The sequence below is a fragment of the Streptomyces sp. NPDC021020 genome, assembly GCF_044333285.1.
Classification (GTDB): domain Bacteria; phylum Actinomycetota; class Actinomycetes; order Streptomycetales; family Streptomycetaceae; genus Actinacidiphila.
The window spans coordinates 495,585-608,737 of the sequence record NZ_JBIRQQ010000003.1 but is presented as its reverse complement, the minus strand read 5'-3'; the positions used below and the strand labels follow the sequence as shown (position 1 = coordinate 608,737).

At 72.4% G+C, this 113,153-nt stretch carries 102 protein-coding genes, 4 tRNA genes and 1 pseudogene (1 of these 107 only partly in view); 53 read left to right on the top strand and 54 right to left on the bottom strand.

The window, feature by feature from the left end; all coding sequences use genetic code 11:
• From ACH4SL_RS11115 to ACH4SL_RS11095, 5 genes are all read right to left on the bottom strand, one after another.
• Positions 1 to 83, bottom strand: the start of a protein-coding gene (locus ACH4SL_RS11115) for a hypothetical protein (protein ID WP_398443665.1). 166 nt of this gene lie to the left of the window's left edge; the window shows 83 of its 249 coding nt (coding positions 1-83); the start codon lies at positions 81 to 83; its stop codon lies off the left edge, out of view.
• Between the two features lie 247 nt (positions 84 to 330).
• Complete coding sequence (locus ACH4SL_RS11110; RefSeq protein WP_398443663.1) at positions 331 to 774, bottom strand: nuclear transport factor 2 family protein; 444 nt, start codon at positions 772 to 774, stop codon at positions 331 to 333.
• A 205-nt stretch (positions 775 to 979) separates the two neighbouring features.
• On the bottom strand, positions 980 to 1,675 hold the full coding sequence (locus ACH4SL_RS11105; protein ID WP_398443661.1) for an SMI1/KNR4 family protein: 696 nt from the start codon (positions 1,673 to 1,675) through the stop codon (positions 980 to 982).
• Between the two features lie 492 nt (positions 1,676 to 2,167).
• Complete coding sequence (locus ACH4SL_RS11100) at positions 2,168 to 2,872, bottom strand: SMI1/KNR4 family protein (RefSeq protein ID WP_398443659.1); 705 nt, start codon at positions 2,870 to 2,872, stop codon at positions 2,168 to 2,170.
• 10 nt (positions 2,873 to 2,882) lie between these two features.
• Positions 2,883 to 5,765 (bottom strand): RHS repeat-associated core domain-containing protein, encoded by a 2,883-nt coding sequence (locus ACH4SL_RS11095; protein WP_398444102.1) that lies wholly within the window; start codon positions 5,763 to 5,765, stop codon positions 2,883 to 2,885.
• A 298-nt stretch (positions 5,766 to 6,063) separates the two neighbouring features.
• Between ACH4SL_RS11095 and ACH4SL_RS11090 the strand changes: the two genes are divergently transcribed.
• Both ACH4SL_RS11090 and ACH4SL_RS11085 read left to right on the top strand, forming a co-directional pair.
• Positions 6,064 to 6,678, top strand: a complete 615-nt coding sequence (locus ACH4SL_RS11090) for a TetR/AcrR family transcriptional regulator (RefSeq protein WP_398443657.1) — start codon at positions 6,064 to 6,066, stop codon at positions 6,676 to 6,678.
• A gap of 41 nt (positions 6,679 to 6,719) precedes the next feature.
• A complete protein-coding gene (locus ACH4SL_RS11085; protein WP_398443655.1) occupies positions 6,720 to 7,928 on the top strand; it encodes an acyltransferase in 1,209 nt (402 codons plus the stop codon).
• A gap of 150 nt (positions 7,929 to 8,078) precedes the next feature.
• Here the strand turns inward: ACH4SL_RS11085 and ACH4SL_RS11080 are convergent.
• Positions 8,079 to 8,148 (bottom strand) — tRNA-Arg (locus ACH4SL_RS11080).
• 647 nt (positions 8,149 to 8,795) lie between these two features.
• On the opposite strand from ACH4SL_RS11080, the gene ACH4SL_RS11075 reads away from it, so the two are divergent.
• Positions 8,796 to 9,089: a chaplin gene (locus ACH4SL_RS11075; protein ID WP_398444100.1), complete on the top strand. Its 294-nt coding sequence runs from the start codon at positions 8,796 to 8,798 to the stop codon at positions 9,087 to 9,089.
• 158 nt (positions 9,090 to 9,247) lie between these two features.
• On the opposite strand, the gene ACH4SL_RS11070 is transcribed toward ACH4SL_RS11075, so the two are convergent.
• On the bottom strand, positions 9,248 to 9,532 hold the full coding sequence (locus tag ACH4SL_RS11070; protein WP_398444115.1) for a hypothetical protein: 285 nt from the start codon (positions 9,530 to 9,532) through the stop codon (positions 9,248 to 9,250).
• On the opposite strand from ACH4SL_RS11070, the pseudogene ACH4SL_RS11065 reads away from it, so the two are divergent.
• Positions 9,414 to 10,587: pseudogene (locus tag ACH4SL_RS11065) on the top strand (molybdopterin-dependent oxidoreductase); the annotation flags it as partial. The gene ACH4SL_RS11070 and the pseudogene ACH4SL_RS11065 sit on opposite strands and share 119 nt — an antisense overlap.
• A gap of 164 nt (positions 10,588 to 10,751) precedes the next feature.
• On the opposite strand, the gene ACH4SL_RS11060 reads toward ACH4SL_RS11065, so the two are convergent.
• The 3 genes from ACH4SL_RS11060 to ACH4SL_RS11050 all read right to left on the bottom strand — a co-directional run bounded on the left by ACH4SL_RS11060 (position 10,752) and on the right by ACH4SL_RS11050 (position 12,979).
• On the bottom strand, positions 10,752 to 11,501 hold the full coding sequence (locus ACH4SL_RS11060) for an anti-sigma factor domain-containing protein (protein WP_398443653.1): 750 nt from the start codon (positions 11,499 to 11,501) through the stop codon (positions 10,752 to 10,754).
• On the bottom strand, positions 11,498 to 12,082 hold the full coding sequence (locus tag ACH4SL_RS11055) for a sigma-70 family RNA polymerase sigma factor (RefSeq protein ID WP_398443651.1): 585 nt from the start codon (positions 12,080 to 12,082) through the stop codon (positions 11,498 to 11,500). Before ACH4SL_RS11055 ends, ACH4SL_RS11060 begins: the two co-directional genes overlap by 4 nt.
• 330 nt (positions 12,083 to 12,412) lie before the next feature.
• Positions 12,413 to 12,979, bottom strand: a complete 567-nt coding sequence (locus tag ACH4SL_RS11050) for a TetR/AcrR family transcriptional regulator (RefSeq protein ID WP_398443649.1) — start codon at positions 12,977 to 12,979, stop codon at positions 12,413 to 12,415.
• Positions 12,980 to 13,129: 150 nt separating this feature from the next.
• Between ACH4SL_RS11050 and ACH4SL_RS11045 the strand changes: the two genes are divergently transcribed.
• Positions 13,130 to 14,599 (top strand): MFS transporter, encoded by a 1,470-nt coding sequence (locus tag ACH4SL_RS11045; RefSeq protein WP_398443647.1) that lies wholly within the window; start codon positions 13,130 to 13,132, stop codon positions 14,597 to 14,599.
• A gap of 27 nt (positions 14,600 to 14,626) precedes the next feature.
• On the opposite strand, the gene ACH4SL_RS11040 is transcribed toward ACH4SL_RS11045, so the two are convergent.
• Entirely contained in the window at positions 14,627 to 15,244 is a 618-nt protein-coding gene (locus tag ACH4SL_RS11040) for a TetR/AcrR family transcriptional regulator (RefSeq protein WP_398443645.1), read from the bottom strand.
• A gap of 68 nt (positions 15,245 to 15,312) precedes the next feature.
• Between ACH4SL_RS11040 and ACH4SL_RS11035 the strand changes: the two genes are divergently transcribed.
• A complete protein-coding gene (locus ACH4SL_RS11035) occupies positions 15,313 to 16,662 on the top strand; it encodes an alpha/beta fold hydrolase (RefSeq protein ID WP_398443643.1) in 1,350 nt (449 codons plus the stop codon).
• A 106-nt stretch (positions 16,663 to 16,768) separates the two neighbouring features.
• Here the strand turns inward: ACH4SL_RS11035 and ACH4SL_RS11030 are convergent, their stop codons facing one another.
• From ACH4SL_RS11030 to ACH4SL_RS11015, 4 genes are all read right to left on the bottom strand, one after another.
• Positions 16,769 to 18,463 carry a TlrC/CarA/OleB/SrmB family ABC-F type ribosomal protection protein gene (locus ACH4SL_RS11030; RefSeq protein WP_398443641.1) on the bottom strand — a complete coding sequence of 565 codons (1,695 nt, stop codon included), beginning with the start codon at positions 18,461 to 18,463 and terminating at the stop codon, positions 16,769 to 16,771.
• A 368-nt stretch (positions 18,464 to 18,831) separates the two neighbouring features.
• Positions 18,832 to 18,905: transfer RNA gene (locus ACH4SL_RS11025), tRNA-Ile, on the bottom strand.
• Positions 18,906 to 19,060: 155 nt separating this feature from the next.
• Positions 19,061 to 19,133: transfer RNA gene (locus ACH4SL_RS11020), tRNA-Asn, on the bottom strand.
• A 6-nt stretch (positions 19,134 to 19,139) separates the two neighbouring features.
• Positions 19,140 to 19,212 (bottom strand) — tRNA-Asn (locus ACH4SL_RS11015).
• A gap of 221 nt (positions 19,213 to 19,433) precedes the next feature.
• Here ACH4SL_RS11015 and ACH4SL_RS11010 point away from each other — a divergent pair.
• The 4 genes from ACH4SL_RS11010 to ACH4SL_RS10995 all read left to right on the top strand — a co-directional run bounded on the left by ACH4SL_RS11010 (position 19,434) and on the right by ACH4SL_RS10995 (position 25,482).
• Entirely contained in the window at positions 19,434 to 19,730 is a 297-nt protein-coding gene (locus tag ACH4SL_RS11010; RefSeq protein ID WP_398443639.1) for a YtxH domain-containing protein, read from the top strand.
• A 60-nt stretch (positions 19,731 to 19,790) separates the two neighbouring features.
• Complete coding sequence (locus ACH4SL_RS11005) at positions 19,791 to 21,305, top strand: FGGY family carbohydrate kinase (protein WP_398443637.1); 1,515 nt, start codon at positions 19,791 to 19,793, stop codon at positions 21,303 to 21,305.
• 377 nt (positions 21,306 to 21,682) lie between these two features.
• Positions 21,683 to 23,419: an ABC transporter ATP-binding protein gene (locus tag ACH4SL_RS11000; protein WP_398443634.1), complete on the top strand. Its 1,737-nt coding sequence runs from the start codon at positions 21,683 to 21,685 to the stop codon at positions 23,417 to 23,419.
• Between the two features lie 146 nt (positions 23,420 to 23,565).
• The gene (locus ACH4SL_RS10995; protein WP_398444098.1) at positions 23,566 to 25,482 is read left to right on the top strand and encodes an ABC transporter ATP-binding protein; all 1,917 of its coding nucleotides are present in this window, start codon (positions 23,566 to 23,568) and stop codon (positions 25,480 to 25,482) included.
• A gap of 63 nt (positions 25,483 to 25,545) precedes the next feature.
• Here the strand turns inward: ACH4SL_RS10995 and ACH4SL_RS10990 are convergent, their stop codons facing one another.
• The 6 genes from ACH4SL_RS10990 to ACH4SL_RS10965 all read right to left on the bottom strand — a co-directional run bounded on the left by ACH4SL_RS10990 (position 25,546) and on the right by ACH4SL_RS10965 (position 31,945).
• Positions 25,546 to 25,920, bottom strand: coding sequence for a hypothetical protein (locus ACH4SL_RS10990; protein ID WP_398443632.1), 375 nt, complete (start codon positions 25,918 to 25,920; stop codon positions 25,546 to 25,548).
• 714 nt (positions 25,921 to 26,634) lie between these two features.
• The gene (locus tag ACH4SL_RS10985) at positions 26,635 to 27,534 is read right to left on the bottom strand and encodes a hypothetical protein (protein ID WP_398443630.1); all 900 of its coding nucleotides are present in this window, start codon (positions 27,532 to 27,534) and stop codon (positions 26,635 to 26,637) included.
• Positions 27,535 to 27,658: 124 nt separating this feature from the next.
• A complete protein-coding gene (locus ACH4SL_RS10980) occupies positions 27,659 to 29,734 on the bottom strand; it encodes a hypothetical protein (protein ID WP_398443628.1) in 2,076 nt (691 codons plus the stop codon).
• 41 nt (positions 29,735 to 29,775) lie between these two features.
• Positions 29,776 to 30,042, bottom strand: a complete 267-nt coding sequence (locus ACH4SL_RS10975) for a hypothetical protein (RefSeq protein WP_398443626.1) — start codon at positions 30,040 to 30,042, stop codon at positions 29,776 to 29,778.
• Positions 30,043 to 30,281: 239 nt separating this feature from the next.
• Positions 30,282 to 31,277 (bottom strand): hypothetical protein, encoded by a 996-nt coding sequence (locus tag ACH4SL_RS10970; protein WP_398443624.1) that lies wholly within the window; start codon positions 31,275 to 31,277, stop codon positions 30,282 to 30,284.
• Complete coding sequence (locus ACH4SL_RS10965) at positions 31,274 to 31,945, bottom strand: hypothetical protein (protein ID WP_398443622.1); 672 nt, start codon at positions 31,943 to 31,945, stop codon at positions 31,274 to 31,276. Before ACH4SL_RS10965 ends, ACH4SL_RS10970 begins: the two co-directional genes overlap by 4 nt.
• A 236-nt stretch (positions 31,946 to 32,181) precedes the next feature.
• Between ACH4SL_RS10965 and ACH4SL_RS10960 the strand changes: the two genes are divergently transcribed.
• The 6 genes from ACH4SL_RS10960 to ACH4SL_RS10935 all read left to right on the top strand — a co-directional run bounded on the left by ACH4SL_RS10960 (position 32,182) and on the right by ACH4SL_RS10935 (position 36,443).
• Positions 32,182 to 33,126: a DUF3048 domain-containing protein gene (locus ACH4SL_RS10960; RefSeq protein ID WP_398443620.1), complete on the top strand. Its 945-nt coding sequence runs from the start codon at positions 32,182 to 32,184 to the stop codon at positions 33,124 to 33,126.
• Positions 33,127 to 33,191: 65 nt separating this feature from the next.
• Complete coding sequence (locus tag ACH4SL_RS10955; RefSeq protein WP_398443618.1) at positions 33,192 to 33,425, top strand: type II toxin-antitoxin system VapB family antitoxin; 234 nt, start codon at positions 33,192 to 33,194, stop codon at positions 33,423 to 33,425.
• Positions 33,422 to 33,847 (top strand): PIN domain-containing protein, encoded by a 426-nt coding sequence (locus tag ACH4SL_RS10950; protein ID WP_398443616.1) that lies wholly within the window; start codon positions 33,422 to 33,424, stop codon positions 33,845 to 33,847. Before ACH4SL_RS10955 ends, ACH4SL_RS10950 begins: the two co-directional genes overlap by 4 nt.
• Positions 33,848 to 33,920: 73 nt before the next feature.
• A complete protein-coding gene (locus tag ACH4SL_RS10945) occupies positions 33,921 to 34,379 on the top strand; it encodes a MarR family winged helix-turn-helix transcriptional regulator (protein WP_398443613.1) in 459 nt (152 codons plus the stop codon).
• 61 nt (positions 34,380 to 34,440) lie between these two features.
• Positions 34,441 to 35,037, top strand: coding sequence for an isochorismatase family cysteine hydrolase (locus ACH4SL_RS10940; protein WP_398443611.1), 597 nt, complete (start codon positions 34,441 to 34,443; stop codon positions 35,035 to 35,037).
• Positions 35,034 to 36,443, top strand: coding sequence for an MFS transporter (locus ACH4SL_RS10935; RefSeq protein WP_398443609.1), 1,410 nt, complete (start codon positions 35,034 to 35,036; stop codon positions 36,441 to 36,443). Before ACH4SL_RS10940 ends, ACH4SL_RS10935 begins: the two co-directional genes overlap by 4 nt.
• Positions 36,444 to 36,525: 82 nt before the next feature.
• Here ACH4SL_RS10935 and ACH4SL_RS10930 read toward each other — a convergent pair whose 3' ends face one another.
• The 4 genes from ACH4SL_RS10930 to ACH4SL_RS10915 form a co-directional block, all read right to left on the bottom strand.
• A complete protein-coding gene (locus ACH4SL_RS10930; protein ID WP_398443607.1) occupies positions 36,526 to 37,533 on the bottom strand; it encodes an ABC transporter substrate-binding protein in 1,008 nt (335 codons plus the stop codon).
• Between the two features lie 91 nt (positions 37,534 to 37,624).
• A complete protein-coding gene (locus ACH4SL_RS10925) occupies positions 37,625 to 38,398 on the bottom strand; it encodes an amino acid ABC transporter ATP-binding protein (protein ID WP_398443605.1) in 774 nt (257 codons plus the stop codon).
• Positions 38,395 to 39,510 (bottom strand): amino acid ABC transporter permease, encoded by a 1,116-nt coding sequence (locus ACH4SL_RS10920; protein WP_398443603.1) that lies wholly within the window; start codon positions 39,508 to 39,510, stop codon positions 38,395 to 38,397. The genes ACH4SL_RS10925 and ACH4SL_RS10920 overlap by 4 nt, the downstream gene beginning before the upstream one ends.
• A gap of 248 nt (positions 39,511 to 39,758) precedes the next feature.
• Positions 39,759 to 39,890, bottom strand: coding sequence for a putative leader peptide (locus tag ACH4SL_RS10915; RefSeq protein WP_398443600.1), 132 nt, complete (start codon positions 39,888 to 39,890; stop codon positions 39,759 to 39,761).
• 299 nt (positions 39,891 to 40,189) lie between these two features.
• Here ACH4SL_RS10915 and ACH4SL_RS10910 point away from each other — a divergent pair, with 299 nt between their 5' ends.
• From ACH4SL_RS10910 to ACH4SL_RS10885, 6 genes are all read left to right on the top strand, one after another.
• Positions 40,190 to 40,408, top strand: coding sequence for a putative leader peptide (locus ACH4SL_RS10910; RefSeq protein ID WP_398443597.1), 219 nt, complete (start codon positions 40,190 to 40,192; stop codon positions 40,406 to 40,408).
• A 227-nt stretch (positions 40,409 to 40,635) separates the two neighbouring features.
• Positions 40,636 to 41,841, top strand: a complete 1,206-nt coding sequence (locus ACH4SL_RS10905; RefSeq protein ID WP_398443595.1) for an LLM class flavin-dependent oxidoreductase — start codon at positions 40,636 to 40,638, stop codon at positions 41,839 to 41,841.
• A 51-nt stretch (positions 41,842 to 41,892) separates the two neighbouring features.
• Positions 41,893 to 43,305: an NtaA/DmoA family FMN-dependent monooxygenase gene (locus ACH4SL_RS10900; protein WP_398443593.1), complete on the top strand. Its 1,413-nt coding sequence runs from the start codon at positions 41,893 to 41,895 to the stop codon at positions 43,303 to 43,305.
• A complete protein-coding gene (locus ACH4SL_RS10895; RefSeq protein ID WP_398443590.1) occupies positions 43,302 to 44,405 on the top strand; it encodes an LLM class flavin-dependent oxidoreductase in 1,104 nt (367 codons plus the stop codon). Before ACH4SL_RS10900 ends, ACH4SL_RS10895 begins: the two co-directional genes overlap by 4 nt.
• Before the next feature lie 19 nt (positions 44,406 to 44,424).
• Positions 44,425 to 45,564, top strand: coding sequence for an LLM class flavin-dependent oxidoreductase (locus ACH4SL_RS10890; protein ID WP_398443588.1), 1,140 nt, complete (start codon positions 44,425 to 44,427; stop codon positions 45,562 to 45,564).
• Positions 45,565 to 45,607: 43 nt separating this feature from the next.
• The gene (locus ACH4SL_RS10885; RefSeq protein ID WP_398443586.1) at positions 45,608 to 46,468 is read left to right on the top strand and encodes a DUF1684 domain-containing protein; all 861 of its coding nucleotides are present in this window, start codon (positions 45,608 to 45,610) and stop codon (positions 46,466 to 46,468) included.
• A gap of 9 nt (positions 46,469 to 46,477) precedes the next feature.
• Here ACH4SL_RS10885 and ACH4SL_RS10880 read toward each other — a convergent pair whose 3' ends face one another.
• The 5 genes from ACH4SL_RS10880 to ACH4SL_RS10860 form a co-directional block, all read right to left on the bottom strand.
• On the bottom strand, positions 46,478 to 47,824 hold the full coding sequence (locus tag ACH4SL_RS10880; protein ID WP_398443584.1) for a Fic family protein: 1,347 nt from the start codon (positions 47,822 to 47,824) through the stop codon (positions 46,478 to 46,480).
• Between the two features lie 75 nt (positions 47,825 to 47,899).
• Entirely contained in the window at positions 47,900 to 49,060 is a 1,161-nt protein-coding gene (locus ACH4SL_RS10875) for an RNA polymerase sigma factor (protein ID WP_398443582.1), read from the bottom strand.
• 202 nt (positions 49,061 to 49,262) lie between these two features.
• On the bottom strand, positions 49,263 to 51,179 hold the full coding sequence (gene dnaG, locus ACH4SL_RS10870) for a DNA primase (RefSeq protein WP_398443580.1): 1,917 nt from the start codon (positions 51,177 to 51,179) through the stop codon (positions 49,263 to 49,265).
• A 53-nt stretch (positions 51,180 to 51,232) separates the two neighbouring features.
• Positions 51,233 to 51,688, bottom strand: a complete 456-nt coding sequence (locus tag ACH4SL_RS10865) for a GNAT family N-acetyltransferase (RefSeq protein WP_398443578.1) — start codon at positions 51,686 to 51,688, stop codon at positions 51,233 to 51,235.
• 53 nt (positions 51,689 to 51,741) lie between these two features.
• A complete protein-coding gene (locus ACH4SL_RS10860) occupies positions 51,742 to 53,004 on the bottom strand; it encodes an NAD(P)/FAD-dependent oxidoreductase (RefSeq protein ID WP_398443576.1) in 1,263 nt (420 codons plus the stop codon).
• 656 nt (positions 53,005 to 53,660) lie between these two features.
• On the opposite strand from ACH4SL_RS10860, the gene ACH4SL_RS10855 reads away from it, so the two are divergent.
• Positions 53,661 to 54,401 carry a sirohydrochlorin chelatase gene (locus tag ACH4SL_RS10855; protein WP_398443574.1) on the top strand — a complete coding sequence of 247 codons (741 nt, stop codon included), beginning with the start codon at positions 53,661 to 53,663 and terminating at the stop codon, positions 54,399 to 54,401.
• Between the two features lie 90 nt (positions 54,402 to 54,491).
• Positions 54,492 to 55,775 (top strand): deoxyguanosinetriphosphate triphosphohydrolase, encoded by a 1,284-nt coding sequence (locus ACH4SL_RS10850; protein ID WP_398443572.1) that lies wholly within the window; start codon positions 54,492 to 54,494, stop codon positions 55,773 to 55,775.
• A gap of 334 nt (positions 55,776 to 56,109) precedes the next feature.
• On the opposite strand, the gene ACH4SL_RS10845 is transcribed toward ACH4SL_RS10850, so the two are convergent.
• Positions 56,110 to 57,165, bottom strand: coding sequence for a hypothetical protein (locus tag ACH4SL_RS10845; RefSeq protein WP_398443568.1), 1,056 nt, complete (start codon positions 57,163 to 57,165; stop codon positions 56,110 to 56,112).
• Positions 57,166 to 57,408: 243 nt separating this feature from the next.
• On the opposite strand from ACH4SL_RS10845, the gene ACH4SL_RS10840 reads away from it, so the two are divergent.
• Both ACH4SL_RS10840 and ACH4SL_RS10835 read left to right on the top strand, forming a co-directional pair.
• Positions 57,409 to 58,032: a GntR family transcriptional regulator gene (locus ACH4SL_RS10840; RefSeq protein ID WP_398443566.1), complete on the top strand. Its 624-nt coding sequence runs from the start codon at positions 57,409 to 57,411 to the stop codon at positions 58,030 to 58,032.
• 14 nt (positions 58,033 to 58,046) lie between these two features.
• Positions 58,047 to 58,538, top strand: a complete 492-nt coding sequence (locus ACH4SL_RS10835) for an OsmC family protein (protein ID WP_398443564.1) — start codon at positions 58,047 to 58,049, stop codon at positions 58,536 to 58,538.
• Here ACH4SL_RS10835 and ACH4SL_RS10830 read toward each other — a convergent pair.
• The 5 genes from ACH4SL_RS10830 to ACH4SL_RS10810 all read right to left on the bottom strand — a co-directional run bounded on the left by ACH4SL_RS10830 (position 58,528) and on the right by ACH4SL_RS10810 (position 62,655).
• Positions 58,528 to 59,088: a hypothetical protein gene (locus ACH4SL_RS10830; RefSeq protein ID WP_398443562.1), complete on the bottom strand. Its 561-nt coding sequence runs from the start codon at positions 59,086 to 59,088 to the stop codon at positions 58,528 to 58,530. The genes ACH4SL_RS10835 and ACH4SL_RS10830 overlap by 11 nt on opposite strands.
• Before the next feature lie 128 nt (positions 59,089 to 59,216).
• A complete protein-coding gene (locus ACH4SL_RS10825; protein ID WP_398443560.1) occupies positions 59,217 to 60,089 on the bottom strand; it encodes a GH25 family lysozyme in 873 nt (290 codons plus the stop codon).
• 243 nt (positions 60,090 to 60,332) lie between these two features.
• Positions 60,333 to 61,019: a vancomycin high temperature exclusion protein gene (locus ACH4SL_RS10820; RefSeq protein WP_398443557.1), complete on the bottom strand. Its 687-nt coding sequence runs from the start codon at positions 61,017 to 61,019 to the stop codon at positions 60,333 to 60,335.
• 128 nt (positions 61,020 to 61,147) lie between these two features.
• A complete protein-coding gene (locus ACH4SL_RS10815; protein ID WP_398443554.1) occupies positions 61,148 to 62,056 on the bottom strand; it encodes a GlxA family transcriptional regulator in 909 nt (302 codons plus the stop codon).
• Positions 62,053 to 62,655, bottom strand: coding sequence for a cysteine hydrolase family protein (locus ACH4SL_RS10810; protein WP_398443552.1), 603 nt, complete (start codon positions 62,653 to 62,655; stop codon positions 62,053 to 62,055). Before ACH4SL_RS10810 ends, ACH4SL_RS10815 begins: the two co-directional genes overlap by 4 nt.
• Positions 62,656 to 62,873: 218 nt before the next feature.
• Between ACH4SL_RS10810 and nirB the strand changes: the two genes are divergently transcribed.
• Both nirB and nirD read left to right on the top strand, forming a co-directional pair.
• Positions 62,874 to 65,468 carry a nitrite reductase large subunit NirB gene (nirB, locus tag ACH4SL_RS10805; protein ID WP_398443549.1) on the top strand — a complete coding sequence of 865 codons (2,595 nt, stop codon included), beginning with the start codon at positions 62,874 to 62,876 and terminating at the stop codon, positions 65,466 to 65,468.
• Complete coding sequence (gene nirD / locus ACH4SL_RS10800) at positions 65,465 to 65,842, top strand: nitrite reductase small subunit NirD (protein WP_398443547.1); 378 nt, start codon at positions 65,465 to 65,467, stop codon at positions 65,840 to 65,842. The genes nirB and nirD overlap by 4 nt, the downstream gene beginning before the upstream one ends.
• Before the next feature lie 38 nt (positions 65,843 to 65,880).
• On the opposite strand, the gene ACH4SL_RS10795 is transcribed toward nirD, so the two are convergent.
• Both ACH4SL_RS10795 and ACH4SL_RS10790 read right to left on the bottom strand, forming a co-directional pair.
• Entirely contained in the window at positions 65,881 to 66,972 is a 1,092-nt protein-coding gene (locus ACH4SL_RS10795; protein WP_398443545.1) for a LacI family DNA-binding transcriptional regulator, read from the bottom strand.
• A 150-nt stretch (positions 66,973 to 67,122) separates the two neighbouring features.
• Positions 67,123 to 67,968 (bottom strand): nitroreductase/quinone reductase family protein, encoded by an 846-nt coding sequence (locus tag ACH4SL_RS10790; protein ID WP_398443543.1) that lies wholly within the window; start codon positions 67,966 to 67,968, stop codon positions 67,123 to 67,125.
• Positions 67,969 to 68,175: 207 nt separating this feature from the next.
• Between ACH4SL_RS10790 and ACH4SL_RS10785 the strand changes: the two genes are divergently transcribed.
• Positions 68,176 to 68,580: a MarR family winged helix-turn-helix transcriptional regulator gene (locus ACH4SL_RS10785; RefSeq protein ID WP_398444096.1), complete on the top strand. Its 405-nt coding sequence runs from the start codon at positions 68,176 to 68,178 to the stop codon at positions 68,578 to 68,580.
• A 40-nt stretch (positions 68,581 to 68,620) separates the two neighbouring features.
• On the opposite strand, the gene ACH4SL_RS10780 is transcribed toward ACH4SL_RS10785, so the two are convergent.
• Positions 68,621 to 69,184 (bottom strand): hypothetical protein, encoded by a 564-nt coding sequence (locus ACH4SL_RS10780; protein ID WP_398443541.1) that lies wholly within the window; start codon positions 69,182 to 69,184, stop codon positions 68,621 to 68,623.
• Positions 69,185 to 69,417: 233 nt separating this feature from the next.
• Between ACH4SL_RS10780 and ACH4SL_RS10775 the strand changes: the two genes are divergently transcribed.
• The 3 genes from ACH4SL_RS10775 (at position 69,418) to ACH4SL_RS10765 (ending at position 72,159) form a co-directional block, all read left to right on the top strand.
• Positions 69,418 to 70,059 (top strand): HAD family hydrolase, encoded by a 642-nt coding sequence (locus ACH4SL_RS10775; protein WP_398443539.1) that lies wholly within the window; start codon positions 69,418 to 69,420, stop codon positions 70,057 to 70,059.
• Positions 70,060 to 70,125: 66 nt separating this feature from the next.
• Complete coding sequence (locus tag ACH4SL_RS10770; RefSeq protein ID WP_398443536.1) at positions 70,126 to 71,304, top strand: helix-turn-helix domain-containing protein; 1,179 nt, start codon at positions 70,126 to 70,128, stop codon at positions 71,302 to 71,304.
• Positions 71,305 to 71,448: 144 nt separating this feature from the next.
• Positions 71,449 to 72,159: an ATP-binding protein gene (locus tag ACH4SL_RS10765; protein WP_398443534.1), complete on the top strand. Its 711-nt coding sequence runs from the start codon at positions 71,449 to 71,451 to the stop codon at positions 72,157 to 72,159.
• 147 nt (positions 72,160 to 72,306) lie between these two features.
• Here ACH4SL_RS10765 and ppdK read toward each other — a convergent pair whose 3' ends face one another.
• The gene (ppdK, locus tag ACH4SL_RS10760; RefSeq protein ID WP_398443532.1) at positions 72,307 to 75,018 is read right to left on the bottom strand and encodes a pyruvate, phosphate dikinase; all 2,712 of its coding nucleotides are present in this window, start codon (positions 75,016 to 75,018) and stop codon (positions 72,307 to 72,309) included.
• 388 nt (positions 75,019 to 75,406) lie between these two features.
• Positions 75,407 to 76,570, bottom strand: a complete 1,164-nt coding sequence (gene dusB / locus ACH4SL_RS10755) for a tRNA dihydrouridine synthase DusB (protein WP_398443530.1) — start codon at positions 76,568 to 76,570, stop codon at positions 75,407 to 75,409.
• A 94-nt stretch (positions 76,571 to 76,664) separates the two neighbouring features.
• Here dusB and ACH4SL_RS10750 point away from each other — a divergent pair, with 94 nt between their 5' ends.
• Together ACH4SL_RS10750 and ACH4SL_RS10745 are read left to right on the top strand one after the other, a co-directional pair.
• Positions 76,665 to 78,116 (top strand): MFS transporter, encoded by a 1,452-nt coding sequence (locus ACH4SL_RS10750; RefSeq protein ID WP_398443528.1) that lies wholly within the window; start codon positions 76,665 to 76,667, stop codon positions 78,114 to 78,116.
• A complete protein-coding gene (locus ACH4SL_RS10745; RefSeq protein ID WP_398443526.1) occupies positions 78,113 to 78,649 on the top strand; it encodes a MarR family winged helix-turn-helix transcriptional regulator in 537 nt (178 codons plus the stop codon). Before ACH4SL_RS10750 ends, ACH4SL_RS10745 begins: the two co-directional genes overlap by 4 nt.
• 22 nt (positions 78,650 to 78,671) lie before the next feature.
• On the opposite strand, the gene ACH4SL_RS10740 is transcribed toward ACH4SL_RS10745, so the two are convergent.
• On the bottom strand, positions 78,672 to 79,274 hold the full coding sequence (locus ACH4SL_RS10740; protein WP_398443524.1) for a TetR/AcrR family transcriptional regulator: 603 nt from the start codon (positions 79,272 to 79,274) through the stop codon (positions 78,672 to 78,674).
• Between the two features lie 42 nt (positions 79,275 to 79,316).
• Positions 79,317 to 80,231 (bottom strand): helix-turn-helix transcriptional regulator, encoded by a 915-nt coding sequence (locus tag ACH4SL_RS10735; RefSeq protein WP_398443522.1) that lies wholly within the window; start codon positions 80,229 to 80,231, stop codon positions 79,317 to 79,319.
• Positions 80,232 to 80,341: 110 nt separating this feature from the next.
• Here ACH4SL_RS10735 and ACH4SL_RS10730 point away from each other — a divergent pair, with 110 nt between their 5' ends.
• Positions 80,342 to 81,805, top strand: coding sequence for an MFS transporter (locus tag ACH4SL_RS10730; protein WP_398444094.1), 1,464 nt, complete (start codon positions 80,342 to 80,344; stop codon positions 81,803 to 81,805).
• 135 nt (positions 81,806 to 81,940) lie between these two features.
• Here the strand turns inward: ACH4SL_RS10730 and ACH4SL_RS10725 are convergent, their stop codons facing one another.
• Positions 81,941 to 83,323: a glycine--tRNA ligase gene (locus ACH4SL_RS10725; RefSeq protein WP_398443520.1), complete on the bottom strand. Its 1,383-nt coding sequence runs from the start codon at positions 83,321 to 83,323 to the stop codon at positions 81,941 to 81,943.
• Positions 83,324 to 83,483: 160 nt separating this feature from the next.
• Between ACH4SL_RS10725 and ACH4SL_RS10720 the strand changes: the two genes are divergently transcribed.
• Genes ACH4SL_RS10720 through ACH4SL_RS10705 form a run of 4 tightly spaced genes read left to right on the top strand, consistent with a single transcriptional unit; the run spans position 83,484 to position 86,527 of the window.
• On the top strand, positions 83,484 to 84,470 hold the full coding sequence (locus ACH4SL_RS10720) for a metal ABC transporter substrate-binding protein (RefSeq protein WP_398443518.1): 987 nt from the start codon (positions 83,484 to 83,486) through the stop codon (positions 84,468 to 84,470).
• Positions 84,467 to 85,231 (top strand): metal ABC transporter ATP-binding protein, encoded by a 765-nt coding sequence (locus ACH4SL_RS10715; protein WP_398443515.1) that lies wholly within the window; start codon positions 84,467 to 84,469, stop codon positions 85,229 to 85,231. Before ACH4SL_RS10720 ends, ACH4SL_RS10715 begins: the two co-directional genes overlap by 4 nt.
• The gene (locus ACH4SL_RS10710) at positions 85,219 to 86,085 is read left to right on the top strand and encodes a metal ABC transporter permease (RefSeq protein WP_398443513.1); all 867 of its coding nucleotides are present in this window, start codon (positions 85,219 to 85,221) and stop codon (positions 86,083 to 86,085) included. The genes ACH4SL_RS10715 and ACH4SL_RS10710 overlap by 13 nt, the downstream gene beginning before the upstream one ends.
• Complete coding sequence (locus tag ACH4SL_RS10705; RefSeq protein WP_398443511.1) at positions 86,054 to 86,527, top strand: Fur family transcriptional regulator; 474 nt, start codon at positions 86,054 to 86,056, stop codon at positions 86,525 to 86,527. The genes ACH4SL_RS10710 and ACH4SL_RS10705 overlap by 32 nt, the downstream gene beginning before the upstream one ends.
• Positions 86,528 to 86,546: 19 nt before the next feature.
• On the opposite strand, the gene ACH4SL_RS10700 is transcribed toward ACH4SL_RS10705, so the two are convergent.
• The 7 genes from ACH4SL_RS10700 to leuA form a co-directional block, all read right to left on the bottom strand.
• Positions 86,547 to 87,362: an isoprenyl transferase gene (locus ACH4SL_RS10700; protein ID WP_398443509.1), complete on the bottom strand. Its 816-nt coding sequence runs from the start codon at positions 87,360 to 87,362 to the stop codon at positions 86,547 to 86,549.
• 13 nt (positions 87,363 to 87,375) lie between these two features.
• Complete coding sequence (gene recO, locus ACH4SL_RS10695) at positions 87,376 to 88,179, bottom strand: DNA repair protein RecO (RefSeq protein WP_398443507.1); 804 nt, start codon at positions 88,177 to 88,179, stop codon at positions 87,376 to 87,378.
• A 93-nt stretch (positions 88,180 to 88,272) separates the two neighbouring features.
• Positions 88,273 to 88,971, bottom strand: a complete 699-nt coding sequence (locus tag ACH4SL_RS10690) for a response regulator (protein ID WP_398443505.1) — start codon at positions 88,969 to 88,971, stop codon at positions 88,273 to 88,275.
• Complete coding sequence (locus ACH4SL_RS10685) at positions 88,968 to 90,242, bottom strand: sensor histidine kinase (protein ID WP_398443503.1); 1,275 nt, start codon at positions 90,240 to 90,242, stop codon at positions 88,968 to 88,970. Before ACH4SL_RS10685 ends, ACH4SL_RS10690 begins: the two co-directional genes overlap by 4 nt.
• A gap of 224 nt (positions 90,243 to 90,466) precedes the next feature.
• Positions 90,467 to 92,632, bottom strand: coding sequence for an MMPL family transporter (locus tag ACH4SL_RS10680; protein WP_398443501.1), 2,166 nt, complete (start codon positions 92,630 to 92,632; stop codon positions 90,467 to 90,469).
• A 167-nt stretch (positions 92,633 to 92,799) separates the two neighbouring features.
• Complete coding sequence (locus ACH4SL_RS10675) at positions 92,800 to 93,504, bottom strand: TerB family tellurite resistance protein (protein WP_398444092.1); 705 nt, start codon at positions 93,502 to 93,504, stop codon at positions 92,800 to 92,802.
• A 270-nt stretch (positions 93,505 to 93,774) separates the two neighbouring features.
• Positions 93,775 to 95,538: a 2-isopropylmalate synthase gene (gene leuA / locus ACH4SL_RS10670; RefSeq protein ID WP_398443499.1), complete on the bottom strand. Its 1,764-nt coding sequence runs from the start codon at positions 95,536 to 95,538 to the stop codon at positions 93,775 to 93,777.
• Positions 95,539 to 95,842: 304 nt separating this feature from the next.
• Here leuA and ACH4SL_RS10665 point away from each other — a divergent pair, with 304 nt between their 5' ends.
• From ACH4SL_RS10665 to ACH4SL_RS10620, 10 genes are all read left to right on the top strand, one after another.
• Positions 95,843 to 96,961 carry a M4 family metallopeptidase gene (locus ACH4SL_RS10665; protein ID WP_398443497.1) on the top strand — a complete coding sequence of 373 codons (1,119 nt, stop codon included), beginning with the start codon at positions 95,843 to 95,845 and terminating at the stop codon, positions 96,959 to 96,961.
• 8 nt (positions 96,962 to 96,969) lie between these two features.
• Complete coding sequence (locus ACH4SL_RS10660) at positions 96,970 to 97,233, top strand: protealysin inhibitor emfourin (RefSeq protein WP_398444090.1); 264 nt, start codon at positions 96,970 to 96,972, stop codon at positions 97,231 to 97,233.
• A 146-nt stretch (positions 97,234 to 97,379) separates the two neighbouring features.
• Positions 97,380 to 97,700, top strand: a complete 321-nt coding sequence (locus tag ACH4SL_RS10655) for a hypothetical protein (RefSeq protein WP_398443495.1) — start codon at positions 97,380 to 97,382, stop codon at positions 97,698 to 97,700.
• Positions 97,697 to 99,079, top strand: a complete 1,383-nt coding sequence (locus tag ACH4SL_RS10650) for a C2 family cysteine protease (protein WP_398443493.1) — start codon at positions 97,697 to 97,699, stop codon at positions 99,077 to 99,079. Before ACH4SL_RS10655 ends, ACH4SL_RS10650 begins: the two co-directional genes overlap by 4 nt.
• A gap of 4 nt (positions 99,080 to 99,083) precedes the next feature.
• Positions 99,084 to 99,365, top strand: coding sequence for a hypothetical protein (locus tag ACH4SL_RS10645; protein WP_398443491.1), 282 nt, complete (start codon positions 99,084 to 99,086; stop codon positions 99,363 to 99,365).
• On the top strand, positions 99,349 to 99,846 hold the full coding sequence (locus ACH4SL_RS10640) for a hypothetical protein (RefSeq protein WP_398443489.1): 498 nt from the start codon (positions 99,349 to 99,351) through the stop codon (positions 99,844 to 99,846). Before ACH4SL_RS10645 ends, ACH4SL_RS10640 begins: the two co-directional genes overlap by 17 nt.
• A 142-nt stretch (positions 99,847 to 99,988) precedes the next feature.
• Positions 99,989 to 100,498 (top strand): hypothetical protein, encoded by a 510-nt coding sequence (locus tag ACH4SL_RS10635; RefSeq protein ID WP_398443487.1) that lies wholly within the window; start codon positions 99,989 to 99,991, stop codon positions 100,496 to 100,498.
• A gap of 86 nt (positions 100,499 to 100,584) precedes the next feature.
• Positions 100,585 to 101,073, top strand: a complete 489-nt coding sequence (locus tag ACH4SL_RS10630; RefSeq protein WP_398443485.1) for a hypothetical protein — start codon at positions 100,585 to 100,587, stop codon at positions 101,071 to 101,073.
• Positions 101,074 to 101,158: 85 nt separating this feature from the next.
• Positions 101,159 to 101,683, top strand: coding sequence for a hypothetical protein (locus ACH4SL_RS10625; protein WP_398443483.1), 525 nt, complete (start codon positions 101,159 to 101,161; stop codon positions 101,681 to 101,683).
• A 72-nt stretch (positions 101,684 to 101,755) separates the two neighbouring features.
• On the top strand, positions 101,756 to 102,688 hold the full coding sequence (locus tag ACH4SL_RS10620) for a hypothetical protein (protein WP_398443481.1): 933 nt from the start codon (positions 101,756 to 101,758) through the stop codon (positions 102,686 to 102,688).
• 118 nt (positions 102,689 to 102,806) lie between these two features.
• On the opposite strand, the gene ACH4SL_RS10615 is transcribed toward ACH4SL_RS10620, so the two are convergent.
• Positions 102,807 to 105,074, bottom strand: coding sequence for a tetratricopeptide repeat protein (locus ACH4SL_RS10615; RefSeq protein WP_398443479.1), 2,268 nt, complete (start codon positions 105,072 to 105,074; stop codon positions 102,807 to 102,809).
• A 26-nt stretch (positions 105,075 to 105,100) separates the two neighbouring features.
• Positions 105,101 to 105,571 (bottom strand): hypothetical protein, encoded by a 471-nt coding sequence (locus ACH4SL_RS10610; protein ID WP_398443477.1) that lies wholly within the window; start codon positions 105,569 to 105,571, stop codon positions 105,101 to 105,103.
• A gap of 391 nt (positions 105,572 to 105,962) precedes the next feature.
• Here ACH4SL_RS10610 and ACH4SL_RS10605 point away from each other — a divergent pair, with 391 nt between their 5' ends.
• Positions 105,963 to 106,340 carry a hypothetical protein gene (locus ACH4SL_RS10605; RefSeq protein ID WP_398443475.1) on the top strand — a complete coding sequence of 126 codons (378 nt, stop codon included), beginning with the start codon at positions 105,963 to 105,965 and terminating at the stop codon, positions 106,338 to 106,340.
• A 60-nt stretch (positions 106,341 to 106,400) separates the two neighbouring features.
• Here ACH4SL_RS10605 and ACH4SL_RS10600 read toward each other — a convergent pair whose 3' ends face one another.
• Positions 106,401 to 106,751: a peptidoglycan-binding protein gene (locus tag ACH4SL_RS10600; protein ID WP_398443473.1), complete on the bottom strand. Its 351-nt coding sequence runs from the start codon at positions 106,749 to 106,751 to the stop codon at positions 106,401 to 106,403.
• 434 nt (positions 106,752 to 107,185) lie between these two features.
• Between ACH4SL_RS10600 and fxsT the strand changes: the two genes are divergently transcribed.
• From fxsT to ACH4SL_RS10585, 3 genes are all read left to right on the top strand, one after another.
• Positions 107,186 to 109,432, top strand: coding sequence for an FxSxx-COOH system tetratricopeptide repeat protein (fxsT, locus tag ACH4SL_RS10595; RefSeq protein ID WP_398443471.1), 2,247 nt, complete (start codon positions 107,186 to 107,188; stop codon positions 109,430 to 109,432).
• Between the two features lie 95 nt (positions 109,433 to 109,527).
• Positions 109,528 to 111,444 carry a tetratricopeptide repeat protein gene (locus ACH4SL_RS10590; RefSeq protein ID WP_398443469.1) on the top strand — a complete coding sequence of 639 codons (1,917 nt, stop codon included), beginning with the start codon at positions 109,528 to 109,530 and terminating at the stop codon, positions 111,442 to 111,444.
• 193 nt (positions 111,445 to 111,637) lie between these two features.
• A partial coding sequence (locus ACH4SL_RS10585; RefSeq protein WP_398443467.1) for an NB-ARC domain-containing protein occupies positions 111,638 to 113,153 on the top strand: 1,516 nt, incomplete at its 3' end.

The window sequence follows — 113,153 nt, the reverse complement described above, 5'->3', positions numbered from 1 at the left end:
AGGACGTGCTCGGCACCGTAAGGCTCCAGAACCACACTGCAGTGTTCTGTCGCCATGCAGGTGAGGAGCAGCCGGACCGTCACCGTGTACCTCTCCTCTCCCGGACCACGATGCGCCAACGAGATGTGGGCTCGTCAGAGACCCGAAGGAAGATCGTATCCGCCGTCGAAGCCGAGGCCACGGGGAGCAACCCGCCCGCGGCCTGCACCCGGGCGAAAGCGCCCCTGATGTCGCCCGATCCAGCCCGGCCTCACGGACGGTGTCCACCAGCAGCGCGACGAGACCCCCAGCGAGTCCTGCCTCGGACAGCCCCCTGTCGAACGCTCGACGTCAGGAGACGTCCTTACGCAACGCCGCGATGAGGCGGTCAAGGCCCCCGCGTGCCGTGTGCGTGCGGATCGGGTCGATGTAGTCGCGTGACTCGATGATCTGGCCGTCCCGGACACGCATGACGAAGACGCAGGGGACCTTGGCCGTGGAGTCGTCCGGCAACGTGAACTCGTAGGCGAACTCGGCGACGATCACTTCAGGATCGGCGGTCTCGTGCACGACGACATCGACGACCCGCCTCTTGGGCAAGGACCCCCGAACGTCCGCCGGCACGGTGAAGTGCTCCTGGAGCGCACGCCGACTCGTCAACGGCTCGGACTCCGGCGTCGCCATCGGATGCCGGACATCGGTGACCTCGCCGTACAGGGCCGGCAACTCGTCGAAGGACTCGTCGGCAACCCCATGAACAAGCCGGAGAAACACCTCGCGCGGGCTCAGACCCACAAGACCTCCCCAAGTAATACGTGCAGGCGCCTGACGATCATTGTCGCCCGCCCCGGGCCGGTCCCGCAGACTGTTTCGACCAACCGCACCCCGCCCCCCCAACCGCGAAGGCGCGTCAGGCCACTACGCGTCGGCCGAGCGGTAGACCAGGGGTACGCGTCGGGTCCGCGCGGGACCGCCCTGGGCATCGGGGCCATCGTCACGTTCAGCGCTCCGGGATGTCCCCTCCGGGAATATATTCCAGAGTTCCGTCTGGCTGCATGACGACAAGGAGGCCGTCATCTCCGTCATATTCTTCAGCCTCGTTGGCCTCGAAAAGCTCCTGAAGATACTCCCACGGATCAACCCCCTCGCTCTTCAGGTGTCTCTCTTCAGCCTCGTTCAGATACCGCGAGTTTGGCGCACCGTAGAGTGTAGGACTCTCCAGGGGGCGCTCCCCGGACGGTCCGAGCATCTTCACGACGAACTCGGCCATCCCAAGGTCGTATACTCTGAATTCCTCCTCCCGGCTGCGGACCACCACGGGCCATCGGTCTGGATCGGCGTCCGCGGTGTCCCAGTAGAGGACTGCTGAGTCGACCGTCGCCCCCCAACAGATCAGCCCCCCGTTCTCCGGCCAAACGGGGTAGGACCAGTCTCCCTGTTCCTGCGCAAGAGAACGGGCAACGGAGGTGAGATCGCCGAGGGTCGATTCGCCATGCCCTGCCGGGTCGAGAGCCGTCGCGATGACCAAGTAGGCATCGATCGAACCGGCACCGTAACTGGACAAGAAATCGCGGTAGTCCTCCGGGAATTCTGTACCCCAGGACTCCACCACCGCCTGCCAATCTTCAACAGCCCCAACAGGCCGAGCCGGTGGGCGCAGCAACGTCCTCAACACATCCACAAAACGGTGCGTCATCCTTTCCCCCCCTCACCTCACACCTGCCTTTGGCAAGGTGCTCGAACACACAGAGCACGACTCCACACCTATGTTGACCCACCTCGCCTTCACGGGACTTTGGACGACATTCGGCACCACGTCAGCTTCCCAGACCCCGCAGTTGTTCTGTGCGGTCACAACTGGAGCGGTCCCAGCCGAGAACGTCGCACATCCGCTTCACCCTGTGGGCGTTCCGGTGCTCGTCGACGAAACGGAAGCGGATCACCGTGTCGTCTCCCGCGCGAAAGAGGCGGCGGCTTTCCGGAAGATCTCGTTGTCCTCCTTCAGCCGGGCGTTCTCCCGCCGCAGGCGCTGGAGCTCGTCCTTCTCCTCCGGGGTCACGCCGGCGTCACCCTGCCGCCCGCGGACCGGGCCCCCAGCGTCCAGGTGTCGGAATCTCGGGGTCCATCGCCTTGCCAACAACCTCGACATCACGCTTTGAGGTTCAGTAGCGGCGCCTGAAGGAAGAGTTCAGCGCTCCGGGATGTCCCCTCCGGGAATATATTCCAGAGTTCCGTCTGGCTGCATGACGACAAGGAGGCCATCATCTCCGTCATATCCATCAGCCTCGTTGGCCTCAAAAAGCTCCTGCAGATACTCCCACGGATCAACCCCCTCGTTCTCCAGGCGTCTCTCTTCAGCCTTGCTCAGATACCGCGAGTTGGGTGCACCGTAGAGCGTGGGACTCTCCAGGGGGCGCTCCGCGGACGGTCCGAGCATCTTCACGATGAACTCGGCCATGCCGTATTCGTATTCCGTGAACTTCCTGTCGTCGCCGCGGACCACCACCGGCCACCGGTCAGGATCGGCGTCCGCGGTGTCCCAGTAGAGAGCCTCGCCGTCAACCGTCGCACCCCAGCAGATCAGCCCTCCCTCCTCCGGCCACACACGGTAGGACCAGTTGCCCTGCTCCTGTGCCAGTGAACGTGCGACGGAGGTAAGTCCGACAAGCGTGGTTTCGTCGTGGTCCGGAGAGTCGAGCACCGTCGCCACGAGGAAGTAGTCGTCGATCGAGCCGCCACCGTAAGCAGCAAGGAAATCGCGGTAATCGCGCGGAAAATTCACGCCCCAGGATTCCCGGGCCACCTCCCAGTCGACGGTTGATCCGACAGGCTGCGACGGTGGCCGCATCAACGTCACAAGAAGGTCCACAGAAGGGTGCATCTCACGCGTCATTCCCAACCCCTCACCTGACACCTGGCTTCGGCAATGCACTTGCGCATGCGGAGCACGATTCTACACCTATGTTGACCCACCTTCCCTTACTGGGACTGTAGATGAGGTTCGGAACAACCTCCGCCTGCCAGGTTCCGTAGCTGTTCTGAGCGGTCATGACGAAGGCATAGGGGACAGTCCGGTTGCCGAGATATTTGGGCGTCACACGGTAGCGGACGCTGGCTCCGCTCTCCACCTCGGCCCGCACAATGTCCTCGAATTCATCCATGTTGCCGGGTCGACCGGGATCGGTCCGGTCTTGTCTATCCGCGTTGGTCGAGCGTCCGCACGTCGCGAGGTTGTACAGCGCACCGGACCCCGACAATTGCTTTCCCAGCAGGTGGCATCTGTTCACAGACAGCTTGCTGTCCGCTGCCCCAAGGCTGTCGGAGAATTTTTTAGCCCAGCGGTAGCCGGCGGGTTCGGAAGCAGGATTTCCTCCAGGAACGCCTATCAACGACTGAGTAAGACAAGCCTCGACACCGATCGCTCGCCCTCCATTCGCCTTGTCGCGCCCATCGTATTTTACCCATCCGCTTGTACAGCCGTTCCCCTCTTCTTCGTCCTCCCCTGTGAAGATATCCGTTGTCGTCGATCCGTTCCGAACGTTCAGCAGGGACGTTTCGAGGTCATCATTTGCTTGCTGCAAGGAAAAATTGTTGTCGAGGCCGGACACATCCTCGGAGACCGCCAGGGCGCCCGCTGTACCCGTGAGGTCGACGGGAGTGGCGATAACGGGGCCGCCCTTGGGGCCTGAAGGCACGATGCAGTGCCGGAGGGCGCAGGGGTCTCGCGGGGGCGGAGGCGGACCGACCCTTTTCGGCGCGGGCTCCCTCGGCCGCCTGGGTTTGCCCGAGGATTCAGGGGCAGGGGCTGAGGATCCCGATGTGCCGCGTGACGTGCAGGCAGCGAAGTAGCAGGCGCCGTGCTGGGTGTTGGTGGTGCAGTAGTAGGCGTAGTAGCAGGTATTCGACACGCAGTAGTAGGCGTAGTAGCAAACACTTGCCTGTGATTGGAATTCGTCCTCCGACGGGTTTTGGATACCCAAACTGGCGAAGAACGGGGCAATGTCTGCGTAGATGATCCCGCCCACAACCGTCCCGGTCACAATCTGGGCCAGGGTGGATGACGCTGTACCTTTCAGCCCAAGTTTCGTGGCGCCCCACAGGATGGCCCGCGTCTCGCCCGGCACTTGCAAATGCCCGCTGGGGTCAATGCCGTTCAGCGGGTCGGCGTTGGCGTAGGTGTAGCGGTTGGCCTGGACGGAGGGGTTGGGGTCGAGTTGGTAGGTGTCGCGGGAGTCGAAGGTGCCGGTGGTGGGGTCGTACCAGCGGGCGTTCATGTCGACCTGGCCGGTGGTGGGGTCGGTCCAGGCGCCCTGGTAGCCGAGGGCGGGGGTGGTGCCGGTGGTGGCGGTGGGGGTGCCGAGGGGGTCGTAGGCGGTGGACGTCGCGGGGGTGGCGGCGTCGGGGGTGAAGGTCGCGGTGAGGTCGCCGTGGGTGTTGCTGTAGGCGAGGACGCCGGTGCCGTTCTGGTCGAGGGCGAGGAGGTGGCCGACCGGGTCGTAGGTGTAGGCGGAGGAGCCGTCGGTGGTGATCTGGGTGGAGGCGCCGGCGTAGGTGAAGTGGGCCCCGCCGCGGGTGGTGAGGCGGTCGAGGGCGTCGTAGGTGTAGGCGGTGGCGCCGGCCGCGGTCATGCGGTCGAAGGCGTCGTAGGTGTAGGTCTGCGGGTGGTCGCCGCCGGTGACGGAGGTGAGGGTGCCGCGCGGGGTGTAGGTGTACGTGGCGCCGGTGCTGTCGCCGGTGCGGTGGTTCTGCTCGTCGTAGTCGGCGGTCGTGGTGCCGTTCTTGACGAGGTTGCCGGAGGCGTCCCAGCCGTAGTCGGTGGTGGTCGTGCCGCGGGTCCAGGAGGACAGCCGGCCTGACGGGTCGTAGGTGTAGGTGTCGGTGCCGGCTCCGGCGGTGCCGGTGGTGGCCCTGGTGGTGAGTTGGTCGTCGCGGTCGTAGCCGTAGGTGGTGGCCGCGACGGTGGCGCCGCCGGGGGTGGTGAGGGTGTCGCTGGTGAGCCGGTCGAGGTCGTCGTAGCCGAAGGTGCGGGTGTCCTTGCCGGTGCCGTACCCGACGGTTGCCGGGTTGCCGTCCTGGTCGTAGTGGTAGCTGAGGGCGGCGCCGGTCAGGGGTTCGGCGACGCCGGTGAGCTGCCCGGCGTTGTCGTAGGCGTAGGTGGCCGTGCCGGCGGCGCTCGTGCCAGCCGTCATCTGCCCGGCGTCGTCGTAGGTGTAGGAGCTGGTGCCCGACGGCCCGGTGGCGGTGAGCAGCTGGCCGCGGTCGTTGTAGGTGAAGGTGTCGGGGGTGGCCGGGGCGTCGGTGGCGGCGGTCAGCATCCGCCCGGCCAGGTCGTAGGTGAACAGGTGGCCGCCGGTCGTCGTGCCGGCGCCGGTGGCGGTGCTGCTGGTGACGCGGCCGAGCGCGTCGTAGGCGCTGGTCTGCTTCACGCCGCCCGGCTCGGTGGCGGTGACGGCCTGGCCGGCCTTGTCGTAGGCGGTGGTCCAGGTGCGGTCGGACGGGTCGGGCGCGGTCGCGGTGGCCGGCTCGATGGTGGACTCGGGCAGGCCGAGGGAGTTGAAGGTGTACCAGGTGGCGTTGCCGCGGCCGTCGGTGAGCCGGGTGCGGTTGCCCGCCGCGTCGTAGCCGAAGGTCGTGGTGACCGGGGTGGTGCCGTCGCCCGGCTCGACCTGCCGGGTCACGCGGCCCGCGGCGTCGTAACCGTAGGTGGTGGTGTGGGGCGGGGTGGCGTAGTCGGTGACGCTCGTGGCGTTGCCGTTCGCGTCGTAGCCGACGGCTGCCGAGCGCAGGGTGGTGCCGCCCTTGGACTGGGCGGTGCCGGTCTGGCGGCCCGCCGCGTCGTACGCGGTCGTGGTGGTCAGTCCAGTGCCCGAGCGGAACGAAAAAGTTTCGATGAGTGAGCAGCCGGCCCGTGGCGGCTCGAACGCTCCGGAGGAGCAACGCCCGCCTCCCGCCTGCGGCTCGACGCCGGGGGCGACCGGCTCGGGCCTGTCCGAGCCGTGCCGGGCAACTCACGCGACCACGCGCGTCCAGGAGCGCCCCGGCCGCAGACCGGCCGCAGACCGGACGCCGATTACGCTGCGAGGCATGACGGCGGTGGACAAGAGTGATCTGACGGGGCGGGCGCGGTTGCGGGACGCGGCGCTCGAGCTGTTCGCGGAACGGGGCTTCGCAGCGACGTCGACGAGAGCGGTGGCCGCGGCCGCGGGACTGTCGCCGGCTTTGGTGACCCGACACTTCGGGTCGAAAGAGGGGCTGCGGGCGGCAGTCGACGAATACGTGCTGGACCGGATCGGCACGGAACTGGAGACGGTTGACGCAGACGCCGGGCTGATGGAGTCGCTCGGCAAGGTCTCGGCCCGGCTGTTCGGAGCGGACCCGGTGCTGCGTGGCTACCTGCGCCACGTCCTGATGGAGGACAGCGCGGCAAGCGCCGACCTGTTCGGACGGCTGCTGAACGGAGCGCGGGCGGAGCTCGCCCGGTTGTCCACGGAGTACGGCAGCCGCTCCCCGGAGGGGGAGTGGGCGGCATTCCAGGTGCTGTGCCTGGTCCTCGGTCCGTTGCTCCTGGAGCGCGTGATGCAGCCCCATCACAGCGAGCCGATGTTCGATCCGCAGGTCCTGGCACAGCGCAGCGCCGCCAACCAGCGCCTGCTCCTCCAGGGGCTCTACGGCTCACCCGAGGACCGAAGCGGGGGGTAGCACCAGTGCCCGAGTGTACAAGTGTTGAGCAAGATGAACACATGTACACACTCGATTTCGGAACACAGCCCGCTGCGGTACGCCGTGCACGCCGTCTGGACTGGCTGGACAACCTACGGATCGCGCTGACAGTCCTGGTCGTGGTTCACCACGCCGCGCAGCCCTACGGCCCCGCGGACTGGTGGTACGTCGAGGGGCAGCCCCGCACGCCTGCCCTGGCCACGCTTTCGGCGGTCGACGGCTCGTTCTTCATGAGCCTGTTCTTCTTCGTCTCCGCCGTCCTCATGCCCGGCTCCCACCGACGCCACGGCACCCGGCGGTTCCTGAAGAGCCGTCTGATCCGGCTCGGCATCCCGGTGGCGGTCGGCGCACTGACGATCGTGCCCGGTCTGATGTACGCGTACTACGTCCACTACCGCGGCTACCCGTCCCTCTCCTTCCCGCGCTACTTCGCCGACGTCTACCTCGGGCTGGGGGACAAGCCGGCCGACTGGACGGGACCGTCCTGGCCGGACCTGCAGTTCGGGCACCTGTGGTTCATCCAGAACCTGCTGGCCTACACCGTGCTGTACGTGGCCTGCAGCCGAGCCGGCCGTCTGCTGGGGCGCCTGCGCCGCACCCCACCGACACGCCGACAGCGCCCGGCCCCCGGACACCGTGCCCTGCTGCTGACGACCGCGGCGATCACGGCCGCAACCTTCCTGATCCGGCTGAAGTACCCGCTGGACACCTGGGTCCCGGTGCTCGACTTCCTCCAGGTCGAGCCTGCCCGAGTGCCGCAGTACGCCGCCTTCTTCACCCTCGGTGTGCTGGCGTATCGCTACAGCTGGCTGGACAGGTTCGACGCCCGGGCCGGGTGGGTGTGGCTGGGCGGCGGTGCGGCCGGGGTCGCCGTACTGTTCGTGATCGGCGCGGACGCCAACTGCTTCGGCCCCGGCGGCTTCAACGCACCGGCCCTTACCTGGGCGGCCTACGACAGCGCCCTGTGCGTGGCCCTGTGCGTCGGTCTGCTCACCGCGTTCCGCGAAACGGTGACCCTCGGCAGCCGCCTGTTGACGGAGCTGTCCGCCGACTCCTACGGCGTGTACATCCTTCACCTGCCGCTGGTGGTCACCGTCCAGTACTCCCTGGCAGACCGCGGCCTTCCCCCAGTCGTTCTGTGGGCAACGGCCAGCGCGCTCGGCCTGGCGGGCGCCTTTTTGTCGGCGGCCGGGCTGCGACGGCTCCCTGGTTTTCGTCAAGTGCTGTGAGCTCTTTCCCGCGGGGCCGCCGGCGCTGCCCTGGCGCCGGGACTCCGAGCGGTGCTCAGCCGTCCGCCGGAGGGGCCGCGCCGGAAACGCAACGGGCCCCCGACCGGGGGCCCGCGCAGGTCGCGCCCGCTGCGTCCGCGGGCGCCTCGGTGGGGCGGCTGGGACTCGAACCCAGGACCGGCGGATTAGGAGTCACCCGGAACCCGTGCCGGAGGGTGACGCGTAGTCCGCCAGGATCCTGTCCGTGCAGGTCAGGAAGTGAGCCCGTCCGCCGTACGACGCTTGGTCCCACCGGATCCAGCGGCGTCCGGGCTCACACCGGGCTCACACATATCACCCCCGATATCGGGAAGCGCGCCTTGGTCGCGCTCACCAGCGACGAGGGTTTAGCTCTATTCGAACGCGAACGCCTCATGGGGCATACCTCGCATACAGCATGTAAGCGACGACCTTACGGCCCGGATGGCCCGGACCGATGGCTCCTCTGATCACGCCCGAGGAGCTGCGCCCCCGGAGGGGGCGATGTGGACCCGCCCGCCCCGTAGTGCACTCCCATCGCACTCGACACCTCCCCATCGCCCCACCGGGGTCGCAACTTGTCCTCGGAGTTGCGGGGCTGAGGCTCAGCGCGCGCGATGCGGGGACGACCAAGGCCGGGATCGTGGCCCGGCGAGGGGTGATGGTCGGAGGCCGGAGCTCGTGGTGGCCACGCTTGCGCCTGGATCGGTGTCGCCGCGTAGGGCGTACGGGTGATTTCGGCCGTCTTGAGCAGTCTGCACGAATGGTGGCAGCGGATTACCGATGACTGGCCGCGGCACGCGGCCGTCCGGCGGCGCTGCCGCTGCGACGAGAGGAATACACGTGAAGATGACGTATCCACGAAATCAGCTGATGCGAGCCGCGGGACTGATCGCAGCCGTAGGCGCGGTTGTACTCGGCGGAGCGGCCGTCGCGTCGGCTGACAGCGGGGCACAAGGAGTGGCGGTCGGTTCGCCGGGTGTGCTGTCGGGGAACGTGGTGCAGGTTCCGATCAGCATCCCGGTCAACGCCTGCGGCAACACCGTCAGCGTGATCGGCCTGCTCAACCCCTCGTTCGGCAACGTCTGCGTCAACGCCGACTGGCACATGGACGGGCAGAACGGCTGGCATGCCGGTATGTGACGCGGCAAGGATGCCACGGCGATCCTGCCGCAGGCGTACGGGCTGCTGTCACCGGCCGTACGCCTGTAGCCGGATGCGGGTAGTGACGGCTTCGTCCGTCGGTATGCGAAAAGGTAATCCGTAGCGGAATGCCGGGCGGATTGGTCCTGGATCCTTTTTCACCCGATCAGGTCCGGGACCAGTCCGCCGATGGTGCAGAACCGGATTCCCTGCGTGAGGAACGAAGAGAGGGACCGGCAGGTACGGCCGGGATGGCCGCGCGTGGCGCTGGGAGCGCTGAGCGGAGTCCTCGCCGGTTTCGCCGCGCTGGCGGTGGCGGTGGCGGTGGCGGTGGCGGTGGCGGTGGCGGTGGCCGAGCTGACCGCAGCGCTGGTGCGTCCCCGGTCCGGTCCGATCATTGTCGTGGGCGGCGCGTCCATCGACGCGACGCCCGCTTCGGTCAAGGACTGGGCGATCCGTCACTTCGGCACCAATGACAAGCTCGTGCTGCAACTCGGCATCCTCGCCGTGCTCGCCGTGTTCGCCCTGGTGCTGGGCGTGCTGGCGGTACGGTTCCCGCAGGCCGGCGGCGCCGGAGTCCTGGTCTTCGGTGTTGTCGGCGCAATGGCTGCCGTCAGCAGGCCCGACTCCACCAGTCCTGTCGACGTGCTGCCCTCCGTCGTGGGGGCCGTTGCCGGTGCGCTGCTGCTGTACGTCCTGGCGAGCCGGCTGCGCTCGGTCGGGCGGGCGCCGGCAGGCGATTCCGGGGGTGGCAGTTCGGAGGCCCATCCGCCGAACCGCGAGGCATGGGACCGGCGGGGGTTCGTCATGACCGCCGTCTCCGCCGCGGCCGCGTCGGCCGCGGTGGGCGCGGTCGGCCGCTCACTGACCGCCTCGCGCGGCCGGGACGCGGTCGCCTCGTACACCTTCGAGGACTTGCTGCGCAGGGAACTGATCGAGCGGACCATCACCTTGACGCGTGTCTCCAACGAGGTCGGCGGACCGTACGTGGGCAACGCCCGCTGGATCGGGGGTGCGGCTGGCCGACCTTCTGGCCGAGTGCGGTGTGAAGCCTCCGAGTCAGGGTGGCCCGGCCGACCAGTTGGTGGCCCGCTCGGTGGACGGCATGACGATCGGCAGCCCGGTCGAGGAGGTCATGGACGGCCGGGACGCGATGCTCGCCCTCGGCATGAACGGCGAACCACTGCCCTTCGAGCACGGTTTCCCGGTCCGGATGGTCGTGCCCGGCCTGTACGGATTCGTCTCCGCCTGCAAGTGGATCAAGGACATCGAACTCACCACCTTCGGCTCCTACGACCCCTACTGGGTCAAACGCGGCTGGGCACGCCGGGCTCCGATCAAGACCGAGTCCCGTATCGACACGCCCAAGCCCTTCGCACGGCCCGAGGCCGGCACGGTGATGGTCGCCGGGGTCGCCTGGGCCCAGCACCGGGGAATCGACCGGGTCGAGGTGCGCGTCGACGACGGTCCCTGGCAGGAGGCGGAACGAGCCGCGGAGGCTGATCAACGGAAGCGGCACACGCCTGATGGAGCGGCACATGAACGGCCGGCCCGGCTGGGACACGTACAGGGCCCGCACCAGTGCCTTCTTCCCCCTGCCACCTCGCCGGCGCGGGTAGCCGCGTGGGGAGTCCGCGGCTGACGGGCTCCCCACGCGCGCCGTCATGCCGGCAAGCCGAGCAGTGCGACCGGGGCCGAGGTCGGCTGTCGCGATCCTCCCGCGGGCTCCACCGTGATTCCGACGCCCGAGGCGCCGGCGACCGGACCCTGCATCAGGACCACCTGACTACTGCGGCCGGGATCCATCAGACCCGCCGAGCGCATCCTTCCGCCGTCGGAGAACCACAGCTGGTACACCTTGCCGCGCGGTGGTGCCGCCATCGACGACACCACGAACACGGCCCGGTCGCGGGAGGCGGAGACCACCAGCGTGCCCGAGGCGCCGGCCACCCGCACCGAACGCGACCTGGCGTCGGGAGCGGTCAGCACGTCCGCCACGTCCTCGGCGTGCCGCTGCGCCCGCACGGCCCCGTGCCGCGCGTCCTGGGCGCGCTCGTACTGCCACACGGCAGTCCCGCCGAACGCGGCCGCCGCGGCCACGCTGGCGGCCAGCACCCACCGGGCCCAGCCCCTCGTGTGCGGCACGCCACGGCGGACGCGGTCCAGCGGAGCGGCACCGGGCGGCACCTGCCGCACCGTGGCGACACGGTGCAGCACCTGCTCCCGCATGGCCGGGCGCGTACCCGCCGTGGACGCCAGTGCCAGGCGCCCGGCGGTTGCCGTGAACTCCGCGACCTCCTCACGGCACGCGTCGCACCCGGCCAGGTGCCGCTCGAAGTCGGCCCGTTCCTCGTCGGCCATCGCGTGCAGCGCATAGGCGCCCGTCAGCGAGTGCAGATCTGTGGTGGTCACGCGGTCACCCCCAGGCAGTCACGCAGGCGGATCAGCCCGTCGCGCAACCGCGTCTTGACCGTCCCGAGCGGCAGGGCGAGTGCTTCGGCGACTTCCCGGTAGGTCAGCCCCCGGTAGTACGCCAGGGTGACCGACTGCTTCTGCACCGCGGTCAGCGTCCGCAGGCAACGCCGGACCTGCTCGTGCTCCAGCCGGGTCTCGACCTGCTCGGTCACCTCGTCGTAGGCCGGCTGCTGCTCCAGCAGCGCGACCTTGGTGTCACGGGCAGCCGCGGCCTCCACCGACCTGATCCGGTCCACGGCCCGCTGGTGGGCAAGGGTGAGGATCCAGTTGATGGCCGAACCGCGCTCGGGCCGGTAGCGCGGAGCCGTGCGCCACACCTCCACCATCACCTCCTGCGCCACCTCCTCGGACTGCGCATGATCACGCAGAACGGCCCGGGCAACCCCGAGGACGGAACCGGCCACGGCGTCGTAGACCGTGGCGAAAGCCTCCTGATCACCCAGCGCCACCCCGTGCAGCAGGTGCTGCAGGTCAGGTTTCACCGTCGGCCCCACGCCGATGTGTACCGGTTCCTTCATGAACTCTCCCGTGTGCGTGACAGGGCAGAACGCCTCCGTGTAATCCGGTGCCGCGCGGGCTGTGGATTGGTCGCAAGCGCTCGGAGACCGCCCACCGGCTGACAGCCGCAACGGCAGGTCCTGCCGCGTGCGGCGGGGCCCAGAATTCGCCCTGCCAAGGATCAGGAGCCTGGCGCGCCGCCGTTGCCCCGGGTGCGTGCAGCGGACTGAAATGAGGGCCCGCTCGGATTCCGCGAGGGCTTGACGGGCGATCGCCGGGCCTGGACCGAGCTCTGCACCCGGCTCACCACCGGATGGCCACGCGCACTGCCCCCATGAGCCGGGGCGGGGTCACAGCAGCCGGTCGACCAGTTGGTCGGTGTAGTCCGGGGTGAGCGGGCCCATGCCGAACAGGACGCGGATGTACATCGGGGCCAGGATGTGGTCCAGCACGTCGAGCACGTCGGGTGCGTGCTCGCCGCGTTCGCGGGCGCGATCGAGCACGGCCTGCAGTTGCCGGGTGCGTTCGTCGCGGAGGGCGTCACCGGCCCGCAGGCCCTGCTGACCGCTGTTCGACAGGGCGACGACCAGGTGCAGCAGCGCAGGACCGTCGGGTCCGGTGATCTCGCGGGCCACTTGGGCCGCGTACGTGCGCAGGTCGCCGGCCAGGGTCCCGGTGTCGGGCATCGGTGACTGCGCGTTGAGGCGGGTGAGCGCCACATCGCCGAGCAGGGTCTCCAGGCTGCCCCACCGGCGGTAGATGCTGCTGTCGGCCACACCCGCCCGGGCCGCGACGTCGCCGACGCTGAAATTGCCGTAACCGCGCTCACCGATCAGCTCGGTGACTGCCTGGTGCACCTCCGCCGCGACGCGGGCGCTGCGCCCGCCGGGCCGCCGGGTTTGCTGTCGCTCGTTCATACCCCCCACTTTAACGCAGTTAGTACTTGCGTTTGCGAGCAACCCTCCCTATAGTCTCTTAACGCAGCCCCAAACTGCGTTAGAGCGCTCAGGCGTCCAGCCACCCGCGTCGACCGCGGCCGGGCGCAGCCAAAACGGAGGGAAACCCGCATGCCCGCATCACCAACGGCCACCGGCGGTCGATCGAACCGGGGCGTACTGCTCACGGTGACCTGCCTGGGCCAGTTCATGGTCCTGCTCGACAACACGATCGTCGGAGCGGCGCTGCCCGACATGCAGCAACGCCTGCACACCCAACTGACCGGCCTGCAATGGATCGTCGACGCGTACGTACTGCTGGTCGCCATGCTCCTGCTGTCCGGCGGGATCTTCGCCGACCGGTTCGGCCGCAAGCAGGTGTACCTGACCGGTGTGGTGATCTTCACCGCCGCGTCCGGGCTGTGCAGCCTCGCACCCTCCGTCGGCTGGCTCATCGCCGGCCGGATACTGCAAGGCATCGGAGCCGCCGCCGTGAGCCCCGCCTCGCTCGCCCTGCTCGCCGCCGCCTATCCCGTACCGCAGGAACGGGTCAAGGCGATCGGCCTGTGGGCCGGACTCAGCGGGATCGGCCTGGCCGCAGGCCCCGTCGCCGGCGGAGTGCTGACCGAGGCCTTCGGCTGGCCCGCCATCTTCCTGGTCAACCTGCCCATCGGCCTGATCCTCCTGGTGGTCGGCCTGCGCCACCTCGAAGAGACCCGCAACCCGAACGCCCCCGCGATCGACATCCCCGGCACGGTCCTGTCCGTGGCAGGGGTGGGGGCGATGACCTACGGCCTGATCGAGGGCGGCGCCCGCGGCTGGACCTCACCGCTCATCCTGAGCAGCTTCGCCGCCGCCGCGATCCTGCTCGCCGCCTTCTTCGCGGTCGAGGCGCGCCGCCCCGCACCGATGCTGCCGCTGCGACTCTTCCGGCAGCGCCTGTTCACCGTGTCCAACACCGCCATGGTCGTGGTGGGGTTCGCGCTCATGGGCTCGTCGTTCTTCTTCTCCCAGTTCTTCGTGTACGTCCAGGGCGCCTCGATCCTGCGCGCCGGCCTGCAAACCCTCCCCATGTCCCTCGCCATGGTGGCCGTCAGCCCCTACGCGGGCAGGCTCGCCGCCCGCTACGGCTTCCGTGTCGTGGTCACCACCGGCCTGGCCCTGGCCGGCCTCGGACTCCTGACGCTCGGCCTGGTGCACGCCGACACCGCCTACGCGAACGTCTGGTGGCGGCTGGCAATCGTCGGCACCGGCTTCGCCCTGACCCTGTCCCCCCTGACCGGCGCCGCCATCCAGGCGGTCAGCCCCCAGGAAGGCGGCCTCGCCTCCGGCATCAGCAGCACCACCCGGCAGATCGGCGCCGTACTCGGCGTGGCGGCACTCGGAGCCGTCGTCCGCACCCGCCAGTCCGGCGGCGCCTCCTTCGAGACCGGCCTCGACAGCGCCTTCCTCACCGCCGGCGCCATCACCCTGGCCACCGCCGTCTTCACCGGCCTGTGGCTGGCCAGGTCCAAGCCCGCAGAAGACGCCAAGGCGCAGCAACGCCCCACCGGCCCAGGTGCCGTCACCACCTCGAACCAGGCGTCCGCGAACAGCCGTTGACAACAACCGCCTCAGCCGACAACGGCTTCACGGCGCCGGGTCAGCGCGTCGAAGACCGGGGAAGGCGGCGGGAGTTGCCCAGCCGCGCAGTACGGCGTCAATCGTCGACCGGAACGCGGTGTCGGCCGCGGTGCCGGCGAGGCTGCCGGCGAGTTCGAGGGTCACGAGCCCGTGCAGGGCGACCCACAACGAGACGGCGATCCGGGTGGTGTCGCCCGCGAGGATGCGGTCCGCGACGGCGTGGTCGATCGCCGCGGCAAGAGGCCGCACCGGGTCGCGGTCACCGACCCGCGCTGACGGGACGAAGGACTGCGCGCCACCGAACAGCACCGTGTACAGGTGGCGGTGTTCGCGTCCCCAACGGCGATACGCCGCGGCCAACGCGTACAGATCCTCCAGGGGGGCCTGCGAGCCGGGAACAGCCGTCAGATCCTCAAACAGGCCGGCGACCGCCTGGTCGCGCACCTCGCGGATCAGGCCGTCCTTGCCCTCGAACAAGGTGTACACCGCCGCGGTCGACGTGCCGGCGGCGGTGGCCAGCGCGCGGACGGTGACCGACTCCTGGGGACGGGTGGCGAACATCTCGGTCGCGCATGCCACGAGCCGTTCCCTGACGGCGGCGTCGTTCGTCCTCGGCCTTCCCATGAGAAGCAGCTTACCAACATCCTGTAACATCGTTTCAAAACGACGTTTCAAAACCTGGAGAAATCACCGTGCCACCGTTCGTCATACGTTCTTTGCGCTTCACGGGCCGCCTGCTGGCAGCCGTCGCCGCAGCGGTGGCGCTGATCGCCCTCTTCCTGGCCCTGATCGCCGCCACCGACGGCGCAGGATCGGGGCTCGTCGCATGGTTCGCGGCCGTCGGGGTCGCGGTCGCCGGGGTCGCGGTCGCCACGGCGCTGCGGCGGGGCCGCCGACGCTCCTGGCGGGGACGGCTGGTGCCGTTCCTGCCGGTGCTCTTCGCGGGGGCGCTGACCCTGTCGGTGTGCATCCCCACCGTCCCCACGACGCGCCACTACCCGTCCGCCCTGGGGTTCGTGAAAACCGAGCACTGGCGCCTGTCCACCGGCAGCCGGGTCGCGGTCTACCACTACCCGCCCACCGGCAGCAGCCCCCGGCAGCCCGTACCGCTCGTCTACCTCAACGGCGGCCCGGTGCGCGGCATCTCGGTGCTCGACCACCACTTCCTGCAGCTGCTCGCGGGACAGGGCTACGACGTGTACACCTACGAGCAGGCCGGCGGCGGACGCAGCGACCTGCTGCCCATGGACCAGTATTCGATCACCCGCTCCGTCAACGACCTCGGCGCCTTCGTCGACAAGCTCGGCAAGGGCCGCCCCGACGTGCTGGGATTCTCCTCAGGTGCGGTCGTGCTCACCCGCGCGCTCGCCGACCCGGCCACCGCCGCGCGCCTGCACCGGGCGGTCATCGCCGAGCCAGGCCCGATGGACGGCCCCACCGCCCGGATCACCGGGCAGAAGGGCCGACCGTCGGCCCGCGGCCTCGCACCGGCCGTGTCCGGGCCACGCTCCACCCACGTCCCGCGGTACGCGGTCGGGTTCGGCCTCATGCGGCTCGGACTGCTCAGCCCCGAGAACGGACTGATAGGACAGGCAGAAGGCGACAACGCCTTCACCGCCGCCGATCTCGGCAGCGACACCGCGTCCGCCTACTGCGCGCGGGACGCACACCGCATCCCGGTCGAAGACACCGCGGAGAACTTCTCCTTCAGTGCCGCCGCCAGCCTCCGCATCCAGCAAACGATCAAGGACTCCCCCTCCCTCGCCCCCCAGCTGAGCCGCTCCCGGACACCCGCGATGCTGATGATCGCCGAGTGCTCCTCCCAGGTCCGGCAGTGGGAGACGACCATCCTCGCGGACAACCCCGCCATCCAGCGCACCCAGTACATGCCCGGCGTCGGCCACCACATGTGGAACGGCCTGGACGACAACGACCAACGAGCAGCGGCCGTCATCACCGCATTCCTCCAGGACAAGCCCGCACCGCTGCCCGACTACCCGACCCGAGCAGACATCCCGGCCTTCCTCCGTGACCACAAGTAGGCGGGCAGGGGCCTGCCCGAAGTGCGACGTACGAGCCGCGCCGCCGTGCCCCTCGGGCGCGGCGGCGCGGTCGTCGGCCCCGGGCGACCTGTCTCGTTCACCCTGATCACGCGTCAATCTCCTGGCAGAGAGCTGCTTTCTGCCTCGCTGCTGCTTCGGGAGAGCAGGGCAGGGACCGTGCGACGTGGCCGGCGTTCAGTTCCATGTGCCTGCCGGTGAAGCGGGTTCGCATGCGGCGGTCGTGGGTGACGACGACGACCGCGCCCCGGTAGCAGGCCAGGGCTCCTTCCAGTTCTTCGACCAGGACGGGGGAGAGATGGTTGGTGGGCTCGTCCAGCAGCAACAGGTCGACGGGTTCGCTGACGAGACGGGCCAGTTCGATCCGGCGCCTTTGCCCGTAGGACAGTTCGCCCACTTTCAGGCGCAGGTCGGCAGAGCCGAACAGGCCGAGGGACAGCAGACGGTCGATGTGCTCGTCCGGTTCGCCCCCGCGGCCGTGGGCGAACGCCTGCGGGACGGTCAGATCGGGCGGCCACGGTGTCTCCTCCTGCCTCAGGTGCCCGACCCGGCCGCGCGTGCGCACCGTCCCCTCGTCGGGCCGCAGTTCACCCGCCAGCACCCGCAGGAGCGTGGTCTTGCCGGCCCCGTTGGGCCCGGTGACCAACAACCGCTCCTGGCCGCCGATCCGCAGCGACGGCACGTGCAGCCGGTCCTCGACACGGATGCCGGTGAGTTCCGCCGCGGCCTGCGACGTCCGGCCGTCGGCGGTGGTCATCCGCGCGGCGAGCACCAGTGGTTCGGGCGGCGGCGCGACAGGATCGTCCGTCAGCCGTTCTACACGCTCCTTCGCGTTGCGGATACGGACCATCGCCCCGTGACCACGGCCGCGGGCGCGGAAGCCGCCGTGGCCGAACACGGCAAGCGGCACCTTGCGAGGAATCGCCGCCAGCCGTGCCACGTTCGTGGCGGCCAACTCCTGATTGCGGGCCAGCTCCGCGCACCAGTCCGCGTACTCCTGCAGACGGCGCCGCCGCTCGGCGGCCTTGGCCGCAAGGTAGCCGTGGTAGCCGTCGCCGTGACGCGTCACCCTGCCCTCGCCCACCTCCAGGATCGTGGTGGTGACCCGTTCCAGGAACACCCGGTCATGGGTGACCGCGAGCACCGTGCCGCGATGCGCCCGCAGATGCGCTTCGAGCCAGCCCACCGCCTGGTCGTCCAGATCGTTGGTGGGCTCGTCCAGCAGCAGCAGCTCCGGCTGCGACGCCAAGGTCGCGGCCAGCACCAGCCGCGACCGCTCACCACCCGACAGCGTGCCCAGGACCCGATCCCGAGCCAGACCCGGCAGCCCGAGCCCGTGCAGGGCGATGTCCACCCGCGCATCGGCTTCGTAACCCGCGCGCGCCTCGTACCGGCCGACCAGGTCGCCGTAGGCCTCCAGCGCGGCGGTGAGCTCCGCCCCCGCCAAACCCGCCAGTCCGGCTTCGGCGCGGCGCATCCGCGCTTCGAGTTCCCGCAGGTCAGCAAGAGCCATGTCCACCGCGTCCTGGACGGTGGCCTCCGGAGGCAGGGCCAACGACTGGGCCAGATAGCCCGAGCCGCCCGGTGCGATCACGGTCAGTTCACCGCGGCCGGGCCGGTCCTGCCCGGCGATCAGCCGCAGCAAAGTGGATTTCCCAGCTCCGTTGTCGCCGATGACGCCGACCCGCTCGCCGGGCCTGACACTGAAGGACACGCCGTCCAGCACGACATGGTCGTCGTAGCGGCGGGTGACGTTCTGAAGAGATAGCTGTGCAGTAAGCATGGAGTCCCCTGTTCTCGGCCGAACCGATCAGCACGGATGGACGGACGCATCCGCACACGCCGAAAACACTCCGCGGCACACCGGACAGACGGCACCACGGAAGGAACGGAAGCACGGATGAGAACGCGCGACCACGGAGCCAAGCTCAACGCAGCCGCACAGGGAAGATCACAGAGAACCCATGCCCAGCACCGTAGACGGGAAGTCCACGGGGCCGCAAACCGTTTTTCCGGCGAGTCGGCAGAGCCGCGTCGTCGGGCGCGGAGACGGGCGTGCACGTGTCCCGAGAGAGGCAGCGCCGGAAACGCAACGGGCCCCCGACCGGGGGCCCGCGCAGGTCGCGCCCGCTGCGTCCGCGGGCGCCGGAGTGGGGCGGCTGGGACTCGAACCCAGGACCGGCGGATTATGAGTCCGCTGCTCTAACCGGCTGAGCTACCGCCCCGTACGGCGTGGCGTGCGCCGTCTGCCGCAGCATAGCTGCTCATACGATCTGTCGCCCTCGTGGGTCACAGACGCGGCATCAGGTGGACTCCTGGGAGGAGGCGGATGGTTCCCGCGGGTACGAAAAAGGACCCCAACGGGGTCCCGGGTCGTGCGCTCCCCCGACTGGACTCGAACCAGTAACCTGCCGGTTAACAGCCGGCTGCTCTGCCAATTGAGCTACAGGGGACCGAAGCTCCCCCGACTGGACTCGAACCAGTAACCTGCCGGTTAACAGCCGGCTGCTCTGCCAATTGAGCTACAGGGGATCGCTTCGCGTGCACCGAATGCACCCGCCGGAGGCTTCCCGGAAGGCGCGCGTTCGGTGCGACACATACATTAGCGCAAGTGGGGGGGTGCTCCGCCAACCCTTAGCGGCCGGGTTGCGACTCGGGCGCGGAGGGTAGGCGCCCAGCCACGACGAGCACGACCAGCAACGACGAGCAACGCGGCCGCCAGGGCGTACGGCCGCAGCGAGGATGGTGGAGCCATGCGCTACAAGCTGACGTTCATCGCGGGAGCCGCTGTCGGGTTCGTGATCGGTGCCAGGGCGGGCCGGGAGCGGTACGAGCAGCTGGTCAGGGCCGGGCAGGCCTTCGTCCAGAACCCGGCGGTGCGCAACGCCGCGGAGAGCGCCGCGCAGCAGAGCCGGACGGCCGCGGTACGGGCCGCCGACACGGTCGTCGTCAAGGTCGGGCCGCGGCTCCCGGAGCCGCTCGCCGAGAAGGTGCGGGCGATGCGCAACGGCGGCGCGCCCTCCGACGACTGGGGCACCTCGAACACCTGAGCCAGGCCGGGCGGCGGGCCGCGCGGCGCGCGGGCCGCCCGGTGCGGCATCATCGGCCCTATGGGCAAAGTGGCCGGTATAGACAACTCCTCCGCGGGTACCACCGTCGTCGTCTGCGACACGGACACCGGTGAGGTCCTGCGGCAGGGTTACGCACCCCACGAGGGCGGGGACGGCGGCAAGCCGTCCGAGCTGGATCCGCAGGCCTGGCTGCTGTCGCTGGGCGAGGCGGCCAAGGGCGGGGTCCTGGAGGGTGTGCAGGCGATCGGGGTGTGCGGCCAGCAGCACGGGCTGGTCGCGCTGGACGCGGGCGGCGTGACCGTACGGCCCGCGCTGCTGCGCGGCGACAACCGCGCGCAGACGCAGGCCGCGGACCTGCTCCAGGAGCTGGGCGGGCCCGCGGGCTGGGCGGACGCGGTGGGCGCGCAGCCGCAGGCGGCCTACCCGGTGGCGAAGCTGCGCTGGCTCGCCCAGCACGAGCCGGCCGCCGCGGCGCGGGTCGCCGCGGTGATGCTGCCGCACGACTGGCTGGTCTGGCAGCTGCTCGGCCAGCCCGCCCGCCGCACCACCGACCGCGGCGACGCGTCGGGCACCGGCTACTGGTCGGCGGCCACCGGCGAATACCGCCCCGACCTCGTCGAGCGCGCCCTCGGCCGCTCCGTGGCGCTGCCCGAGGTGCTGGGCCCCGCCGAGCCCGCGGGCCAGACGCCCGAGGGCCTGCTCATCTCGGCCGGCACGGGCGACACGATGGCCGCGGCCCTGGGCCTGGGCGTCGGGCCCGGCGACGCGGTGGTGTCGCTGGGCGCGGGCGGCAGCGTCTTCGCCGTCCACCACGAGGCGCTGAAGGACCCGACCGGCACCGTCACCGCCTTCGCCGACGCGACCGGCCGCCACCTGCCCGTCCTCCAGGTGCGCAACGCGGTACGGACGCTGCGCGGCGCCGCCGAGCTGCTCGGCACCGACCTCGCCGGGCTCTCGGAGCTGGCGCTGGCCTCGACGCCGGGCGCGTACGGCCTCGTCCTGCTCCCCTACCTGGAAGGTGAGCGCACCCCGGACCTGCCGCACACCGCGGGCACGCTGGCCGGGCTGCGGCGCGAGTCGATGAAGCCGGAGCACTTGGCCCGCGCGGCCTTCGAGGGCATGCTGTGCGGGCTCGCCGACGCGCTGGACGTGCTGCGCGGCAAGGGCGTGGAGATCCGCCGGGTGGTGCTGCTCGGCGCGGCGGCGGAGCTGCCGGCCGTACGGGCACTGGCGCCGTCGATCTTCGGGACGCTCGTGGTGGTGCCGCCGCCGGCGGAGTACGCGGCGCTCGGCGCGGCCCGGCAGGCGGCCTGGTCGCTGGGCACGGTGCTGGGCTCGCACACGCAGGGCGAGCCGCCCGCCTGGCCGCAGCTCGCGGGCACCGCGGTGCTCGACCCGGAGGACGCGGTGGAGCCGGACGGCCCGGGCCAGGACGGTACGGGTCCGGGCGAGCCCGGGCACGGCGGGGGCGGGCCCGCGGTCGGCTCGGCGGTGCGGCAGCAGTTCATCGCGGTGCGCGAGCAGACCCATCCGGGGGCCTTCGCGGCGCTGTGACCCGCGGGGGGCGTGCCCGTCGCAGGGGGCCGCCGGTCCGCGACCTACGCGCCGCCGGTGCGACCGGTGCGACCCGCGTGACCCCCGCGACCCGGGAGGTTTTGCCTCTCTTTAACCGGATGCGGCCCCGCGATGTCCGACGATAGGGTTGCGCGCCGTCCCGGGACGGCGCGCTCAACCCTGCGCGGGTGGTCCTGCGTCCTGAGGGGAAAAGGCGCGGCGCCACCGTCCTTCGCCGGTGCCGCGCCCGCCTGTCCCCGTCAGTCCGCACGCCCGCGCCGCCCCGTCACACCACCGCCGCCCCCGAACGTCAGAACCTCAGAGCCCGAGCGCCGCCGCCCGTACCGTACCGACCGACCGACCCCGAGGTAGTCAGTGTGCTGATCCGACTCCTGCGGTCCCACCTGGGACCGTACAAGCGCCCCATCGGCGCGCTGGTGACCCTGCAGTTCGTCTCGACCCTCGCCGCCCTCTTCCTGCCCACCCTCAACGCCGACATCATCGACAACGGCGTGGTCAAGGGCGACTCGGGCTACATCCTGAGCATGGGCGCGACCATGCTCGGCGTGACCGTCGTGCAGGTGCTGTGCGCGATCTGCGCGGTGTACTACGGCGCGCGGACGTCGATGGCGATCGGGCGGGACATCCGCGCGGCGGTCTTCGACCAGGTGCAGAGCTTCTCCGCGCGCGAGGTCGGGCAGTTCGGCGCGCCCTCGCTGATCACCCGCACCACCAACGACGTCCAGCAGGTCCAGATGCTGGTGCTGATGTCGTTCACGATGATGGTGTCCGCGCCGATCATGTGCGTCGGCGGCATCGTGATGGCGCTCGGCCAGGACGTGCCGCTGTCGTCGCTGCTGCTGGCGGTGGTGCCGGTGCTGGGCATCGCCGTGAGCCTGATCATCCGCAAGCTGCGCCCGATCTTCCGGACGATGCAGAAGCGCGTCGACACCGTGAACCGGGTGCTGCGCGAGCAGATCACCGGCATCCGGGTGATCCGCGCCTTCGTCAAGGACGACTACGAGCAGCGCCGCTTCGGGAAGGCCAACGAGGAGGTCACGGCGGTCTCGCTGGCCTCCGGGCGGCTGCTCGCGCTGATGTTCCCGACCGTGATGGCGATCGTGAACCTGTCGAGCGTGGCCGTGCTGTGGTTCGGCGCCCACCGCATCGACAGCGGCGGCATGCAGATCGGCGCGCTCACGGCCTTCCTGAGCTATCTGATGCAGATCCTGATGTCGGTCATGATGGCCACCTTCATGTTCATGATGGTGCCGCGCGCCGAGGTGTGCGCCGAGCGCATCCAGGAGGTGCTGGGTACGGAGTCCAGCGTCGTCCCGCCGAAGGCGCCGATCACGTCGCTGGGGCGGCGCGGCGAGCTGGAGCTCTTCGACGTCGACTTCGCCTACCCCGGCGCCGAGGCCGCGGTGCTGCGCGGCATCGACCTCATCGCCCGCCCCGGCGAGACGACCGCGGTCATCGGCTCGACGGGCAGCGGCAAGTCCACCCTGCTCGGCCTGATCCCCCGGCTGTACGACGCGACGGGCGGCAGGGTGCTGATCGACGGCGAGGACGTGGCGGAGCTGGATCCGGCGCTGCTCGCCGAGACCGTCGGCCTGGTCCCGCAGAAGCCGTACCTCTTCTCCGGCACGGTCGCCTCCAACCTGCGCTACGGCAAGCCGGACGCGACGGAGGAGGAGCTGTGGCACGCGCTGGAGGTGGCGCAGGCCAAGGAATTCGTCGAGCGGCTGGAGGGCGGCCTCGACGCGGACATCGCGCAGGGCGGCAGCAACGTCTCCGGCGGGCAGCGGCAGCGGCTCGCGATCGCGCGGGCGCTGGTGCGGCGCCCGGAGATCTACCTCTTCGACGACTCCTTCTCCGCGCTGGACTACGCGACGGACGCGGCGCTGCGGCGGGCGCTCGGGGCGGAGACGGCGGATTCGACGGTGGTGATCGTGGCCCAGCGGGTGTCCACGATCCGTGACGCCGACCGGATCGTCGTCCTCGACGAGGGGCGGGTCGTCGGCACCGGCACCCACGAGGAGCTGATGGCCACGAACGAGACCTACCGGGAGATCGTGTTGTCCCAGCTGACCGAGCAGGAGGCGGCGGCATGAGCGGCGGCCCCAACGGCGCATCCGGCGGTGCCGGCGGACCCGGCGACAAGGCACCCGGCGCGGGCGGACCCGGCGGTCCCGGTGACAAGGCACCCGGCGGTCCCGGCGGCAAGGTCATGGCCACCGCCCAGCGCGGCCCCCGCCCGATGGGCGGCCCCGCGCGCTTCATGAGCGGCGGCCCCATCGAGCGCTCCATGGACTTCAAGGGCTCCTTCAAGCGCGTGATCGGCCTCATGCGCCCGGACCGCGCCCTGCTCTACCTCGTCCTGTCGGTCGGCGTCGTCAGCGTCGCCCTCGCCGTGACCGGCCCCCGTATCCTCGGCCACGCCACCGACCTGATCTTCGCCGGTGTCATCGGCCGCCAGCTCAAGGGCGGCTCGAAGGAGCAGTCCCTCGACTACCTGCGCGCCCACGGCAAGGGCGGCGTCGCGGACATGCTCTCCGGCATCGACTTCACCCCCGGCCAGGGCATGGACTTCGGCGCGATCGGCGCGGTCCTGCTGCTGGCCCTCGGGGTGTACGCGCTGGCCGCGCTGTTCAGCGTCGTCCAGATGCGGACGGCGACGACCGTCATCAACCGCACCGTCTTCCGGCTGCGCCGCGACGTCGAGGCGAAGATCTCCCGGCTGCCGCTGTCGTACTTCGACAAGCAGCCGCGCGGCGAGGTCCTCAGCCGCGCCACGAACGACATCGACAACATCGGCCAGACCATGCAGCAGACCATGGGCCAGCTGATCAACTCGCTCCTGACCATCGTCGGCGTGCTGGCCATGATGTTCTGGATCTCCTGGCTGCTGGCGCTGGTCGCGCTCGTCACCGTGCCGCTGACGCTGCTGGTCGCGACCCGGGTCGGCAAACGCGCGCAGCCGCAGTTCGTCCAGCAGTGGAAGACGACCGGCAAGCTCAACGCGCACATCGAGGAGATGTACACCGGCCACAGCCTGGTGAAGGTCTTCGGCCGCCAGCAGGAGTCCGCCGAAACCTTCCGGCAGGAGAACGAGGCGCTGTACGAGGCCGGCTTCAAGGCGCAGTTCCTGTCCGGCACGATCCAGCCGCTGATGATGTTCCTCGGCAACCTGCAGTACGTGCTGATCGCCGTCGTCGGCGGGCTGCGGGTCGCGTCCGGGGCGCTGTCGATCGGCGACGTGCAGGCCTTCGTCCAGTATTCGCGGCAGTTCAGCCAGCCGCTGACGCAGGTCGCGAGCATGGCCAACCTGATCCAGTCCGGCGTCGCCTCCGCCGAGCGGGTCTTCGAGCTGCTGGACGCCGAGGAGCAGTCCCCGGATCCGGCCGTCCCCGCCCGCCCGGTCGAGCTGACCGGCCGCGTCGCGCTGGAGAAGGTCTCCTTCCGCTACGACCCGGACAAGCCGCTCATCGACGAGCTGTCGGTGAGCGTCCGGCCCGGCCAGACGGTCGCGATCGTCGGCCCCACCGGCGCCGGCAAGACCACCCTGGTCAACCTGCTGATGCGGTTCTACGAGGTGACCGGCGGCCGGATCACCCTGGACGACGTGGACGTGGCCGCCATGTCCCGCGAGGAGCTGCGCTCGGCCATCGGCATGGTGCTCCAGGACACCTGGCTCTTCGGCGGCACCATCGCCGAGAACATCGGCTACGGCCACGAGGACGCGACCCGCGAGGACATCGAGGCGGCCGCGCGCGCCGCGCACGCCGACCGCTTCATCCGCACCCTCCCGGACGGCTACGACACCGTCCTCGACGACGAGGGCACGGGCGTCAGCGCGGGCGAGAAGCAGCTCATCACGATCGCCCGGGCCTTCCTGTCCGACCCGGTGATCCTGGTCCTCGACGAGGCCACCAGCTCCGTCGACACCCGCACCGAGGTCCTCATCCAGCGCGCGATGGCCCGCCTCAGCCACGGCCGCACCAGCTTCGTGATCGCCCACCGGCTGTCCACGATCCGCGACGCCGACGTCATCCTGGTGATGGAGGCCGGCGCCATCGTGGAGCAGGGCACCCACGACGAACTGCTCGCCGCGCAGGGCGCGTACGCCCGCCTGTACGCGGCGCAGTTCGCCCAGGCGGTCGCCGAGGTCGACTGACGACCCCGCCGCCCGGACGCTGCCCTCGCCCGGACCGACGGGCCAGGACAGCGTCCGGGCGGCTCACGACGACGCGCCCGCCGCGCCCGGCAGCCCGACGGCGGGCAGAACGACGGCGGGTGGGCCCTGAGCCAGCGGGCCGCGGGCGAGCGGGCCCAGCAGGAGGACCCGGTCGCCGCTCTCCACAGGGAGCGTCAAGGGGGCGCAAGGGCTGCGGAGAGCGGGATAGTCCTTGCCGGCGGCACAGCCCGCCGCGTGCAGGTCGAATTGCGCCAGCACGGTCGTTCCGGCACCCGTGGGCGTGACGTGGAGGAGGTAGTACGGGCCGGAGTAGTCCGGGTAGGCAACGGCGTAGAAGCCGCGGCCCGACGTCGCGGCCACGTTCGCCACCTCCAAGTCGGCCAGAGCCACCGCGTGGTCCGGGGTACTTCCGGACACCGTGAGGCCGTACGCGGGTCCGCCCCGGCGGCTGGGCGCGGGTGGCGCCCAGGGTGGCGCCGACGGCGTAGAGGGTGCCGGACGGGTCGAGGAGGGTCGTCCTGCCGGGGCGGAAGTCCCCTTCCTTTCCCGGCAGCCGGGCCGCCCGGCCGTTCCGCAGCGACCACAGCCCCGCGTCGTCGCCGATGACGAGCGTGCCGGCCGGGTATTCCCCGACGATGAACGGATGCCGGAAGGGGTGCGAAGTCGTCAGGGGTACCACGGGGCTGTTCCGCGGGACGGTGTACAGCGCGGCCGGCTCCGCGGCGGTGGGAGAGGAGCCCTTGACGACCACCGTGCCGTCCCGCATGACGATCAGCTGGTTCACGTTGCCCATGGGCCGCACCCGGAGCAGCGGCCCGGCCCGGCCTTCCGGCGTGATCCGGACGATCTGCGGATCGGATGTGCCCCGGTTGGGAATCACGTAGACATTTCCCGCGGCATCGGACCGCACCAGCCCCACCGCGGCGTCCAGCCCGCTGTCCAGCTCCTTGTACCCGATCCCGTCCGGATCGAAGGCGACCACCCGCCCCGGGACGGGCTTCGGCACCTTTGCCACGCTGCTGCCGCTACCACCGGAGCACGCGCCCAGAGCGAGCGCCATGGCCGCGAGCAGCGCGCTTGCCGTGGTGCGTACGGCGCGCGGGCTAGTGGCCGTCACGCGGGCGCGGGGGTTCAGGGCCCGACTCCGGCGAGGACGAGCCCCGGGGTCCCCCGCATGAGTGGCCCCAGCATGAGCAGGCGTCTGCCGCTTTCGGCGAGGAACCAGGACGGCTCGCAGGAGTTGCCGAGAGCGGGGTAGCCCTTGCCGACGGCACAGCCCGCCGCGTGCAGGCCGAACTGGGCAAGGACGGTGGTCCCGGCGCCCGTGGGGGTCACGTGGACGACGTAGTAGGGGTCGTACGACTCCGGGCTCGCCACCGCGTAGAAGCCGCCGGACGACGCGGGAATCACCCATGTCACATGCAGTTTCGCGAGTGCTGCCGCACCGCCCGGAACGCTTCCCGTCACGGTGAGGCCGTAGGGCGGCTTGCCCACCGGCTGGGCCCGCGTCTTGCCGAGGGTGTCGTCGACGGCGTAGACGGTGCCCGACGGATCAACGACGTTCCACTTTTTCCCGAGGCGGAACGCTCCTCCCGCCCCTGGCCGCCGCGTCGCCCGACCGGCCCGCAGGGACCAGAGACCCGAGTCGTCACGGACGACGAGCGACCCGGCCGGATACTCGCCGACGAGGACAGGATGGCTGAGCGCAGGCGACGGCACGAGAGGCGTCAAGGAGCCGCTCCGTTGCACGGAGTAGAGCGCGGAAGGCCCGTCGGCGCCGGACCGCGAGCCGCGGACCACCATGCTGCCGTCCCACAGGACGGTCAGCTGGCTGACGTATCCCAGACCGCGCAGGCGCAGGTACGGTGCGGCCTCGCCACCCGGCGTGATCCGCACGACCTCCGGATCGGACGTGCCCCTGTCGGGAACCACGTAGACGTTCCCGGTGGCGTCGAACGCCACGATCCCCGACTCGGCCCTGAAATCGGCGCCCAAGCCCTTGTAGCCGAGCCCGTCCAGGTCGAAGGGCACGACCCGCCCCCGAACGGGCGTCGGCAGCCCCGCAGGGCGGTGGCCACCGCCACCCGAGCATCCGACCAGAACGAACGCCATCGCACAGAGAAAGGCGCCTGCCCTCGCGGCGAACGGCCGAGGCTCATTTGCCGTCATGAGAGCCTTCCGACTTGTTGTAGCCCTTCTCGAACGCGTCCTGGCGCGCGTTCGCGGCAGGGCCATCGCTTCCGGGGTGCTCCGGGGGCAGGTCGTGCTGATCCGTCCACCAACTGACGAAGTTCTCGTCCTGGTATGCACCGGGTGCCACTGTCATCGTGGCAGGGTTGTACCAACGGACGCCGGCGGGGGGAGGAGGTACTGCGCCTGCGCGTATAAGCCCCTGAGCCAGGGCGGGAGTGTAGGAAAAGGTGACGTCTTTGGCGTTCTTCTCGTTCAGTGCCTCCTGCTTGCCCGCGTTGTCCGTGGAAAACGGATCCGTCTGCTTCGCCCCGACGCCTCGACCCCATTTCACCAGCGTCTGTGAGTACTTGAGACCTTTGGTGATGAAGGTCTTGCTCTTCCCCTCCAGCCCCGCGGGCGGCGAGCCGCCTTCGAAGACGATGCCGACGGTGTCAAGGATCGCCTGGTTGGTCTTGTGCTGCTCGTCGAGTTGCTGGGCCTCGGTGTAGCTCAGACCGTTCTTCGCCTTGGTGAACAGCCCGGCCATGTTGCCCAGAGCGGTGAGTTCGACGTCGGGGTCGGCTTGCGCCGCCGCGTCGGCGACCTTCTGGTGCATGGTGACATCGAACATCGCCGCCGCGCCGGGGTTGTCGCGGGCGAAGAGCTGCATGACGTTCACCACGTCGTCGTGGTACATGACAAGATGTCCGAATTGCGGGTCGTAGCCGTGGGCTCCGGATGACTGCTGGGTAGTTTTTCCGAGCTCGTCCGCCCACGTGCCGGTGATGCCCGCCAGGGCGATGGCCGTCTGCGGCGGGTAGGTGGGGTATTCCCCCTTCTCAAAGCCGTCGCGCTGCTGGAAGACGTCGTTCTGGTGCGCCGCGGCCTGCAGGATGTTGGCGGCGGCCTGGCCGGACCGGTCGGCGTGGGCGTCGCTGCGGTCGGTCGCGGCCATGATGAGAACCCGGTTCACCGCTGTCGAGTCGTCCCACGTCGTGGGGCCGGGGGTCTGCCAGGTGTAGTCGACCAACTGCCCGGCGTGCCGCCTTGCGTCGGCGGTGTCCTGGCCCAGCAGGTCGCGCGAGGCGTCGGGGTTCTCGCCGAGACGGTCGAGCAGGGCCAGGGACGGGTCGTTGGCCTCGATGGCCTTCAGGTCGGCGGTGTGGTCGCCGCCGTGACGCACGTAGTCGCAGTGGATGCCGAGGGTGGTGTACCAGGCGTCTGGCGGGTCGACGTAGCCGCCCGCCGAGTACGGGGGCGCGGGTTTCGCGTACCTCGGGCGCATGTCGTGCGTCTGGCGCCAGTCCAGCATCGCGCCGCTGACGTCGGAGAGGATCTCGGGGTTCCACTTGTCGCCCGGCGGGCCGTACGTGAAGAGCATGCCGACCGACCACATGTCGCCGCCGGCGGGCTGGGTGAGCTTCTTCTCCCAGTCCGCCGACATGGTGATTTTGCCCTGGGCGGCCATCGTGGTGGCCGCCTGGACGCCCTGCCCGAACTGGGCGAGCATCGCCTCGGATTCCTTGTCGAGCACCACTCCGTCGTGCGTACCGTCCTGCTCGTGCAGGACGCGAGCGGCGCGGGCCGCCTGGTCCATACCGCCGTTGGCCATGAACGCCTGCAGGTACGCCGGGTCGTCCTGGTGGTCGGCCAGCGACTGCGCGATCTCGGCGATTGTGGCCCGCGAGGCCGGGGCCCGCGGATCGTCCATGACCTGCGCCAGGAGATCCGCCTCCTGCTGAGCCTCCCGCGCCGTGTCGATCTGCGCGACTTCCCAGGGGACGTTGACCCAGGTCACATGCGGCCCGATCGTGCCGCGGGGTTTCAGGGCATGCGACAGGTTGAGCGCCTGGTCGGCGCGTCGGCCCATGTCGTGGGCGTCATCGGCGACCTGCGCGGTCTGCGCGGCGAGCGGACCGAGGTCGATGAGGGCCGGTCCCCAGGTACCGAAGTGCTTGCGGATGACAGGACCGTTCTTGGCCAGCGCGGTGGCCAGGGCCTGTAAGCGGTCGGCGAGTTGGCGCACCCGGTGCGGTTCCACACCGGCGAAGTCGTTCACGTGCTGTTCCCCCCAGGATGCAAGAAGACGGTCGTGGCCGGTCAGGCGTGACCGTGGTATTTGGCGTCCGAATCCGCCTGTTCGTTGGTGGCCTTGAGGATCATCCAGCGCTCCTGCCCCGGACATTCGTCGAGGATCCCCGTCAGCCGCGCCATACGGCCGCGGAAGTCCGTGGCCCAGGCGTCGGCCGCGGAGCCGACCCAGGTGTTCACCAGGAACGGAGTGACGTCGTTGAGGGCGGTCCTGATGTTGTCGGCTGCGGTCTGCACCGCGGCCATGTCCTGCTTGCACTGTTCTGCGTTCTTCATGAGCCCGTGCCTCACGTGTGGGTGCGGTGCTGCGGACGCGACACAAGTGGTACCGAAGCCCCGAGGGCCTTCCGTATGTCCGACACCCTTGCCCCGACGGCGGTTCGCCGGATCCAGCGTCCCAATCAGGCAGATGCGCAAAGACGCCACACGGACACTTTCGGTGACCCCCGGCGGTCACAGGAGAGGGCGCCCGGGACCCGCCCCGAACGCCCCTGCCTGCGAAGCCCCGCGCCCGGTCAGCGGTTGACGGACTGGATCTCCCGGACGGTGACGTCCACCGTGCTCGGGAAGGTCGCCGCGGGCAGGGCCTTGGGGGTGGGCTGGCCGGTGCCGGTCCAGCTCACGCGCCATCTGACCGTGACCGTCAGCGGGACCTGGCTCCCGTTGCTGTCCTCCAGGTAGGTCACCCCGCAGGGCGGATTGCCCTTGTCTCCCGAGTGGTAAGCCGTGCCCAGGTTGGGGCAGTCGCCGGACGCGGGGAACTTCTCGGCGTCCAGGCCGCCCGATTCGATCCGGAAGCCGATCGGCGTGGCGGTGGTCGTCGCGGAGACGTTGTAGTCCGGAAGGAAGGCGGTCACCGAGACCTTGTAGAAGTCCTTGGGGTCGAGCCACACCCACGTCGGCAGGTTCACCGCCTGCGTGAGCTTCGGTTCGATCGACGGATCCCCGGTCGGTATGAGCAGCTTCTTGTAGGCCAGTTCGGCCAGCACCTCGGGGGTGATCGCGTTGCGGTGGCCGGCGGGCGGGGTGTCGCCCTTGTCGACCCAGAAGGGCTCGTCCTGGCAGTCGTTCGCGCCGGGCACGTTGTAGTCGGGCGCGTATCCCGACCACCAGTAGCCCTTGCCGGTCTTGTCCATGTTGAAGTCGGTGTACGGATGGCCGTCCGCGTACTTGTCCTTCTGCCCCGAGATCCACTCCCAGCTCGGTGACTGCTCCGACCACACCGTCTCCGACTCCGCCTTGAGCTGGGCGGGCGTGTAGTACGGCTCGTACCAGCACGGCGGCGGCGTCCAGTTGCCGGCGGCCTTCGGCGTCGCCACGGGCTTGCCGCTCGACGCGGAGCCGTTCGCCGCGTCGTCGTACTGGACGCCCGCGGTGGCGGTGATGTCCTTGCCGTGGTCCGTGAGGGCGCCGTCGGCGTCAGCCCGCCCGCCTGCGTACGCGAGTCCGGGCGCGAGAGCCACCAGGGCCGCCGAAACGGCCACCACCGCTTGCCACTTGAGACGGCTCACGGCTGGCACTGCTTCGCCCCTCGGTCCTGGAGCATCCCGTCCGTCTGCCAGACGCCCTGCGCGTTCTTCTTCAGGTCGGTGTTGTAGAGGACGTAACTGTCCGACGTGGTCGGGGTGTTGTCGACCTTCCCGGTCTTTCGGTTCTTGAGGAACGCCTTGCTCTCGTCGGAGCAGTAGATCACCGAGGCGTGGCCGGTCCCGAGGATCGTGACCTTCCGGTCGAAGAAGCGGACCGTGCCGGTCCAGGTGTAGTTCTTCGACAGGTAGCCGTTGACGTAGAGCGTGACCGTGTCGTTGGCACGTCCCGCGGTGTAGAAGCCCAGCGCCTTCGTCGCCGCTGTGCCCTGGAAGATGCCGTCGTCCAGGGCCATGACCCACTGCTGGTTGTCCGCGAGGATGGCGTCCTTGGTGGCGTCCCCGGTGTGCTGGTCCTCGAACACGTCCTTCGCGTCCGGCGGGAAGGACGTGATCGTCGGCCGCCCCACCCCCGTCGCACTCGGCGACGGTGTCGCCGACGTCGTCGTCGGCGCGGGGGCGGACGTCGTGATGTCCTTGCCCGGGTCCTTGATCTTGTCGTCGCTGTTCTTCGAGCCGCCGCCGCAGGCGGAGAGCAGCAGCGCGGCAGAGACGGCCACGCAGGTGGCGGCGAGCGCGTGCGGTGCGCGCATGGTCAACAGACTCCCCGTTCGTTCGGCGTAAGGCCGCCGAACCGGGCACAACGGCGCACTCCCCCCGCGCACTCGGTCCACGGCCCCGTTTCGTGTGACGCCCGAGACTATCCAAGTACCAGGCCTCACACGAGATGGACGCCGCCTTGGCCAAGACCGTTCCCTCCCGGGCCCGGAATGCCGCGGGCGGGCGCACCATGGGGGGAGCGGGTTCACGCGCGGACGGGGGTACGGCGATGAGCGGCAGGTGGCGGGTGGCGGGCGCGGGGGTGGCGGCAGCCGTGCTCGTGGCGGTGGCGGGGTGTCAGCCGCCGGACGGGGGCGGGGCGTCGGGCAAGCCGGGGGCGCGGGCGAGCGCGCCCGCGGCCGTCTCGTATCTCACCGGGGAGCCGGGGGCGGCCGGGCACGTGCTGGCCGTGAAGATCGACAACGTCGGGGCGGCCCGGCCCGCGACGGGGCTGGACGACGCGGCGATCGTGTACGCGATCGAGGTCGAGGGCGGGCTCTCCCGGTTGATGGCGGTGTACGACGACAAGCACCTGCCGCAGAAGGTCGGGCCCGTGCGCAGCGCGCGGGAGACGGACCTGCAACTGCTCGCGGAGTACAACCACCCGGCGCTGGCCTTCTCCGGCGCGCAGAGCAAGCTGCTGCCGGTGCTCAGGTCGAGCGACGACCTCGCGGCGGTGACGGGCACGCGCGACTTCTTCCGCGACTCCGCCCGCCGCGCCCCGCACAACGAGTACCTGCGGCCCGCGGGACCCGCCGCGAAGGGCGGCACCGCCGAGGACATCGGGCTGCGCTTCGCGGCGGCCGTCCCGCCTGGCGGCACGAGCGGGACGAAGGGCACCACGGCGTCGGCGAAGATGCCCTCCGCGCGCTTCTCCTTCAGCTACGACGGCTCGCGCTACCGCGTCTCGATGGACGGCAAGGCGTCTCCGTGGTCGGCGGACAACGTGATCATCCAGCATGTCGACGTCCAGGAGTCGCGCTACCACAGCCGTACCGGCTTCGTCCCCTTCAGCCAGACCGTGGGCAGCGGCCAGGCGCAGATCCTCCGCGACGGCCGGTCCTACCCGGCCACATGGCACCGCCCCTCCCCCACCACGGGCACCTCCTACACGCTGAACGGCGCGCCCCTGGCGCTCAGGCCGGGGCACACCTGGATCGTGCTGGAGCCGTGAGAAGGTCCTCTGTCATGTGGGCGATGTATGCTCGCTTCATACATCGCCCACATCGGAGGTGCCGCATGTCCGTCACCCAGATCGATCTCGACGACGACGTGCTCGCGGCCGCGATGCGTCTGATGGGCACGACCACGAAGAAGGAGACGGTCAACACCGCCCTTCGCGAGTACGTCGCCCGGGTCGAACGGCTCGACGCGGCAGCGCGACTGGCCGCGATGGGCGCGCGGGGCGACTTCGACGAGGCCGCGCAGGCCCATGCGGCAGCCCGGCGGGCGGGGAAGCGCCCGCCGGCGTGAACGCGTACCTCCTGGACACCAGCGCCCTGTGGTATCTCTTCCGCACCCCGGGGGCCCTCGGCCCGTGGGAGGCGTTCATCGGCGCGGGCGCCTTCAGGCTGGCCGAGCCGACCCGCGCGGAATTCCTCTTCTCCGCGAAGAGCCCTCGCCACCGCGACGAACTCGCGGACGCGATCGACACCCTCTGCGGGCGCGCGGACACCCCCAAGGGGGCTTGGCGCTGGGTCGACACCGCGCAGTACCGGCTCACCCAGCAGGGGCAGCACCGGTCGGCAGGCGCGCTCGATCTGCTGGTCTGCGCCACGGCGGTCCATCACGACCTGACCGTCCTGCACATGGACAACGACTTCGCCGCCGTGGCCGGGGTGCTCAAGGAGGTCCGGCAGCAGGACGTCCGCGCCGCCGCCCCGGGCGGCGGCTGAGTCCCGCGGGCCCTCCCCTCAACATTTAGACAGCCAGCTGCACAGTTGGCTGGCTAAGTGCTACGGTGGAGGCATGACCGCGCAGCCCCCCGCCCCGCACTCGCGCACCGACACCGGCGTGCTCGCCGGTGAGCTGCGGGTGGCGCTCGCGTCGTTGGTGCGGCGGCTGCGGGAGCAGGCGGACGGGATGGACCTCACGCGGTCGCAGTCGTCCGTGCTGCTGCGGCTGGAGCGGGAGGGGCCGGCGACGGCCACCGCGCTGGCCCGCGCCGAGGGCGTACGGCCGCAGTCGATGGCCAAGATCGTGCAGGCCCTGGAGGCCGCGGGGCTCGTCGGCGGCGCGGCAGACCCGAAGGACGGGCGCAAGACGCTGCTGAGCCTCACCGAGGCCGCCCGCGAGGAATTCCGCACCGGCCGGCTCGCGAAGCAGGACTGGCTCACCAAGGCGCTCGACACGACGCTGACCGCCGAGGAGATCGACCGGCTGGCGTCCGTCACCGACCTGCTGCGGCGGCTCGCGCAGTTCCCCTGACACCGCCGATCCCCCGATCCCGCGTACGGCAATCCCACCCCGATCGACCGAAGGACTCCGCATGCCCGTCACCACGCTCGACGCGGCCACCGCGCTCGTCGTCATCGACCTCCAGCAGGGCATCGTCGCGACGCCCCTCGCCCACCCCGTGGAGGGCGTCGTGGCGCGCTCGGCGGAGCTGGCGCGGGCCTTCCGCGGCCGCGGGCTGCCGGTCGTGCTGGTCAACGTCGCCGGCACCCCGCAGGGGCGGACGGACGCCGGGCCGGTCGTGCTGGACCGGCCCGAGGGCTGGACGGAGCTGATACCGGAGCTGGAGCGGCAGCCCGGCGACATCCTCGTCACCAAGTACGCGCGCAGCGCCTTCACCGCCACCGGGCTCGCCGACCGGCTGCGCGAGCGGGGCGTGACGCAGATCGTCGTGACCGGCATCGCGACCAGCGGCGGCGTCGAGTCGACCGCGCGGGACGCGCACGAGCAGGGCTTCCACGTCACGCTGCCGGGCGACGCCATGACCGACCGCACCGCCGAGCGGCACGACCACAGCGTGCTCCAGGTCTTCCCGCGGATCGCCGAGACCGGCAGTACGCAGGACGTCCTGGACGCGCTCGCCTCACTGCCGGAGCTGCCGGAAAGCGGCGCCGCCGCCGACCGGTCGTGACCGCCGCGGCCCACACCACCGCGACCGCGCCGGAGGCGCCCGGCGGCGGCAAGCCGTTCGGCGCGCGCTTCGTGAGCCCGCTGCTGCTCGGTTCGACCCTCAACCCGATCAACAGCTCGATGATCGCGACCGGCCTGGTCGGCATCGGCCTGGACTTCCACAAGGGCGCGGGCACCACCGCGTCGCTGATCTCCGTGCTGTATCTGTGCAGCGCGGTCGCGCAGCCCACGATGGGCAAGCTCGCGACGATCTTCGGGGCGCGCCGGGTCTTCGTGAGCGGCGTGGCGATCCTGCTGCTCGCGGGTGTCGTCGGCGCGGCCGCGCCCGCCTTCGGCTTCCTGCTGGTGTCGCGCGCGCTCATCGGCATCGGCACCTCGGCCGCGTTCCCGACGGCGATGGCGCTGGTCAGGAAGCGCGCGGACGAGATGGGCACGGGGGTGCCGAGCCGGGTGCTGGGCAACTTCTCGATCGCCTCGCAGGTCACGGTCGTCGTCGGGCTGCCGCTCGGCGGGCTGCTGGCAGGGGTGTGGAGTTGGCGGGCGCTCTTCCTGGTGAACGTGCCGCTCGCGCTGGTCACGCTGGTCTTCACGCTCATCGGCGTGGCGCCGGACCGGCCGGTGGCGAAGGAGTCGCGCGCGGCCCTCTTCACCGCGGTCGACGTACCCGGCATCGCGCTCTTCGCCGCCACGGTCGTGGGCCTGCTGCTCTTCCTGTCCGACCTGACCTCGCCCGCGTGGTGGCTCGTCCCGGTGGTGCTGCTGCTGGGCGCCGGGCTGGTGGTGTGGGAGCGGCGGACGGCGCGCCCGCTCATCGACGTGCGGATGCTGGGCCGCAACCGGCGGCTGCTGCGCACGTACATCCGGCAGGCGGTCGTCGCGCTGGGTACGTACACCGCGCTGTACGGGCTGAGCCAGTGGATGGAGGAGAGCGCGGGCTACAGCGCCTCGCAGGTGGGGCTGATCATGCTGCCGCTGTCGGGCATCAGCATCGTCGTGGCCCGGCTGGTGTCGGAACGCGGGTGGGTGCGGATGCCGCTCGTGCTGACCGGGGTGTCGCTGGTGGCGACCGGCACGCTGATGCTGTTCGTCACGCACACCTCGTCCGTGCTGGTGCTGCTGGGCATGTCGGCGCTCTTCGGCTTCGCGAACGGCTTCTCCGGCTTCGCGAACCAGGCCGCGCTGTACGTGCAGGCGCCCGCCGACGAGATCGCGGTCGCGTCCGGCCTCTACCGGACCTTCGCGTACATCGGCGCGATCTTCTCCTCCAGCCTGATCGCCATCGCCTTCGGGCACGCGGCGACGGACTCCGGACTGCACGGGGTGTCGTACGTCATCGCCGGGATCGGGGTGCTGGTGCTGCTGATGAGCGTGCTGGACCGGGCGATCCCGGCCCGCGCGGAGCGCTGAGCGGACCGCGCTGAGCGGACCGCGCTGAGCGGACCGCGCTGAGCGGACCGCGGCCCCCGGGACACCGGGGGCCGCGGCGGGTTCAGAGCGTGGCGGGCGGGTTGACCTGGGATTGCGGGATGCCGCTGCCCGGCAGGCCCCACTTGGCGAAGATCTTCGCGTAGTCGCCGCTCGCGATGAGCTTGTTGACCGCGTCGCTGAGCGCCTTGGCCACCGGCGAGTTGCGGGCGGTGACGAAGCCGACCGGGGTGGTCGACACCTCGCCCAGGAAGCGGGTGCCGGGGATGTGCGAGGCCTCGTACTTGATGCCGAGCGTCGGGCCGAACACGACGTCCACCCGGCCGTTCTGGATGCCGAGCAGGGAGGCGGCCTGGTCGGTGACGTACTGCACGGTGTACGGCTTCTTGCCGGCCGCGGCGCACTTGTCCTTGTTGGCGTCGAGGATCTGCTGGAAGGTCGAGCCGGAGCCGGTGGAGATGTGCAGGCCGCACACGTCGGTGATCTGTGTGACGGACTTCAGGTCGGAGTCCTTCGAGGCGAGGAAGGCCTGGCCGTCGTTGAGGTACGTGGCGAAGTCGACGACCTGCTCGCGGGCCTTGGTGACACCGAAGTTGTCCTGCCCGACGTCGTAACGCCCGTTCTGCACACCGGGGATGACGGTGGGGAAGGTGCCGTACTGGATGTCCCACTCGACGCCGAGCACCTTGGCGACGGCGTTGCGCAGGTCCACGTCGAGGCCGACGGGCTTGCCGTCGACCTCTCCGGCGTGCGGCAGAGCGGTTGTGCCGGGCTGCTTGGTGGTGCCGAGGGTGAGCTTGCCGGAGTCGCGGATCTTCGCCGGGAGTTCGGCGGCGAGGGTCGGGTCGGTGGCGATCGCCGACACCACGTCCTGGGTCGGGATCGCCGCGGTGTCACCGGACTTGGCGGCGGTGGCCCCGGTGCCGGAGGAGCCCTTGCCGGAGTCGGAGTCGGAGTCGGAGGAGCCGCAGCCGGCGAGCAGCAGCAGGGCCGCGGTCGCGGCGGCGAGGGCCGCGAGAGGGGCGCGTCTCGCGAGGCGCGTTCGGGCGGGGCGGGTACGGGCGCTGGTCACGGGCGTGCCTTTCGTACGGCGGAGCCGGCGGGCGGTTCGGGTGCGCGGACGGGCCGCGGGGGTAGGGCGGTTCGGGTACGGCGGGGCGGGCTCACAGCACCGCCGAGAGGAAGGCGCGGGCGCGCTCGTGGCGGGGGGCGGTCAGGACGTCGGCGGGGGCGCCGGACTCGACGATCCGGCCGCCGTCGAGGAAGACCACGGTGTCGGCGACCTTGCGGGCGAAGCCGATCTCGTGCGTGACGACGATCATCGTCATACCGCTGAGCGCCAGGTCCTGCATGACGCCGAGCACCTCGCCGACCAGCTCGGGGTCGAGCGCGCTCGTCGGCTCGTCGAAGAGCAGCAGCCGCGGGTCCATGGCCAGGGCGCGGGCGATGGCCACCCGCTGCTGCTGCCCGCCGGACAGCTGCCGCGGGTACGCGCCCTCCCGCCCGCCGAGCCCGACGCGTTCCAGCAGCTCGCGGGCGCGGGCGGCGGCCTGCGGGCGGGAGCTGCCGCGGACGGCGACGGGCGCCTCGGTGACGTTCTCCAGCACGGTCAGGTGCGGGAAGAGGTTGAACTGCTGGAAGACCATGCCCACTTGGGCGCGCTGCCGGGTCACCGCACGCGGGGGCAGCTCGCGCAGCCGGGCGCCGTCGCGGCGGTAGCCGACGAGGTCGCCGGCGATCTCGACGAAGCCCGCGTCCGGCTTCTCCAGGTGGTTGACGCAGCGCAGCAGCGTGGACTTGCCGGAACCGGAGGGCCCCAGCAGCACGGTCACCTCGCCCTCGCGCACGTCGAGGTCGATGCCGTCCAGGACGGTCGTGCCGCCGAAGCTCTTGCGCAGGCCCCGCACCCGCACCAGCGGGTTTCCGCCGCCGGTCACGACAGCCCCGCCAGGTCGGTCCTGGTCCGCCCGAAGAGCGGCAGGTTGGCGCGGGTGAGCTGCCAGAGGCCGCGCGCGGCGGGGCCGTTGCGGGCCGGGCCGTCGCGCCGCGAGCCGCGGGCGTAGTAGCGCTCGACGTAGAACTGCCCGACCGACAGCAGGGTGGTGAGGATGATGTACCAGACCGTGGCGACCAGCAGCAGCGGGATGATCAGGAAGTTCTGGTTGTAGATGAGCTGCGCGGAGTAGAGCAGGTCCTCCACCGCGATGACGCTCACGATCGAGGTGGCCTTGAGCATGCCGATCAGCAGGTTGCCGGACGCGGGCACGATCGCGGGCATCGCCTGCGGCAGCACGATCCGCCGGAAGATCCGCGCCTCGCCCAGGCCGAGCGCCTTGGCGGCCTCGCGCTGCCCCGGGTCGACGGCGAGGATGCCGCCGCGCACGATCTCGCTGCTGAACGCGGCCACGTCCAGGGTGAGTCCGACGTAGGCGGCGAGGATGCCGCTGAAGAGGTGCGCGGTGCGGAAGTGCGCGAATTCCGGGCCGAAGGGCACGCCGAACGACAACCGCGGGTAGAGCGAGGCCAGTTCGAACCAGAAGAGCAGCTGCACGAGCGGCGGCACCGAGCGGATGAGCCACACGTAGCCGAAACTCACCGCGCGCAGCACGGGGTTGCCGGACAGCCGCATCGCGGCGACGGCGATGCCGAGCAGGTAGCCGCTGGTCATCACCGCGGCGGTGAGCCAGAGGGTGAGTTCCAGGCCGTGCAGGATGTTGTGGCTGAGGAAGTAGTCGCCGACGACGCCCCATTGGAAGCGCTTGTTGGCGACGAGGGTATGGCCGGCCATCGCGAGCAGAACGAGCAGCACCGCGGCCGAGACCCACTGGCCGGGGTGGCGGAGCGGGACGAGCCGCGCGGCGAGCAGCTCCCGGTCGGCGGGCCGGTCGTCGAGGGCGGCCAGTGACGGCGGGGTCTCCTCGGCGGGCGGCGGATGGCCGGTGGCGGGGCCGCCCGCGAGGTCCTTCGTGAGGGAGGGCGGGTCCTTGGCCAAGGAGGGGGCGGGCGCGGGCCGTTCGGTGGCGGGTGCGGGGGTGTCGTGCTGGGGCATGGCGGGTCCCGTCTGGTCGGGAGCACGGCGGCGCCGGGCCGCGTACGGCGGTGTACGGGCGGGCGCGCCGCCGGACGTGCGGCGGCGCGGTGCGGCGCGGGGCAGGAGGCGGGACGGCACCGCGGGCGCGGGGCCGCCCGGGGAGCCGGGGAAGCCGGAAGAGGGAAGGCGCGGTCAGCCGGCCGCGGCGCCGTCACGTACCGGGGCGCACGCCGGTGAAGTCGGCCGTACGGAAGGGGGGTTGCGGCTCAGACGGCCGGGCGGGCCACCGGACACAGGGCGCTGCTGACGCGGAGGAGGTCGACGTGCCGCCGCTCCACCCGGGCCGGGAAGGAGCCGCGGGGGTGCGTCGTGCGGTCGCGCTGCGCTGCGGCGGCCATGGCCTTCCCTCGCTCTCTCGTCTCGACGCGCATCGCCCCGTACTTTTCGTACCGGGCCTGTGGGCCAGCACGTTAACCGGCGGCCGCCGTTCGGACAATCCCCTTCCCGGACACCGGAGTCGAGAAGCGACGCACGTCACGTGCCGCCGATGGGGATTGTGCCGGGCCGCGCGGCGGGGTTACGGTGCGAGCGAGGGCCATGAGCGCCGCGGGCCCCGTCGGGGTGCGGCGCGGGGCCGTAAGGATGTGCACCGGACGCGGGCGCGAGGCCCGTCCGGGGCGGGGAGGGAGGCGGGGCGATGCGGTCCACCCGGCGCACGCCGCCCGCTTCCGCCGCGACGTCCCGGCGCACGCCGCCCGTGCCGGCCACGCGCTCCCGGCGCACGCCGCCCGTCTCCGCCACGCACGCCCGGCGCATGCTGCCCGCGCTCGCGACGTACTCCCGGCGGCACATCGACCTCCAGCGCGTCGCCACCGCCCTGTGTCCGGGCCTGGCGAACGGCCGTTCCGGGGCCTGACCGCCGGACCGCCGCGCGACCGGCGCCGTACCACCGGCGCCCGCGCCCGCCCCACCCCGCAGCACCCCGTTCCCGGCCCCGCACGGCCCGCCCCCGCACCCCCGGCGTACCCCGCACGAGCGCGCACCCCGCGCCCCGCGGCCGTACGCCCGTACGCGGAAGCGGGCCCGCGCCGCCGGTCCCCTCGCGATCCTCGCGCCCCTCCGAGCAGGAAGCGGTAGCCACCCATGCCCCGCAACCCCGCCCACCTCCACCTCGCCGCCGCCCTGGACGGCGCCGGCTGGCACCCCGCCGCCTGGCGCGAGCCCGGCGCGCGGCCCGCCGACCTCTTCCGGGCCGGCTACTGGGCCGACCTGGCCGCGCGGGCCGAGCGCGGCCTGCTGGACCTCGTCACCATCGAGGACTCCCTCGGCCCGCAGTCCTCCCCCTTCGCCGGCCCGGACGACCGCACCGACCGGGTGCGCGGGCGGCTCGACGCGGTGCTCACCGCGGCCCGGATCGCGCCGCTGACCCGGCATCTGGGGCTGGTGCCGGTCGCGGTGGTCACCCACACCGAGCCCTTCCACCTGTCGAAGGCCGTCGCCACGCTGGACCACGTCAGCACCGGGCGCGCGGGTGTGCAGGTCCGGGTGTCGGCGCGGGTGGACGAGGCCGCGCACTTCGGGCGCCGCGAACTGCCCCGCATCCCGGTCGCGGAGCTGGACTCGCCCGCCGGACACGCCCTGCTCCGCGAGCTGTTCGGGGAGGCGGCCGACGCGGTGGAGGTGGTGCGGCGGCTGTGGGACAGCTGGGAGGACGACGCGGTGATCCGCGATGTCGCGACCGGCCGCTTCGTGGACCGCGACAAGCTGCACTACATCGACTTCGCGGGCGACCGCTTCAGCGTCAAGGGCCCCTCGATCACCCCGCGCCCGCCGCAGGGCCAGCCGCTCGTGGCGGCGCTCGCGCATTCCGCGGAGCCCTTCCGGCTCGTCGGCACCTCCGCCGACCTGGGCTTCGTCACCCCGCACGACACCGCGCAGGCCGCCGAGACGGTCGCCGCGATCCGCACCGAGCAGGAGCGCGCCGGGCGCGGCGGCGAGACCGTGCACGTCTTCGGCGACCTGGTGGTCTTCCTCGACGTCGAGCCGGGGCGGGCCGCCGAGCGCCGGGCGCGCCTGGACGCGGCGCTCGACGCCCCGTACCGCAGCGACGCCCTGGTCTTCGCCGGGACACCCGCCGAACTCGCCGACCTGCTCCAGGACTTCGCGACCGCGGGGCTCACCGGCTTCCGGCTGCGCCCGGCCGAGCTGCCGTACGACCTGGACGCGATCACCGGCGGCCTGGTCCCCGAACTCCAGCGGCGCGGCGTGTTCCGTACGGAGTACGCGGCCGGCACCCTGCGCGGCCTGCTCGGGCTGCCGCGCCCGGCCAGCCGCTACGCCGCCGTCTGACCTCCGACCGCCCGCCCACCGCCCGCAACACCCCCTGGAGGGCCACCCGCCATGAGCACCGCGCCCGGCAGCCGCACCGAATCCGGCAAGCCCCGCAAGCAGATCCACCTCGCCGTGCACTTCCCCGGCGTGAACAACACGACCGTGTGGAGCGACCCGGCGGCCGGCAGCCAGATCGACTTCGCCTCCTTCGTCCACCTCGCCCGCACCGCGGAGCGCGCCAAGTTCGACTTCCTCTTCCTCGCCGAGGGCCTGCGGCTGCGCGAGCAGGCCGGGCGGATCTACGACCTGGACGTGGTGGGCCGCCCCGACACCTTCACGGTGCTGGCCGCGCTCGCCGCCGTCACCGACCGGCTCGGCCTGGCCGGCACGATCAACTCGACCTTCAACGAACCGTACGAGGTGGCACGGCAGTTCGCGTCCCTCGACCACCTCTCGGCGGGCCGCGCCGCCTGGAACGTCGTGACGTCCTGGGACGAGTTCACCGGCGAGAACTTCCGCCGCGGCGGCTACCTCGCCCGCGAGGACCGCTACGCGCGGGCCTCGCAGTTCCTCACCGCGGTGAAGGCGCTGCTGGATTCGTGGCGCGGGGACGAGATCGCCGCCGACAAGGAGTCCGGCACCTTCCTGCGCGACCCGGACGCCGGGCGGTTCGCGCACCGGGCCGACCAGTTCGACATCCACGGGCGCTTCAACGTGCCGCGCAGCCCGCAGGGCCGACCGGTGATCTTCCAGGCGGGCGACTCCGAGCAGGGCCGGGAGTTCGCGGCCTCCGGCGCCGACGCGATCTTCACCCGGCACGGCACCCTGGAGGCGGGCAAGGCCTTCTACGCCGACGTCAAGGGCCGGCTGGCGAAGTACGGCCGCTCACCCGACGAGCTGCTGATCCTGCCCGGTGTCACCTTCGTGCTCGGCGACACCCCGGCGGACGCGGCGGAGAAGGCGGACGTCATCCGCCACCAGCAGGTCGGCGGGGCCACCGCGATCGCCTTCCTGGAGCGGGTCTGGAACCGCGACCTGAGCGGCTACGACCCGGAGGGCCCGCTGCCGGACGTCGAGCCGCTGTACGAGGGCGAGTTGATCGCCCGCGGGCGGGCCGACGCGCGCGGCCAGGAGCTGCTGGAGACGGTGGCGCGGTGGCGGGAGACCGCCGAGCGCGACAAGCTCTCGATCCGCGAGCTGGTCATCGCCGAGACCGGCCGCCAGTCCTTCGTCGGCACCCCGCAGCAAGTGGCCGCGCAGCTCGACGACTTCGTGCAGGCCGACGCGAGCGACGGCTTCATCCTCGTACCGCACCTGATCCCGGGCGGGCTCGACGACTTCGCCGACACGGTGGTGCCGCTGCTCCAGGAACGCGGGGTCTTCCGCACCGAATACACCGGGGAGACGCTGCGCGACCACCTGGGACTGCCGCCGCTGGCCCCGGCGCCGGGCGGCCTCGCACGGGTGGAGGCGGCATCGTGAGATTCCTCGCCATCACCCTGATCGTGCACGCCCCGCACCCGGTCACCGGCGAGCTGAAGTCGACCCAGGACCGCTTCCGCGAGGTGATCGGCAACGCGCTGCTGGCCGAGGAGCTGGGCTTCGACGGCTTCGGCGTGGGCGAGCGGCACGAGCGGCCCTTCATCTCCTCGGCCCCGCCGGTGGTGCTCAGCCATCTGGCCGCCTTGACCTCCCGCATCCGGCTCTTCACCGCGGTGACGACGCTGAGCCTGCTGGACCCGGTACGGGCGTACGAGGACTACGCCACCTTGGACCATCTGTCCGGCGGGCGGCTGGAGTTGATCGTCGGCAAGGGCAACGGCAGTGCGCAGCGCGAGCTGTTCGACGTCACGACGGAGGACCAGTGGGCGCGCAACGCCGAGAGCTACGAGCTCTTCCGGCGGATCTGGCGCGAGCGCAGGATCACCGCCGAACCGCGTTTCCGCCCCGCGCTGACCGAGGCCGAGGTGTGGCCGGAGCCGTACCAGCAGCCGATCCGGATCTGGCACGGCAGCGCCACCAGCCGCGAGTCGGTCGACCTCGCCGCCCGCTACGGCGACCCACTGTTCTCGGCGAACGTCACCAACCCCATCGAGCCGTACGCCGAGTTGGTCCGCTACTACCGGGAGCGCTGGGCGCACTACGGGCACGACCCGGCGCTCGCCGCGGTCGGCGCGGGGAGCGCGGGCTACTACGCCGCCCGCACCTCGCAGGAGGCCGTCGCCGCCTACCGGCCGGTGTTCGAGGGGCATCTGGCCTTCCAGAAGCGGCTGGGCGTCGAGCCGGTCTTCGCGACGCTGGAGGACTTCGTGGAGCGCAGCTCCGCGCTGATCGGCAGCCCGCAGCAGGTGATCGAGAAGGTGCACCGCTACCACGAGCAGTTCGGCCACACCGTGCTGCATCTGCACGCCGACGCGGGCGGTCTCACCGAGACGCAGCACCGCGACGCCCTGGAGCTCTTCCAGGCGGAGATCGCGCCCGTGCTGCGCAAGGAGATCCCCGACCCGCCGTGGCCCTGGGCCCCGGTCGGGCTGCCCGGGGAGCCCGCCGCCTCCCCCGCCACCGCGGCTCCCGCCGCCTGACCGACAAGGAGCGCCGCCCGTGGCACCCACCCCGCTCGCCGTCCTCGACCTCGTCCCGATCCCGTCCGGTTCCGGCGCCCCCCAGGCGTTGCGCAACAGCATCGAACTCGCGCGCCGGGCCGAGGAGTTCGGCTACGCCCGCTACTGGTTCGCCGAGCACCACCTCAACCCCGGGGTGGCCGGCACCTCCCCGGCGGTCGTGCTCGCGCTCACCGCCGCCGCGACCCGCACCATCCGGCTCGGCTCCGGCGCCGTGCAGCTCGGGCACCGCACCGCGCTGGCGACCGTCGAGGAGTTCGGGCTGCTGGACGCCCTGCACCCGGGCCGCTTCGACCTCGGCCTCGGCCGCTCGGGCGGGCGCGGCAAGCCGGGCGACGCGCCCAAGGTCCCCGTAGCGGCCGGTGGAAGCACCCCGGTCGTCGACGGCCGCACCCCGAACGGCCTGCGCATACCGGCCCGCTTCTCCCCCGCGGGCCTGCTCGCCTCGCCCCGCTTCGTCCTGCACCAGAAGCTGCTGACGCTGCCGGGCGCCGAACCCCAGCCCTACGACGAGCAGATCGCCGACATCCTCGCGCTGCTCGCCGGGAGCTACGTCAGCGCGGACGGGGTGGCCGCGCATGTGGTGCCCGGCGAGGGCGCGGACCTCCAGCTGTGGATACTCGGCAGCAGCGCGGGCCTGAGCGCGCAGACCGCGGGCGCGAACGGGCTGCGGTTCGCGGCCAGTTACCACGTCAGCCCGGCCAGCGTGCTGGAGGCGGTGGAGGGTTACCGGGCCGCCTTCGTCCCGTCCGCGGAGCTGGAGCGCCCGTACGTGAGCGTGTCGGCGGACGTCGTGGTGGCCGAGGATGCGGCGAAGGCACGGGAGTTGGCCGCCGGGTACGGGCTGTGGGTGCACAGCATCCGCAGCGGCGCGGGCGCGATCCCCTTCCCCACCCCGGCGGAGGCGGCGGCGCACGTGTGGCGGCCGGAGGAGCGGGAGCTGGTCGCCGACCGGGTCGACACGCAGTTCACCGGCAGCCCGTCGCAGGTCGCCGACCAGCTGGAGACGCTGCGCGACGCGACCGGCGCCGACGAGCTGATCATCACCACCATCACCCACGACCACGCCGACCGCGTCCGCTCCTACCAGCTGCTCGCCGAGGAGTGGCAGCGCCGCTGACCGGCCCCCGCACCACCACCGTGACGACGACGAGGAAGACACCATGAGCGCACCGGCACGACCCACCGAGAACGCCACGAGCCCCGACAGGGCGGCCTTCGCCGAGGAGTGGCAGGCCTGGCACCGGCAGAAGGACGAGACCTTCGCCGGTCCGCACGGCTTCCTCGCGATCACCAGCCTCAACTGGCTGGACGAGAACCCCACCCGCTTCCCCGACGCGCCCGGCCGGTGGTCCAGCACCGCCGACGGCGTCACCGTCCTGCTCGACGAGGGCGAGGAGCTGGAGCTGGACGGCGAAGTCCTGCGCGGCCGCCACGACTTCGGCGTCCTGGCCGAACGCGCCAGCCTCTACCCGGCTGCCGGGGACGCGGTGTTCGAGGTCGCCAGGCGCGGCGGCCACGACATCCTGCGCCCCCGCCACCCCGACAGCGCGCTGCGGCAGTCCTTCACCGGCACCCCCGCCTACGACCCCGACCCGCGCTGGGCCGTGCCCGGCCGCTACGAGGCCTTCGCGACGCCCCGCCCGACGACGGTCGGCGCCGTCGTGGAGGGCCTGGAGCACGTGTACGACGCCGTGGGCCGCATCGACTTCGCCGTCGACGGCACGTCCTACGCGCTGACCGCCTTCGAGGGGGCGGCCCCCGGCACCCTCCACGTCCTCTTCACCGACGCCACCTCGGGCGTCACCACCTACGCCGCCAACCGCTCCCTGTCGGTCCCCGCCCCCGACGCCGACGGCAACGTCACCCTCGACTTCAACCGCGCCACCAACCTCCCCTGCGCCTACACCGACCTCGCCACCTGCCCCCTCCCGCCCGCCGAGAACCGCCTCCCGCTCGCCGTCGAGGCGGGCGAGCTGATCCCGACCGTGCCCGCGGCGACCACCCGCTCCGTCCCGGCCTGAGGCCGGAGCTCACCGCGCCGCCGTGCCGTACCACGCGATCAGGTCCGCGAGGCGCCTACCTTCCCCTTCGGCGTCGGCGAACACGGTGAGTCTTCTGATCAGGTCCGCGCCCGCGAGCCCGGCGCCCTCGCGGGCGAGGACGAACAGCAGGGTGAGGAAGGCACAGCGGGCGTTGCCGTCCTCGAAGGGGTGGAAGAAGCAGACGTCGAGGTGGGCCCGCGCCGCCCGCGCGGGCAGCGGCAGGGCGTCCGGGCCGTCCGCGGCGCTCTCGGCCAGGCACGCGTCCAGCCGCGCCCGGGTGCCGGGACCGATGCCGTACCGCTCCCGGCCGCCCTTGGCGAAGGCGGGGAGGGTGCGGAAGGCAGGCGGCCGCGGAGTGCCGAGGACGTGCTGCTGCCAGCGGGCGAGCAGGCCGGTGTCGAGCCGGGCGCCGCGCGCCGCGTCGGCCCGCACCAGGTCGAGGGCGGCGGCCAGGCCCGCGGCCCGGGCCGGGTCGATTCGGGCGTCGAAGGAACGGAAGTGCTCCGCCGCGCTGTCCCGCGCCAGGCTGACGGGTCCGCCCGAACCGATGTCCCGCGCGTCCGCCCAGCGCTCCGCCGCGCGGACCTCCAGCCAGCGCGCCAGGTGGTCGGGCGGCTCCGCAGCGGGGGCGGGGGCGTCCTGCGGGCGCAGCGGCGCGGTCAGCCGCACGGCGACCTCGTCGGCGGTCGCCGGGTCGGGGCTGCACCAGCTGCGGAAGCGTCCGCCCACGGCCTGCTCGACCAGCTCGGCCGCGCGCGCGTCCGGTATCTCCCACCGGGTCAGGTACCAGCGCAGCACCTGCCGGCAGTGCCCGTACCAGCCGCTCGCGCCCTCGGTGCGGTCGCCCACCTGGAGGATCAGGGCGCGCGCGGTGCGCTCCCACAGGATGCGCTGGTCCTCGATGTCGGCGAGCCGCAGCGGGTAGGCCTCGAAGCGCCAGGCCAGGTTCTCCAGCCAGTCGCGCCACTCGCGCAGTGCCTCGGCGACCACGGCGAGCGTCTCGTCCGGGTCCTCGCGCATCGAGTGGGCGGCGTGGCACCAGGCGGAGACGGGGCCGCCGTCGAACTCGGCCTCTCCGATGCCCCAGCACCAGCCGACGACCCAGCGGCCGTAGTGCTGCGCGAGGCCGTACGTGAGGGCCTCCGACCATGTCCTGGACTCCCCCCGCCAGGTGGGGTCCAGGTGGTCGAGCCCGCGCAGGCGCGGGTGGACCGGTATGTGGCGGGCGGCGGTCAGGGACCGCACGACGTCGTCGACGGACGCGCTGTCGAAGAGATGCCGGGCGGGGTCCACGTCGTCCCAGCTCAGCTGGCAGGGCAACCAGGGGTGCAGCACGCCCGACAGTGTCCGCGCCGGCCTCGCGCACGGCAACCGGATTTGCGCCGCCGCCTCCTGCCGCGGCCGGGCCCGTCAGTCGAGGTAGCCGCGCAGTTGGTCGGCGAAGGTGTGGTCGCGGAGCTTGTTGAGGGTCTTGGACTCGATCTGGCGGATGCGTTCGCGGGTCACGCCGAAGAGGCCGCCGATCTCCTCCAGGGTGCGGGGGCGGCCGTCGGCGAGGCCGTAGCGGAGCTGGACGACGCGGCGTTCGCGCTCGCCGAGGGTGGACAGGACCGCTTCGAGGTGCTGGCGCAGCAGGATGAAGGCGGCGGTCTCGGCGGGGGACACGGCGTCGCCGTCCTCGATGAGGTCGCCGAGCGCGACGTCGTCCTCCTCGCCGACCGGCGCGTGCAGCGAGACCGGCTCCTGGGCGAGCCGCAGGACCTCGCCGACGCGCTCGGGGGTGATGTCGAGCTGCGCGGCGACGTCCTCGGCGGTGGGCTCCTGGCCGCGCTCCTGGAGCAGGCGGCGCTGGACGCGGATGACGCGGTTGATCAGCTCGACGACGTGGACGGGGACGCGGATCGTGCGGGCCTGGTCGGCCAGCGCGCGGGACATGGCCTGCCGGATCCACCAGGTCGCGTACGTCGAGAACTTGTAGCCGCGGGTGTAGTCGAACTTCTCGACGGCTCTGATCAGGCCGAGATTGCCCTCCTGGACGAGGTCGAGCATCGTCAGGCCGCGTCCGATGTAACGTTTCGCCACCGAGACGACCAGCCGCAGGTTCGCCTCGATGAGCCGCCGCTTCGCGACCCGGCCCAGCACCACGATGCGGTCCAGGTCGACCGCGAGCCGCGAGTCCAGCGCGGGGAAGGCGGCGAGCTTCTCCTCGGCGAAGAGCCCCGCCTCGACCTGCCGGGCCAGCTCCACCTCCTGCGCCGCGGTGAGCAGCGGGATGCGGCCGATCTCGCGCAGATACTGCCGGAAGAGGTCGGCGGACGGGCCCGCCGGGTCCGCGCGCGGGCGGGCCGGGAGCGGTGCGTCGACCGGCTCGCCCTCGTCGTACGGAGCGGTGCCGGGCTCGCCGTCCGCCGGGTGCGGCTCCGGCCCCGGGCCCGCGGCCCGCTGCTCCGGCACCCGCGCGCCGGGCTCGGGGGCGTACGGCAGGTCCGGCGGCGGATCGGGTACGGGGGTGAGCACCGGCCGCGCGGGCGGCACCGGGATCTGCGCCTGGGGCTGCGTGTGCGTCTGCACGGATCGACCTCCGCGGTGAGCGCGACATTGGGCTCTTCAGCGGGCTCGGAGAGGGCTCGGGAGGGGCACCGAGGCGGGCTCTGGGCCGTCCTTCAGTGTGGCGCACACACCGCTCCCGCCACGAGGGTCGTGCGGGCGGTTTTTCGGCCTTCCGTCACGCTTCGCGTACGGTCCGATCACACGGCCCCGGGCGCGGTGCGGCTCAGAGCGCCGCGGCCCCCTGGCCGCGCAGCCGCTGGCCGTACTGCTGGAGCGCCCACAGCTCGTTCTGCGCCGCGACGAACTCGGGCGCGTCCTCGCGCACCCCCTGAGCGTTCAGCCGGGCCTGCGTGGCGAGGACCTGGGCGACACGCCGCTCCACCGCGTTCATCCGCACCCGCACCAGCACCTCGCCCGCGTAGAACTCCGGGCTCTTGTGCATGACGGGCTCCACCGCGAGCTCGGTGACCATCATCCGCACCGCGTCGTCGGGCGCCAACTCCCGTACCCGGGTGAGGTATTCGGCGTCGGCGAACTCCACCCCGCCGGCCTCGGCGATCACCCGGCGCACCTGCACGTAGGGCGGGCCGGTGAATTCGTCCTCACCGTAGGCGTCGAAGGCCGGCGAGACGAGCGCGGGGAATTGCAGGGCCAGCTTGAGCAGTTCGCGCTCCAGGCGGTGCGCGGGGCTGCGCAGGTCGAGACGCGGGCCGCGCGGCGCGTTCTGCGGCGGGCCCGCCGGGCGCCGTTCGGGGCCCCGCCCCGTGAAGTCCGGCCGCACGGGGGCGCCTTGGCCGGCGGCGCGGGAGCGCGCCAGCGCCCGCACCCGGCGGATGACCGACTGCTCCTCGGCCTGCGTGGCCATACCGGCCATACCGAGCAGCCGGATCGCGTAACGGTCGCGCAGCGCCTGGTTCTTGATCGCCGCGACCACCGGCACCGCCGCGTCCAGCGCCGCGACCCGGCCCTCGTCGGTGTCCAGGTTGTAGCGCGACACGATCGAGCGCAGCGCGAACGCGAACAGCGGGGTGCGCCCCTCGATGAGCCGCTGCACCGCCGAGTCGCCCTCGGCGAGCCGCAGCTCGCACGGGTCCATGCCGCCGGGGGTGACCGCGATCGACGTCTCGGCGGCGAACTTCTGGTCGTCCTCGAACGCCCGCAGCGCCGCCTTCTGCCCCGCCTCGTCACCGTCGAAGGTGAAGACGACCTCGGAGGTCGCGTTGTCCATCAGCAGCCGGCGCAGGATCTTGATGTGGTCGCCGCCGAAGGACGTGCCGCACGTCGCGATCGCGTTCGTCACCCCGGCCAGATGGCACGCCATGACGTCCGTGTAGCCCTCGACCACGACCGCCCGCCCGGTCCTGGCGATCTCCTTCTTGGCCAGGTCGATCCCGTAGAGCACCTGCGACTTGCGGTAGAGCGGGGTCTCCGCGGTGTTCAGGTACTTCGGCCCCTGGTCGTCGTCGCGCAGCTTGCGCGCGCCGAAGCCGATCACCTCGCCGGTGATGTCCCGGATCGGCCAGATCAGCCGCCCCCGGAAGCGGTCGATCGCCCCGCCCCTACGGCTCTCCAGGGCGAGCCCCGCGGTGATCATCTCCCGGTCGGAGAAGCCCTTGCCGCGCAGGAAGCGCACCAGCGCGTCCCACCCGGCGGGCGCGTAGCCGACGCCGAAGTGGCCGGCCGCGGCCTGGTCGAAGCCGCGGGCGGCCAGGAAGCGCCGGGCGATCTCCGCCTCGGCGCCCGCGAGCTGCTCGACGTAGAAGGCCGCGGCGGCGCGGTGCGCCTCGACCAGCCGGATCCGCTCGCCCTGCTGGCGGCCGGGCACATGCCCGCCCTCCTCGTACCGCAGGGTGATCCCGGCCTGGCCCGCGAGCCGCTCGACGGCCTCGGTGAAGGACAGGTGGTCGACCTTCATGACGAAGGCGAGCGTGTCACCGCCCTCGCCGCAGCCGAAGCAGTGGAAGAGCCCCTTGGACGGGCTGACCTGGAAGGACGGGGTCTTCTCGTCGTGGAAGGGGCACAGGCCCTTCAGATTGCCGCCGCCGGCGGACTTCAGCTGGAGGTATTCGGAGACGACCGCGTCGATCGGGACGGCGTCGCGTACCGCCTTCACGTCGTCGTCCCTGATCCTGCCCGCCACGCCAGAAGTCTACGGCCCGGCTCGGACAGCTCGGGACGCCGCCGGCTCGCGCGTCAGTCCCGCAGCAGATCCTTGGTCACGAAGTCGTAGTGCAGGCCGCTCGGCTCCAGCAGGTATTCCTCGCCGACGCGCTCGAAACCCATGTGGCGGTAGAAGTCGCTCGCCGAGGTGCGGCCGTGGCACCAGGCCAGGGCCGCGCCGCGGGCCGCGCACTCGCGCAGGCCCGCGGTCAGCGCGGCGCCGCCGAAGCCCTGGCCGCGGACCTCGGGGGCGCTGCCCATGCCGCGGAAGCGGTAGGCGGTGGCCGCCTCGCCGGGAAAGGTGTCGGGGAAGAAGGTGGCGCAGCCGCGGACCGCGCCGGCCTCGTCGTAGGCGGCTATGTGGAAGGTGCCGGGGAGCGCGTCCTCGGGGTAGACGGCCGTCTCCCGCGGCAGGCCGGTACGCAGCACCGCCCAGCGCAGCGCGAAGATCTCCTCCACCGCGACGACGGCGGTGCGCGAAACGGACATCGTGACTGTCCCTCCTGGTCGGGCCCGGGTCTCCCCAGGCCTTCCCCAGGGGTTCACTCCACGAACGAGGGTAGCGGCACGTTCGGATCCGACAGGGCCTCGGGGTCGACGGCCCGGCCCGAGCGGATGAGCTGCTGGATGGGCTCGGTGACGTCCCACACGTTGACGTTCATGCCCGCGAGCACCCGGCCCTCGCGCAGCCAGAAGGCGATGAACTCGCGCTTGCCGACGTCCCCGCGGCACACCACCTGGTCGTACGACCCGGGGGCGGCGTGCCCGGAGAACTCCATCCCCAGGTCGTACTGGTCGGAGAAGAAATACGGCACGCGGTCGTACGACACCTGCTGCCCGAGCATGGCGCGGGCCGCGGCCGGGCCGCCGTTCAGCGCGTTCGCCCAGTGCTCGACGCGCAGCCTGCGGCCCAGCAGCGGGTGCTCGGCGTTCGCGACGTCGCCGGCGGCGAAGATGTGCGGGTCCGAGGTGCGCAGGGACGCGTCCACCGCGACGCCGCCGCCCTCCTCGCGGGGCGCCAGCGCCAGGCCCGCGGCCTCCGCCAGCGCGGTGCGCGGGGCCGCGCCGATCGCCGCGAGCACGTCGTGCGCGGGGTGCTCCTCGCCGTCGTCCGTCAGCGCGGCCAGCACCATGCCGTCCTGACCGGTGATCTCCGTGAGCTTCGCGCCGAAGTGGAAGCGGACGCCGTGCTCGGTGTGCAGGTCGGTGAACACCGCGCCCAGCTCGGGCCCCAGCACCGCGTGCAGCGGCGTCGGGCCCGGCTCCACGACCGTGACCTCGGCGCCGTACCCGCGGGCCGCGGCGGCCACCTCCAGGCCGATCCAGCCCGCGCCGGCGATCACCAGGTGGCCGTTCTCCCGGCCCAGCGAGGTCAGCACGTGCTTGAGCCGGTCGGCGTGCGCCAGCCGCCGCAGGTGGTGCACCCCGGCGAGGTCCGTGCCCGGGATGTCCAGGCGGCGCGGCTCGGAGCCCGTCGCCAGCAGCAGCTTGTCGTAGATCAGCGTGGTGCCGTCGCCGAGGCTGATGCTGCGGGCGTCCTTGTCCAGGTGCACCACCGGCTGCCCCAGGTGCAGCTCGACGTCGTGCTCGGCGTACCAGCCCGGCTGCTGCACGAAGGCGGAGTCGCGCCCCGCGCTGCCGGTGAGGTAGCCCTTCGAGAGGGGTGGGCGTTCGTACGGGTGGTCGCGTTCGTCGCCGATCAGTATCACCCGGCCGGTGAAACCCTCGGAGCGAAGGGTCTCCGCGGCTTTCGCCCCGGCGAGCCCCGCCCCGACGATCACGAAGGTCTGGTGTGCGTCCACCACTGTGCGCCTCCCCTGCCGGTCTTTCCTTATACGCGAGCGTCCCTTACGGCGAGGCCGTCGGGAAGTGTGCCGCGCCGAACGATCATTGTGACCGCTCCGGGGTGGGGGTGCGGTTCGTTGCGCGACCTTGCCGCCAGTGGGGGCTGGCCGCGCCGTTCCTCGCGCCCCCGGCGTACCCGGCGGGGCATCGCGCACTGCGTGCGGGGGTGGGGTCGGGTGCCGGCACGGGGCACCTCCTCGGAATGCGCGTCTGACCTCATGGGGGTAGGTGGCGGGTCCTGCGTGCGCATTCCTGCGGGGGCACCCCGCACCGTCCCCCTCCCGGGGTCTCGTGGGCGGCTGCCTGCCGGTGGGGGTGATGTTTTCGGGGACTGTCCCGCGTGAGGCACGGCAGCGTGGACGCACGGCGGGCCAGCCGCCGACGGCGATCGGCCCCCACAAGAAGGCGTGCACCCGCCCACTACCTGCACGGGTGGTGCGGGCGGGAAACACCCGCACCGCCAGGCGCGGGCGCCGCGGCGGGAAAGCCGCCGACGTACCCCCGCGGGGGAAAGCCGCAAGCTCACCGCGGGGGGAGAGGGGGCGTGAGGCGGGGGTAAAGGGGCGAGGTGCCCGGGGAAATCCGAGGGCAACCGAGAAGCTGCATCCTCGAGGGTATGAGGATGACGCAACCCCCCGCGCTGGTGGCCGTCGCGCACGGCAGCCGGGATCCCCGGGCGCTGCCCGCCGTACGGGCGCTGGTGGAGCGGGTCCGGGCCGCCCGGCCCGGGGTGGAGGTGCGGCTCGGGCACGTGGAGCTGGACGAGCCGCTGCTCGGCGACACGCTCGCCGCGCTGCGCGGCCCCGCCGTGCTCGTCCCGCTGCTGCTCGGCCGGGGGCACCACGTGAAGCACGACCTGCCCGCGGCGCTCGCGGCGGCTCCCTGGGTGACGGGGACGGTCGCGGCGCCGCTCGGCCCGCACCCGCTGCTCGCCGAGACGCTGCACGACCGGCTGCTGGCCGCGGGGTGGGACCGCGCCGGGCAGGCGGTCGTGCTGGCCGCGGCCGGGTCGCGGGATCCGCAGTCCGCGGCGGACACCGCCCGTACCGCCGCGCTGCTCGCGGCCCGGCTGGGGGTGCCGGTCGCTCCGGCGTACGCCTCGGCAGCGGCGCCCACCGTGCCGGACGCCGTCGAAGCGCTCGCGCACCGGGGCATCGCCCGCGACAAGATCGCCGTGGCCTCGTACTTCACCGCGCCCGGCCGCTTCGCCACGCAGACCGCGGCCGCCGCGCCCTGGATCGCCGCCGACCCGCTGGGCGCGCACCCGGCGATGGTCCGGCTGGTCCTGCGGCGCTACGACGAGGCCACCGCCGCCCTGCCGCGTACCGGCTCCCACCGCCTGGCCCACGCGGGCTGAAGCCGCCGGTCCGGCAGCGGTGACGCCCACCGCCCGGCCCACGCCGGCCGAACTCCCCGTTCGCGGCGCCGGGCGGTTACCGTCGGCCGTATGGAGAGCCATGACGCCCGGGGCGAGCCGCACGGCGGCTACCGGGCCGCCGACGCCGAACGGTACGTGCCCGAGCCCGACAAGCGGCCCGGCCGGACGGCCTTCCAGCGCGACCGGGCGCGCGTCCTGCACTCCGCCGCGCTGCGCAGGCTCGCCGGGAAGACGCAGGTCGTCGACCCGGGGGTGAGCTCGGGCGCCGTGCCCGACACCAGCCCGCGCACCCGGCTGACGCACTCGCTCGAATGCGCGCAGGTCGGCCGCGAGCTGGGCGCGGCGCTCGGCTGCGATCCCGACCTCGTCGAGACCGCGTGCCTCGCGCACGACCTCGGGCACCCGCCCTTCGGGCACAACGGCGAGATGGTCCTCGCCGAGTTCGCCGCCGGCTGCGGGGGCTTCGAGGGCAACGCGCAGAGCCTGCGGCTGCTCACCCGGCTGGAGCCCAAGCGCTTCGCGCCCGGGAATGTCAGCGTCGGCCTCAACCTCACGCGTGCCGCGCTCGACGCCGCCACCAAATACCCATGGCCGCGCGAGGGGCGGCCCGGTGATCCCGGCAGCCCGAAATTCGGGGTCTACGAGGACGACCTGCCCGTCTTCCGCTGGGCCCGCGAGGGCGCGCCCGAGGGGCGGCAGTGCTTCGAGGCGCAGGTCATGGACTGGTCGGACGACGTCGCCTACTCCGCCCACGACCTCGAGGACGGCCTCCAGGCCGGCCACATCGACCCCCGCGCTCTGCGCTCGGCCCCCGAACGCGCCGACGTCTTCGCCTGCGCGGCCGCCCGCTACGCCCCGCCCGGCACCGCCCCCGACGAGCTGGCCGAGGCCCTCGACCGGCTCCTGGCCCAGCCCTGGTGGCCCGACCACTACGACGCCACCGCCCTCGCACAGGCCCGCCTCAAGGACGCGGCCTCCCAGCTCATCGGCCGCTTCTGCCTCGCCGCCGAGGGCGCGACCCGCGAGCGGTACGGCACCGCCCGGCTCACCCGCTACGCCGCCGAGCTGGTCGTCCCGCGCGAGCAGCGGCTCGAATGCGCGGTGCTCAAGGCCGTCGCCGACCGCTACGTCATGCAGCGCGCCGCCCAGGCCCGGCGGCGGGCCGAGCAGCGCGTCGTCATCGCCGAGCTGGCCGCGGCGCTGCTCGCCCGAGCGCCGGAGGGGCTCGATCCGCAGTTCGCCGCGTTGTTCGCGTCCGCGGGGGACGACCGCGGCCGGTGCCGCGTGATCGTCGACCAGATCGCGTCCCTCACGGACGCCGCCGCGACGACCCTGCACGCCCGCTTGAGCTGAGCGCACCGGGGTGGGTGGTCGCGCCGTTCTCCCCCGGAGCTTCGCCTGGGAGGTACCCCCACGCGCCCCTTTTCGCGGCGCGCCGCTGGGCGGATCGGGCGCCGCCACAGGGCACCTCCTCGGCGTGGGGCGGGGTGCAGTGGCGTGACCTGCCCGAACGGTTCGGGCCGCAGCCGACGTCCGGCGCGCATCAGCATGCGGCCGGAGCCCGCACCGACCCGCCTCCGGCGCCGGGATCACAAGGGGCCGAAGGAGAGCGGCCGAATGCCCCTCCAGGCCCGGTCGTCCTGCGCCGCAAAAAGAGCTTCACGACGATGCCCACCCCGGACAAGTCCTAGCTGACGGCGACGGTGAGGACATAATGCGTCTCGCCGCCGAGCACGAGCCGGCCGGCGTGGTAGGCGAGCGCGTACGGCAGCAGGCAGGGCGTCGCGGTGGCGGCGACCGGGTGCGGCATGTCGCACGTGAGCGAGTCCGCGCTGGAGTAGCGGTGCCTGGCGACCATCTGCGCGCTGCCGGGACGCAGATGGACGACATACTCGTCCCCCTTGCCCCTGGCGTGGACGTAGACGCCGTTCGCGCCGTCACCGGCCATCCACAGCAGGCGCAGCGAGGCGAGGCTCTCGGCCACGCCCGCGGTCCGCGCCGGCAGGGACGGCCGGACGGCCGTACCGCCAGGGGCGATCGTGACGATGTCGCCGACCGTTTCCTCGCCGGTGGGCGCGGCGGCGGCCACCCACGCCGTGCCGGTGCCGTCCACCGCGCTGCTGGGGAGGATGTCCGGGTGCCTGCCCTTGGACGGGGTGCCGGGTGCCTGGTAGACGCGGGTCAGCCGGGCGTCCTTGAGGGACCACACGACGTCGCCGTCGGCCAGCAGCACGGACCCGTCGGGGCGCTCGCCGAAGGGCGTCGCTCCAGTGTTCCCGAAGTGGAAGCCGGTCGCGGGGGCGGAGGCCGGCACGGGTGCGTCGGGGTCCCGCTCCGGCCCCGCGGCGCCGGCCAGTACGGTCGCCGTCCCGTTCGGCTTCAGGCTGACGACCGTGCCTGCGCGCCCGGTCACGAAGGAGCCGTCGGACCGGACGACCAGGCCGTCCCAGTCGCCGGTCTGCGGGCTGAGGACCATGCGCACCGTCCTCCTGCCGTCGATGCCGACCAGGTCGGCACCCAGCCCGTAGACCGTGCCGTCGGGGCCGAAGGCGAGGCCGTAGACGCTGCCCCCGAAGCCGAGCCAGGCGACCCGCTCCCCGGGGTCGTCCTCCCCCGCGTCGACCAGCACCGCCACCTGCCCCCTGACCGGCGCCTTCCAGCCGCCCCCGCCACCGCAGCCGGCCGCGGCGGCGAGGACGAGGGCGAGGAGCGCCACGGCCGCGGTCCTACCGCGTCGAGCCATTGTCGAATGACGTCCTCCATGGCGATGTCGAGGCTGTCCAGTGCGTTCGACGTCGGCGGCAAGAGCGGCGGCCAGGTCCTGTAAGCGGTCGGCGAGTTGCCTTACGCGGTGCGGTTCCACACCGGCGAAGTCGTTCACGGGTCCCCCAGGACGACGGTTGCGGTCAGGCGTCGACACCTTAGATCCGCCCGTAGCTGTGCGGACCGAGAAGCCATTGCATACATTGCATGCAATACTGGGGGCGTGCAGCAGACGGAAGAAGCCCGCGCGCGGCTGCGCGCGATGATCGTCGGGGGTGAGTACGCCCCCGGGCAGCGGCTCACGGAGACGCAGGTCGCCGCCGCGCTCGCGATGAGCCGGACGCCCGTGCGCGAGGCCCTGCAAGGGCTCACCGCGGACGGGCTGGTCCGGAGTGCTGGGGGGCGCGGCGTCGTGGTCGCCGTACTCGACGCCGCGGCGCTCCGCGACACGTACCGCGTCCGCGCCGCCCTCGAAGCGCTGACTGCCGAGCTCGCGGCGGAACGGCAGGCCGCGGGCCTGATCGCCCCGGCCGAGCTGACCGCGCTCGCCGCGGAGGCGCACCGCACCGAGGAGGCGACCCTCGCGGGCCGCTTCGCGGAGGCGGTGCTCGGCAACCGCGCCTTCCACACCCGCATCGCGGCCCTCGCCGCGAACGCCCCCGCGCAAGGAGCCCTCGACCGGCTGTGGGACCAGATCGTGGTCTCCACGCGCGCGTCCCTCGACCCTCCGCACCGGCCCGCGCAGGTGAACGCCCAGCACCGCGAGCTGGTGTCGGCGATCACCGAGGGCCGGGCCGCGGACGCCGCCGCGGTCGCGCGGCGGCACGTACTCGACACCTGCGGCTGAAAGGACCCGCCACCATGGCGTCAGCGAATGTGCACTCCTACCGCACCGACCTGGTGTGGACCGGCAATCTCGGTACGGGCACGAGCAATTACCGGGCCTACGAGCGCGGCCACGAGGTGTCGGCGCCGGACGCGCCGGACGTACCGGTGCTGCTCGGCTCGTCCGACCCGGCCTTCCGGGGCGACAAGTCGCGCTGGAATCCCGAACTGCTCCTGCTGGCCGCACTGTCGCAGTGCCACATGCTGTCGTATCTGCACGTGTGCGCGGTCAAGGGCGTGACGGTGACGGCCTACACGGACCGCGCCGAGGCCACGATGACGCAGACCCCGGACGGCGGCGGCCACTTCACCGAGGCCGTGCTCCACCCGGCGGTCGAGGTCGCGGACGCGGCCTCCGCGGCGCTCGCGGCCGAGCTGCACGAGCAGGCGCACCGCCTGTGCTTCATCGCGAACTCGGTCAACTTCCCCGTGCGGCACGAGGCTTCGGCGACGGTCCTCAGCCGGTAGAGACCGTGAACCAGTTCGCGCCGCCCTCGCCCTCGTCGAAGTCCTGCCCGGGCCAGAGCCGTTCGCATTCGGCGGCGGCCGCGCGGATCGCGGCGCCGCTGAGGCCGACGACGCCGGCGGGCCCCCCGGGGTCGCCGACCGTCACCGTGACGGGGCCGTCCGGCGGCAGCGGGTGGACCCAGTAACGGGACTCCCACAGGGAGGAGTTGCCGCTGCCCCCGAGCTCCATGAGGGTGATGGGCGTACGGCCGTCGCGGCTCACCACGGCCGGGGCGCCGTGCGACGGACCGCGCCGGATGCGCCCGTCGCCGTACGCGACCTCGATGGGCAGGGCGTCCGGCACCGGCTCGAACCGGGCGGTGGGCGGCCGGCCGGGGCCGCGTACCACCCGTACGACGAAGTCGAAGCCGTTGGGGAAGGCCCGCAGGGAGCCCACCCACACGGCGAGGGTGCCGGTCCGCAGGGCCACCCCGCCGCCCGGCACCCCGACCGGCAGGGCGTCACCGGGCGGGCGCTCCCCGCCGAGGGAAGTCGGGACCGCGCCGCTCATGTCCATCTCCCCACTGTCGCACGGGAGGAGAAGGTATTCAACGAAGCGTCAGATACGTGCGGTTGCCCCGCGGGGCGCCCCGGCGTTGTGCGCCAGGGGGGCGCCCCACGGGTCGAACGGCCCCTGGGTCAGGGGGTGTTGTTGGCCAGCGCGAGCAGCCGGGCGGCGCTGGCGCTGAAGCGGTCGCGGTCGACGGCGCCGGAGATGCCGGAGACCGAACCGGAGTCGCTGTACTGCCAGAACGTCCAGAACGGGAAGCCGCTCGGGATCGTCGGGCTCGCGGCGGTCGTCCAGTGCGCGACCCACAGCGGGCTCTTCGCGGACATGCCGCCCCAGCCGCCGGTGCAGCTGTTCCACCAGCTCGGGCTGGTGTAGATCACGACGTCACGCGTGGTCTTGGACTTGTAGGTGTTGTAGAAGTCCAGGATCCAGGACTGCATCGCCGACGCGGACTTGCCGTAGCAGCCGCCTTCGAGGTCGAGCATGCCCGGCAGGGTGAGGTTGTCCGCGGACCACGCGCCGCCGTGGGTGGCGAAGTAGGTGGCCTGCGCCGCACCGCTGGAGAGGTCGGGGCGGGCGAAGTGGTAGGCCCCGCGGATCACCTTCGCGTTGTAGGCGTTGAGGTAGTTCGCGTTGAAGTTCGGGTCCTTGTAGTCGGTGCTCTCGGTCGCCTTGATGTAGGCGAACTGGATGCCCGCGGACTTCACCGACGACCAGTTGATGGAGCCCTGGTAGTGCGAGACGTCGATGCCGGCGGGGTAGCTGGCGTCGGGCGACATCACCAGGTCGTCACCGGCGGGCACGGCGAGCTGCCCCTTGGTGTCCTGGGCGTAGCCGGCGCCCATGTAGCCCTGGCCGAGCGGGATGTTGTTGCCCTGGGAGACCTTGGCCTGGGCGGTGGCGGGCGCGGCGCCCGCGGGGCCGGCCGAGAGGGTGGTGGCGAGCGCCACGCTGGCCCCCACGGCTGCGATCGCCATCAGATTCCGGGTGCGGGGAAGCATAGCTTTCCTCCTGAGCGCGTCTGTGTGGCACGGAACACGGGCGTGCTGTTCGCTGCGGATCATTGACCGCGGAGCTGGCGTTGTTGTGAACGCGTCATGAGTGAGACATGAAGCGTCCCGTGACGTAAAGGGGTTTGGGGAATCGGCAGAGGTCTGGACCACGCGGGGAGCGGCGGGCGTGCGAGGGTGTCGCAACGCGCGTAGAACTTTCACCGCGGTGAAAACCCCCCGAGCCCCGCCACGTCACCCGGCGGGGGCCTCCAGGGCGCGCGTCACACCCGGCTCCTTCGGGCCCAGGAAGCGCGGGGCGGGGTGCAGCGTCGCGTCCACCGCCGCCTTGCCCGCGGCGAGCAGTTCACGGGCGCCGCCCGCGTACCACGTCCTGTCGTGCGGCTCGTCGACGCCGACGCCGTAGACGCTCAGGCCCGCCGCCTCGCACAGCGCGAGGGCCCGCCGGATGTGGAAGTCCTGGCTGACCAGGATCGCCTTGTCCACCCCGAAGACGCGCTTCGCGCGGCTGCACGAATCCCAGGTGTCGAAGCCCGCGTCGTCCACGACGACCCGGGCCTCCGGGACCCCGCGCGCGACCAGGTACGTCCGCATGGCGCCCGGCTCGTCGTACGTCGTACGGCTGTTGTCGCCCGTGACGAGCAGCACCCGCACCTTGCCCGCGCGGTAGAGCGCGAGCGCGGTGTCGAGCCGGTGCGCGAGATACGGCGAGGGGTGTCCCGCCGGGGTCAGGCCCGCGCCGAACACGACGGCCACCGGCGCGGCCGGCACGTCCGCGAGATCCCGCACCCGCCCGCCGCCCGCGAGTTGCACCCACACGGCCGGCAGCAGCGCCAGCGTGCACACGCCCGCGGCCGCCTGCACGAACCGCCGCTGCCCCTTGCGGGTCCGCAGCCCCCGCCCCCACGTCCTGAGCCCCATCCCGTACCCCCTCACCCCTCTTGACGTCCCTTCCGCCCTCCGGGTTGCACCCGCCCACGGACCGCCCTCCTCACGCGAGGTGGGCGTCCTTCAGGGGCGCGGGGCACCGCAAGGCGCAGCCCGGCGCGTCACGCCGAGCGTGAGCGCAGGCGGCGGAGCATGCGGGCGTCCTGGAAGCCCACCGCGCGGGCCGCGGACTCGACCGTCGCGCCCCGCGCGATGAGGTGCTCGGCGCGTTCGAGGCGCAGCTCCTGCTGGTAGCGCAGCGGCGTACGGCCGGTCGCGGCGGTGAAGCGGCGCGTGAGGGTGCGTTCACTGAGGCCCGCCGCGGCCGCGAGGTCGCACAGCGCGAGCCGCGCGGCGAACCGCGTGTCCAGGACGTCCTGGACGCGGTGCACCGCGTCGCTCACGTGCGCGCGGTGCCTGAGCATCGCGCTCGCCTGCTGCTCGTCGCCGTTGCGCCGCGCGTACACGACCATCTGCCGGGCGACGCGCGCGGCGGCGCCCGGCCCGTGCGTCCCGGCGACGAGGTGCAGCGCGAGGTCGATGCCGCTGGCGATCCCGGCGGAGGTGACGACGCGGCCGTCCACGACGTACAGCACGTCGCGGACGACGTGGGCGCGCGGGTAGCGGCGGGCGAGTTCGTCCTGGAGGTCGTGGTGCGTGGTGCAGCGGCGGCCGTCGAGGAGTCCGGCGCGGCCGAGCGCGTCGGCCCCGGCACAGACGCTGGCGACGGTGCCGCCCGCGGCGTGGTGGGCGTGCAGCCAGCGCAGGGTGGCGGGGGCGAGGGCGCCGTTGTCGCGCAGGCTGTGCGAGCGCCAGCCGGGGACGACGACGAGGTCGTCCGGGGTGAGCGCGGGGAGGATGGGGTCGGCGTGCAGCACGACCCCCTGGGCGGTGGGGACGTCTTCCTGCTCGGCCGCGTAGTGCAGGGTGTGGCCGAGGCCGTAGTCGGCGGCCGTGGAGAAGACCTGCGCGGGCCCGGCGAGGTCGAGCAGGTGCAGCCGCGGTACGAGCAGGAAGACCACCCGGGTCACGATCCGGTCAGCTCCTTGAGGGTCGTCACGGTGGCGAACCGTCCGGCGAGCGCGTACTCGGTGCGGGCGATGACGTCCGCGGGCAGCAGCGTACGCGGGTCGGCGAGCACCTCGGCGAGCGGCCGTCCGGCGGGCGCGTCGCGGTGCTCGATCGGCTCGGTGGCGGTGGCGTCGGTGACGAAGGTGACGTCGTAGCCGAGGTCGGAGGCGAGCCGGGTGGTGGTCTCGACGCACTGCTCGGTGCGGATGCCGCACGTGACGAGGGCGCGGATGCCGCGCTCGGTCAGGATCTGCTGGAGGTTGGTGGTGGTGAAGGCGTTGTGCGCGGTCTTGGTGAGCAGCGGTTCGCCGTCCTGGGGGTCGAGGCCGTCCATGAGCCGGACGTGGCCGTTCCCGGGGTCGAAGACGGTGCCGGTGCCGGGCTCGGCGTGCAGGACCCACACCACGAGGTGGCCGCGCTCGCGGGCGTGGTCCACGAGCGCGGCCACCTTCTCGGCCACGTCGGGGTCGGAGGCTGCCTGCCAGCTCTCGCGCTGTCGGAAGGACTCCTGGACGTCGATGACGACAAGGGCGGTGGGTACGGTCCCGGTGGATGTCATGGGCCGATCCTCCGCCGCCCGGGGACAGCGCGGCCAGACACGATCACGCCCCCTGGCGGAACGATCCGGTCAGCGCCCGGCGGCCCCGCGCTCACCCGCTCACAGCCGCCGCTGAGAGCGGATGAGCGCACCGTTCCCTTCGGGTAATGGCGGGGATCCGGGTGGGTAACAGCCGCGGCCCACCGTGGTGGCACGGGCGACGACGGAAGGTTCTGACCATGGCTGCCACTACCGCTACCGCGGACACCCCGGACACCACGATCGTGCTCGTCGGCCACGGCATGGTCGGCCAGCGCTTCCTCGAAGCGCTCGCGGACCGGGGGGTGACCGCGTGGGCGCGGGTCGTCGTGCTGTGCGAGGAGCCCCGCCCGGCGTACGACAGGGTCCACCTGACGTCGTACTTCTCCGAGGGCGCGAGCCCGGAGGAGCTGTCGATGGTCGAGGACGGCTTCATGGAGCGGCACGGCATCGAGCTGCACGTGGGCGATCCGGCGGTGGCGGTGGACCGCGACTCCCGTACGGTGACGGCCCGTTCGGGGCTGGTGGTGCGCTACGACACGCTGGTGCTGGCGACCGGCTCGTACCCGTTCGTGCCGCCGGTCCCCGGCAAGGACGCGGCGGGCTGCTTCGTCTACCGCACGATCGACGACCTGCTGGCGATCGAGGCGTACGCGAAGGGGGTGACGAGCGGCGCGGTCGTCGGCGGCGGGCTGCTGGGGCTGGAGGCGGCGGGCGCGCTCAAGGGGCTCGGAATGGACACGCACGTCGTGGAGTTCGCGCCGCGGCTGATGCCCGTGCAGGTCGACGAGGGCGGCGGGGACGCGCTGCGGCGCCGCGTCGAGGGCCTGGGGGTGAGCGTGCACACGGGGGTCGGCACGCAGCGCGTCACGGTCGGCGAGGACGGCCGGGTGGCGGGCATGGAGCTGTCGGACGGCTCCGAACTGCCCGTCGGCATGGTGGTGTTCTCCGCCGGTGTGCGGCCGCGGGACGACCTGGCGCGGGCCTGCGGGCTGCCGGTCGGGGAGCGCGGCGGGATCGTCGTCGACGAGCAGTGCCGTACGCCCGCGGACCCGGCGGTCTTCGCGATCGGCGAGTGCGCGCTCGCGGCGGACGGGCGGGTGTACGGACTGGTCGCGCCCGGCAACGAGATGGCGGAGACGGCGGCCAAGTCCATTGCCGGGGACGCCGGTTCGTTCACCGGCGCGGACCTGTCGACGAAGCTGAAGCTGCTGGGCGTGGACGTCGCGAGCTTCGGCGACGCGCACGGCGCCACCGCGGGCTGCCTGGACGTGCGGTACTCCGACGCGCGGTCCGGTGTCTACCGCAAGCTCGTGGTGGCCGCGGACGGCACGCTGCTGGGCGGTGTCCTGGTCGGGGACGTGGAGTCGTACGGGGTGCTGCGGCCGCTGACCGGTTCGGTGCCGCCGGTGGCGCCCGAGCACCTGGTGCTGCCCGCGGGCGCGGGCGCCCCGGTCGCGCTGGGCCCGGCGGCGCTGCCGGACGAGGCGGTCATCTGCAGCTGCAACAACGTCACCAAGGGCGCGATCCGCTCGGCCGTCACCGACCACTCCTGCACCGGCATGCCGGAGGTGAAGAAGTGCACCAAGGCCGGGACGAACTGCGGCAGTTGCCTGAAGGTGCTGGGCCAGCTGGTGGACGCCGAGCTGGAGGCGTCCGGGGTCGAGGTCGACAAGGGCCTGTGCCCGCACTTCGCGCAGACCCGCGCCGAGCTGTACGAGATCGTGCTGGCGCTGCGGATCTCCTCCTACCGCGAACTGCTCGACGGGCACGGCCGGGAGGGCGCGCGCGGCGGCGAGGGCTGCGAGACGTGCAAGCCCGCCGTCGCGTCGATCCTGGCGTCGCTGGCGCCCACGGTCGGCGCGAGCGTGCACGTCCTGGAGGGCGAGCAGGCGGCGTTGCAGGACACCAACGACCACTTCCTCGCCAACATGCAGAAGAACGGCTCCTATTCGATCGTGCCGCGCATCCCGGGCGGCGAGATCACCCCGGAGAAGCTCATCGTGATCGGCGAGGTGGCCCGCGACTTCGGCCTCTACACGAAGATCACCGGCGGCCAGCGGATCGACCTCTTCGGCGCCCGCGTCGAGCAACTGCCGATCATCTGGGCCCGGTTGGTGGACGCGGGCTTCGAGTCCGGCCACGCGTACGGCAAGGCGCTGCGGACGGTGAAGTCCTGCGTCGGGCAGACGTGGTGCCGCTACGGCGTGCAGGACAGCGTCCGGATGGCGATCGACCTGGAGCTGCGCTACCGGGGCCTGCGCTCGCCGCACAAGCTCAAGTCGGCGGTGTCGGGCTGCGCGCGCGAGTGCGCGGAGGCGCAGAGCAAGGACTTCGGGGTCATCGCGACCGCGAGCGGCTGGAATCTGTACGTCGGCGGCAACGGCGGTGCCACCCCGCGGCACGCCGACCTGCTGGCGCAGGACCTGTCGGACGCCGAACTCGTCCGGCTCGTCGACCGCTTCCTGATGTTCTACATCCGCACCGCCGACCGGCTGGAGCGCACCAGCGTGTGGCTGGAGCGCATCCCCGGCGGCCTGGAGCACGTACGCGACGTCGTCGTGCACGACTCGCTCGGCATCTGCGACGAGCTGGAGGCGCTGATGGCCGCGCACGTCGCCGGATACCGCGACGAGTGGGCCGACACCATCAGCGACCCGGAGCGGCTGAGCCGCTTCGTGTCCTTCGTCAACGCCCCGGACACCCCCGACCCCACGGTCCGCTTCGTCCCGGAGCGCGGCCAGATCAAGCCCGAGCCTGTGCTCCTGAGCCTCACGGAAACGGTGACCGCATGACTGCCACGACCGACCTCACGTCCCCGCAGCTCACCGCCGCCGCCCCCGGCGGCACGGTCGAACTGCGCACCGCCCAGGGCTGGTTCGCCGTCTGCCCGGCGGACACCCTGCAGCCCGGCCGCGGGGTGGCCGCGCTGCTGCCGGACGGCCGCCAGGCCGCCCTCTTCCGCGACCGCGCCGGGCGGATCTACGCGATCGGCAACGTCGACCCCTTCACCGGCGCGGCGGTGCTCAGCCACGGACTGACCGGCTCGGACGGCGAACGGCCGTACGTCGCCTCGCCGTTGCTCAAGCAGCGCTTCGACCTCACCGACGGCCGCTGCCTGGACGAGGACGGGGTGGCCGTGGCCAGCTACCCGGTCCGGGTGGGCTGACCACATGGCCCGGAAGTCGAACCACCCCGCTGCGAACCTCAGTTGGCGACTCCGTCGGCCTGCTCCGGGACGGCGGCGGACGCGGGGGCCGCGGTGCTGCTGCGCTCCACGAGCCGGGTCGCCAGGTCCACCCGCAGGGTGCTGGGCTCGCGGCCGCGGCTGAGGTCGAGAACGAGCCGGGCGGCGGCCTCGGCCATCTCCGTGAGCGGCTGCCGCACGGTGGTCAGCGGCGGGCTGATCCAGGTGGCCAGCGGCAGGTCGTCGAAGCCGACCACGCTGAGGTCGCGCGGGATGGACAGGCCCAGCTCGCGCGCGGCCTCGTACAGGCCGACCGCCTGGAGGTCGTTGCCGGTGAAGATCGCGGTGGGGCGGTCGGGGCGGCGCAGCAGTTCCAGGCCCGCGGTGTAGCCGGCCTCCTGGTGGAAGTTGCCCGGGACGACGAGGCCGGGGTCGAAGCGCACACCGGCGGTCTCCAGCGCGGCGCGGTAGCCGTCGATCCGGGCGCGGCTGCACATCATGCCCGCGGGCCCGCCGAGCACGCCGATCCGGGTGTGGCCGAGGTCCAGCAGGTGGCGGGTGGCGGCCAGTCCGCCCTGCCAGTTGGTCGCGCCGATCGCGGGCACGTCCTCGCCGGGGTCGCCGGCCGGGTCAAGGACCACGAACGGTATGTCGCGGCTGATGAGCTGCGAGCGCTGGGCCGGGTCGAGCCCGGAGAGCACCAGGATGACGCCGGTCGGGCGGCGCGCGAGCACACCGTCCACCCAGGTCTGGCCGGGGCTGAGGCGTCCCGCCGACTCCGAGAGCACCACGCTCAGGCTCTCCTGGCCCGCGACGCGTTCCACGCCCCGGATGACCTCCATCGCCCAGGAGCTGTCCAGTTCGTGGAAGACCAGGTCCAGCAGCGGGGCGGGCTGCATGCTGCCGCGGCGGCGCTGGTAGCCGTGCTGCCGCAGCAGGTCCTCGACCCGGCTGCGGGTGGCGGGGGCGACGTCACCTCGGCCGTTGAGGACTTTCGAAACAGTCGGAGCCGAGACCCCGGCGGCGCGGGCGATCTCGGCAAGCGTCGCCGTGCCCTCGCCGGTGGCTCCCGACTGGTCATCGCGCGAGGGCTGGGGAATCGTGGCACTCATGGCAAGGATCGTAGCCCGGGGGCACAGGGCCCGTCCGCACCGTGTCACACCTGATGCACAACAGGGGCACCAAAAGATTCGAATGGGCAGCCGAAAGCTTCGGAAATCCTGAGCGGGGCCGCCGGAAAGAGGTCCGTACCAGCGCTCCCGTCAGCCCTCGGACCCGGCCGCTTCCCCCAGGAGGACGGGGACGAGGTGCTCCTCCTCGTACGCGAAGTGCTCCTCCATCCGCGCCGCGAGGGCGTCCAGCCGCCCCGCCAGGTCCGCGCCGCCCTCCCCCGTCGCCTTCCTGAGCGCCGTGAGCTCGGCGGCAACCTCCCGGTGCTCGGCGCGCAGCCGGGCGAGGACGGGGGCGAGGTGCGGGAAGCCCTCGTCGAAGGCGGGGAAGACGGCGTCCTCGGCGGCGTGGTGTGTGCCGAGCGCGTCGCAGAAGGCCAGGCAGTGCACGGCCAGGGCCTCCCCGGTGGCCGCACCGTCCCCGTCCCGCAGCCGCGCCAACTGGGCCCGCAGGTCCGCGTGCACGGTCAGCAACTGGGTGGCGATGGCCCGGTCGCGCGCCGGGTCCGGCGTGGTGAGGTCCAGCGGGTGGAGCGCCACCACGGGGATGACCCGCGTGGTCCCGCGCTGGTAGTCGCCGTACGCCGGGATGCGCGCCGCCTGCCGCGCGTACGCGGCGTCCCGCTCGGCCCCTTCCAGCACCTCGGCCCGCACCGCGAGGGTGCGCACTCCCCCGTGCCCGTCCGCCGTCTCGACCTCGGCCCGCGGGTGGACGAGCAGGTTGCGGTACCAGTCGGGGTGCCGGTCGCCGCCGGCGTTGGAGCCGAAGACCAGCAGCCGCCCGTCCTCCCGGGCGACGCCGAGCGGCGAGGTGCGCCGTACGCCGCTGCGCGCGCCGGTCGTGGTGAGCAGGACGAGGTCCGCGCCCTCGAACATGCCGCCGACGCGCCCTCCACCGGCGCGGAACTCGGCGATGATCGACGCGTTCCAATCGGCCATGGCAGACCCCTCCGATAAGCTCGACCCTCAGGTACGACTTTGCTTTGCAAGCAAAGAATCTTTGAATGCAAAGCTAAAAGGCAGGAGAGACGTATGTCAACCGCGGACGGCGCCCAGCCCCCGGATACGACCCCCGACGCCACCGGGCAGACCGCCGGTGACGTCGGTGTCAGCGTCGAGGACGGCATCCGCAGCCTGCTGCTGCTGATGCCGCGGATGGTGGGCCGGGCCAAGCGGATCAAGGTCCCGGCGGAGCTGAGCGGCTTCTCGCTCGCCCCCCGCCACCTCTCCCTCTTCTCCTACCTGCTCTTCGACGGCCCCCTGACCGTCAACGAACTCGCCGCCCGCCTCGAAGTGGCCCCCGCCACGGTGAGCCTGATGGTCAGCGACCTCGGCCGCCAGGGCATCCTCGACCGCACCCCCGACCCCGCCGACCGCCGCCGCACGATCGTCACGATCGCCCCCACCCACCGCCCCGCGATCGACACCTGGCTCGCCCGCGGCGCCACCGCCTGGCGCACCGCCCTCACCCCCCTGACCCCCACCGAACGCACCCTCTTCATCCGCACCCTCACCACCTACGAGGACGCCCTGTCGGACGAGCCGTCGTAGCCCGCGGCCCACGCGGGAGCGGAAGCCGTGGCGCGACCTCCTACGGTTTCCGGGTGGGGAAGCCGGTCGGAACCGGTGCGGTCCCGGCGTCGCCGGCCTTGTACGTGTCGAGCGTGCGGGAGACGGGCTCCACCGCCTTCCCGACGTCCACGCAGGTGGTCTGGACGTAGATCGCGTCCGCCGGTTTCGCGGTGTCGCTGCTGATGACGATCTCCCGGAGCCTCACCGTGACGTCGCCGCGGGTCGCCTTGTAGAGGTGCTCCGTGTCCGGCTGGAGCCGCCATCCGGTGCCGCTCAGCCGCCGCAGCACCGTGGCCGTGAGCTGCGCCTGCGGCTGCGTCTTCGACGCGGCCCAGAAGATGTACGTGATCTTGTAGGAGACGGAGTTCCTGTGGTTCTCCCCGCAGGCGGCGAACTCCCCCGTGGCGTTCTCCCGCGACACCGCCCCGTCGAGGGAGGCGTGCAGTTTCCAGTACGCCTCCGCCGCCGGACGCCGCGCCTTGTCGGCGGCCTTCTTCCCGTCCGACACGCTCGTGCCACCGCACGCGGCGACGGACACGGCGCTCACGAGCGCGAGGGCGCAGACAGGCAGGCGACGCTTCATCGTCAGTTCTCCCCCAGCAATCCGCTGCGCCGTCCGGTCGCATCGACAAGAGACCGTATTCCCCCTGGGCAGCCCAGTGGCCCCCATGGTCTGGCGCCTGTGTTGTCAGTGGTACTCACGATTCCCGTGAATGCGAGGCTCCGCCCCGAGTTTGCCAATCTGTGACCGCCGATGCTCACACCGTGATCACTGCACCTGCGACCCGTCACCGTCGAGCGTCGTACGCTGCCTTGATGGTCACCACCATCGCCTTCGACGTCGGCGAGACGCTGGTCAGCGACACCTCCGTCTGGGCCGGTTGGGCGGACTGGCTCGGCGTCCCGCCGCACACCGTGTCCGCCCTCGTCGGCGCGGTCGTCGCCGAGGGCCGCGACAACGCCGACGCACTCCGGCTGATCCGTCCCGGCCTGGACGTGGCGGCCGAGCAGGCGGCCCGCGAAGCCGCCGGCCACGGCGAGCACCTGGCCGAGTCCGACCTCTACCCGGACGTCCGCCCCGCCCTCGCCGCCCTCCGCGCGGCGGGCTTCCGGGTGGTGGTCGCCGGCAACCAGACCGCCCGCGCCGCCGATCTGCTCCGCGCCCTCGACCTCCCCGCGGACATCGTCACGACCTCCGGCGAATGGGGCGTCGCCAAACCCGACCCCGCCTTCTTCGCCCGCCTCTCCGCCGTCGCCGACGCCGCCCCCGCCGAGATCGTCTACGTCGGCGACCACCCCGCCAACGACGTCTTCCCCGCCTCCGCCGCAGGCCTCCGAACGGCCCACCTCCGCCGTGGCCCCTGGGGCTTTTTCTGGGCGGACACCCCCGAGGTGGCCGCGGCGGCGGACTGGCGTGTCGACAGCCTCACGGAGTTGGTGTCCGCCATTCCGCACTGACCTCCGAGTGCGATGCGTCGCCGCTCGGATACGCTTCGCGTACGACGCCCGGAAAGGGAGCAGCGGATGCGGAACTCCGTGCGTGACGTGGGACTGCGGATCGCCGCCCGCCGCAGGGCCCGTGGACTCACCCAGACCCAACTCGCCTCGGTCGCCGGAGTCTCGTACGCCACGGTCCGCGCCGTCGAACGGGGTGCGCGGACGCCGAGCGACGACGTCCTCGACGCCCTCGCCGCAGCTCTCGGCGTCGATCCGGCACGGCTGTCGGCAGATGCCCAGCGCGCCGAAAGCCGAGTCCACCAGGCAATGCCCGTGCTGTCAGCGGCAATCGCCGACTACGACGTGCCCGCGGACGGGCCGGTACGGTCGCTGCCTCGGTTGCGAGCGGCCGTCGCCGAGGCGGTGCAGTGGCGTCTCGCCTCCCAGTACGTGCGCCTCGCCACAGAAATGCCCCTGCTCCTAAGGGAGTTGTCCCGAGCTCTGAGAATCGCGGAAGGCCGGGACAGACCTGAGGCCGCACGCCTGCTCGTCGCCGCCTACCGCGCGGCTGACGCGGTGGCGTACAAGAGCGGCCACCACGACCTGTCCGCACGGCTGGTGGACCTCATGCGCTGGGCGGCTCCACAGGCCGGGTCCGATCTGACCTCGGCGGTCGTGGCCTACGTGCGGACCGAGACGTACTTTGCCGCGCATGCCCACCGACAGGGTCTGGGCGCGTTGGAGACCGCCCTCGACATCTGCCCGGACACGGCCGACCGCGCCACCACCGCGGTCCGTGCGGCGCTGCACATGCGTGCTGCGGTTGCCGCGAGCCGGGCCTCGGAGGCCGAGGTTGCCGAATCCCATCTGGCGTGGGCGCGCCGACTGGTGGAGCGAGTGCCGGAGGGTGTCTACGAAGGAACCGCGGTGGGGCCGGATTCGCTGCGCATCCACGAGGTCAGCGTCGGCCTGAGCAACGGTGGCAGCGGGATCACCCGCGTACTGGCCATCGCGCAGCAGTGGAAGCCGCCCGCGAGCATGCCCGGCGAACGTCGGTCAGGCTTCTCCATCGAGGTGGCCCGCGCCCAGCTGTGGGCAGGGCAACGAACCGCTGCGTTCGACAGCCTGCGGTCCGCACGCAGGATCGCACCTCAGCACACCCGGGAACACCCGTGGGCCCGAGAGGACACCCGTACGCTGCGGCGCTTGCAGCGTGCGCCGGATCCTGAACTCACCCGGTTCGCCGAGTGGATCGGCGCCGTGTGAACGCCAACTGCTGCTACCCGGTGTAGCAGTTCGCGCCGCTGTGGCACGCCACCATCCATGGGACCGGCCCCGGACCGGTGACCAGTACCCGGAGCCGCGCGAGTGGTCCGGGCCCGGTGGCTCAGGCCGGCGAGAGGCGACGCCATGCACGACGGAACGGACATCCGCCCCGCCCACTCCCCGTGCCGCCACCCCTTACGGCTGCTGCCGTGGCAGGGCCCCGAAGGGCGGCGCACTCATCTGATCGGGGACATGGGATACCTCTCCCGGCTGGCCGACGAGACCGAGGCCGTGCAGCTCGGCTGCGCACGCGCCGTGTGGGATCTCGCCCCGTCGGTGCTGGACGACCCGGCCGCCGACCCGCAGGCGCTGCGCTTCGCCGCGCGCCGGCTCCACGAATCCCTCGGCGATCTCCTGCGGATGGCCACGCCCGCGGAGACGTACGTGGTTGCGGTGCCTCCGGCGTCGCCCTACGTACGACGGTGGACCCACGAACCCCGATCCGTGTCCGAGGCCCGGCGCGACCTGCACCACGTCCTGGCCGCCTGGGGACTGGACGACGTGGCGGACAGCGCGGAGGCCGTCCTCTGCGAACTGCTCACCAATTCCGTCCGTCACGCGGACGTCCCGGACGACTGCGAGATCGAGACCCGCTACGAACTGCTCCCGGACCGCTCCCTGCGGATCGAGGTCCACGACGCCGACGAGGCGCGTCCTTCTCCGCGATCTCCCGCCCCGGACGCGGAGCGGGGCCGTGGGCTCGCCCTGGTGGACGCCTTGACGGGCGGGCGGTGGGGGGCGGGTGAGCGCACCGGCGTGGGCAAGTGCGTCTGGGCGGTCTGCTCCGCCCCCTGAGCCCCCGGCAAGGGAAGAGCCGGGGACGGCACGTCCGCACGATGTGCCGTCCCCGGCGGGGTGGGCCGGAGGGTGGGGGCACCGGTCGGTGAGGGTTGGCCCCCAGGGCGTGGGGCCGCCGGCGGTGGGCCCCACGGGCCGGCCCGGTCAGGGGGTCAGGGTGGTGGCGCGGGCGGCCTCCAGGCGGGCGACGGGGATGCGGAAGGGGGAGCAGGAGACGTAGTCCAGGCCCACCTGGTGGAAGAAGTGGACGGACTCCGGGTCGCCGCCGTGCTCGCCGCAGATGCCGAGTTTGAGGCCGGGGCGGGTGGCCCGGCCCGCTTCGGCGGCGCTGCGGACGAGGGAGCCGACGCCGTCGCGGTCGATCGTCTCGAACGGGGAGACGCCGAAGATGCCCTTCTCCAGGTAGGCGGTGAAGAAGGACGCCTCGACGTCGTCGCGCGAGAAGCCCCACACGGTCTGGGTGAGGTCGTTGGTGCCGAAGGAGAAGAATTCGGCGGCCTCCGCGATCTGCCCCGCGGTCAGGGCCGCGCGCGGCAGCTCGATCATCGTGCCGATGGCGAGCTTGAGCCGAGTGCCGGTGGCCGCCTCGACCTCGGCGATGACGCCGTCGGCCTCCTCGCGGACGATCTCCAGCTCCTGCACCGTGCCCACCAGCGGGATCATGATCTCCGCGCGCGGGTCGCCCTTGGCGGCCTTGCGGTGCGCGACGGCCTCCGCGATGGCCCGCACCTGCATCGCGAACAGGCCCGGGATGACGAGCCCGAGGCGTACCCCGCGCAGGCCCAGCATCGGGTTCTGCTCGTGCAGCTTGTGGACGGCCTGGAGCAGCCGCAGGTCGTTCTCGTTGGCGTCCTTGCGGGATTCGGCGAGCGCGACCCGTACGGACAACTCCGTGATGTCGGGCAGGAATTCGTGCAGCGGCGGATCCAGCAGCCGTACGGTGACCGGCAGTCCGTCCATCGCCTCGAACAGCTCGATGAAGTCGGCCTTCTGGAGCGGTAGCAGGGAGGCCAGTGCCTCGTCGCGCTCGGCGTCGGTGTCGGCGAGCACCAACCGCTCGACCATTTCCCGGCGTTCGCCCAGGAACATGTGCTCGGTGCGGCACAGCCCGATGCCCTGGGCCCCGAACCGCCGGGCCCGCGAGGCGTCTTCGGCGTTGTCGGCGTTGGCCCGCACCTGGAGCTTACGGATCCGGTCGGCGTAGGCCATGATCCGGTGCACCGCCTGCACCAGCCCGTCGGCCTCGTCGGCCCCGGCGTGCATACGGCCCTCGAAGTACTCGACGACCGGCGACGGCACGACGGGCACCTCGCCGAGGTAGACCTTGCCGGACGAGCCGTCGATCGAGACGAGGTCGCCCTCCTCTATCACCACGCCGCCCGGCGCGGTCAGCCGCCGCCGCTTGGTGTCGACCTCCAGCTCCTCCGCGCCGCACACGCACGTCTTGCCCATGCCGCGCGCGACCACGGCCGCGTGCGAGGTCTTGCCGCCGCGGGAGGTGAGGATGCCCTCGGCGGCGATCATGCCGTTGAGGTCGTCCGGGTTGGTCTCCCGGCGGATGAGGATGACCTGCTCACCCGAGCGGGACCACTTCACGGCGGTGTACGAGTCGAAGACCGCCTTGCCGACCGCCGCACCCGGCGAGGCCGCGATGCCCCAGCCGATCCGCCGCACGTCGCCGCTGTCGGCCACCTCGCCGTCGAACTGCGGGAACATCAGCTGCGCCAACTGCCCGCCGGTGACCCGCCGCAGCGCCTCCGCCTCGTCGATGACGCCCTGGTCGACGAGCTGCGTGGCGATACGGAACGCCGCCGCGGCCGTCCGCTTGCCGACCCGGGTCTGGAGCATCCACAACTGCCCGCGCTCGATGGTGAACTCGATGTCGCACAGGTCCCGGTAGTGCTCCTCCAGCGTCTGCATGATCGCCATCAGCCGGTCGTACGACGTCTTGTCGATCGTCTCCAGCTCGGCGAGCGGCACGGTGTTGCGGATGCCGGCGACGACGTCCTCGCCCTGCGCGTTCTGCAGGTAGTCGCCGTACGTGCCCTGTGCGCCGCTCGCCGGGTCGCGGGTGAAGGCCACGCCCGTGCCGGAGTCCGGGCCGAGGTTGCCGAAGACCATGGAGCAGACGGTCACGGCGGTGCCGAGGTCGCCGGGGATGCGCTCCTGGCGGCGGTACAGCTTGGCGCGCTCGCCGTTCCAGGAGGCGAAGACCGCCCGGACGGCCAGGTCCATCTGCTCGCGCGGGTCCTGCGGGAAATCCCGGCCGGTCTCCTGCTTCACGATCTGCTGGAAGTCCGCGACGAGCTGCCGCAGGTCGGCGGCGTCCAGGTCGAGGTCGCTGGCCGCGCCCTTGGCGCGCTTGGCGGCGTCCAGCGCCTCCTCGAACAGCTCGCCGTCCACGTCCATGACGGTCTTGCCGAACATCTGGACCAGGCGGCGGTACGAATCCCACGCGAAGCGCTCGTTGTCCGCCTGGGCGGCCAGGCCCGCGACGGACGCGTCCGACAGCCCGATGTTGAGGACGGTGTCCATCATCCCGGGCATCGAGAACTTGGCCCCGGAGCGGACCGACACCAGGAGCGGGTCGTCGGCCTGGCCGAGCTTCTTGCCCATCCGCTGCTCCAGCGCGTCGAGGTGCGCACTCACCTCGTCGCGCAGCGCGGACGGCTCCGCGCCGGACTCCAGATAGACCCGGCACGCCTCGGTCGTGATCGTGAACCCGGGAGGGACCGGGAGCCCGAGGTTGGTCATCTCGGCGAGGTTCGCACCTTTCCCGCCGAGCAGGTCCTTGAGGTCCTTGTTGCCCTCGGTGAAGTCGTAGACGAATTTCTGCTGCTGCTGCCGTGCCGACACTGGGCCTCGACTCCTCGCAACGGGTTGCCCTGACGGCGGGGAGCGTACCCATCTCGAAGGCTCCGCAGTGCGTCCATCCGTACGACACACGGGTGTAAACCCCCGTCTGCGTTCACATCGAAAGTCCCCGCCGCTTCGACGGGGCTTCACCGCGCGTTCACAACCCGAAGCCACGATTCCGCTGCGCGAGCCACGCGCCGGCCGCGGTGGCTGAGGGTGACGGTTGGCGTGACCCTCTGGACGATTGCCGACGCGCCGAGGGGGCTCACCATTCGAGAGATGACGCGCTCACTTGGGCGCTCATCTGAGCGCGATCACTTACCTTGTGAGCGGGATCACCCCATGGGGTCTCACTGTTCGGACCCGTTCCGAGACGCGAGGGCCGGACTCAGCCGCCCGAGGTGGCGGACTCCGCGTCCTCGGAGAGGGCGTCGCAGGTGAAGGGGTCGTCCAGCCAGCCGTCCGGGAGGACGACGCGCTTGCCGGGGGCGGTACGGCCGCGGGGGCCGTCCGCACCCGCGGGCCAGGGCTGGGCGAGGTCGAGGGCGGCGAACTGCTCGTCCATCTCGGCCAGCGACGACGCGGAGGCGAGGGCGCGGCGGGCGTCGGAGCCGACCGCGAAGCCCTTGGTGTACCAGGGCACGTGCTTGCGGAAGTCGATGACGCCGCGCGCCTCGTCGCCGAGCCACTGGCCCAGCAGTTCGGCGTGGCGGCGCATGACGGCGGCGACCCGGTCGAAGCCGGGGGCGGCGGGCGGCGCGTCCGGCGTCTCGAAGGCGGCGACGAGGTCGCCGAAGAGCCAGGGGCGGCCGAGGCAGCCGCGGCCGACCACGACGCCGTCGCAGCCGGTCGCCCGCATCATCCGCAGCGCGTCCTCCGCGCACCAGATGTCGCCGTTGCCGAGCACGGGGATCTCGGGCACGTGCTCCTTCAGGCGCGCGATGGCGTCCCAGTCCGCGGTGCCGCCGTAGTGCTGCGCGGCGGTGCGGCCGTGCAGGGCGACCGCGGTGACGCCCTCCTCGACGGCGATCCGCCCGGCGTCGAGGTACGTCAGGTGGTCGTCGTCGATGCCCTTGCGCATCTTGATGGTGACGGGCAGCTCCCCGGCGTTGCCCACGACCTCGCGCAGGATGGCCCGCAGCAGCGGCCGCTTGTACGGGAGCGCGGAGCCGCCGCCCTTGCGGGTGACCTTGGGGACGGGGCAGCCGAAGTTGAGGTCGATGTGGTCGGCGAGGTCCTCGTCGACGATCATCCGCACGGCCTTGCCGACGGTCGCCGGGTCGACGCCGTAGAGCTGGATGGAGCGCGGCGTCTCCGTCGCGTCGAAGTGGATGAGTTGCATGGTCTTGTCGTTGCGCTCGACCAGCGCGCGGGTGGTGATCATCTCGCTGACGAAGAGCCCCTTGCCGCCGCTGGACTCCCGGCACAGCGTGCGGAAGGGCGCGTTGGTGATACCGGCCATGGGCGCGAGCACGACCGGCGGCCACACGGTGTGCGGGCCGATCCGCAAGGACCCGGGCGCGGCCGGGGCGAGGGTGGTGTCAGCGGTCATGGGGTCCATTGTCCCGTACCCGCCGGGTACGGCCGCCCGGATTGGTTGTACGGTAGTAATGATTACGTTCATACAATCATTGGAACCGCCATCCATGCCGGAACCCACCGCACCGGGACCGTCCGCACCGGAAGCCACCACGGCCCGCCGCCGCATGCTCATCCTCGCGATCTGCTGCATGAGCCTGCTGATCGTCAGCCTCGACAACACGATCCTGAACGTCGCGCTGCCGTCGCTGCAGAAGGACTTCCACTCCTCCGTCTCCGGTCTGCAGTGGACGATCGACGCGTATCTGCTGGTCATCGCCTCGCTGCTGCTGCTGTCGGGCTCGACGGCGGACCGCGTCGGGCGTAGGCGGATCTTCCAGACCGGGCTCGCCGTCTTCACCGCCGGGTCGCTGCTGTGCAGCCTCGCGCCCAGCCTCGGCTGGCTCATCGCCTTCCGGATGGTGCAGGCGGTGGGCGGCTCGATGCTCAACCCGGTCGCGATGTCGATCATCACCAACACCTTCCACGAGCCGCGCGAGCGGGCCCGCGCGATCGGCGTGTGGGGCGGGGTCGTCGGCATCTCGATGGCGGCCGGGCCGATCGTGGGCGGCGCGCTCGTGCAGTCGGTCGGCTGGCGGGCGATCTTCTGGATCAACGTGCCGATCGGGCTCGCCGCGCTGGTGCTGACCGCCCGCTTCGTGCCGGAGTCGCGCGCGCCGCGCGCCCGCCGGATCGACCCGGTCGGGCAGCTGCTGGTGGTCGCGCTGCTGGGCACCCTGACGTACGGCATCATCGAGGGCTCCGGCGCGGGCTGGACCTCCCCGGAGATCCTGGGCTGCTTCGTCGTCGCGGCCGCGGCGGCGGTGTCGCTCGCGCGGTACGAATCCCGGCGCGACGACCCGCTCGTCGACACCCGCTTCTTCCGCAGCGTGCCCTTCAGCGGCGCGACCGTCATCGCGGTGTGCGGCTTCGCCGCGCTCGGCGGTTTCCTCTTCCTCAACACGCTCTACCTGCAGAACACCCGCGGGCTGTCCGCGCTCGACGCAGGGCTCTACATGCTGCCGATGGCCGCGATGGCGCTGGTCTTCGCGCCGCTGTCCGGCCGGCTCGTCGGCTCGCGCGGGCCGCGCATCCCGCTGGTGCTGGCGGGCGTCGCGATGACGGCGAGCGGCGTGCTCTTCGCCGGCTTCGACGCCCAGTCGACGAACGCGCTGCTCTTCCCGGCGTACGTCCTGTTCGGCATCGGCTTCGGCTTCGTCAACGCGCCGATCACCAACACCGCGGTGTCGGGCATGCCGCGGTCGCAGGCGGGCGTGGCGGCGGCGGTCGCGTCGACGAGCCGCCAGGTGGGGCAGTCGCTCGGCGTCGCGGTGCTCGGCGCGGCGCTGGCCGCCGGACTGCACCAGGGCGCGTGGTGGATCATCACCGGCTGTGGTGCGGCGGTGCTCGTGCTCGGTACGCTCACGACCGGCCGTTGGGCCAGGCGCACGGCGGACCGTACGGCAGGGCTGCTCATCGCCCCCGAGACGGCGGACAACCGGATGGCGGTGAAGGCGTGACCAGCGCGACGGCGGATCGGCGCGAGGCGGGGTCCCCGGGAGGTCCCCCGGCGGAGCCCGCGGCCGGGCGGGGTGCGGGGCAGGGCACGGGACAGGGTGCTGAGCAGACGGCGGCCGAGCGGGTCTGGGGCAACCTGCGCTCGCTCGTGCTGGAGCACAACGAGCGCCGCAAGGAGGTCGCCGACGCCCTCGGCATGAGCTTCTTCCGCGTCAAGGCGCTGCGCCGGATCGCCAAGCACCCCGAGCAGCCGTACCGGATGAGCGAGCTGGCCGCCGAGCTGGCCTGCGACCGCCCCTATCTGACGCTCGTGGTGGACGACCTGGAGGAGCGCGGCCTCGTCCGGCGCACCCCGCACCCGGAGGACCGCCGCGCCAAGATCGTGTCGGCCACCGCGGCGGGCCTCGCGGCGGCCGCCCGCGCCAATGCGATCCTCGGCACCCCTCCCCCGGCTCTGCTCGCCCTCCCCCCGGACGACCTGGCCGTCCTGGACCGGATCACCGCCGGCCTGGCGTCCTACCCGCAGGAGAGCTGACGGCGCGCGGCCGGCCCGCGCCTCACTCCCGTACCGCGCGGATCGCCGCGTCCAGCGTCTCGCCGATATCGCCCGTGCCGCCCGCGCCCGACCAGCGGGTCACGGCGACGTCGAGGCAGCCGAGGACCGCCACCGTGATCGCGGCGGCGCGCAGTTCGCGGTCGGCGGCGGGGCCCTCCGGGAGGCGGGACAGCACACCGGGCTCCAGCAGTTCGCGCCAGCGGGCGTGCTTCTGCTGGCGGGCGGCGCGCAGCGCGGGGGTGCTCGCGAACATCCGGGCCCGGGCCAGCGCGGCTTCCCTGTCCTGCGCGAAGGACGTGAGCAGGACGTCCAGGGCGCCGCGCAGCGCCTCCCACGGGCCCTCCCCCGCGGGCCGTTCGGCGAGTGCGCCGGCGAGCACCGCACCGGACTCCTGCATGCTGCCGACGACCATGTCCTCCTTGGTCGCGAAGTAGCGGAAGACGCTGCGCGCCGACATGCCGACCTGGGCGGCGATCTGCTCGACCGTGGTCTCCTCGAAGCCCTGGGCCAGGAAGAGTTCCATCGCCCGCTCGGCGATCTGGGCGCGCACGGTCGCGCGGGTCAGCTCACGCAGGCCGGAAGCGGTGGCACGGGTGGGGGTCATTGGGCGATTTTAGACCGCGGCGGGGCGCCTTCGGCGATCACGTCAGACCGCGGCGGGGGTGCCCTCGGCGGTCACGATCCGCAGGAGCCGGGCCAGCCGCTCGCGGGTCTGCGCGTCCGCGGGGGCGTAGACGGTCATCCGCGGGCCGTCCTGCGGGCCGAGCCACAGGTGGCTGAAGTCGAAGGCGAGCAGGCCCACTTCGGGGTTGAGGTAGCGCTTGACGTGGCTGCCGGGCCGCACCACGTCGTGCCGCTCCCAGGCCTGGCGGAATTCCGCCGAATTCTGCTGGAGCCGCCGCAGCAGCCCCTTCCAGCCGGGCTCGCCGAGGTGCTGGGCCATCGAGGCGCGGAACTTCCCCGCCATCAGCCGGGTGTTCTCCTCGCGGTCCAGCATCCGCTCGCGCCACAGCGGGTGGGTGAAGGCGAGCCACATGACGTTGCGGTCCTCGGCGGGCAGCGCGTCCAGGTCCGTCACCAGCCGCGCGTACGTGCGGTTGTACGCGACGATGTCGTAGCGGCTGTTGAAGACCGCGGCGGGCAGCGGCTCCAGCTGGTCGAGCATCGCGCGCATCGCCGGGGACATGCCCGGACCCTCCAGGTGCGGATGCGGGTCGGCGGTGCCGGCCAGCGTGAACAGGTGGCTGCGCTCGCCCGCGTCGAGCATCAGCGCGCGGGCGATGGCGTCCGCGACCTGGCCCGACACCTGGATGTCGCGGGCCTGCTCCAGCCATGTGTACCAGGTGACGCCGACCGCGGCGAGCTGCGCGACCTCCTCGCGGCGCAGCCCGGGCGTCCGCCGCCGGCGCCCCGGCGGCAGGCCGACCTGCTCGGGCGCGATGCGCTCGCGGCGGCTGCGCAGGAAGTGCGCGAGTTCGCGCCGCCGGCTCTCCCCGGACTCCGTGTCCCGCGCGGCTTCGGGTACGCGCGCGGCGGGTGCGGGCGGCGGTGTCGTGGTCATGCTCCCAGCGTGCCGGACGCGGCAGCCAGTTGCCAGGTGGTCGGTATACCTGGATAAACGCTCTCTGGTACCCCCCTGAGCGCGGGTCCAGTGTGAATGACGTGACCGACATGGACAAGACCCTCACCTCCCGGGCCCAGGTGCTGCCCCGCGTGACCCGCATCGCGGCACCCGCCCCCGTACCCGCGGCGCCGCCCGTGCTGAGTGCGCTCGGACTGCTGACCGTGCTGCTCGGCGCCGCCCTCCCGATGGTCGACTTCTTCATCGTCAACGTGGCCCTGCCGACCATCGACCGCGATCTCGCCGCGGGACCCGCGGTGCTGGAGATGGTCGTGGCCGGATACGGCGTCGCGTACGCCGTGCTGCTCGTGCTCGGCGGCCGGCTGGGCGACATGCTCGGCCGCCGCACCCTCTTCCTGTGGGGCCTCGGCCTCTTCGCGGCGACCTCGCTCGCGTGCGGGCTCGCCCCCACCGCCTGGACGCTGGTGGCCGCCCGCGTCGCGCAGGGCGCGGCCTCCGCGCTGCTGCTGCCGCAGGCGCTCGCGACCATCCAGGCCGCCACGTCCGGCAGCAGCCGCGGCCGGGCGCTCAGCTACTACGGCGCCACCGCGGGCATCGCGAGCGTCGTCGGGCAGGTGCTCGGCGGGGTGCTGGTCTCCGCGGACCTCGCCGGCTCCGGCTGGCGGTCGATCTTCCTGGTCAACGTGCCCATCGCGGCGGTCGCGCTGGTGCTGGCGTGGAAGTCCGTGCCCGAGACGCGCTCGGACAACCCGGCGCGCGTCGACCGGCCCGGCACCGTACTGCTCGCGGTGACGCTCGTCGCGCTGCTGCTGCCGCTCACCGAGGGGCGCGCGGCCGGGTGGCCGCTGTGGTCGTGGGTGCTGCTGGGCGTCTCGCCCTTCGCGGGCGCGGCCTTCGTGGCCGTCGAACGCCGCGGGGAGCGGACCGGCGGCGATCCGCTGTTGCCGCCGTCGCTGCTGCGGATCCACAGCGTACGCAGCGGGCTGCTGCTCATCCTGCCGCTGTGCGTCGGCTTCGGCGGCTTCATGTTCGTGCTCGCCGTGGCCATGCAGGACGGGCTGCGCTTCGGGGCGCTCGCGGCGGGCGCCGCGCTCGCGCCGCTGTCCGCGGCGTTCTTCGCGGCCTCGCTGCTGGGGCCGCGCGTCGTCGCCCGCTTCGGGCGGCTCACCGTGACGGGCGGCTCCCTCGTCCAGGCCGCGGGCCTGCTCACCCTCACCGGGACCTTCTTCTGGGGCTGGCCGCACCTCGGCGTCTGGGCGCTGGCTCCCGGCATGGCGCTGACCGGCTTCGGCCAGGGCTTCCTGCTGCCCGTCGTCTTCCGCATCGTCCTGAGCGAGGTGCCCGCGGCGCGGGCCGGGGTGGGCGGCGGCGCGATGGCCACGACCCAGCAGGCCAGCCTCGCGCTGGGCGTCGCGACGCTGGGCACGCTCTTCCTGACGCTCACCACGTCCGTGGGCGTGAGGGACGCGCTGGTCTGGACCCTGCTGACCCAGCTCGCCGCGGTGGCCGCTCAGGTCGCCCTGAGCTTCCGCCTCCCACGCACGGTCGCCTGAAGGGGCTCGCTTCTGCCGCAGAGGGCAACCATCAGGGGCGCGGGGAACTGCGCGACCAGCCCCCACCGGCGGAAGGTCCCGCAAAGCACCGCGCCCGGCAGGGCGGAGGGACCCCCCCGCCCGCCGGGAGGCGGCTCAGCAGCCGAGGAGGCGGCCCGCGAGGTAGGACTCGACCTGGTCGAGGGAGACACGTTCCTGCGTCATCGTGTCGCGCTCGCGCACGGTCACCGCGTTGTCCTCAAGCGTGTCGAAGTCCACCGTGACGCAGAACGGCGTGCCGATCTCGTCCTGGCGGCGGTAGCGGCGGCCGATCGCGCCCGCGTCGTCGAACTCGATGTTCCAGTTCTTGCGCAGCGCCGTCGCGAGGCCCTTCGCCTTCGGGGAGAGCTCGGGGTTGCGGGACAGCGGAAGGACCGCGACCTTGACCGGGGCGAGCCGCGGGTCGAGCCGCATCACGGTGCGCTTCTCCATGACGCCCTTCGCGTTGGGCGCCTCGTCCTCGTTGTACGCGTCGAGCATGAAGGCGAGCATCGCGCGGTTCACGCCCGCCGCGGGCTCGATGACGTACGGGTACCAGCGCTCGCCGGCCTCCTGGTCGAAGTAGATCAGGTCCTGGCCGGAGCCCTTGGAGTGCGCGGAGAGGTCGAAGTCCGTGCGGTTGGCGACACCCTCCAGCTCGCTGAACTCCTGGCCGCCGAAGTTGAAGCGGTACTCGATGTCGGCGGTGCGCTTGGAGTAGTGGGAGAGCTTCTCCTTGGGGTGCTCCAGCCAGCGCATGTTGTCCTCGCGCAGGCCCAGGCCCGTGTACCAGTTCCAGCGCTCCTGCATCCAGTACTCGTGCCACTTCTCGTCCTCGCCGGGCTTGACGAAGAACTCCATCTCCATCTGCTCGAACTCGCGGGTGCGGAAGATGAAGTTGCCGGGCGTGATCTCGTTGCGGAAGGACTTGCCCATCTGCGCGATGCCGAACGGCGGCTTCTTGCGCGAGGCGATCTGCACCAGGGCGAAGTTGACGAAGATGCCCTGCGCGGTCTCGGGGCGCAGGTACGCGATCGAGCCGGCGTCCTGCGTCGGGCCGAGGTGCGTCTGGAGCATGCCGGAGAACTGCTTGGGCTCGGTGAAGGCGCCCTTGGTGCCGCAGTGCGGGCAGTTGATGTCGGCGAGGCCGTTCGCGGGGAGCTTGCCGTGCTTGGCCTCGTACGCCTCCTCCAGGTGGTCGGCGCGGTAGCGCTTGTGGCAGGAGGTGCACTCGGTGAGCGGGTCGGAGAAGGTGGCCAGGTGGCCGGAGGCGACCCACACCTCGGGGGCGAGGATCACCGAGGAGTCCAGGCCCACCACGTCCTCGCGCGAGGTGACCATCGCCCGCCACCACTGGCGCTTGATGTTCTCCTTCAGCTCGACGCCCAGCGGCCCGTAGTCCCAGGCGGCCTTCGAGCCGCCGTAGATCTCGCTGCTCGGGAATACGAAGCCACGGCGCTTGCTCAGGCTGACGATGGTGTCGATCTTGTCGGCGGCCACGGTGCTCTCTTCAGTGCGACGAAGGGGTCAGTTGCCCCAGATTACCGGCGGGGACGGGGCGCATATCAAATCGCTCGGGCGGCCTGCAAGGACAGGCCCGGGGCGGCACGGTCCGCGACGCAATTGACAATCGTTTCCAACTGGGATGAAAATGACTGTCATGAAGATCAGCCGCCGGGTGATACCCGCCGCCGCGCTCGTCGCCGTCGCCGCCCTCGCCGTGCCCGCACTGACCGCCTGCTCCAGCAAGTCCGGCTCCGGCTCCGGTGACGCGAAGGGCGGCGGGAAGCTGGCCGTCACCGCGTCCTTCTACCCGCTGGAATTCCTCGCCGAGCGCATCGGCGGCTCGTACGTGCAGGTCACGGACCTGACCAAGCCCGGCGTCGAGCCGCACGACCTGGAGCTGGCCCCGAAGCAGATCGCGGCGCTGTCGAAGGCCGATGTGATCATCTCGCTGCACGGCCTCCAGCCCGCCGTGGACGACGCCGTCGCGCAGTCCGGCGTCGAGCACACCGTGGACGCCGCGAAGCTCACGACGCTGGAGGACCACGGCACCGAGGTCGACGGGCGCCACCACACCACCGGCGACAACGGCAGCGGCGGCGAGAGCGAGGAGGACGCCGGCTCGGACCCGCACATATGGCTGGACCCGGTGCGCTACGCCGAGGTCGCCAAGGGCGTCGGCAAGGCCCTCCAGGCCGCGGACCCCGCACACGCGGCCGCGTACGGGAAGAACACCGACACGCTCGTGGCGCAGCTCGGCGCGCTGGACACCGCCTTCCGGGACGGGCTGAAGAACCGTTCCACCGACACGTTCGTCACCACCCACGCCGCCTTCGGCTACCTCGCCGAGCGCTACGGCCTGGTCGAGGAGGCGATCAACGGCATCGACCCGGAGTCCGAGCCGAGCGCCGCCCGGATGAAGGCGCTGCACGACCTGGCCGGGCGCGACCACGTCACGACCATCTTCTTCGAGACGCTGGTCAGCGACCGGACGGCGAAGACCGTCGCGGGCGACCTGCACCTGCGCACCGACGTGCTCGACCCGATCGAGGGCATCACGGGTAAATCCCGCGGCAAGGACTACTTCGCCGTCCAGCGCAGCAACCTCGCCGCCCTCCAGCAGGCGCTGGGCGTCCGCAAATGACCGGCCCCGTCCTGAGCCTGCGCGGCGCGCACGCCGAGCTGGGCGGCCGCGAGGTGCTGCACGGCGTCGACCTGGCCGTGGGGCCCGGCGAGGTCGTGGCGCTGCTGGGCGCGAACGGCTCGGGCAAGTCCACGGCCGTACGCGCCGCGGTCGGGCGGGTGCGGCTGACCGCGGGCGAGTGGGAGCTGTTCGGCACGCCGGGGGCGCGCTTCCGGCAGTGGGCCCGGCTCGGCTATGTGCCGCAGCGCACGACCGCGGCCGCCGGGGTGCCCGCGACCGTACGGGAGGTCGTCGCCTCCGGGCGGCTGGCCCGTACCCGGCTGCGCCCGCCGCGCCGGGCCGACCGGGAGGCCGTCACGCGCGCGCTGGAGCTGGTGGGGCTCGCCGACCGGGCGCGGGAGAGCGTCGACGCGCTGTCCGGCGGGCAGCACCAGCGGGTGCTGATCGCCCGCGCGCTGGCCGGGGAGCCCGAACTCCTCGTCATGGACGAGCCGATGGCCGGCGTCGACCTGGCCGCGCAGGACGTGCTGGCCGACACCGTCCGCACGCAGGCCGCGGCCGGCACGTCGGTGCTGCTCGTGCTGCACGAGCTGGGGCCGCTGGAGCCGCTCATCGACCGCGCGGTGCTGCTGCGCGACGGCCGGGTGGCGCACACCGGCCCGCCGCGCGAGCTGACGCTGCCCGCGCAAGCCCCCCTGCACCCGCACGCCGACCCCGCGACCGCTCCGGTGAAGGGACCGCTGGACCGATGGACCTCCTGAACTACGCCTTCATGCAGCGCGCGCTGCTCGCCGCCCTGCTGGTCGGGATGACCGCGCCCGCCGTCGGCGTCTTCCTGGTGCAGCGGCGGCAGGCGATCATGGGCGACGGCATCGGCCACGTCGCCCTCACCGGTGTCGCGCTGGGCTTCCTGCTCCAGGTCAGCCCGGTGTGGACGGCCGTCGGCGTCTCGGTGGCCGGCTCGCTGGCGATGGAGCTGATCCGCTCGTACGGCAAGGCGCGCGGCGACCTGGCGCTCGCGATGCTCTTCTACGGCGGCATGGCCGGCGGCGTGATGATCATCTACCTCGCGCCCAACGGCTCCAACGCCAACCTCGCCACGTATCTCTTCGGCTCCATCAGCACCGTCTCCCCGCAGGACATCCCGCCGATGATCGCGCTCGCCGCGTTCGTGCTGCTCGTGGTGGTGGCGCTGCGGCGGCAGCTGTTCGCCGTCTGCCAGGACGAGGAGTTCGCGTACGTCGGCGGGCTGCCGGTGCGCGCGCTCAACCTGCTGCTCGCGGTGACCGCCGCCGTCACCGTCACGGTCGCCATGCGGGCGGTGGGGCTGCTGCTGGTCAGCGCGCTCATGGTCATCCCGGTCGCCGCGGCGCAGCAGGTCACCCGGGGTTTCGCCTGGACACTCGCGGTGTCCGTGGTGATCGGCGTCACGGTCGCGCTGTCCGGCACCGTCTTCTCCTACTACGCCGACGTGCCACCCGGCTCCAGCATCGTGCTCGCCGCCCTGGCCCTCTTCCTGCTCTTCGCCGCCGCGGGCTCTCCGGCGCTCCGCAGGCTCGGCCGGATGCGCCGGGGCTGGCACAATGGGGGCGTCGGGACGCGCACGCCGTCATGAGGAGGCACCGGTGACCACCACGAAGCAGTCCGCCCCCGCCGGCGCTCCCCCGGTCGCCGGGCGCGCGACCCGGCAGCGGGCGGCCGTCGCGGCGGCGCTGGACGAGGTCGACGAATTCCGCAGCGCGCAGGACCTGCACGACATCCTCCGCCACCGCGGCGCCTCGGTGGGCCTCACCACCGTCTACCGCACCCTCCAGTCCCTCGCCGACGCGGGTGAGATCGACGTCCTCCGTACGGGTGAAGGCGAATCCGTCTACCGCCGCTGCTCGGGCGGCGGCCACCACCACCACCTCGTCTGCCGCTCCTGCGGCAAGGCCGTCGAGGTCGAGGGCCCCGCGGTCGAACGGTGGGCGGAGGCGGTGGCCTCCGACCACGGTTTCGTGGACGTCGCCCACACGATCGAGATCTTCGGCACCTGCCGCGACTGCGCGGAGCAGTAGGCGGTAGGCAGTACGCGGCTCAGGAGGCGCCGGACTCGTTCGGGAGGGCGCCGCCGAAGCGGCGGTCGCGGCTGGCGAACTCGTGGCAGGCGCGCCACAGGTCGCGGCGGTCGAAGTCGGGCCACAGGACGTCCTGGAAGACCATCTCCGCGTAGCTGCTCTGCCACAGCAGGTAGTTGGACGTGCGCATCTCGCCGCTCGGGCGGAGGAAGAGGTCGACGTCCGGCATGTCCGGGTAGTAGAGGTATTTCGCGAAGGTCTTCTCGTTGACCTTGCCCGGGTCGAGCTTGCCGGCGGCGATGTCGCGGGCGAGGGCCTGGGCGGCGTCGGCGATCTCGGCGCGGCCGCCGTAGTTGAGGCAGAAATACAGCGTCATCGCGTTGTTGCCGACGGTCTGCTCCTGGGCGACCTGGAGCTCCTGGACCACGGACTTCCACATCTTCGGCATGCGGCCGACCCAGCGGATGCGGATGCCGAGCTCGTCCATCTCGTCGCGGCGGCGGCGGATGACGTCGCGGTTGAAGTTCATCAGGAAGCGCACCTCGTCGGGCGAGCGCTTCCAGTTCTCGGTGGAGAAGGCGTAGAGCGAGAGGTTCTTGACGCCGATCTCCAGGCAGCCCTTGAGGACGTCGAGGACGACGCCCTCGCCGACCTTGTGGCCCTCGGTGCGGGGCAGGCCGCGCTCCTTGGCCCAGCGGCCGTTGCCGTCCATGACGATCGCGACGTGCTTGGGCACCAGCTCCGAGGGCAGCTTCGGCGGCCGGGCACCGGAGGGGTGCGGGTCGGGAGTGCGGTAGGAGGTCCGGTTCCGGGCCAGAATCCCGCGACGTGCCATGCTCGTGCTTCTCCTACATCTCGGCCGGCGCGGTGGCCCTGCCGGTGTTCTCGGACTTGTCAGCCTTGTCGGTCTTCTCGACGAAGCGCAGGGAGCGCAGCCCGCGCTCCAGGTGCCACTGGAGGTAGGCCGCGACCAGCCCGCTGCCCTCGCGGCGGTGCCGCGGCTCGCAGGCGTCGGCGGTCTCCCAGTCGCCGCCGAGCAGCGCGCCGAGGAGTTCCAGCGACTCCCGCGAGGGTACGACGCTTCCCGCCACGCGGCACTCCCCGCAGACCACACCGCCCGAGCCGACGGCGAAGAAGCGGTTGGGGCCGGCCATGCCGCACTTGGCGCAGTCGTCGAAGCTGGGGGCGTAGCCGTTGACGGCGAGGGAGCGCAGCAGGAAGGCGTCGAGGACGAGCCGGGCGTCGTGGTCCCCAGCGGCGAGCGTGCGCAGGGCGCCGACCAGCAGCAGATACTGCTGCACCGCGGGCTCGCCCTCGTGGTCGGTGAAGCGCTCGGCGGTCTCCAGCATGGCGCTGCCCGCGGTGTAGCGCTCGTAGTCGGCGACGATGGGGCTGCCGTACGGGGCGATGGTCTCGCTCTGCGTGCACAGCGGCAGCCCGCGGCCGACGAGGTCGCCGCCGCGGGCGAAGAACTGCACGTCGACGTGGCTGAAGGGCTCCAGCCGGGCGCCGAACTTCGACTTCGTGCGGCGCACCCCACGGGCGACCGCGCGCACCCGGCCGTGCCGCCGGGTCAGCAGCGTGATGATCCGGTCCGCCTCACCCAGCTTCTGGGTGCGCAGCACGATGCCGTCGTCGCGGAACAGACTCATACGGCCCATTCTCGCCTACGCCGCGACCGCCGCGGGCCGTCTCCCCGGGTTGGCTTCCCCGGCCCCTTTCCTGGCCCCGCCCCGCCCCCGGGCTCAGCGTTCGGCACCCGGCGCGACCAGGCCGGACTCGTACGCGGCGATGACCAGTTGGGCCCGGTCGCGGGCGCCCAGCTTGCCCATGATGCGGCTCACATGGGTCTTGGCGGTGAGCGGGCTGAGGCCCAGCGCCTCACCGGCCTCGGTGTTGTTCAGGCCACGGGCGACCAGGGTGAGCACCTCGCGCTCGCGGTCGGACAGCCCGGCGAGCCGTCCCGCGGCGGAGGAGCACACCGTGACCGGCGGGCGGTCGGGCAGCCGCAGCACCCGGGCGATGAGCCGGGCGGTGGGGCCGGGCGACAGCAGCGCGTCACCGGCGGCGACGGTACGGATCGCGTCCAGCAGCTCGGCCGGCCGGGTGTCCTTGACCATGAAGCCGGACGCGCCCGCGCGCAGCGCCGCCACCACGTGATCGTCGTCGTCGTAGGTGGTCAGCACCAGGATCCGCACCCCGGCGAGGTCGTCGTCGGCGGCGATCGTGCGGGTGGCCTCGATACCGTCCATCACCGGCATACGGATGTCCATGACGATGACGTCGGCGCGCGAGGTGCGGGCCGCGGCCACCGCTTCGGCGCCGTTGGCCGCCTCGCCGACCACCTCCATGTCGCGGGCCGACTCGACGAGCATCGCGAACGCCGCCCGCACCAGCGTCTGGTCGTCGGCGAGCAGCACCCGGATCGGTGGGGGTGTGGTCATCTGCGCTCTCCCTGGAGGTGGTCGGTGCCGGGTTCGGCGGCGGGCGCGGGGACGCGGGCGGCCGCCTCGGCGGTGCACGGCAGCACCGCGAGGACGCGGAAGCCCGGGGCGCCGTCCGTCCGCGGGCCCGCCGCGAAGGTGCCGCCGACGCTGCGGGCCCGCTCGCGCATGCCCACCAGCCCGAAGCCCTCGGGCCGCCCGGCCTCGGGCGGCTTGACCGGCGCGGGGCCCTCGTCCTCGACGGACACGTGCAGCGCGTCGCCCTCGCGCACGACGCTCACCCGCACCAGCGGCGAGAGCGCGCCGGAGTGGCGTACGGCGTTGGTCAGCGACTCCTGCACGATCCGGTACGCCGCCGCGCCCACCGCGGGCGGCACCGGCAGGGGCTTCGTGTCGAGGTCCAGCTCGACCTTGGCGCCCGCGGCCTCGGCCGCCCGGGTCAGCGCCGGTATCCCTTCGAGATCCGGCAGCGGCCCGTCGCTGTCGGCGCGCAGCACCTTCAGCGTCGTCCGCAGCTCGGCGCGGGCCTCCCGGCACGTCTCGGCGATCGCGTCCAGCGCGCCCGCCACGGCCGTGCGGTCCAGCCGTTCGGGGTCGGCGACCAGGATGTGCGCGGCCACGGACGTCTGCACGCCGATGAGGGTGATGCTGTGCGCGAGCAGGTCGTGCAGATCCCGCGCGATCCGCAGCCGCTCCTCGGCGACCCGGCGGGCCGCCTCCTCCTCACGCGTGCGCTCGGCGCGGTCGGCGCGCTCCTTGATCGCGGCGATGTACGTCCGGTGCATCCGGACGACCTCGCCGACCACCGCGACCGCCACTATCCAGCCCGCCCCCTGGAGCATCGCGCTGCCCGCGGTGGGCTTGGCGATCACCGTCATGACGGTGGCCATCAGGCCGAAGACGGTCGGCACCGCCAGGAACGTCCGCAGCGGGGGTCCCGCGACCGCGACCGAATACAGGGCGACGATGCTGGAGAGCACCGGGGCTTCCTGGATGTTCTCCAGGTAGTGGTAGGGCGCGACCACCACGAGCATGGCGAGCAGGCACCACATCGGCGTGCGGCGCCGCCAGACGAGGACGGTGGCGCTGGCCGCCAGCAGGAGCCAGCCGACTGCGTCGGGGCGGTGGCTGCGTGGGGCTTCCGGCAGTCCCAGGGCGATGGCGGCCTGCACCGCCAGGACCACGGCCGCCAGTGCGATGTCCCGCCCCGACACATCGGGCGGCTCCGCCGCTTTGGGGGACCTCACGCTGAGGTCGAGGCTCTTGAGCACGGCTCCATCTTCCGTGATGAGGTCCCCTCGCGGGGGCGAGCTTTTTGCGCTGCCGCGCGGGGTGAGCGTTTTTAGGGGCGCGGGGAACTGCGCGCTCAGCCACGTACGTGGCGCGGGTAGTCACCGGCCCGAAGGGGCAGTTCGGTTCGTACCGGACCACCGGCCGGTGGGTGGTTGCTCGCGCAGTTCCCCGCGCCCCTGGGGGTGCCCGCCCCGCGCAAGCGCTATCGCTTGCTCGGGTGTATCGGGGACGGGTACCAGACGCGGTTGCCGAGGAGGGTCGTGGCTGCGGGGACGAGGAAGGGGCGGACCACGAAGGTGTCGAGGAGGACGCCGAGGGCGATGACGAGGCCCATCTCGACCATCATCACCAGCGGGAGGGACGCCAGGACCGTGAACGTCGCCGCGAGGACGATGCCCGCGGAGGCGATGACGCCGCCCGTGGTGTCGAGTGCGGCGACCGCCGCGTCCTTCGGGCCCGCCCCGGCGCGTGCTTCCTCGCGCATGCGGTGCATCAGGAAGATGCCGTAGTCGACGCCGAGTGCCACCAGGAGGACGAAGCTCAGCAGTGGCAGGCCGGGGTCGATGCCGTGGAAGCCCAGCAGGGGGCCGAAGATGAGGCCGCCGATACCGAGGGCGGCGGCCCAGACGAGGACCATCGCGGCGGTGAGCAGCAGCGGTGCGACGAGGCTGCGCAGCAGGGCGGTGAGGAGCAGGAAGACCGCGGCGAGGACGAGCGGGATGACGAGGTCGCGGTCGCGCGAGGAGGTCGTCGCGGTGTCCATGGCCTGCGCGCTGGCGCCGCCGACGAGGCCGTGGTCCGCGGCGGTGGCGGCCCGCAGCCGGGTGATGGTGGCTTTCTCGGCCGCGGTGTCGGGCGCGGCCGTGGCGTAGACGTTGATCTCCGTCCAGCCGCGTCCGGAGCGGCCGGTGGCGGCGGAGGCGACGCCCTCGGTCGCCGCGGCCGCGGCCTTGGCGGTGGCGGCCCGCGCGGTGGGGACGACGACGGTGATGGCCTGGGCGCTGCGTTCGGGGAAGGCGCGCTGGAGGACGTGGGCGGCGGAGACGGATTCCGGGGTGCTGGTGAAGGTCTCGTCCTGGTGGAGGGCGCCGGGCAGGTTGCCGATGCCTAGGGCGAGCGCGCCGACGGCGACGGTGGAGGCGGCGAGGACGGCGACCGGGCGGCGGGTGACGAAGAGGCCGATGCGCCGGTAGACGCCGCGCCGGGAGCGGGTGGTGCTGCCGTAGGCCGGGATGAGGGGCCAGAAGACGCGGCGGCCGAGCAGGACGAGCACGGCGGGCAGCAACGTGGTCATGGCCGCGAGCGAGCAGACGATGCCGACGGCCCCGACCGGGCCGAGGCCGCGGCTGCTGTTGAGGTCGGCGGCCAGCAGGCAGAGCAGGCCGGCGACGACGGTGGCGGCGGAGGTGAGGACGGCGGGGCCGACACCGCGCAGGGCGGCGCGCATCGCCGCGTACGGTTCGGGTTCGCGCCGCAGCTCCTCCCGGTAGCGGGAGATGAGCAGCAGGGCGTAGTCGGTGCCCGCGCCGAAGATGAGCACGGTCATGACGGACGAGCTCATGTCGGAGACGGTCAGCCCGAAGGCCTTGACCAGGCCGTAGACGATGGCCATCGAGGTGCCCGCGGCGACCCCGACGACGCCGAGCGGGACGAGCCACAGGAAGGGGCTGCGGTAGGTGAGGATGAGCAGCAGGGCGACGATCCCGGCTGTGGTGACGAGCAGGGTGCCGTCGATGCTGGCGAAGACCTCCTTGGCGTCGCCCTGCGCGGCGCCCGGTCCGCCCACGTCGAGGGTGAGGCCGGCGGGGCGGTCGGCGGCGAGCCGCTCCCGTACGTCCTTGACCACGTCCTCGGGCTTGCCGGCGCTCTCGGCGAGGGAGACGGGCACCATGAGCGTGCGGCCGTCCCTGGAGGTGACGGGCGCCGGGGTGGGGGCGGCCAGCGGGTAGGCGCGGCCGAGGTCGGCGGCCTGGCGGGCGGCGGTGGCCTTGTCGGCGGCGGTGAGCCCGCCGGCCCGGTCGTAGACGAGCACGAGGTCGGTGGCGCTGCCGCCGGCCATCCGCTGCTGGATCTTGGCGACCTGGGTGGACTGCGCGCTCGCGGGCAGGTAGTCGACGGCCTCGTCGTGCTTGACGCCGTTGAGCTTGCCCGCGAAGACGCCGGCCACGGCGAGCACGACGATCCACAGTCCGATCACGGCCCACGGCAGCCCCCGCCGCCCCGTGGACCTTCTGCCGCCGCCCGGTGGAGGCGGCCCCGCGTCACCGGTGGTGCGCCGCCGCGCGGTGGTGGTGCCGCCGGGCGCAGGGCCCGATGCGATCCCGATGCCTTCGCTGCTTTCCGCGCTGTTGCGTTCCGTGGCCCTCATCGGGGCCTCCCCTCCGACGTGCACTGGCTGACCACACCAGCGTCCCGTCACGGGGAGCGCGGATCATCGGGCTCAGGAGTGAAGTGGGCGTTACTCCCCGCGACGATCACGGAGGGCCGTTACTCCCCGCGGAGTAGGCGCGGGGAGGTAGCCGGCGCCCGTGGGAGTCAGCCCGTGGTCGCAGCCGCGGCCAGCAGCCGGTCGATGTCGTCGCGGTTCAGCGACAGGCAGCGGCCGACCGCCTCCAGGACCTCGCGCTCGGCGGGCAGGTAGGGGCCGTCGGCGAGGGCGATGTGGGCGCCCTGGAGCAGGACCCGCTCGCGGCCGAGGTCGTCGAGGTGGTCGGAGAGCGGTTCGAGCGCCTCGTGCAGCTCGATGGACAGCCAGCTGCCGCAGCCGTCGATGGGCTGGTCGGCGAAGGAGTAGTGGCCCAGCTCCTGCGAGGCGCCGTAGCGGCCCTCGTCGGCGACGATCGCGGCGAGCAGGCCGAGCAGCTGGTCCTCGGTGCAGTCGCTGAAGCCGGCCGCGCGCACCGCGCCGACGGCGGCGTCGCGGGCCGGGCGGCCGCTGGTGCCGCCCGCGGTGAGCACGGCGAGCGCGACGGTGTGGACGGCGTCGCGCAGCATCGCGGAGAAGCGGGTCGTGGTGGGGGTGAGCAGCGCGCCGGAGTCGTAGTGGCGGTGGCAGGCGGAGCACTCGATCACGGAGCCCGCGCTGCCGCGGCTGAGCAGCGGCACGCTGAGCACGGTCAGGCGGCGGGTGCCCGTTCTGCGGTGGTAGCTGCGGTCGCCCCCGCAGTCGGGGCAGAAGAACTCACCGTCGTCCTCGGTGTGCCAGGACGTGCGCACACCCCAGATCATCAGCCCCAGCATCTTCACGCTGCACCCTCCGGCCCGTCCTCGTCCCGGTACGCACTCGCATCGCCCGCATCGGCCCGTGCGTTGCGCTGCATCGTGCGCTGCGTGCGCGGTGAAGCCCCGGCGACGGTGCCGTACGCCGTGATGTTAGCCACATCAGCGAGGCGCAGTCAGTACCGCGTACGGGGGCAATTCCCTACTACCCCCGTACGCGTGGGACGGTTCGTACCGTTTCGCCTGATTGGCGAACGGACCCGCGGCGGGCTCGCGACGGGCCCCGGAAGGTCAGCGACCGGCGCGGTTGACCGCCGAGACGACGGCGCTGAGCGCGGCCCGCGTGGTGTTCGCGTCGATGCCGATGCCCCACAGGACGCGGCCGCCGATGGCGCATTCGATGTACGAGGCGGCCTGCGAGGAGGCGCCCTCGCTCATGGTGTGCTCGGAGTAGTCCAGCAGCCGGGCGTCCACGCCGATCTTGCCCAGGGCGTCGAAGAAGGCGGAGATCGGGCCGTTGCCGTTGCCGCTCAGCACGGTCGGCTCGCCGTCCACGACGGCTTCCACCGTAAGAGCGTCCGTTCCGTCGCTCGACGTTGACGCCTGCGCCGAGCGCAGGGTGATGCGGCCCCACGCGTTGTCCTGCGTGGGCAGGTACTCGTCGCGGAAGACGGACCAGATCTGCTCGGGCGTGACCTCGCCGCCCTCGGCGTCGGTCTTGGCCTGGATGATCTTCGAGAACTCGATCTGCATGCGGCGCGGCAGGTCCAGCTTGTGCCCGTTCTTCAGCACGTAGGCCACGCCGCCCTTGCCGGACTGCGAGTTGACGCGGATGACGGCCTCGTACGAGCGGCCGACGTCCTTGGGGTCGATGGGCAGGTACGGGACCTCCCACGTGATGTCGTCCACGGTCTTCCCGGCGGCGGCAGCGGTGGCCTCCATCGCCTCGAAGCCCTTCTTGATGGCGTCCTGGTGGGAGCCGGAGAAGGAGGTGTAGACCAGGTCGCCCGCGTAGGGGTGGCGCGGGTGGACCTCCATCTGGTTGCAGTATTCGGCGGTGCGGCGGACCTCGTCGATCTGCGAGAAGTCGATCTGCGGGTCGACGCCCTGGCTGAACAGGTTCATGCCCAGCGTGACCAGGTCGACGTTGCCGGTGCGCTCGCCCTGGCCGAACAGGCAGCCCTCGATGCGGTCGGCGCCGGCCATCAGGGCCAGCTCGGCGGCCGCCACCGCGGTGCCGCGGTCGTTGTGCGGGTGCACGGACAGGCATACGTACTCGCGCCGCGACAGGTTGCGCGACATCCACTCGAAGCGGTCGGCGTGCGTGGAGGGGGTGGAGCGCTCGACGGTCGCGGGCAGGTTGAGGATGATCTCGCGGCCGGGCTCGGGCTGCCAGACGTCCATGACGCCCTCGCAGACCTCCAGCGCGAAGTCCAGCTCGGTGTCGGTGAAGATCTCCGGGCTGTACTGGTAGCCGAAGACCGTCTCGTCGGTCAGCAGCTTGTCGGCGTACTCCATGACCAGCCGGGTGCCGTCCACCGCGATCTGCCGGACCTGCTCGCGGCTGCCGCGGAAGACGACGCGGCGGAAGACCGGGGCGGTGGCGTTGTAGAGGTGCACGGTGGCGCGCGGGGCGCCGCGCAGCGCCTCCACGGTGCGCTCGATCAGCTCCTCGCGGGCCTGCGTCAGGACGGAGATCGTCACGTCCTCGGGGATCGCGCCCTGCTCGATGATGGAGCGCACGAAGTCGAAGTCGGTCGCGCCGGAGGCCGGGAAGCCGACCTCGATCTCCTTGTAGCCCATGCGCACCAGCAGGTCGAACATCTCGCGCTTGCGGGCCGGCGACATCGGGTCGATCAGCGCCTGGTTGCCGTCCCGCAGGTCGGTCGACAGCCAGCGCGGGGCCTTGGTGACACGCGCGTCGGGCCAGGTGCGGTCGGGCAGGTCGACCTGCTCGTAGCGGCCGTACTTGTGGACCGGCATCCCGCTGGGCCGCTGGGTGACGCTCGCGGCGGTGATGGGCGTGGGCTTGCCGACACGCTGGGGGGTGCTCATGGGTTCTTCGACTCCTCGGGGTCCGCTTCGAGAACGGCCGACGGCTGGGAAACGCCGAACTCCGCGGGGAGGGGGTCGGCCTACGACTACAGGCCCTCGCCGCGGCAGCTAAGGAGAAGCAGCCCGAAACTCATGACGGGAACGACCCTAACCCGACGCGGGCGGTTTCACGCAGCCGATGTGCGCTTCCTCTCAGCATGCAAGATGCCTGGCGGTGTCCACCTGAGTACCGGCGCTTCGCTCCTTCTCGTCAATCTGCGGTAAAAGTGGTGACAGAGCGTGGATATGGTGCCACATTGCGTATATGGACACCTCTGCAGCCTTCACGCCCGTTTTCTGCACGATCATCCCGCCGCACGTCCTGGACAAACTGGCCCGTCACGACGACGCGGCGCTGTCCGGCCCCGCCCGCCGCACCCTGGAGCACGACGCCCGCGAGCGCACCCGGCGGCACCTGGCCGCGGCGCTCGGCCCGACCCTCCGGCACACCGGCGCCGCCTCCGACAAGCCGCAGCGCACGATCTACGACGCCGGGCACCAGGACAACCTGCCCGGCAGCAAGGTGCGCGCCGAGGGCGCCGACCCGTCGGCCGACGCGAGCGTCAACCGCGCCTACGACGCGCTCGGCGCGACCTTCGAGACGTATCTGAAGGCCTACGGCCGGCACTCCATCGACGACCAGGGCCTGCCGCTCAACGCGTCCGTGCACTACCTGAAGGACTACAACAACGCCTTCTGGAACGGCGAGCAGATGGTCTTCGGGGACGGCGACGGCCGGATCTTCCTCGACTTCACCCTCCCGCTGGACGTGATCGGCCACGAGCTGACGCACGGCGTCACGCAGTACACCGCCAACCTGGACTACCAGGGCCAGTCCGGCGCGCTCAACGAGTCGGTCTCCGACGTCTTCGGCAGCCTCATCAAGCAGTACGCCGCCGGGCAGACCGCCGACCAGGCCGACTGGCTCATCGGCGCGGGCCTGCTCGCCCCCGGCGTCCACGGCGTCGCCCTGCGCTCGATGAAGGCGCCCGGCACCGCGTACGACGACCCGCAGCTCGGCAAGGACCCGCAGCCCGCGGACATGGCCCACTACGTGCGCACCCCGCAGGACAACGGCGGCGTGCACATCAACTCCGGCATCCCCAACCGCGCCTTCTACCTCACCGCGGCCGCGATCGGCGGCCACGCCTGGGAGAAGGCCGGGCAGATCTGGTACGACACGCTCACCGGTGGATCCCTTTCGGCCGGCGCCCAGTTCGCCGACTTCGCCGCGGTCACCGTCGCCGCGGCCACCGCCCGCTACGGTGAGGGGGACGAGAGCCGCGCGGTCCAGGCCGCCTGGCAGGAGGTCGGCGTCAAGCCCGCCGCGCACCACGGCGCCGGCGTCCCCCGCCAGCAGCCCGGCCAGACCCAGGAGGTATGAGCCCGCCGATGCGTATCGAGGTGACCCGCTCCGGCGGCTTCGCAGGCCTGTCCCGGCACGCCGTCCTGGACACCGCCGCCCGCCCGGACGCGGATCACCTCCACGCCCTGGCCCGCTCCGCCCTGGCCGCCCCCCCCACGGTCCCGACCCCGACGCGCGACGGCTACACGTACACCGTCACCGTCGACGGCCGCACGATCGAGGCCGCCGACCCGACCCTGACCCCGGCGCAGCGCGAACTCGTCGCGGAGGTGCTGGGGGAAGGGGCGTAGCCCCCGCGGGGGGCGGGGCGGCGTAATTGCGCCATTCCCCGCCCCCGCGGGAACCCCGCGCTCCCCCACGCAGTCCAAAGCTGCGGTGCCGCCCGTACGGCACCCCGGCCGGAGGCCGGTCGTCACCGGCGTCCGGGGGGATCGCAGTGAGCGCGGAAGAGACACCCGCCCAGAAGAAGCAGCGCGCGGCCGACTTACGGTCCTGCGCGGCCCGCGCCAGGACCCTCGCGTCCTCCCTGGGCGGTTACCTGACCACCACGGTGAACCAGGCCACGGCCAACCCGCCGGTGTGGAAGGGCCCGTACGCGGAGCAGACCACCGCCACTCTCACCGGCGAACACAAAACGCTCGGCGAGATGGCGGCCGGGCTGCTCGCCGACGCGAAGCGCTGGGTCGCCGAGGCCGACCGGCTGGACGACGAGGCAGCCAAACACCCGGCCAAGGCACCCGCCCGGAGCGGGCATTGAGCCCCGGCAGCGCCGGGGACACGGGGACCGGCTTCCACGGCTTCGACACCCCGCAGATCCGCACGATGGCCGGGCACATGAAGACCATCAGCCCGCAGGCCTTCGGTATGCACCAGAACCTGACGAGCCTGCTGCAAGAGGTACAGGGGCTGATGAAGGGCAAACCGGCCACGACGAACCACCTGCTGCAACCGCTCGTCCACCAGGTCCTGTCGTCGGCCTACCGCGGCGTGCCCTTCGCGCTGCGCACGCAGCTCGACACCACCTCGATGTCCCTCTACCGCCGCTGCGACCACCTGGACGCCGTAGCGTCACTGGACCAGACCGGCTACACGATCGACCCCGGTCTGGAGTTCGCCGACGAGCCGCCCCCGGACCGGGCGAAGATCGACGCCTCGCTCGGCTACTTCGACGACCACATCGGCGACCCGGATGCCTCGCAGGAGATCCTCTCCGACTTCGGCGACCTCACCCCGGCGGAACTCGACGCGGTGATGTCGCGGATGACCGACACCCAGTTGCAACAGCTCAACGCCGAGATCGGCAAGCCGCCCACTCCCCCGGACGACGACAGCGCCAACCAGCAGTGGGAGTACCTCCTCCTGTCCACCTGCGGTCCCGAGACGCTCGCCCGGCTCCAGTCCCAGCTGACCAACCTGCGGTGGGAGCCGAAGCCGGCACCGCAGGACGTCGGCGACACCGAGTACGAACCGGTCGACCTACCGCTGTTCGACGGGCCCGCCGACCCCGCCACGCAGATGCAGATGGGCGGTGTGGGCGACTGCTGGTTCATGGCCTCCCTGGCGGCCGTGACAGAACAGGACCCCGACTTTCCCCGCAATCACATCCGGCAGAACGCCAACGGCACCTACACCGTGACGATCTACGACGAGTCGGGGATGGCCCATCTGGTGACCGTCGACAACAAGCTCCCGTCGCAGGACGGCAGCACGGTCTACACCCACGCCGAAGACACGGGCGTGCTGTGGCCCGCGATCTACGAGAAGGCGTACGCCCAGTACAAGGGTGGCTACGGCAACATCGAGGGCGGCTGGGGCGACCAGGGCATGAACGCGGTCACCGGTCAGAAGGCCGAGCGGCACAGCCCCCAGGACGTCTCACTGGACGATGTACAGAAGCGGCTGGCCAAGGGCGAGGCCGTCACCGTCGGCACCACATCCCGGGCGTCCAAGGACCCCCGTATGGTCGGGGACCACGAATACACCGTGCAGTCCGTCAACACGAAGGCCCACCCGCCGACCGTCACGGTGATGAACCCTTGGGGCGCCGGAGCGGGCAAGCAGCACATCGTCACCCTGACCCAGGACGAATACCGTGCGTTGTGCGACGAAGTCTCCTTCACCCCGCAGGAGGTCTGACCCGATGCCCGCCCACCGCCGTCTCGGCCGCCGGGCCGCGTACCGGTACGGCGACCTGTTCGCCGGTATCACGGGAACCAGCGAGGGCCCCGAGGACCCCTGGGCCACGCTCAACCTCAACGACACCCGCACGGGCGAGGGAGACATCTTCACCGTCCGCCCCGGCGACACCGTGCACGCCGGGCGTTACACCCTCACCTTCACCGAGGTGGTCCCCGGCGCGCGGGACGGCTACGTCACCTTCACCGTCGAAGGCCCGGGAAGTGACGATGCGAAGACCGAGTAGCAACACCCTGACCCTCGTGATCTCCGGCCTCGTGGCTGTCGGCGCGGCCGCGTACCTCATCGTCGCGCTCGGCAGCGGGTCGTCGCAGAATCCGCCGCCGCGGCCGCACCGGACGTACGTCCAGCACCCGTTGCCGCCGGGCGTGCGGGCAGACGACGTGCACAGGCTCGGACGGGGAACGTACACGTACGGCGACTTCTTCGCGGGCATCATGTCGACCAGCGGCGACGCCCCCGGGGAGCCGTGGGCCCGGCTGGCCCTCAACGACAACGGGACGCACCAGGACGACGTGGTCCAGGTCCGCGCAGGGCAGACCGTGCACGTCGGCCGCTACACGATCCGCTTCATCGACGTGATCCCCGGCGACGACCGCCACGTCACCTTCACGCTCGACGGCCCCCGCCCCACCCCCCTGCCCACGCACACCTCGCCCTCCCCGGCGGTGGACGACCCCTCCTACCCGGGCGACTACCCGCACTGACGGAGGCCGGCAGAAGCGTGGCGCAATCGCGCCATCCCCCGCACGAGGGGGAACGCAGCTCCGCCCAGCACAGTCAAAGCTACGGCGCCGTCCACCGGCGCCCCGGCCGCGACGGCCGGTCATCGCCCCAGGGGGGACGGCAGTGAACACGGAAGAGGCACCTGCCCAGCGGGAGCACCACGCACCACGCACGAGGCAGCCGGGACGCCGACGGACCGGCAAGACCGCGACCCTCCTCGTTTCCGCCCTCGTCGCCCTCGGCGCCGCCGCCTACCTCACCGTCACGCTGGTCGGCAACGCCCAGCAGCGCGCGCGGGAGGCCCGGCAGCCGCCGCCGCTGACGGCGCACGCGGCCGACACCCAGCGGCTGCTCGTCCAGCGGTGGTTCAGAGCCGACCACCCGCCGAACGTCGCCACGCGGGCGGACGGCACGGACATCGGGCTCAGCGCCGTGGAGCCCTCGCGGAAGACGGCTCCGGACACGCTCGGCCTCTACCTCTTCCAGTCCGGGACACCGAGTCCGACCGTCTACAAGAACGTGCGCACCGGCGACACGTTCACCGCGCTCGGCATACGCGTCACCGTGCTCAAGGTCTGGCGCATGCCCAACCCCGCCCACGACGCCCTCGACGTCCGGGTCGCCCCCGCCTGACACGCCCCGGCACTCCCGGAACCGCGAGCCACCCGGCTCCGTCCAACCGGCGCACACGCAGACGTCACACACTGGGGGGGAAATCGGTGAGCATCCAGGAGTCGGCGATGCGGCAGCCGAGTAGAGGGGCCCTGGCCCTCGCGATCTCCGCCCTCGTCGCCCTCGGCGCGGCCGCGTACCTCGCCGTCGCGCTGCTCGGCGGCGGATCCGGGCATCACACCCCCGACGCCCGCAGCGGCGGCGACTCCGGCGAGCCGCCGCCGCTCGGGGCGCACGGTGCGGGCGTGCAGCGGCTCACCGTCCAGCGGTGGTTCGACACCGGCCACCCCCTGCACGCCACCGAGCGGGCCGATGGAGCGAAGGTCGGGCTCGGCGCCGCGAAACCCACGGCGGACACCCCTCCGGACGCGCTCGACGTCTCGCTATTCCAGGCGGCCCCGCGTCAGCTCGTGCACCGGAGCGTCCGCACCGGCGACACGTTCACCGCGCTCGGCATACGCGTCACCGTACTCAAGGTCTGGCGCATGCCCAACCCCGCCCACGACGCCCTCGACGTCCGGGTCAGCCCCGCCTGACGTACCCCGGCGCTCCCGGAACCACGAGCCACCCGGCACCGTCCAACCGGCGCACACGCAGACGTCACACACCGGGGGGAAATCGGTGAGCATCCAGGAGTCGCCCGTTCGACGAAAGCCGCCGGCGCGACGGCGGACCGGCAACACGCTCACGATCGCGGTCGCCGCGCTCGTCGCCGCCGGTGCGGCCGCGTACCTGGTCGTCGCGCTCGGCGGCGGGGAGCCGGGGCGGTCGCCGCGCCACCACCGGACGTACGTCCAGCACCCGTTGCCGCCGGGCGTGCGGGCCGACGATGTGCACGAACTCGGCCGGGGCGCGTACCACTACGGTGACTTCTTCGCGGGCATCATGTCGACCAGCGGCGACGACCCCGGCGAACCCCAGGACCGGCTGCTCCTGCGGGACAACGGGACGGACGCCGGGGACGTCTACAAGGTCCGCGCCGGGCAGACCGTCCACGTCGGGCGCTACACGATCCGCTTCATCGACGTGATCCCCGGCGACGACCGCCACGTCACCTTCACCCTCGACGGCCCGCGCCCCACGCCCCTGCCGACCCGGACGTCACCTACCCCGTCACCGTCCTACGCCGACGACTGGCCGCACTGAGTACGCATACTCACGACACCGCGCTCCCCCTTCGCGCACACTCGGCGGAGGTCTGCGCGGAGGGGGAGCGACATGGCGGGCGGGCGGCTGTGGGGTGCGGCGGCGCGGGCGGTGGTGGTCGGAGGGGTGCTCGGGGCGGTGTGGGCGCTCGCCGCCGCCCCGGTGTCCGACGGGCTGTGCCACTCCTCCGGCGACGGCGCGGACTACGGGTGCCTGGGCGTCGGGCTGATCTTCCGGCCCGCGGGCGCGATCGTCGGGGGGCTGCTGGGGTGGGTGCTGCTGGCCCTGGTGCGGGTGCCGCGGGCGACGCGGACCGCCGCCGCGGGCTTCGGGGTCTGCGTGATGCTCATCTGGGTGCAGGACTACATCGGGCCCTTCCTGCGGCTGTCCGGGCAGCTGACCGGCGACGCGCTGATCCTGGCCGCGGGCTACGGCCTCGCCCATCTGCTGGTCGCCGCCGAGACCCGGCCGCAGGTGCGGGTCGGCGTGGGCATCGCGCTGCTCGCGGTCTGGCCGCTGTCGGCGATGGCCCAGGCCTCGACCGCGTCGGGGGCCGAGCACCGGCTGCTGGACACCGTCTCGGTACCGCTCCTCGCGCCCGACGTCCCCGGCTACCGCGCGCTCTACCCGATGCCCACGGGTGTGCAGAACCACAGCTTCGAATACCTCCTGCTGGCCAAGGACACCGCGTCGGACGCCGACGACCGCGACCGGCACGGCCTCTGGGTGACCGTCGACCCCCGCCCGGCCGGCTTCGCCCCGCCGCAGCGCTGCGACGCGGAACAGGGCAGCGCGCTGTCCCACCTCTCCCCCTGCACCCCGGTCGCCGCGGACGTCTGGCGCGTCCAGCGCGACGGGAGGCGGTGGTACATCGTCCAACCGCCCGGCCGCGACGACGTCGTGGTCATGGCGACCGACGGACCGGCCGTCCCCGAGAACGACGTCCTGGCGATGGCGGCGGATCTGCGCCTGCGCACGGCGGACTTCTTCGGCGACGGGCACTGACCCGGGAAACAATGACCTGAACGTGAGCCTGAATGCATCGGATCAGCGGTCCACGCCCCCGGCACGGGAAGAGGCGGAAGGAGACGCGGCGCGTGCGGCCGGCCGAAAACGATCGGGGTCACGCCCCGGTTTCCGGATCGGCCCGGGCGCGCGTCCTCCTCGGCATGATCTTGCGGGTGACCGGCTCCTCGTCCTGCTGCCAGTAGGCGAGAGTGTCCCGGACGTCCGTGGTCTGCGGGTGGTCGGGGCCCAGCACCCGGGTCACGTCCCTCAGCAGCGCCTCGAAGTCGGCCACCGCGCCGACGACGTCCGCGGACTCGCCGCGCAGCCTGGCCCGGTGGTGCCGGGTGGCGAGGGTGTCCGGGTGGTCGGGCCCCAGCACCCGCAGCCTGTCCGCCAACAGCTCCTCCAGCTCGGCGCCCGCGGCCGCGGCGCCGGTGGTACCGCCGACGGCTCCCCGCCAGCAGGCGAGGTCGTGCCGGGTGGCGAGGGTGTCGGGGTGGTCGGGCCCCAGCACCCGCAGCCTGTCCGCCAACAGCTCCTCCAACTCGGCGGCGGCGCCCGCGGTGTCGCCGTCGCGTGCCCGGAGCCTTGCGATGTTGTGGCGGGTCGCGAGGGTGTCCAGGTGGTCGGGGCCCAGCACCCGGGTCCTGTCATCCAGCAACTGCTTGAGCGCGGCGGTCGCGTTGGCCACGTCCCCGGCGCCGCCCTGCCAGTAGGCGAGGTTCCCGCGGGTGGTGAGGGTGTGGGGGTGGTCGGGGCCCAGCACCCGCAGCCGCTCGGCGAGCAGCGTCTCGAAGGCGGCCACGGCGCCGGCCGCGTCCCCCGCCGCACCGCGCCAGTAGGCCAGGTCGTGCCGGGTCGCGAGGGTGTCGGGGTGGTCGGGGCCGAGGTGGCGGCGGGCGGAGTCGGCGAGTTGCTGGAAGTGGTCCACGGCGGCGTCGGCCCGGCCCGCCACGCCGAGGCTCCTGCCGAAGCGGTAGAGCAGCGCGTGGACGCCGGGGTGGTGCAGGGCGTCACCGGCCGTGCGGGCGAGGGCGAGGGCGTTCGCCCGCAGTGCCTGGGCGAGGCCGGTGTCGCGTTCCACCTCGGGCCAGGCCGCGGTCAGGGCGTTCGCGGCCGTACGCGCGAGCGCGTCCTGCTCGGGCCCGCCGACGGTGTCCCGGACGGCCCGCTGGACGACCTGGTGCACGTAGACGGAGCCGGGAACGGCCTCCACGTCGTGGTCGACCAGGTTCAGCCGGTGCAGTACGCGTAAGGCCGCCACCGCCTTCTCCGGCGTCACCTTCCGCCCCTGCCACAGGTCCGCGGCGGCGCGGGTCAGGTGGCCGAGGGCGTGCGGGCCGGTGAGAACGGGGACGGGGATGCCGTTGGAGTCGAGCATCGCGGCGAGTTGCAGCAGGGGGCGGGCGAGTCCGGCGGGCTCCTGGGCGTCGGCGCGGTCGAGCGAGAGCGACCAGGCCGCGGCCACGCTCGCCGTCTGGTCGTCCGGCAGGGTGGCGGGCCGCAGTTCGTCCAGGCGCCGCGCCCGGTCCGCCAGGCGCTCCCGGTAGCCCGCGCAGCTGATCCCGGCGTCGACGAGGTAGGCGGCCGTCTGCGACAGCGCCAGCGGCAGCAGGCCCAGATCGGCGGCCAGCCCGGCGACCTCCTCGGCGGGCTCCGTCCTGCCGCGGGCCGCGAGTGAGGACGTGAGGTAGGCGGTCGCCTCGTCCGGCGTGAACAGGCCGACCGTGACCATGCGGCGATCGGCTCTGGACAGCGCGGCGTCCCGGCTGCGCGTCGTCGCGACCGTCCGGCCGCAGGGGCTCTCCGGCGGCCACAGGCCGGTCAGGTCGGCGGGAGCCATGATGTTGTCCAGGACCACGAGCCAGCGCACCTGGGCGGCCGGGGACGCGGGCCGGGGCTCCAGCCAGATCAGGAAGTCCTCGGCCGCGCGCGCCGGGTTGTCGCCCTTGGGTCGCATGACCTTCTCCGCGGCCTCGGCGTACGCGTCGATGACCGCCTGTCTGCTCGACGCCGTGACCCACACCAGCAGGTCGATCTTCTGACCGAGCAGGGCGTTGCGGGCGTGCCGGGCGGCGAGCTGGGTCTTGCCGACCCCGCCCATCCCCGTCAGCACCTCGCAGGGCACCGCCGTGCCGGGCGGGTCGAACGCGAGGTCCAGGTCCCTGATCACGCCGCGTTCCTGGAAGCAGTCCGCCGCCGGAGGCACCAGCCCCACCCGCACCGGCCAGCGGGTCGGCTCCGGAGCAGCCGCGGCCCCGTAGTGGTGGTGCTGGTGGATGTCGCCCGCCTCACCGGCCACGATCGCTCCGCCGTGGCCGCTGATGGCGGGCCGGGCCGGGGCGAGCGGGGCGGCCGCGGCGGGGAGGCGCGGCCGCAGCAACCGGGTCTCGCCCGTTCCGGGTCCGCTCAGCCCTGCGGCGAACCCGGCAACGGAGGGTTTGCCGCCTGCTCACCGCCCGTCGGGACGCCGCCCATCCGGACGCCGCCCATCCGGAGCGCGGCCACCGCCCCGCCCTCCGCGTGGACGTCCACGCCTCCACCGGTGGTCACGCCCCCACCGCCCCCGGACGGCCCGGACCGCAGCGCGGCGACGGCGCTCCTGAGGGCCGCGGCCAGCGCGGCGTCGTGCTCGACGGCCTCGTCCAGGGCGTCGGCCAGCCGCCGCCGGGTCCGCTCCGAGATCTCGCCCTCCCCCGCCGCGGCCTCCTCGCCCGCCAGGCGCAGCGCCGAGTCCTCGCCCAGCGCGCCCGCCACCAGTCCGTGCAGGTGCCGCATGCGCGCGTCCAGCTCGCCGTCGCCGTCCGCGTCCGGCTGCCCCGCCGCCCGCCGGGCCGTCCGCACCAGCCACGCACACGTGCAGCCGATCGCGATGTCCACACCCGTCACCACGAACCCCCCAGCGTGATCTGCCGCTTACGCCGACGGTAGCCACTGCCCTCCGGTCCCCACAACCGGCACGGCCTCCGCCCCCGCTGTCGCAGACGGCCCAGGCGTCCGCCGTCGACCGCCCCGCCCGGCACCGCCTGTCCCCCTGCACCCCGGTCGCCCCCGAGGGCTGGCGCGTCCAGCGCTACGACCACCGCGTCCCGGATTTCCGTGCGCTTCCGACCGTAGGTATCCGCCGGTCAAGGCGCCCTGGTTCCCCTCCGCCAACTCACCTTAGGATCAAGCGAGTTCCATGGAGCCCCACCCAGCGCGACGGGACGGGTGCCACGCGTTACCACGCACGGGGCACCGCCGCACAGCCACAACGACCAGGGAGGGAATCATGACCACCAAGCGAAGCAGGCCGCTGGCCGCAACGTGCATCGCCGCCGGCGTGCTGGCCCTGGGCGCGCTCACCACCGCGCCCGCGCAGGCCTCCACCACCTGCAACAGCACCCGCATATGTCTCCACCAGCCGAACGGCAACATCACGAACGTCGATGTGAGCACCGTGCCGCACTGCGTATACAACGGTGCTACCAGCCAATACCCCGGCCCCATCGGGAACGACTACATCCGGAGCCGCTCCATTTACGCGGTCGCCATGTACTACGACTCGAACGGCGACGGCCGTCTGGCTGACTCGGAGGCCTTCTACCTCTCCAAAGAGGTGACGGTGACCCTCAACCCCAACAGCCGGTACTACTACTGCCTGGCCTGACGGCGGAAGGCCGCCGGTCACAGGCGACCGACGGACTTCTACGGGTGGGCGGGCCGGGCGTCAGCAGACGAAGCCGTCCGTGCGGGTCCAGTAGTTGAGGGCGTTCCAGGTGTTGGGGCCGACGATGCCGTCGACCGACAGGCCCGCGCAGCCCTGGAACGACTTCACGTCCGCCTTGGTCGCGTCGCCGAAGATGCCGTCGCGGGCGAGGACGCTGGACCGCAGCGAATACCACAGCTCGCACTGGACCTGCTGGACGGCCGCGCCGGTGCTGCCGTAGCCCACCTGGGGCTGGCTGCTGGTGTAGTTGCACAGGCTCGAGGCCTCGGCCGAGGCGCTGGGCGCGGCGGCGACGCCGATCGACAGGGCGAGGCCGGCAGTGGCGAACGCGGCCGCAATCTGCTTCTTCATAGGTGAACTCCTCCGTTGGCGGCCCACGGTGGGCCGTGCCCAAGTCGATCACCCGGGAAGTGCGCGCCAACAGACGCGCTTTGGTCAACTACGGTGCGTGTAACGCGAAACAACCGCCGTTTGCAGGTGCCAGCGATTGCGCGGGGGCGGGTAATTCCCACGGGGAACGGGATTTCTCCCGCTACTCCCAGGTACGGCATCGCGTCCACCCTGACCTCGGGCGGAACGGTCCGGTGATCTACGCCCGTAGCGCGTGCGGAGCGCGAAGGAATTCCGCACGCGGGGCTGACCGAAAACAATCCAGAGGGTGCGTCCGGTTTGCAGGTGCCGAATTCCGCGGGCATCTGCCGTGGGCGTCGTGGCGGATTGCCGGGTCCGCGGGGGGTGCGGCGGCCTAAAGTCGTGGGGAAGGCGTACGGGTGGGGGTGGCGGCGGTGGACGGGGACGTGACGATCCGCGCGGAGGGCGACGGGGCGGTCGCGGCACGCACCATGCGGGACGTCCACGTGCACCTTCCGGCGCGGGGCGCCGTGGCCTGGCCGCATGTGGTGGGGGTGATCCCGCCGCGCGCGGGGGCGTTCCAGGACCGGGCGGAACGGGCACGGCTGCGCGAGGCCGCACCGTGCCAGGTGCTCAGCGGCATGGGCGGCGTCGGCAAGACGCAACTGGCCGCCGACCTGGCAGAAGAGGTGCTGCGCCAGCAGGGCGTGGACCTGCTCGTGTGGCTCTCCGCGGGCAGCCGCACCGCGATCGTCGCGGGGCTGGCCCAGGCAGGCGCCGAGGTCTGCGGAGCGGACCCGTCCGACCCCGAGCAGGCCACGCGGACCTTCCTCGCGTGGCTACGGGCAGGGCCGCGCCGCTGGCTCGTCGTCCTCGACGACATCGCCGACCCGGCAGACGTCAAGGGCCTGTGGCCCCCGGCGGTCGAGCACGGCAGGACCGTCGTGACGACCCGCCGCCGCGACGCCGCCCTCGCCGGGAACGGCCGCCGGGTCGTACAGGTCGGGACCTTCACCGCAGCGGAAGCCGCGACGTACCTCGCCTCAGCACTGGAGGAGGCGGGCCGGGCCGAACCCACAGCCGAGCTGGCCTCGCTGGCGGACGAGCTGGGCTGCCTGCCGCTGGCGCTCTCGCAGGCGGCGGCCTACGTCGTGGACGCGGGCATCCCGGTGGCCAAGTACCGCGACCTGCTCGCGCGAAGGGTCCGCACGCTGGAGGACGTCAGTCCGGACGTCCTCCCCGACGACCAGCCCCACACCATGGCCGCCGCCTGGCAACTGTCCGTCGAACGCGCGGACGCCCTCCGCCCGTACGGCCTGGCACGCCCCATGCTGGAGCTGGCCTCCTTCCTCGCCCCGAGCATCCCGGCGGCCGTGCTGACGAGCGAGCCCTCACTCGCGCACCTCACCGTCCAGCGCACACAGCCGGTCACGGCGGACGACGCGGCCGGTGCGCTGCGCGCGCTGCACCGCCTCAGCCTCCTGACGGCGCCGGGACCGGACGACGACGAGGGGTACGTCCGCGTGCACCAGATCGTCCGACGCGCGACCCGCGAGAGGCTGGCCGACGGCCGGTACGGCGAGACGGCTCGCGCGGCAGCCGACGCCCTGATGGCGGTGTGGCCGAGCATCGAACGCGACACCGCCCTGGCCCAGGCCCTACGCGCGTGCGCGACGGCGCTGATCACCTGCACCGAGGAGGGCGCCGAGCACCCTCCATGTCTCTTCGTGCCCAACGCGCACCCGCTGCTCCACCATCTCGGGCTCAGCCTCGGCGAATCCGGCCAGCCTGCCGCGGCCCTGGCCCATCTGCGGCGCCTCGCCGACGCGACAGCCCGCCACCTCGCCCCCGACCACCCCGACACACTTGTGGCCCGCGTCAACGCCGCCCAGTGGCAGGGCCGTTCTGGTGATGCCCTCGGAGCCGCCGGAGCCCTCACCGAACTCCTGGACGACATGGTGCGCGTGTTCGGCCCCAAGCATCGCGACACCCTCACCGCCTTCGCCAACGCGGCCTTCTGGCTGGGCTCGGCGGGCGACTTCGCGGGAGCCGCCGCCGACTTCGCGGACCTGCTGGCCGACATGCTGCGGATCCTCGGGCCCGACCACCCCGACACCCTTACCGCCCGCGCCAACCTCGCCCGCTGGCAGGGCCAGGCAGGGGACGCCGCCGGAGCCGCCGCCACCTACGGAGATGTCGTCGAGGACATGACGCGCACGCTCGGGCCCGACCACCCCAACACGCTCACCGCCCGCAACAACCACGCCTATTTCCGGGGCGAAGCCGGGGATGCCGCCGGAGCCGCCACCGCCTGCGCCGAACTCCTCGCCGACCGCCTCCGCGTCCTCGGACCGGACCACCCCGAGACCCTTGCGACCTGCGCCAACCTCGCTTACTGGCTGGCCGGCGCAGGGGAGTTGGCCCAGGCCATGTTCACCTACACCGAGTTGCTGGACGACCAACTGCGCATCCTCGGGCCGGACCACCCCGACACACTCACCACCCGCGGCAACCTCGTCTCCTGGCGGGCGGTGGTAGGAGACCTCACCGGGGCCGTCGCCGCACAAGCCGCACTGCTCGGCGACTTGGAGCGCACCCTCGGCCCCCGCCACCCCAGCTCACTCCAAGCCAGCAGAATCCTGACCCTGTTGCAGGAGCGTGCCGGCAAGTCCCGGGCGTAGGCGCCCGCCGGATGCGGTGACGGAACGGTGGCCCGCAGTGAGCGGGCGGTCCTAAAGTCGTCGGGACGCCGTACGGCAGTTGGGGGGCGGGGCGCGTGGCGGTGGACGGGACGGGCGGCTCCGGCGAGGTGCCGGTGCCGGTGCGCGTGACGTCCCAGGGGCCGGGATCCGTCGCGGCCCACACGATGGGGGACGTCCACGTGCATCTGCCCGCGCGGGGTGCTGTGGCGTGGCCGCATGTGGTGGGCGTCGTGCCGCCGCGTGCGGGGGCGTTCCAGGACCGGGCGGAACGGGCACGGCTGCGCGAGGCGGTGAGCGGGGGCGGCACGGCGGTGCTGTGCCAGGTGCTCAGCGGAATGGGCGGGGTCGGCAAGACGCAACTGGCTGCTGACCTGGCGGAAGAGGTGCTGCGCGAGCGGGACGTGGAGCTGCTGGTGTGGCTCTCGGCGGGCAGCCGCACCGCGATCCTCGCGGGGCTGGCGCAGGCCGGGGCCGAGGTCTGCGGAGCGGACCCGTCCGACCCCGAACAGGCCACGCTCACCTTCCTCGCGTGGCTACGGGCCGGTCCCCGCCGCTGGCTGATCGTCCTGGACGACGTCGCCGACCCGGCGGACGTCAAGGGCCTGTGGCCCCCGGTGGTGGAGCACGGCAGGACGGTGCTGACGACCCGCCGCCGGGACGCCGCCCTCGCCGGGAACCGCCGCCGGTTGGTGCAGGTCGGGACCTTCACCTCGCAGGAGGCGGTGACGTACCTCGCCTCAGCGCTGGAGCAGGCGGGTCGGGCCGAACCGGCCGACGAGCTGGCCGGGTTGGCGGCGGACCTGGGCTGTCTGCCGCTGGCACTCTCGCAGGCGGCGGCATACGTGGTGGACGCGGGGATCCCGGTCGCGAAGTACCGGGACCTGCTGGCGCGGAGGGTGCGCACGCTGGACGAGGTCACTCCGGATGTGCTGCCTGATGACCAGCCCCACACCATGGCCGCCGCCTGGCAGCTGTCCGTCGAGCGAGCGGACGGGCTACGCCCGTACGGCCTGGCCCGCCCGATGCTGGAGCTGGCCTCCTTCCTGGCCCCGAGCATCCCGGCGGCCGTCCTGACGAGCAGGCCCGCTCTCGAATACCTCGCCCCGGACGGCACGCTCACCCCCGATGACGCGGCGGGTGCGCTGCGCGCGCTGCACCGCCTCAGCCTCCTGACGGCACCGGAACCGGACGACGACGGGGGGTACGTCCGCGTGCACCAGATCGTCCAACGCGCGACACACGACACGTTGACCGCCGGGCCGTACGGCGAGACGGCCCGCGCTGCAGCCGACGCCCTGATGGCGGTGTGGCCGGACACCGAGCGCGACACCGCCCTGGTCCAGGCCCTGCGCGCGTGCTCCGTCACGCTGATCTCCGTCACGGAGGAGTGGCCGGTGGACACGGCGTGCTTGTACGAGCCCGATGCCCATCCGCTGTTCTTCCGGACCGGAATGAGTCTCGGGAAATCCGGCCAGGTCGCCACAGCAGCGGCCCATTTCGCGAACCTCGTCCAGACAGCCGTCGCCCGTCTCGGCCCTGACCACCTCGACGCCCTCATCGCCCGTAACAACCTCGCCCACTGGCAAGGCCACGCGGGAGACGCCACCGGAGCCGCCCTCGCCTACACCGAACTCCTCACGGACTGCCTGCGGGTACTCGGCCCCGACCACCTCTACACCCTCACGAGCCGCAACAACCTCGCCAACTGGCAAGGCCACGCGGGAGACGCCACCGGAGCCGTCCTCGCCTACGCCGAACTCCTCAACGACCGCCTTCGCGTCCTCGGACCCGACCACCCCGACACCCTCACCACCCGCAACAACCTCGCCCACTGGCAAGGCGAGGCGGGAGACGCCACCGGAGCCGCCGCCGCATTCGCCGAACTCCTCGACGACCGCCTCCGTATCCTCGGCCCCGATCACCCCGACACCCTCAACACCCTCAACAACCAGGCCCACTGGCAGGCACAGGCCGGCGAGGCCCAGCCGTAGCCCGCGCCCCGGCAGTTCGCGCAGCGCGGGGCCAACACCTCAGCAGTGACCGCACGTTGGCTCACCGTGACGGAGCGGCCTAGAGTCGTCGTGACGTCGTACGGCCGTGGGGGTGGGCGAAGTGACGGTGGGCGGATCGACCGGCTCGGACGGGGCACCGGCCCCGACTCCGGCGAGCGCGACAGCCCGTGACGTGACGGTCCACGCGGGCGGCGCGGGGTCGGTCGCGGCGCAGTCCATGCGGGACGTCAACGTGTACCACCTCCCGGCGCGGGGCACCGTGACCTGGCCGCATGTGGTGGGAGTGATCCCGCCGCGCGCGGGGGCATTCCAGGACCGCGCCGAGCGGGCGCGGCTGCGCGAGGCGGTGAACGGGGGCGGCACGGCGGTGCTGTGCCAGGTGCTCAGCGGCATGGGCGGCGTCGGCAAGACCCAGCTCGCCGCCGACCTGGCAGAAGAGCTGCTGCGCGAGCGGGACGTGGAGCTGCTGGTGTGGCTCTCCGCGGGCAGCCGCACCGCGATCGTCGCCGGGCTCGCGCAGGCAGGCGCGGAGGTCTGCGGGGCGGACGCGTCGGACCCCGAACAGGCCACGCGCACCTTCCTCGCGTGGCTGCGGACGGGGGCGCGCCGCTGGCTGGTCGTCCTGGACGACGTCGCCGACCCGGCGGACGTCAAGGGCCTGTGGCCCCCGGCGGTCGAGCACGGCCGGACCGTCGTAACGACCCGCCGCCGGGACGCCGCCCTCTCCGGGAACGGCCGCCGCTTGGTGCAGGTCGGCACGTTCACCCCGGAGGAGGCAGTGACGTACCTCGCCTCAGCGCTGGAGGAGGCGGGCCGGGCCGAACCCAAAGCCGAGCTGGCCGCGTTGGCGAAGGATCTGGGCTGCCTGCCGCTCGCGCTCTCGCAGGCGGCGGCCTACGTCGTGGACGCGGGCATCCCGGTGGCCAAGTACCGCGATCTGCTGGCGCGAAGGATCCGCACGCTGGACGAGGTCAGCCCGGATGTGCTGCCTGATGACCAGCCCCACACGATGGCCGCCGCCTGGGAACTGTCCGTGGAGCGTGCGGATGGGCTCCGCCCGTACGGCCTGGCCCGCCCGATGCTGGAGCTGGCCTCCTTCATGGCCCCGAGCATCCCGCTGGCGGTCCTGACGAGCGAGGCGGCACGCGAATACCTCGCCCCGGACGGCACGCTCACCTCCGATGACGCGATGGGTGCGCTGCGCGCGCTGCACCGCCTCAGCCTCCTGACGGCACCGGAGCCGGACGACGAGGAGGGGTACGTCCGCGTACACCAGATCGTCCAACGCGCGACCCGCGACACGCTGCCCGACGACCCGTACGGCGACACGGCCCGCGCGGCAGCCGACGCGCTGATGGCGGCGTGGCCCGAGATCGAACGCAACACCGCCCTGGCCCAGGCCCTACGCGCGTGCGCGACGGCACTGATCACCTGCACCGAGGAGGGCTCTCGCGGATCCTCGTGTCTCCACGAACCCGATGCCCACATGCTGCTCTTCCGCGCCGGGCACAGTCTGGGCGAGTCCGGCCAGATCGCCGCCGCCATCACGCACTTCCAGAACCTCACCATCACGACCAGCGACTGTCTCGACCCCGACCACCCCGACACCCTCGCCACCCGCAGCAACCTCGCCCGCTGGCAAGGCCAGGCCGGAAACACCACAAGGGCCGCCACCGCATTTGCCGAAC

Coding starts and splice junctions, on each gene's coding strand:
- ACH4SL_RS11105 (WP_398443661.1), bottom strand. CDS start 1,675: ATGACGCACCGTTTTGTGGATGTGTTGAGGACGTTGCTGCGCCCACCG.
- ACH4SL_RS11100 (WP_398443659.1), bottom strand. CDS start 2,872: ATGACGCGTGAGATGCACCCTTCTGTGGACCTTCTTGTGACGTTGATG.
- ACH4SL_RS11090 (WP_398443657.1), top strand. CDS start 6,064: ATGACGGCGGTGGACAAGAGTGATCTGACGGGGCGGGCGCGGTTGCGG.
- ACH4SL_RS11085 (WP_398443655.1), top strand. CDS start 6,720: ATGTACACACTCGATTTCGGAACACAGCCCGCTGCGGTACGCCGTGCA.
- ACH4SL_RS11075 (WP_398444100.1), top strand. CDS start 8,796: ATGACGTATCCACGAAATCAGCTGATGCGAGCCGCGGGACTGATCGCA.
- ACH4SL_RS11055 (WP_398443651.1), bottom strand. CDS start 12,082: ATGAAGGAACCGGTACACATCGGCGTGGGGCCGACGGTGAAACCTGAC.
- ACH4SL_RS11050 (WP_398443649.1), bottom strand. CDS start 12,979: ATGAACGAGCGACAGCAAACCCGGCGGCCCGGCGGGCGCAGCGCCCGC.
- ACH4SL_RS11045 (WP_398443647.1), top strand. CDS start 13,130: ATGCCCGCATCACCAACGGCCACCGGCGGTCGATCGAACCGGGGCGTA.
- ACH4SL_RS11040 (WP_398443645.1), bottom strand. CDS start 15,244: ATGGGAAGGCCGAGGACGAACGACGCCGCCGTCAGGGAACGGCTCGTG.
- ACH4SL_RS11030 (WP_398443641.1), bottom strand. CDS start 18,463: ATGCTTACTGCACAGCTATCTCTTCAGAACGTCACCCGCCGCTACGAC.
- ACH4SL_RS11010 (WP_398443639.1), top strand. CDS start 19,434: ATGCGCTACAAGCTGACGTTCATCGCGGGAGCCGCTGTCGGGTTCGTG.
- ACH4SL_RS11005 (WP_398443637.1), top strand. CDS start 19,791: ATGGGCAAAGTGGCCGGTATAGACAACTCCTCCGCGGGTACCACCGTC.
- ACH4SL_RS10995 (WP_398444098.1), top strand. CDS start 23,566: ATGGGCGGCCCCGCGCGCTTCATGAGCGGCGGCCCCATCGAGCGCTCC.
- ACH4SL_RS10975 (WP_398443626.1), bottom strand. CDS start 30,042: ATGAAGAACGCAGAACAGTGCAAGCAGGACATGGCCGCGGTGCAGACC.
- ACH4SL_RS10965 (WP_398443622.1), bottom strand. CDS start 31,945: ATGCGCGCACCGCACGCGCTCGCCGCCACCTGCGTGGCCGTCTCTGCC.
- ACH4SL_RS10960 (WP_398443620.1), top strand. CDS start 32,182: ATGAGCGGCAGGTGGCGGGTGGCGGGCGCGGGGGTGGCGGCAGCCGTG.
- ACH4SL_RS10955 (WP_398443618.1), top strand. CDS start 33,192: ATGTCCGTCACCCAGATCGATCTCGACGACGACGTGCTCGCGGCCGCG.
- ACH4SL_RS10945 (WP_398443613.1), top strand. CDS start 33,921: ATGACCGCGCAGCCCCCCGCCCCGCACTCGCGCACCGACACCGGCGTG.
- ACH4SL_RS10940 (WP_398443611.1), top strand. CDS start 34,441: ATGCCCGTCACCACGCTCGACGCGGCCACCGCGCTCGTCGTCATCGAC.
- ACH4SL_RS10920 (WP_398443603.1), bottom strand. CDS start 39,510: ATGCCCCAGCACGACACCCCCGCACCCGCCACCGAACGGCCCGCGCCC.
- ACH4SL_RS10915 (WP_398443600.1), bottom strand. CDS start 39,890: ATGGCCGCCGCAGCGCAGCGCGACCGCACGACGCACCCCCGCGGCTCC.
- ACH4SL_RS10910 (WP_398443597.1), top strand. CDS start 40,190: ATGCGGTCCACCCGGCGCACGCCGCCCGCTTCCGCCGCGACGTCCCGG.
- ACH4SL_RS10905 (WP_398443595.1), top strand. CDS start 40,636: ATGCCCCGCAACCCCGCCCACCTCCACCTCGCCGCCGCCCTGGACGGC.
- ACH4SL_RS10900 (WP_398443593.1), top strand. CDS start 41,893: ATGAGCACCGCGCCCGGCAGCCGCACCGAATCCGGCAAGCCCCGCAAG.
- ACH4SL_RS10885 (WP_398443586.1), top strand. CDS start 45,608: ATGAGCGCACCGGCACGACCCACCGAGAACGCCACGAGCCCCGACAGG.
- ACH4SL_RS10865 (WP_398443578.1), bottom strand. CDS start 51,688: ATGTCCGTTTCGCGCACCGCCGTCGTCGCGGTGGAGGAGATCTTCGCG.
- ACH4SL_RS10855 (WP_398443574.1), top strand. CDS start 53,661: ATGAGGATGACGCAACCCCCCGCGCTGGTGGCCGTCGCGCACGGCAGC.
- ACH4SL_RS10850 (WP_398443572.1), top strand. CDS start 54,492: ATGGAGAGCCATGACGCCCGGGGCGAGCCGCACGGCGGCTACCGGGCC.
- ACH4SL_RS10845 (WP_398443568.1), bottom strand. CDS start 57,165: ATGGCTCGACGCGGTAGGACCGCGGCCGTGGCGCTCCTCGCCCTCGTC.
- ACH4SL_RS10835 (WP_398443564.1), top strand. CDS start 58,047: ATGGCGTCAGCGAATGTGCACTCCTACCGCACCGACCTGGTGTGGACC.
- ACH4SL_RS10830 (WP_398443562.1), bottom strand. CDS start 59,088: ATGAGCGGCGCGGTCCCGACTTCCCTCGGCGGGGAGCGCCCGCCCGGT.
- ACH4SL_RS10825 (WP_398443560.1), bottom strand. CDS start 60,089: ATGCTTCCCCGCACCCGGAATCTGATGGCGATCGCAGCCGTGGGGGCC.
- ACH4SL_RS10820 (WP_398443557.1), bottom strand. CDS start 61,019: ATGGGGCTCAGGACGTGGGGGCGGGGGCTGCGGACCCGCAAGGGGCAG.
- ACH4SL_RS10810 (WP_398443552.1), bottom strand. CDS start 62,655: ATGACATCCACCGGGACCGTACCCACCGCCCTTGTCGTCATCGACGTC.
- nirB (WP_398443549.1), top strand. CDS start 62,874: ATGGCTGCCACTACCGCTACCGCGGACACCCCGGACACCACGATCGTG.
- nirD (WP_398443547.1), top strand. CDS start 65,465: ATGACTGCCACGACCGACCTCACGTCCCCGCAGCTCACCGCCGCCGCC.
- ACH4SL_RS10795 (WP_398443545.1), bottom strand. CDS start 66,972: ATGAGTGCCACGATTCCCCAGCCCTCGCGCGATGACCAGTCGGGAGCC.
- ACH4SL_RS10790 (WP_398443543.1), bottom strand. CDS start 67,968: ATGGCCGATTGGAACGCGTCGATCATCGCCGAGTTCCGCGCCGGTGGA.
- ACH4SL_RS10785 (WP_398444096.1), top strand. CDS start 68,176: ATGCCGCGGATGGTGGGCCGGGCCAAGCGGATCAAGGTCCCGGCGGAG.
- ACH4SL_RS10780 (WP_398443541.1), bottom strand. CDS start 69,184: ATGAAGCGTCGCCTGCCTGTCTGCGCCCTCGCGCTCGTGAGCGCCGTG.
- ACH4SL_RS10775 (WP_398443539.1), top strand. CDS start 69,418: ATGGTCACCACCATCGCCTTCGACGTCGGCGAGACGCTGGTCAGCGAC.
- ACH4SL_RS10770 (WP_398443536.1), top strand. CDS start 70,126: ATGCGGAACTCCGTGCGTGACGTGGGACTGCGGATCGCCGCCCGCCGC.
- ACH4SL_RS10765 (WP_398443534.1), top strand. CDS start 71,449: ATGCACGACGGAACGGACATCCGCCCCGCCCACTCCCCGTGCCGCCAC.
- dusB (WP_398443530.1), bottom strand. CDS start 76,570: ATGACCGCTGACACCACCCTCGCCCCGGCCGCGCCCGGGTCCTTGCGG.
- ACH4SL_RS10750 (WP_398443528.1), top strand. CDS start 76,665: ATGCCGGAACCCACCGCACCGGGACCGTCCGCACCGGAAGCCACCACG.
- ACH4SL_RS10740 (WP_398443524.1), bottom strand. CDS start 79,274: ATGACCCCCACCCGTGCCACCGCTTCCGGCCTGCGTGAGCTGACCCGC.
- ACH4SL_RS10735 (WP_398443522.1), bottom strand. CDS start 80,231: ATGACCACGACACCGCCGCCCGCACCCGCCGCGCGCGTACCCGAAGCC.
- ACH4SL_RS10730 (WP_398444094.1), top strand. CDS start 80,342: ATGGACAAGACCCTCACCTCCCGGGCCCAGGTGCTGCCCCGCGTGACC.
- ACH4SL_RS10720 (WP_398443518.1), top strand. CDS start 83,484: ATGAAGATCAGCCGCCGGGTGATACCCGCCGCCGCGCTCGTCGCCGTC.
- ACH4SL_RS10715 (WP_398443515.1), top strand. CDS start 84,467: ATGACCGGCCCCGTCCTGAGCCTGCGCGGCGCGCACGCCGAGCTGGGC.
- ACH4SL_RS10710 (WP_398443513.1), top strand. CDS start 85,219: ATGGACCTCCTGAACTACGCCTTCATGCAGCGCGCGCTGCTCGCCGCC.
- ACH4SL_RS10705 (WP_398443511.1), top strand. CDS start 86,054: ATGGGGGCGTCGGGACGCGCACGCCGTCATGAGGAGGCACCGGTGACC.
- ACH4SL_RS10700 (WP_398443509.1), bottom strand. CDS start 87,362: ATGGCACGTCGCGGGATTCTGGCCCGGAACCGGACCTCCTACCGCACT.
- recO (WP_398443507.1), bottom strand. CDS start 88,179: ATGAGTCTGTTCCGCGACGACGGCATCGTGCTGCGCACCCAGAAGCTG.
- ACH4SL_RS10690 (WP_398443505.1), bottom strand. CDS start 88,971: ATGACCACACCCCCACCGATCCGGGTGCTGCTCGCCGACGACCAGACG.
- ACH4SL_RS10680 (WP_398443501.1), bottom strand. CDS start 92,632: ATGAGGGCCACGGAACGCAACAGCGCGGAAAGCAGCGAAGGCATCGGG.
- ACH4SL_RS10675 (WP_398444092.1), bottom strand. CDS start 93,504: ATGCTGGGGCTGATGATCTGGGGTGTGCGCACGTCCTGGCACACCGAG.
- leuA (WP_398443499.1), bottom strand. CDS start 95,538: ATGAGCACCCCCCAGCGTGTCGGCAAGCCCACGCCCATCACCGCCGCG.
- ACH4SL_RS10665 (WP_398443497.1), top strand. CDS start 95,843: ATGGACACCTCTGCAGCCTTCACGCCCGTTTTCTGCACGATCATCCCG.
- ACH4SL_RS10660 (WP_398444090.1), top strand. CDS start 96,970: ATGCGTATCGAGGTGACCCGCTCCGGCGGCTTCGCAGGCCTGTCCCGG.
- ACH4SL_RS10645 (WP_398443491.1), top strand. CDS start 99,084: ATGCCCGCCCACCGCCGTCTCGGCCGCCGGGCCGCGTACCGGTACGGC.
- ACH4SL_RS10640 (WP_398443489.1), top strand. CDS start 99,349: ATGCGAAGACCGAGTAGCAACACCCTGACCCTCGTGATCTCCGGCCTC.
- ACH4SL_RS10620 (WP_398443481.1), top strand. CDS start 101,756: ATGGCGGGCGGGCGGCTGTGGGGTGCGGCGGCGCGGGCGGTGGTGGTC.
- ACH4SL_RS10605 (WP_398443475.1), top strand. CDS start 105,963: ATGACCACCAAGCGAAGCAGGCCGCTGGCCGCAACGTGCATCGCCGCC.
- ACH4SL_RS10600 (WP_398443473.1), bottom strand. CDS start 106,751: ATGAAGAAGCAGATTGCGGCCGCGTTCGCCACTGCCGGCCTCGCCCTG.